106 protein-coding genes and 19 pseudogenes (2 of these 125 cut by a window edge) are annotated in these 114741 nt (G+C 60.9%); 61 read left to right on the top strand and 64 right to left on the bottom strand.

Annotated elements, in window-relative coordinates:
- The 18 genes and pseudogenes from trfA to OMK73_RS06010 form a co-directional block, all read right to left on the bottom strand.
- A protein-coding gene (gene trfA / locus OMK73_RS06085; RefSeq protein ID WP_267601194.1) for a plasmid replication initiator TrfA crosses the window boundary here: on the bottom strand, positions 1-605 show its 5' portion. The gene continues 379 nt to the left of window position 1, outside the view; only the first 605 of its 984 coding nucleotides appear in the window; its start codon is at positions 603-605; its stop codon lies beyond the left edge, outside the window.
- Positions 606-2569: 1964 nt separating this feature from the next.
- Entirely contained in the window at positions 2570-3334 is a 765-nt protein-coding gene (locus OMK73_RS38875; protein ID WP_420715468.1) for a helicase associated domain-containing protein, read from the bottom strand.
- Positions 3331-5373: a DEAD/DEAH box helicase gene (locus OMK73_RS06080; protein WP_267601193.1), complete on the bottom strand. Its 2043-nt coding sequence runs from the start codon at positions 5371-5373 to the stop codon at positions 3331-3333. The genes OMK73_RS38875 and OMK73_RS06080 overlap by 4 nt, the downstream gene beginning before the upstream one ends.
- Before the next feature lie 165 nt (positions 5374-5538).
- The gene (locus OMK73_RS06075) at positions 5539-7266 is read right to left on the bottom strand and encodes an ATP-dependent helicase (RefSeq protein WP_267601192.1); all 1728 of its coding nucleotides are present in this window, start codon (positions 7264-7266) and stop codon (positions 5539-5541) included.
- Positions 7244-7432, bottom strand: coding sequence for a hypothetical protein (locus OMK73_RS06070; RefSeq protein WP_267601191.1), 189 nt, complete (start codon positions 7430-7432; stop codon positions 7244-7246). Before OMK73_RS06070 ends, OMK73_RS06075 begins: the two co-directional genes overlap by 23 nt.
- Before the next feature lie 78 nt (positions 7433-7510).
- Positions 7511-8404, bottom strand: coding sequence for an ATPase (locus OMK73_RS06065; protein ID WP_267601190.1), 894 nt, complete (start codon positions 8402-8404; stop codon positions 7511-7513).
- Between the two features lie 77 nt (positions 8405-8481).
- Positions 8482-9099 carry a DUF4400 domain-containing protein gene (locus tag OMK73_RS06060; RefSeq protein ID WP_267601189.1) on the bottom strand — a complete coding sequence of 206 codons (618 nt, stop codon included), beginning with the start codon at positions 9097-9099 and terminating at the stop codon, positions 8482-8484.
- Between the two features lies 1 nt (position 9100).
- Positions 9101-9346: a hypothetical protein gene (locus OMK73_RS06055; RefSeq protein ID WP_267601188.1), complete on the bottom strand. Its 246-nt coding sequence runs from the start codon at positions 9344-9346 to the stop codon at positions 9101-9103.
- A complete protein-coding gene (locus OMK73_RS06050; RefSeq protein ID WP_267601187.1) occupies positions 9318-9824 on the bottom strand; it encodes a hypothetical protein in 507 nt (168 codons plus the stop codon). The genes OMK73_RS06055 and OMK73_RS06050 overlap by 29 nt, the downstream gene beginning before the upstream one ends.
- An 8-nt stretch (positions 9825-9832) precedes the next feature.
- Positions 9833-11688 (bottom strand): annotated as a pseudogene (gene traD / locus OMK73_RS06045) (conjugative transfer system coupling protein TraD).
- A gap of 4 nt (positions 11689-11692) precedes the next feature.
- Positions 11693-12604: a hypothetical protein gene (locus OMK73_RS06040; protein ID WP_324291668.1), complete on the bottom strand. Its 912-nt coding sequence runs from the start codon at positions 12602-12604 to the stop codon at positions 11693-11695.
- On the bottom strand, positions 12520-12975 hold the full coding sequence (locus OMK73_RS38140; RefSeq protein WP_324291667.1) for a hypothetical protein: 456 nt from the start codon (positions 12973-12975) through the stop codon (positions 12520-12522). The genes OMK73_RS06040 and OMK73_RS38140 overlap by 85 nt, the downstream gene beginning before the upstream one ends.
- Position 12976: 1 nt before the next feature.
- Positions 12977-14035, bottom strand: a complete 1059-nt coding sequence (locus OMK73_RS06035; RefSeq protein ID WP_267601186.1) for a type IV secretion system protein — start codon at positions 14033-14035, stop codon at positions 12977-12979.
- Positions 14036-14042: 7 nt separating this feature from the next.
- The gene (locus tag OMK73_RS06030; protein ID WP_267601185.1) at positions 14043-14807 is read right to left on the bottom strand and encodes a conjugal transfer protein TrbJ; all 765 of its coding nucleotides are present in this window, start codon (positions 14805-14807) and stop codon (positions 14043-14045) included.
- Positions 14808-14838: 31 nt separating this feature from the next.
- Complete coding sequence (locus OMK73_RS06025; protein ID WP_267601184.1) at positions 14839-17286, bottom strand: VirB4 family type IV secretion system protein; 2448 nt, start codon at positions 17284-17286, stop codon at positions 14839-14841.
- Positions 17280-17609, bottom strand: coding sequence for a conjugal transfer protein (locus OMK73_RS06020; protein ID WP_267601183.1), 330 nt, complete (start codon positions 17607-17609; stop codon positions 17280-17282). The genes OMK73_RS06025 and OMK73_RS06020 overlap by 7 nt, the downstream gene beginning before the upstream one ends.
- Positions 17610-17611: 2 nt before the next feature.
- The gene (locus OMK73_RS06015) at positions 17612-17962 is read right to left on the bottom strand and encodes a TrbC/VirB2 family protein (protein ID WP_267601182.1); all 351 of its coding nucleotides are present in this window, start codon (positions 17960-17962) and stop codon (positions 17612-17614) included.
- An 18-nt stretch (positions 17963-17980) separates the two neighbouring features.
- On the bottom strand, positions 17981-19030 hold the full coding sequence (locus OMK73_RS06010) for a CpaF family protein (RefSeq protein ID WP_267601181.1): 1050 nt from the start codon (positions 19028-19030) through the stop codon (positions 17981-17983).
- 382 nt (positions 19031-19412) lie between these two features.
- Between OMK73_RS06010 and OMK73_RS06005 the strand changes: the two genes are divergently transcribed.
- From OMK73_RS06005 to OMK73_RS38870, 24 genes and pseudogenes are all read left to right on the top strand, one after another.
- Positions 19413-20120, top strand: coding sequence for a type IV secretion system protein (locus OMK73_RS06005; RefSeq protein ID WP_267601180.1), 708 nt, complete (start codon positions 19413-19415; stop codon positions 20118-20120).
- Between the two features lie 3 nt (positions 20121-20123).
- Positions 20124-21014 (top strand): TrbG/VirB9 family P-type conjugative transfer protein, encoded by an 891-nt coding sequence (locus OMK73_RS06000; protein WP_267601179.1) that lies wholly within the window; start codon positions 20124-20126, stop codon positions 21012-21014.
- A 14-nt stretch (positions 21015-21028) separates the two neighbouring features.
- Positions 21029-22273, top strand: a complete 1245-nt coding sequence (locus OMK73_RS05995) for a TrbI/VirB10 family protein (protein WP_267601178.1) — start codon at positions 21029-21031, stop codon at positions 22271-22273.
- Entirely contained in the window at positions 22266-23072 is an 807-nt protein-coding gene (locus OMK73_RS05990; RefSeq protein ID WP_420715467.1) for a transglycosylase SLT domain-containing protein, read from the top strand. The genes OMK73_RS05995 and OMK73_RS05990 overlap by 8 nt, the downstream gene beginning before the upstream one ends.
- A complete protein-coding gene (locus OMK73_RS05985; RefSeq protein WP_267601177.1) occupies positions 23069-24331 on the top strand; it encodes a TrbG/VirB9 family P-type conjugative transfer protein in 1263 nt (420 codons plus the stop codon). Before OMK73_RS05990 ends, OMK73_RS05985 begins: the two co-directional genes overlap by 4 nt.
- Positions 24332-24351: 20 nt before the next feature.
- On the top strand, positions 24352-24786 hold the full coding sequence (locus OMK73_RS05980) for a lytic transglycosylase domain-containing protein (protein ID WP_267601176.1): 435 nt from the start codon (positions 24352-24354) through the stop codon (positions 24784-24786).
- Positions 24787-24802: 16 nt separating this feature from the next.
- Complete coding sequence (locus OMK73_RS05975; protein WP_267601175.1) at positions 24803-25408, top strand: toxin co-regulated pilus biosynthesis Q family protein; 606 nt, start codon at positions 24803-24805, stop codon at positions 25406-25408.
- 140 nt (positions 25409-25548) lie between these two features.
- The gene (locus tag OMK73_RS05970; protein WP_267601174.1) at positions 25549-27210 is read left to right on the top strand and encodes a protein PilN; all 1662 of its coding nucleotides are present in this window, start codon (positions 25549-25551) and stop codon (positions 27208-27210) included.
- Positions 27207-27695: a hypothetical protein gene (locus tag OMK73_RS05965; RefSeq protein ID WP_267601173.1), complete on the top strand. Its 489-nt coding sequence runs from the start codon at positions 27207-27209 to the stop codon at positions 27693-27695. The genes OMK73_RS05970 and OMK73_RS05965 overlap by 4 nt, the downstream gene beginning before the upstream one ends.
- A gap of 5 nt (positions 27696-27700) precedes the next feature.
- Positions 27701-28549, top strand: a complete 849-nt coding sequence (locus OMK73_RS05960) for a hypothetical protein (protein WP_267601172.1) — start codon at positions 27701-27703, stop codon at positions 28547-28549.
- 14 nt (positions 28550-28563) lie between these two features.
- A complete protein-coding gene (locus OMK73_RS05955; RefSeq protein ID WP_267601171.1) occupies positions 28564-29199 on the top strand; it encodes a hypothetical protein in 636 nt (211 codons plus the stop codon).
- 11 nt (positions 29200-29210) lie between these two features.
- Positions 29211-30023, top strand: a complete 813-nt coding sequence (locus OMK73_RS05950; RefSeq protein ID WP_267601170.1) for a hypothetical protein — start codon at positions 29211-29213, stop codon at positions 30021-30023.
- On the top strand, positions 29918-30448 hold the full coding sequence (locus OMK73_RS05945) for an ATPase, T2SS/T4P/T4SS family (protein ID WP_267601169.1): 531 nt from the start codon (positions 29918-29920) through the stop codon (positions 30446-30448). The genes OMK73_RS05950 and OMK73_RS05945 overlap by 106 nt, the downstream gene beginning before the upstream one ends.
- 161 nt (positions 30449-30609) lie before the next feature.
- On the top strand, positions 30610-31023 hold the full coding sequence (locus OMK73_RS05940) for a hypothetical protein (protein WP_267601168.1): 414 nt from the start codon (positions 30610-30612) through the stop codon (positions 31021-31023).
- A gap of 10 nt (positions 31024-31033) precedes the next feature.
- Positions 31034-31270, top strand: coding sequence for a hypothetical protein (locus OMK73_RS05935; RefSeq protein ID WP_267601167.1), 237 nt, complete (start codon positions 31034-31036; stop codon positions 31268-31270).
- Positions 31271-31272: 2 nt separating this feature from the next.
- The gene (locus OMK73_RS05930) at positions 31273-32133 is read left to right on the top strand and encodes a hypothetical protein (protein WP_267601166.1); all 861 of its coding nucleotides are present in this window, start codon (positions 31273-31275) and stop codon (positions 32131-32133) included.
- A gap of 26 nt (positions 32134-32159) precedes the next feature.
- Positions 32160-33361 (top strand): annotated as a pseudogene (locus OMK73_RS05925) (metallophosphoesterase family protein); the annotation flags it as partial.
- Positions 33362-33522: 161 nt separating this feature from the next.
- Positions 33523-34041, top strand: a complete 519-nt coding sequence (locus tag OMK73_RS05920; protein WP_267601165.1) for a hypothetical protein — start codon at positions 33523-33525, stop codon at positions 34039-34041.
- Positions 34029-36349: pseudogene (locus OMK73_RS05915) on the top strand (SMC family ATPase). Before OMK73_RS05920 ends, OMK73_RS05915 begins: the two are co-directional and overlap by 13 nt.
- Positions 36350-36413: 64 nt before the next feature.
- On the top strand, positions 36414-36566 hold the full coding sequence (locus OMK73_RS05910; protein ID WP_267601164.1) for a hypothetical protein: 153 nt from the start codon (positions 36414-36416) through the stop codon (positions 36564-36566).
- 414 nt (positions 36567-36980) lie between these two features.
- Positions 36981-37649 (top strand): DUF2971 domain-containing protein, encoded by a 669-nt coding sequence (locus tag OMK73_RS05905; protein ID WP_267601163.1) that lies wholly within the window; start codon positions 36981-36983, stop codon positions 37647-37649.
- 284 nt (positions 37650-37933) lie between these two features.
- The gene (locus OMK73_RS05900; protein WP_267601162.1) at positions 37934-39277 is read left to right on the top strand and encodes an SMEK domain-containing protein; all 1344 of its coding nucleotides are present in this window, start codon (positions 37934-37936) and stop codon (positions 39275-39277) included.
- Between the two features lie 96 nt (positions 39278-39373).
- On the top strand, positions 39374-39673 hold the full coding sequence (locus OMK73_RS05895; RefSeq protein WP_267601161.1) for a hypothetical protein: 300 nt from the start codon (positions 39374-39376) through the stop codon (positions 39671-39673).
- Positions 39674-39695: 22 nt separating this feature from the next.
- Positions 39696-39923, top strand: a complete 228-nt coding sequence (locus OMK73_RS38870) for a group II intron maturase-specific domain-containing protein (protein ID WP_420715481.1) — start codon at positions 39696-39698, stop codon at positions 39921-39923.
- A gap of 146 nt (positions 39924-40069) precedes the next feature.
- Here the strand turns inward: OMK73_RS38870 and OMK73_RS05890 are convergent.
- The 3 genes and pseudogenes from OMK73_RS05890 to OMK73_RS05885 all read right to left on the bottom strand — a co-directional run.
- Positions 40070-40622 (bottom strand): annotated as a pseudogene (locus tag OMK73_RS05890) (Tn3 family transposase); the annotation flags it as partial.
- A gap of 132 nt (positions 40623-40754) precedes the next feature.
- A pseudogene (locus OMK73_RS38865) lies at positions 40755-40908 on the bottom strand (IS3 family transposase); the annotation flags it as partial.
- Positions 40909-40928: 20 nt separating this feature from the next.
- Positions 40929-41852 (bottom strand): LysR family transcriptional regulator, encoded by a 924-nt coding sequence (locus OMK73_RS05885; RefSeq protein WP_267601160.1) that lies wholly within the window; start codon positions 41850-41852, stop codon positions 40929-40931.
- Between the two features lie 151 nt (positions 41853-42003).
- On the opposite strand from OMK73_RS05885, the gene OMK73_RS05880 reads away from it, so the two are divergent.
- The 10 genes and pseudogenes from OMK73_RS05880 (at position 42004) to OMK73_RS05835 (ending at position 51614) form a co-directional block, all read left to right on the top strand.
- Positions 42004-43509: a CoA-acylating methylmalonate-semialdehyde dehydrogenase gene (locus tag OMK73_RS05880; RefSeq protein WP_267601159.1), complete on the top strand. Its 1506-nt coding sequence runs from the start codon at positions 42004-42006 to the stop codon at positions 43507-43509.
- Between the two features lie 74 nt (positions 43510-43583).
- Positions 43584-44567 carry a zinc-binding dehydrogenase gene (locus tag OMK73_RS05875; RefSeq protein ID WP_267601158.1) on the top strand — a complete coding sequence of 328 codons (984 nt, stop codon included), beginning with the start codon at positions 43584-43586 and terminating at the stop codon, positions 44565-44567.
- A 39-nt stretch (positions 44568-44606) separates the two neighbouring features.
- A pseudogene (gene mmsB / locus OMK73_RS05870) lies at positions 44607-45487 on the top strand (3-hydroxyisobutyrate dehydrogenase).
- A gap of 23 nt (positions 45488-45510) precedes the next feature.
- Positions 45511-46752 carry an ABC transporter substrate-binding protein gene (locus tag OMK73_RS05865; protein WP_420715466.1) on the top strand — a complete coding sequence of 414 codons (1242 nt, stop codon included), beginning with the start codon at positions 45511-45513 and terminating at the stop codon, positions 46750-46752.
- 227 nt (positions 46753-46979) lie between these two features.
- Positions 46980-47747, top strand: a complete 768-nt coding sequence (locus OMK73_RS05860) for an ABC transporter ATP-binding protein (protein ID WP_267601156.1) — start codon at positions 46980-46982, stop codon at positions 47745-47747.
- A 37-nt stretch (positions 47748-47784) separates the two neighbouring features.
- The gene (locus OMK73_RS05855) at positions 47785-48492 is read left to right on the top strand and encodes an ABC transporter ATP-binding protein (protein ID WP_267601155.1); all 708 of its coding nucleotides are present in this window, start codon (positions 47785-47787) and stop codon (positions 48490-48492) included.
- A 5-nt stretch (positions 48493-48497) separates the two neighbouring features.
- Positions 48498-49385, top strand: a complete 888-nt coding sequence (locus tag OMK73_RS05850; RefSeq protein ID WP_267601154.1) for a branched-chain amino acid ABC transporter permease — start codon at positions 48498-48500, stop codon at positions 49383-49385.
- 11 nt (positions 49386-49396) lie between these two features.
- Positions 49397-50419, top strand: a complete 1023-nt coding sequence (locus OMK73_RS05845) for a branched-chain amino acid ABC transporter permease (RefSeq protein WP_267601153.1) — start codon at positions 49397-49399, stop codon at positions 50417-50419.
- Between the two features lie 161 nt (positions 50420-50580).
- Positions 50581-51354 carry a zinc-dependent alcohol dehydrogenase family protein gene (locus OMK73_RS05840; protein WP_267601152.1) on the top strand — a complete coding sequence of 258 codons (774 nt, stop codon included), beginning with the start codon at positions 50581-50583 and terminating at the stop codon, positions 51352-51354.
- On the top strand, positions 51351-51614 hold the full coding sequence (locus OMK73_RS05835; RefSeq protein ID WP_267601151.1) for a zinc-binding dehydrogenase: 264 nt from the start codon (positions 51351-51353) through the stop codon (positions 51612-51614). The genes OMK73_RS05840 and OMK73_RS05835 overlap by 4 nt, the downstream gene beginning before the upstream one ends.
- 49 nt (positions 51615-51663) lie before the next feature.
- On the opposite strand, the pseudogene OMK73_RS05830 reads toward OMK73_RS05835, so the two are convergent.
- Positions 51664-53327, bottom strand: a pseudogene (locus OMK73_RS05830) (AMP-binding protein).
- A gap of 235 nt (positions 53328-53562) precedes the next feature.
- Between OMK73_RS05830 and OMK73_RS05825 the strand changes: the two are divergent.
- The 4 genes and pseudogenes from OMK73_RS05825 (at position 53563) to OMK73_RS05810 (ending at position 57706) form a co-directional block, all read left to right on the top strand.
- Positions 53563-54300 carry a nitroreductase gene (locus tag OMK73_RS05825; protein WP_267601150.1) on the top strand — a complete coding sequence of 246 codons (738 nt, stop codon included), beginning with the start codon at positions 53563-53565 and terminating at the stop codon, positions 54298-54300.
- Positions 54301-54348: 48 nt separating this feature from the next.
- Positions 54349-55719, top strand: a complete 1371-nt coding sequence (locus OMK73_RS05820) for an MFS transporter (protein ID WP_267601149.1) — start codon at positions 54349-54351, stop codon at positions 55717-55719.
- A gap of 15 nt (positions 55720-55734) precedes the next feature.
- Positions 55735-56493, top strand: a complete 759-nt coding sequence (locus tag OMK73_RS05815) for an SDR family NAD(P)-dependent oxidoreductase (RefSeq protein ID WP_267601148.1) — start codon at positions 55735-55737, stop codon at positions 56491-56493.
- 14 nt (positions 56494-56507) lie between these two features.
- Positions 56508-57706 (top strand): annotated as a pseudogene (locus tag OMK73_RS05810) (acetyl-CoA C-acyltransferase).
- A 68-nt stretch (positions 57707-57774) separates the two neighbouring features.
- Here OMK73_RS05810 and OMK73_RS05805 read toward each other — a convergent pair.
- Both OMK73_RS05805 and OMK73_RS05800 read right to left on the bottom strand, forming a co-directional pair.
- On the bottom strand, positions 57775-58575 hold the full coding sequence (locus OMK73_RS05805) for a Crp/Fnr family transcriptional regulator (RefSeq protein WP_267601147.1): 801 nt from the start codon (positions 58573-58575) through the stop codon (positions 57775-57777).
- A gap of 18 nt (positions 58576-58593) precedes the next feature.
- Positions 58594-58929 (bottom strand): AMP-binding enzyme, encoded by a 336-nt coding sequence (locus OMK73_RS05800; protein WP_267601146.1) that lies wholly within the window; start codon positions 58927-58929, stop codon positions 58594-58596.
- A gap of 20 nt (positions 58930-58949) precedes the next feature.
- On the opposite strand from OMK73_RS05800, the gene OMK73_RS38135 reads away from it, so the two are divergent.
- Entirely contained in the window at positions 58950-59192 is a 243-nt protein-coding gene (locus OMK73_RS38135) for a hypothetical protein (RefSeq protein ID WP_324291666.1), read from the top strand.
- Here the strand turns inward: OMK73_RS38135 and OMK73_RS05795 are convergent.
- A pseudogene (locus tag OMK73_RS05795) lies at positions 59160-60230 on the bottom strand (AMP-binding protein); the annotation flags it as partial. The gene OMK73_RS38135 and the pseudogene OMK73_RS05795 overlap by 33 nt on opposite strands.
- 310 nt (positions 60231-60540) lie before the next feature.
- Positions 60541-61179, bottom strand: coding sequence for a TetR/AcrR family transcriptional regulator (locus tag OMK73_RS05790; RefSeq protein ID WP_267601145.1), 639 nt, complete (start codon positions 61177-61179; stop codon positions 60541-60543).
- A gap of 366 nt (positions 61180-61545) precedes the next feature.
- Between OMK73_RS05790 and OMK73_RS05785 the strand changes: the two genes are divergently transcribed.
- Both OMK73_RS05785 and OMK73_RS05780 read left to right on the top strand, forming a co-directional pair.
- Positions 61546-62616, top strand: coding sequence for a tannase/feruloyl esterase family alpha/beta hydrolase (locus OMK73_RS05785; protein WP_267601144.1), 1071 nt, complete (start codon positions 61546-61548; stop codon positions 62614-62616).
- Positions 62613-63137, top strand: coding sequence for a tannase/feruloyl esterase family alpha/beta hydrolase (locus OMK73_RS05780; RefSeq protein WP_267601143.1), 525 nt, complete (start codon positions 62613-62615; stop codon positions 63135-63137). The genes OMK73_RS05785 and OMK73_RS05780 overlap by 4 nt, the downstream gene beginning before the upstream one ends.
- A gap of 819 nt (positions 63138-63956) precedes the next feature.
- Here OMK73_RS05780 and OMK73_RS05770 read toward each other — a convergent pair.
- From OMK73_RS05770 to OMK73_RS05760, 3 genes are read right to left on the bottom strand one after another with little or no spacing between them, the layout of a single operon-like run.
- A complete protein-coding gene (locus OMK73_RS05770; protein ID WP_267601142.1) occupies positions 63957-64943 on the bottom strand; it encodes a tripartite tricarboxylate transporter substrate-binding protein in 987 nt (328 codons plus the stop codon).
- Positions 64944-64973: 30 nt separating this feature from the next.
- A complete protein-coding gene (locus OMK73_RS05765; RefSeq protein ID WP_267601141.1) occupies positions 64974-66155 on the bottom strand; it encodes a M24 family metallopeptidase in 1182 nt (393 codons plus the stop codon).
- Positions 66152-67261, bottom strand: a complete 1110-nt coding sequence (locus OMK73_RS05760) for a GntG family PLP-dependent aldolase (RefSeq protein ID WP_267601140.1) — start codon at positions 67259-67261, stop codon at positions 66152-66154. Before OMK73_RS05760 ends, OMK73_RS05765 begins: the two co-directional genes overlap by 4 nt.
- A gap of 131 nt (positions 67262-67392) precedes the next feature.
- On the opposite strand from OMK73_RS05760, the gene OMK73_RS05755 reads away from it, so the two are divergent.
- On the top strand, positions 67393-68259 hold the full coding sequence (locus OMK73_RS05755; protein ID WP_267601139.1) for a LysR family transcriptional regulator: 867 nt from the start codon (positions 67393-67395) through the stop codon (positions 68257-68259).
- 324 nt (positions 68260-68583) lie between these two features.
- Here the strand turns inward: OMK73_RS05755 and OMK73_RS05750 are convergent.
- The 8 genes and pseudogenes from OMK73_RS05750 to OMK73_RS05715 form a co-directional block, all read right to left on the bottom strand.
- Positions 68584-68655, bottom strand: a pseudogene (locus tag OMK73_RS05750) (integrase); the annotation flags it as partial.
- Positions 68656-68880: 225 nt separating this feature from the next.
- Complete coding sequence (locus OMK73_RS05745) at positions 68881-69318, bottom strand: HU family DNA-binding protein (protein WP_267601138.1); 438 nt, start codon at positions 69316-69318, stop codon at positions 68881-68883.
- 98 nt (positions 69319-69416) lie between these two features.
- Positions 69417-70334, bottom strand: a complete 918-nt coding sequence (locus OMK73_RS05740) for a tyrosine-type recombinase/integrase (RefSeq protein WP_267601137.1) — start codon at positions 70332-70334, stop codon at positions 69417-69419.
- A gap of 208 nt (positions 70335-70542) precedes the next feature.
- A complete protein-coding gene (locus OMK73_RS05735; RefSeq protein ID WP_267601136.1) occupies positions 70543-70785 on the bottom strand; it encodes a hypothetical protein in 243 nt (80 codons plus the stop codon).
- A complete protein-coding gene (locus tag OMK73_RS05730) occupies positions 70782-71291 on the bottom strand; it encodes a hypothetical protein (protein ID WP_267601135.1) in 510 nt (169 codons plus the stop codon). Before OMK73_RS05730 ends, OMK73_RS05735 begins: the two co-directional genes overlap by 4 nt.
- A complete protein-coding gene (locus OMK73_RS05725; protein ID WP_267601134.1) occupies positions 71288-71581 on the bottom strand; it encodes a DUF6884 domain-containing protein in 294 nt (97 codons plus the stop codon). Before OMK73_RS05725 ends, OMK73_RS05730 begins: the two co-directional genes overlap by 4 nt.
- Positions 71582-72271: 690 nt before the next feature.
- Positions 72272-72718 (bottom strand): hypothetical protein, encoded by a 447-nt coding sequence (locus OMK73_RS05720; protein ID WP_267601133.1) that lies wholly within the window; start codon positions 72716-72718, stop codon positions 72272-72274.
- Position 72719: 1 nt separating this feature from the next.
- Positions 72720-73010, bottom strand: a complete 291-nt coding sequence (locus OMK73_RS05715) for a hypothetical protein (protein ID WP_006163268.1) — start codon at positions 73008-73010, stop codon at positions 72720-72722.
- A gap of 515 nt (positions 73011-73525) precedes the next feature.
- On the opposite strand from OMK73_RS05715, the gene OMK73_RS05710 reads away from it, so the two are divergent.
- On the top strand, positions 73526-74236 hold the full coding sequence (locus OMK73_RS05710; RefSeq protein WP_267601132.1) for a hypothetical protein: 711 nt from the start codon (positions 73526-73528) through the stop codon (positions 74234-74236).
- Positions 74237-75126: 890 nt separating this feature from the next.
- Here the strand turns inward: OMK73_RS05710 and OMK73_RS05700 are convergent.
- The 3 genes and pseudogenes from OMK73_RS05700 to OMK73_RS05690 form a co-directional block, all read right to left on the bottom strand.
- Complete coding sequence (locus OMK73_RS05700) at positions 75127-75474, bottom strand: hypothetical protein (RefSeq protein WP_267601131.1); 348 nt, start codon at positions 75472-75474, stop codon at positions 75127-75129.
- Positions 75475-75904: 430 nt separating this feature from the next.
- Positions 75905-76112: pseudogene (locus tag OMK73_RS05695) on the bottom strand (transposase); the annotation flags it as partial.
- A gap of 234 nt (positions 76113-76346) precedes the next feature.
- Positions 76347-77540 (bottom strand): annotated as a pseudogene (locus OMK73_RS05690) (IS4 family transposase); the annotation flags it as partial.
- Positions 77541-77616: 76 nt separating this feature from the next.
- Here OMK73_RS05690 and OMK73_RS05685 point away from each other — a divergent pair.
- Positions 77617-77764, top strand: a pseudogene (locus tag OMK73_RS05685) (IS5/IS1182 family transposase); the annotation flags it as partial.
- Positions 77765-77922: 158 nt separating this feature from the next.
- On the opposite strand, the gene OMK73_RS38860 reads toward OMK73_RS05685, so the two are convergent.
- The gene (locus OMK73_RS38860) at positions 77923-78063 is read right to left on the bottom strand and encodes a BON domain-containing protein (protein WP_420715480.1); all 141 of its coding nucleotides are present in this window, start codon (positions 78061-78063) and stop codon (positions 77923-77925) included.
- A gap of 578 nt (positions 78064-78641) precedes the next feature.
- Here OMK73_RS38860 and OMK73_RS05680 point away from each other — a divergent pair.
- Positions 78642-78881 (top strand): annotated as a pseudogene (locus tag OMK73_RS05680) (IS110 family transposase); the annotation flags it as partial.
- 288 nt (positions 78882-79169) lie between these two features.
- Here OMK73_RS05680 and OMK73_RS05675 read toward each other — a convergent pair.
- The gene (locus tag OMK73_RS05675) at positions 79170-80423 is read right to left on the bottom strand and encodes a polyhydroxyalkanoate depolymerase (RefSeq protein WP_267601129.1); all 1254 of its coding nucleotides are present in this window, start codon (positions 80421-80423) and stop codon (positions 79170-79172) included.
- Positions 80424-80744: 321 nt separating this feature from the next.
- Entirely contained in the window at positions 80745-81056 is a 312-nt protein-coding gene (locus OMK73_RS05670) for a hypothetical protein (RefSeq protein WP_267601128.1), read from the bottom strand.
- Positions 81057-81746: 690 nt separating this feature from the next.
- Between OMK73_RS05670 and OMK73_RS05665 the strand changes: the two genes are divergently transcribed.
- Entirely contained in the window at positions 81747-81947 is a 201-nt protein-coding gene (locus OMK73_RS05665) for a hypothetical protein (RefSeq protein ID WP_267601127.1), read from the top strand.
- A gap of 1256 nt (positions 81948-83203) precedes the next feature.
- Here the strand turns inward: OMK73_RS05665 and OMK73_RS05660 are convergent.
- The 5 genes and pseudogenes from OMK73_RS05660 to OMK73_RS05640 all read right to left on the bottom strand — a co-directional run bounded on the left by OMK73_RS05660 (position 83204) and on the right by OMK73_RS05640 (position 86556).
- Complete coding sequence (locus OMK73_RS05660; protein WP_420715465.1) at positions 83204-83524, bottom strand: hypothetical protein; 321 nt, start codon at positions 83522-83524, stop codon at positions 83204-83206.
- Positions 83525-83851: 327 nt separating this feature from the next.
- A pseudogene (locus tag OMK73_RS05655) lies at positions 83852-84535 on the bottom strand (ParB-like protein).
- A 23-nt stretch (positions 84536-84558) separates the two neighbouring features.
- On the bottom strand, positions 84559-84867 hold the full coding sequence (locus tag OMK73_RS05650; RefSeq protein ID WP_267601126.1) for a hypothetical protein: 309 nt from the start codon (positions 84865-84867) through the stop codon (positions 84559-84561).
- A gap of 199 nt (positions 84868-85066) precedes the next feature.
- Entirely contained in the window at positions 85067-85285 is a 219-nt protein-coding gene (locus OMK73_RS05645; protein WP_267601125.1) for a DUF2188 domain-containing protein, read from the bottom strand.
- 233 nt (positions 85286-85518) lie between these two features.
- Complete coding sequence (locus tag OMK73_RS05640) at positions 85519-86556, bottom strand: IS630 family transposase (RefSeq protein WP_267601124.1); 1038 nt, start codon at positions 86554-86556, stop codon at positions 85519-85521.
- 93 nt (positions 86557-86649) lie between these two features.
- On the opposite strand from OMK73_RS05640, the gene OMK73_RS05635 reads away from it, so the two are divergent.
- From OMK73_RS05635 to OMK73_RS05625, 3 genes are all read left to right on the top strand, one after another.
- The gene (locus OMK73_RS05635; RefSeq protein ID WP_267601123.1) at positions 86650-86961 is read left to right on the top strand and encodes a hypothetical protein; all 312 of its coding nucleotides are present in this window, start codon (positions 86650-86652) and stop codon (positions 86959-86961) included.
- 176 nt (positions 86962-87137) lie between these two features.
- A complete protein-coding gene (locus OMK73_RS05630; RefSeq protein ID WP_267601122.1) occupies positions 87138-87524 on the top strand; it encodes a BON domain-containing protein in 387 nt (128 codons plus the stop codon).
- 423 nt (positions 87525-87947) lie between these two features.
- Entirely contained in the window at positions 87948-88082 is a 135-nt protein-coding gene (locus OMK73_RS05625) for a hypothetical protein (RefSeq protein ID WP_267601121.1), read from the top strand.
- 870 nt (positions 88083-88952) lie between these two features.
- Here OMK73_RS05625 and OMK73_RS05620 read toward each other — a convergent pair.
- From OMK73_RS05620 to OMK73_RS05570, 11 genes and pseudogenes are all read right to left on the bottom strand, one after another.
- Positions 88953-89132: a hypothetical protein gene (locus OMK73_RS05620; protein ID WP_267601120.1), complete on the bottom strand. Its 180-nt coding sequence runs from the start codon at positions 89130-89132 to the stop codon at positions 88953-88955.
- Between the two features lie 128 nt (positions 89133-89260).
- Positions 89261-89617 (bottom strand): hypothetical protein, encoded by a 357-nt coding sequence (locus OMK73_RS05615; protein ID WP_267601119.1) that lies wholly within the window; start codon positions 89615-89617, stop codon positions 89261-89263.
- A gap of 184 nt (positions 89618-89801) precedes the next feature.
- Complete coding sequence (locus OMK73_RS05610; protein WP_267601118.1) at positions 89802-90254, bottom strand: BON domain-containing protein; 453 nt, start codon at positions 90252-90254, stop codon at positions 89802-89804.
- Positions 90255-90841: 587 nt separating this feature from the next.
- Positions 90842-93001, bottom strand: coding sequence for an acyl-CoA dehydrogenase (locus OMK73_RS05605; protein WP_267601117.1), 2160 nt, complete (start codon positions 92999-93001; stop codon positions 90842-90844).
- A 203-nt stretch (positions 93002-93204) separates the two neighbouring features.
- Positions 93205-93747, bottom strand: coding sequence for a DUF6496 domain-containing protein (locus tag OMK73_RS05600; RefSeq protein WP_267601116.1), 543 nt, complete (start codon positions 93745-93747; stop codon positions 93205-93207).
- 405 nt (positions 93748-94152) lie between these two features.
- Positions 94153-95935: pseudogene (locus OMK73_RS05595) on the bottom strand (SulP family inorganic anion transporter).
- A gap of 328 nt (positions 95936-96263) precedes the next feature.
- The gene (locus OMK73_RS05590) at positions 96264-96452 is read right to left on the bottom strand and encodes a hypothetical protein (RefSeq protein WP_267601115.1); all 189 of its coding nucleotides are present in this window, start codon (positions 96450-96452) and stop codon (positions 96264-96266) included.
- A gap of 375 nt (positions 96453-96827) precedes the next feature.
- Entirely contained in the window at positions 96828-97265 is a 438-nt protein-coding gene (locus OMK73_RS38855; protein ID WP_420715479.1) for a GNAT family N-acetyltransferase, read from the bottom strand.
- 529 nt (positions 97266-97794) lie between these two features.
- Positions 97795-98046 (bottom strand): hypothetical protein, encoded by a 252-nt coding sequence (locus OMK73_RS05580; protein WP_267601113.1) that lies wholly within the window; start codon positions 98044-98046, stop codon positions 97795-97797.
- A gap of 245 nt (positions 98047-98291) precedes the next feature.
- The gene (locus OMK73_RS05575; RefSeq protein ID WP_267601112.1) at positions 98292-99089 is read right to left on the bottom strand and encodes a response regulator; all 798 of its coding nucleotides are present in this window, start codon (positions 99087-99089) and stop codon (positions 98292-98294) included.
- Between the two features lie 895 nt (positions 99090-99984).
- Positions 99985-100218 (bottom strand): annotated as a pseudogene (locus OMK73_RS05570) (helix-turn-helix transcriptional regulator); the annotation flags it as partial.
- 452 nt (positions 100219-100670) lie between these two features.
- Between OMK73_RS05570 and OMK73_RS05565 the strand changes: the two are divergent.
- The 5 genes from OMK73_RS05565 (at position 100671) to OMK73_RS05545 (ending at position 105352) form a co-directional block, all read left to right on the top strand.
- The gene (locus OMK73_RS05565; protein ID WP_420715464.1) at positions 100671-101435 is read left to right on the top strand and encodes a flagellar brake protein; all 765 of its coding nucleotides are present in this window, start codon (positions 100671-100673) and stop codon (positions 101433-101435) included.
- A 511-nt stretch (positions 101436-101946) separates the two neighbouring features.
- A complete protein-coding gene (locus OMK73_RS05560; protein WP_420715478.1) occupies positions 101947-102756 on the top strand; it encodes a MipA/OmpV family protein in 810 nt (269 codons plus the stop codon).
- A 450-nt stretch (positions 102757-103206) separates the two neighbouring features.
- Positions 103207-103434 (top strand): DUF2188 domain-containing protein, encoded by a 228-nt coding sequence (locus tag OMK73_RS05555; RefSeq protein ID WP_267601111.1) that lies wholly within the window; start codon positions 103207-103209, stop codon positions 103432-103434.
- 4 nt (positions 103435-103438) lie between these two features.
- Positions 103439-103765, top strand: a complete 327-nt coding sequence (locus tag OMK73_RS05550; protein ID WP_267601110.1) for a hypothetical protein — start codon at positions 103439-103441, stop codon at positions 103763-103765.
- A 570-nt stretch (positions 103766-104335) separates the two neighbouring features.
- Positions 104336-105352: a hypothetical protein gene (locus OMK73_RS05545; RefSeq protein WP_267601109.1), complete on the top strand. Its 1017-nt coding sequence runs from the start codon at positions 104336-104338 to the stop codon at positions 105350-105352.
- A 775-nt stretch (positions 105353-106127) separates the two neighbouring features.
- Here the strand turns inward: OMK73_RS05545 and OMK73_RS05540 are convergent.
- Positions 106128-106571, bottom strand: coding sequence for a BON domain-containing protein (locus OMK73_RS05540; RefSeq protein WP_267601108.1), 444 nt, complete (start codon positions 106569-106571; stop codon positions 106128-106130).
- Between the two features lie 1291 nt (positions 106572-107862).
- Between OMK73_RS05540 and OMK73_RS05535 the strand changes: the two genes are divergently transcribed.
- The 5 genes and pseudogenes from OMK73_RS05535 to OMK73_RS38130 all read left to right on the top strand — a co-directional run.
- Positions 107863-108291, top strand: coding sequence for a DUF883 family protein (locus OMK73_RS05535; protein WP_267601107.1), 429 nt, complete (start codon positions 107863-107865; stop codon positions 108289-108291).
- Positions 108292-108797: 506 nt separating this feature from the next.
- Entirely contained in the window at positions 108798-109112 is a 315-nt protein-coding gene (locus tag OMK73_RS05530) for a hypothetical protein (RefSeq protein WP_267601106.1), read from the top strand.
- A gap of 96 nt (positions 109113-109208) precedes the next feature.
- The gene (locus tag OMK73_RS05525; RefSeq protein ID WP_267601105.1) at positions 109209-109790 is read left to right on the top strand and encodes a hypothetical protein; all 582 of its coding nucleotides are present in this window, start codon (positions 109209-109211) and stop codon (positions 109788-109790) included.
- A 71-nt stretch (positions 109791-109861) separates the two neighbouring features.
- Complete coding sequence (locus OMK73_RS05520; protein ID WP_267601104.1) at positions 109862-110065, top strand: CsbD family protein; 204 nt, start codon at positions 109862-109864, stop codon at positions 110063-110065.
- 30 nt (positions 110066-110095) lie between these two features.
- A pseudogene (locus OMK73_RS38130) lies at positions 110096-110749 on the top strand (hypothetical protein); the annotation flags it as partial.
- A 29-nt stretch (positions 110750-110778) separates the two neighbouring features.
- On the opposite strand, the gene OMK73_RS05510 reads toward OMK73_RS38130, so the two are convergent.
- Positions 110779-111045 (bottom strand): hypothetical protein, encoded by a 267-nt coding sequence (locus OMK73_RS05510; protein ID WP_267601382.1) that lies wholly within the window; start codon positions 111043-111045, stop codon positions 110779-110781.
- A 376-nt stretch (positions 111046-111421) separates the two neighbouring features.
- Between OMK73_RS05510 and OMK73_RS05505 the strand changes: the two are divergent.
- Positions 111422-111640 (top strand): annotated as a pseudogene (locus OMK73_RS05505) (hypothetical protein); the annotation flags it as partial.
- Positions 111641-111698: 58 nt separating this feature from the next.
- On the opposite strand, the gene OMK73_RS05500 reads toward OMK73_RS05505, so the two are convergent.
- The 3 genes from OMK73_RS05500 to OMK73_RS05490 form a co-directional block, all read right to left on the bottom strand.
- Entirely contained in the window at positions 111699-112478 is a 780-nt protein-coding gene (locus tag OMK73_RS05500; RefSeq protein ID WP_267601103.1) for a DUF4397 domain-containing protein, read from the bottom strand.
- Between the two features lie 535 nt (positions 112479-113013).
- The gene (locus OMK73_RS05495) at positions 113014-113262 is read right to left on the bottom strand and encodes a DUF2188 domain-containing protein (protein ID WP_267601358.1); all 249 of its coding nucleotides are present in this window, start codon (positions 113260-113262) and stop codon (positions 113014-113016) included.
- 164 nt (positions 113263-113426) lie between these two features.
- Positions 113427-113651 carry a DUF2188 domain-containing protein gene (locus OMK73_RS05490; protein WP_267601102.1) on the bottom strand — a complete coding sequence of 75 codons (225 nt, stop codon included), beginning with the start codon at positions 113649-113651 and terminating at the stop codon, positions 113427-113429.
- 768 nt (positions 113652-114419) lie between these two features.
- Between OMK73_RS05490 and OMK73_RS05485 the strand changes: the two genes are divergently transcribed.
- Positions 114420-114741, top strand: partial view of a hypothetical protein gene (locus tag OMK73_RS05485; RefSeq protein WP_267601101.1) — the 5' portion only. 293 nt of this gene lie beyond the right edge of the window; the window shows 322 of its 615 coding nt (coding positions 1-322); it begins with the start codon at positions 114420-114422; its stop codon lies beyond the right edge, outside the window.

Here is a 114741-nt window from a genome sequence, read left to right as displayed (position 1 = left end):
GAGTCTCGCCATTCAAATGATCGAATGAGAGAGCCCGCATACCCTGCTTTCCCACCATCGGCGAGCACTTTAACCGAATTCGCTGAGAGGCGGTCAAAACACTCTTGTAGATGCTTATATTCTTGGCCGTTGATAGTCCAACCCACTTCTTTCAAAAAAGCATAAGCGGTGAACTCAACGGGCTCATCCTTTGAAAGAGGACGTTGCCGCGCCAGGTGAAAGACGGTCAATAGGACGCTCATGTCGTCCTGGCGAAGTTCTTCACCCTTGTAAACGATATCCACGTTTGCGAGCGTGGCTACTTTCGTGCCCTTGTAATATTCACGATTGTCGTCCTTCGTGGCCGTAAATAGTGCCCCTCGCGCAATTGCATTCGGCATCCCCCGCTTGTCTTCAATCCAGAACGGAAGTTCGAGAGGGACAGGCGCGTTGACAATACCTTTCGAGCGCCTTTCCATGGCACTAGCGAGCAGTTTCTCGGTTGCCCCCATGAGCCTGGCAGAGCTGCTTGCTCGGACACCGGCGCCAGCCACCCGGCCGCTGCGGGCAGCTGAAGTGTCGTCTTGAGCTACAAGCTCGAACTGGTCGGGGTCGGTTGGTTCCATTGGGGTCCACTGTGGACTGCGTGTTGGTCTGCTGCATTATGAAGTGCTAAGGACCGATGTCAACGTGCCACTATTGGTTATTCAGCGATGATCGTTGATAGTTCACCGATGGTTCTGAAAATAGTTCTCACAACAGCCGTTGTGCCGCGGTTCGGTGCCGGCGGGAGTGGAGAGGTCGAGGCTTGGTTGCTCTATGATTAAGAAAAAGATTAAAGACTGATTAGGGAACCCCGTTTCCCCTTATAAATCATATAGTTAGCCCTGATTTTGATCGGCGAACAATCAATAGTGACATAGCTATTCTCCTATTAATGGTACGGCTATGTCACTAATAGCAGATCGCCGATCCACTATTGACATCTCGGCGATCTGCTATTGATGGTTCACCTATGCTCCAGGCCCATGCGGGGCCGCGGGATCGGTGCGGGCTCGACTCCAATGAGCATGCCTCACCTATCGATAGTGAGCAGACACTCTCGTTGCTTTCTTTTGTTTATAAGGCTTTTAGCGATTGAGGTGGCCGGACTGTTGGCGAAGTATCAAAAGGCGACGAAAAACAGGTAGCTTTCGCGGGAGCGTACGTGTGGGGAAGGGCCGATCCTTCTGTAGTGTGCTCTAACAGGCATATTTCAACGGGGCCTTTCTTGATAGTTCGCCAATCACCCGTAACCGAGGCAGGGCAGCATCGAGAGATTTCCACAAGTCAGTCTGAGGAAATGATTGGCGAGCCACCTGGAGGCCCTAGGCAGTCCTTCAATGACCAAGGGCATGTGCCGTCCCCTGCCAGTTTGATCGGTTCGTCATTGCTCCAGGATGAGGGGCACCGCTTGATAGCTCGCCAATGGTCCCGGAGCAGGCCTAAGCGGCGCCGGCTTGATAGTTCGCCAATGGTCCCGGAGCAGGCCCCGGCGACGCCGGCTTGATAGTTCGCCAATGGTCGCGGAGCAGGCCCCAGCGGCGCCGGCTTGATAGTTCGCCAATGGTCGCGGAGCAGGCCCCGGCGGCGCCGGCTTGATAGTTCGCCAATGGTCCCGGAGCAGGCCCCGGCGACGCCGGCTTGATAGTTCGCCAATGGTCGCGGAGCAGGCCCCAGCGACGCCGGCTTGATAGTTCGCCAATGGTCGCGGAGCAGGCCCCAGCGACGCCGGCTTGATAGTTCGCCAATCGTCGCGGAGCAGGCCCCCAGCGACGCCGGCTTGATAGTTCGCCAATGGTCGCGGAGCAGGCCCCAGCGACGCCGGCTTGATAGTTCGCCAATGGTCCCGGAGCAGGCCTCAGCGGCACTGGCTTGATAGTTCGCCAATGGGGTTGACGACGGTTCGCCAAGCCGCTGCGAACGCGCATCTCAGACCCGGGTATCAGGGGACGGGAACGATGCGAGGGACGTGCGGGTCGGATTAAACCAAGCGCGTATCGCCGCATCGGCTACGGCGTATCCCCTGTTGATGAGTCGCTCCTGGGATCGCGCGTACCTAACTGCTAGGTTCGTCGGTACCTGGGCAAGATCGGTGGTGCTCGCCGGCGGGCACACTAGCCGCGGATTACAGGGGTGCATGGTGATGTCATGCTGGATATCCCAGAAAGCGCCGTTGCGCTCGCCATTGGTCGGTGCGTGGAGCAGCAGCCGCTTGCGCAGGACCCGTACTTGGTTATCCAGCACGTCGATGCAACGATTGCCTAGACTAGGGACAGCAAGTTCCTGCTCACCTTGGGCTGCGGCGCGAACTGCTTTCCGGCATTGCTAACAAACAGGGCGTGATACCGCTTGTAGCAGGTTTCCAGCCCGAGATTGTCGTAGACGCCGCCGTCGGCGAGGGCGGGCTCCCTGCCCGTCGACGGGAGCGTTCGCGGTTTCCACGGGCGGCTCGCCTACGGCCGAGCGAGAATCGGCCGGCTGCGCGAATAGCGGTTTTCAATCGCCAACTGAAGTGCACGTCTTAGCGAGAGCGCGCACGACGCTATTCTCAGCATTCCAAGGGTGCGTGCGCACAGTGGAGAGGCAACCCTTCAGACCAAAAGCAAACCGCGCGGTACTCGTGCAGGAGCGAGCGGCCTTTCCTCGTAAGAGTGCGGGTCCGCTGATTGCCGCGCGGGACAGGGGTTACCGGCGGCCGGCGACTCTCCCGGCGCACAGCCGGCCCGGAGGAGGAGGGCGTGGAGTTGGCGGGCAATCCAGCGCGCCGCTCAAGCCGCTCTAACCGCGGCTCCCACACTATCCCAAGCGATTCGAGCCGAACCAGTCGTTCATTTGCCAGTTTGCCCGCCCTCCGGGCGCGGCGCTGCGAGTTGACCCACGCGCCTATGCTGAATCCGCTTGCGTCACCAACGGGCCATGTCGCGTCTTGGCTCGGACTTAAGTGACCAAACGTCTCGCGCCATGAGGCCGCCTTGGCAAATGCTTCGTCCCATGCCGCTTGCAGTGGATCCCACACGATACTCAACGACTCTAGCCGCCCAACGCGCTCGCAATCGAGACTTCCCTTCAACTTCGCTGCGCGCTGGCAACCAAGCCAATGCCCCAGGCGAAAAGCGCCAGATTCTGATTCAGGCCAGGTTGCACGCTGAGGCACATCGCAATGCCCATATCTCTTGTACCAGGCAACCGCACATTCAAAGGCATCGGCCCACGCATCGGCAGCGGGACTCCATACGACGCCCAACCCTTCGAGTTGCGCAATGCGGTCGACCGAAAGCTCACCGTCGCGCTTTGCGATTCTCTGCGCGTTCAACCAAGCGCCCAGACGAAACCCGTTCGGATCGTCTTCAGGCCACGTCGCCGCCTGAGGGGGGTGAATGTGCCATAGCGAGTTCGCCAAGAGATTGCATGGGCAAAGGCCTCGCCCCACGCAGAAGCGCGAGAGTCCCACACGAAGCCAAGAGACTTGAGCCTGGTCTGACGGGAGTCAGATAGGCGGCCGCTCTTTTGCGCCACGCGTTGTACTCGGACCCACACACCGAGTTGAAAACCATCCGGGTCATCCTCTGGCCAACGCGCGCTGCGACGGACATTGGAATGACCATGGACACGATGCCATGCGGACAGGCACGCGTAGGCTTCTTCCCACGCCGCGTCAAGCTGATTCCACACAACCCCCAACGCTGAGAGTCGTTCAGTTCGTTCGTTGGATAGCTTTCCGGTGCTTCTCATGTACCGCTGGGTATGCAGCCATCTCCCAAGCGGATAGGCTGATGGGCCATCATCCGGCCACCTCGTGTCGCCAGACACATTGCAGTGGCCATGAAGTTCCCAATGTGCCTTGGCGGCGCCGAAGCCTTCTTCCCAGCCATCGGTGAGCCTATCGACAAGAATAGGCTGTAGCGCCTCGGCCAACCCTATAACACGGCCAGTGGTAACCCATTCGATCTTCGCGAATGGAAGTGCCTCACTTCTCGAAACCGCACCTAAAGCCTGGCGCCGCCCCTTCAACGCCATTTCAAAGTCACCGTCATGCGCGCGCAGGGCATTGAGTACTTCCCAAACCGGCTTGAAATCGGTTTTCGCAATGACGTCGCTCGCCGACTCGCCAGTACCGAGAAAGACGGGCAGAACGATCGTGCCGTACTCCTTGTGTTTGTGCAGACGGATGGCGCGTCCTAGAGCTTGGATGATGTCGATCTCGCTGCCCCGCGGATCAATGAAGGCAACTCCGTCGATGCCAGGAACGTCCACCCCTTCGGTTAGGCATCGCGCATTGGTCAACACGCGGCGGTCGTCACTCGCGTCGCGAAACGACAACAGCTTCTGCTTCCGAGCGTTCGCATTCATCGCGCCGGATACGTGATCTGTAGCCGGGATCTCGGATATGGGGACATCTGCCCACATTGCTCGTGCTACAGCCGGGAGCTCATCGGCGAACTCCTTCGCGCCGCGCACGTGCTGATGGAAGCTGATTACCCTCCGCAGGTCGAATTCACGCATTGCCTTCAACAGGCCAACCTGCGCGGCGCACCGCCACATTTCGTTCGCGGACCGCCCGAAACCTGATTGGCCAAACTGCTGCAGCATCGATTGCACATCGGCATCGTCGATCAGGATTACCGCCACGCGGTAGTCGGAAAGAAGTCCCTGCTGGATGGCGGCACCGAATGAGAGCGTGTGAAAGCGCGAACCAAATCGCGCTTCGTCATTCATGTCGAATGCCTCGCGGACGCTATCCTTCCTTCGAGATGCGCGCCTATATATCCTTGGAGTCGCAGTAGCGAAGAGACGCCTGCTAGCGCGAATGCGATCGCCGTCAACGATCGTGGCAAAAGCGCTGCCCATATTGCCGGCGCACCGGTGCGCTTCGTCAGCGATGGCCAGGTCAAAATCCGGCACTACAGCATCTACTTGGACAGCGGCGATCAAATGGGAGGACTGGTAGGTGCAGAAGACCACTTTGCGGCCCGCCGTGCTCATGAACTCCGCAATACGTTGTGTATCTGCAGAAACCTCGAACCTATGTTCCATAAGATCTGCGGTGGAGACGTCCACAGGATCGTCATCGACGCTAGGTGAGCCGACAGTGCTGTCAGAGCAGACACATAGGGTCGCGTAGCGGTGCTGTGGGGAGCAGTTGTCCCGCCACTCGGAGGCGAATTGGTCTAGCAACCCGATCGTCGGTACCAGCACAAGTATTAAGTCTGCACCGATATCCTCGGCAATCCAGCGCGTTGTTAGAGTCTTCCCCGTTCCGCAGGCCATCACGAGCTGCCCGCGGCTAGCGCGCTTGAAGCCGGAAAGGACGTCATGAATGGCACGGGATTGATGGAGGCGGCGAGATTTCATTTCTTAATTTGCGACTTTGCGGATCGACAGGAGTGGATCAAGGTACATTGCGAACGAAGATAAGCAAGTAACTGTGCTAACGGATCATTTCTGCCAATCGAATCAGGATCCGATGCTGGACCGGAGCTCGATGTAGAAACCCGCTTGATCGGTAGGCGCTGCGGTTCAGCTTAGCCCCGCCTCTATGACAAATCGAGAAGTCGGGTTCTTCTTTGCGGTACTCACGAAAAGCCAGTCTTTGGCACGTGTGAGCGCTACGTAGAAGAGTCGGCGCTCCTCGGCTTCCGTGCTACCTTCATCTGGGACTACAGTCTCCTCGGCGCGGATAACCCACGTGCCCGACCACTCGCGTCCTTTGGAAGCGTGCATGGTCGTCAACACGAGCGCGTCAGGGGAGGGCTCGTTGTTTGCACGCCGTAGGAACTCCAAGCGATCAGAGAAAGGTCCATTCAGTCGGGATAAAACGTCATAGGTTGTGTTGATCGCGCGCTTAGCCTGGTCTGCCATTGCCCACTGCAGCATCCACTCCCGAACGCCGTCAAGAATGAGGGAGAAAAACTGCCGCTCGCAGAGCGAACGCCATTCGGAGAGCTTCTTAATCAGATCGCGATACTTGTCCGCGGCATGCTCTGATATCCCGATCGCCACAAGATCCTTCTTCTTGAGCTGGTCAAATTGCGGAGACGGCCCAGTCTTCCGGTGAAGTAGCTGAAGGTCCTGAGATCCAAGGCCCGCGTAGCCAAGCAGAGCGTCTAGACCAGTCTTCTTCGTCTTCTGGATTAGCTCCAGGAGGCTCCCCATCAACGCGGCCTCTGGTCGATCGAGTATTGAGCGGCCGGCGGCACGGTAGTACTTCACGCCGTGCGAGCGGCATACCGCCTCCACTGGGTCGAGTATTCGGTTGGTCCGCGCGAGTACAGCGGCAGTCTTTCCCTGTCTTAGTACTGGCACTAGCGCTTCAACCGCAGCAACGGCTTCTGCGTACTCGTCATCGAAGCGCTGAAATCCAACGCTGCCTCCGGGGCCTCGGTGCGCCACCAATTCTTTCGGGATTCGGTTCTGGTTGTTGCGGATGACCTTGTCCGCGGCGGCCAGGATCTCGGAGTGCGATCGGTAGTTCTGGCCAAGGACAACCGGTTGCGCGTCAAACTGCGCAATGAAGGCCTCCATACCTTTAGAGCCACAGGCGTTTCTGAAGCCGTATATGCTCTGATCATCGTCACCAACAATAGTGACTACAGCGCCTGCTTGTGCGTGCTGTGCGGTCCACATGGTTTGCAGTCCGTCACAGTCCTGATATTCGTCGACAAGTAGATAGTGGAGTCGATAGGGCTCGATCGTGCCGCGCTGCATGCCGTCAACAGCGAGACGCAGGAGGTCCTGAAAGTCAACCCTCCCATTGCGCTCCAGAGCGCGTTGATACGCGTCAAAGAGTTGCGCCTCGATGGTTGCAGGCGGCGGATTGGAAAGCTCAGTCTTCAGTCGTTCAATGACGGCGACTGCGTCTTCGACTTTCCACTCTAGACCAATGTCCTCGAGGACCTGGGTGAGGATGGCGATGCGATCCCCGTCGCTTGCGATATCGGGGCGCTTCCTGTCCGCTTGGCCAAGCTGCTTGTAGGCGAGGGAGTGGAATGTCCCCGCTAACAACCGTCTCTTCGCACCCGGTCCTGCCAACGCCACGATGCGGTCGCGCAGTTCCACTGCGGCATCCTTGCTGAACGTCACCGCGCCGACCGTGGCATTCGGATCCGCGAGCAGCATTGCGGCCTTGGTGGCGATGGTCTTGGTCTTTCCGGCACCTGGGCACGCGACGGCGACGCAATGCTTACGCAATTCCACCACTTCGCGCTGGGCCGGATTAAGTTCATCAAGCATGGGAAGTGCGCTCATCGGGACGCTCAATGACTTCGATGTGATCATCAAAGCCTCGCCAGTGGATGCCGTCGTCGTCGCGGATCACGAGACGGCCGTTGTTGCTGTCATGCGCGATGACAATCCCTTCACCGAACGAATTGAAGTCGGTCTGGAATTCCACCCTGGCGTTCGTCAAGTCCATATGGTTTAGCCTGTCAATCGGTCGGTCGGTGTTTCGGGGTGGATGCCGCCCGCGAACAGGAGGGGCGGCACGTAACGTTCAGACGCCGCGCACTGTGGTCATCAGCTTCAGGTGGGTCGTGTAGCCGCGTAGGCCGAGCGGGTGGAAGCTGCGCAAGAAGCGCGCCACCTCGTCGTTGATGTCGGTCTGGTCGCGAATGCCATTCCACACCATGAAGTCGAACTGATCCATCGTGCGGTCGAACTTGGCCAGCACGCCCAGCACGCGCATCGAGAAGCGAGAATAGGCTTCGACCGTGAGGCTCAACGATGGCAGCGTGACCGTCGGCTCAAACACAATGTCGCTCTTCGCTCGCATCTCTGCTTCGCGCTGCGTGCGCAGCGCTTCGGCGACGCGCAACTGTTCGTCGACGTAGTCCTCCATGCGCGACAGCGCACGCTCGAAATATTCTTCCACGGCGGCCAGCTCCGACTTGGCATAGGTGGCGCTGCCAAAGCGCTGCAGGTTGATGCTCATGCGGTTCATGAACGGCCACCATTGTTCAAACAGGGGGCGCAGGCGCGTGTGGTTGAGCTTGATGGCGACCGGTACGACCGCGGCGCCGGCCAGTTGGCGGGTCAGAATCTGGACGCCGATTTCACGACGCCGGCGAATAATCGCGGCGCGGTCCTCTGGCTTCAGTTCGCGAAAGCGCTTGCGGGTGTTGTCGACCTCAGCTTTCTTCTCAGCGGCCTCCTCCAACGAGATCAAGCCCTCTTTGCGCAGCGTCTCGGCCGCCGCATCCATTTCTTGCAGTTCGCGCTCCAGCGAACCGTCGTCCGCGCCGTCGGTGATGCCGGTGCCGGTGCCGGTGCCGGGAGCCATGTCGGCCAGCTCGATCGCCGGGACACTTGCGGCCAGGGTATCGGTTGCTGCGGCGAGTGGCGCGTCGTCCAGTGTGGCGACAACGGCGGTGTCAGTGTTGGTGGTCATGCTGTTCTCTCCTGAATGGACCCCCAAGGTTGGGCGATCCGCGTTGAATGGTTGCGTTGTGGTTGATGTGTGTGCGGCTACCGGTTCGAATGGAAGCTGGCGGCAAGCTGCCAGGCGAGGGCTCCGATGCAGACGGCCGCGCCCGTCCAGACTGCGGCGGGCAGCGACATAGGCATAAGCAGGGCTGAGCCGCTAACGCCAAATGCGACCAGCAACCCGTGTGCCGCGAGGTGGAAACCCACGGGACTGGCCACCCCCGCCGCAGCGGCCCTGATGCGGCGCTGCACCGCGCCGTCGTTGAGCATGGATGCCATGAAGAAGATCGCGCCCCACAACCAGTTGCCGGCGACCGTGGCCCGATAGATCGCGCGGTACAGTTCCATCCAGAGGTGCCGCATCCAGTTCGAGGCGATGCCGGCTGTGCCCCCATCGCTGACAAGAGTCTGGTTCGCGGAACCGGCATAGGAGCGGCGTATCGCGCCCGAGTCGACGAACCACGCGCGGAACCGGTCGTTGGCGCGACTGGCTAGGTCGTTGGCCCGGTCTTCCCCGAACACGGATTCGACCGAAGCCTGCTCAGTGGCATCGATCTCGAAGTGCCTGTCATCGGTCAGCACGGGCGCGAGTGTCGCCAGTAATACGGGCGTGACGACCAGCCACAGGCGCATGTGTGAAGCGAAACGACTGTTGGACATATCAGCGCAGCAGGGAATGAAGTACCAGGCACGGAATCGCGATGAATGCGATAAGGCCACCCCAGAACTGTGCGGGGCGATCCTGTTCGAACTTCACCAGCGCCATGGCGAACGCATGCCGGCCCTGGATGAACCCTTCCGGTACCGGGGCATCGGCCTCGTTGGCGCGCACCCACGCGCGCATGTCCGCGACCTCATTGGGCGCGAGACGGGCGAGCTTAGCAATGAGCGTGTTGGCTACTGGCATCGTATTCCTCGAAATAGCGGCGGAAGGTCGGTCCCTTGAGGACGCGAGCGGCCAACTGAAAAGCGGCGCTGCGCGGCGTGATCGGCTCGGGGCACGGCTCATCGACCATGCGGCAGACATATCCCGGCAACTGCCGCGCCTCGAACAACGGGATCGGCTCCAGGAAGGGGGCCCAGACGTTGTACTTCTCGCCCTTGAAGGCGGCATAACGCTTGGCATACAACTCGTGCGACCGCGCAAAGAGGCCGCGCATGAAGGCGACGTTGCCGTCGTCGGCCTTGCGCTCGACCTTGTAGCCGGCGAGCGCGTCCATCAGCATTTCCTTTACCAGCGGCTCGTCGCGCACGATGAAGTTCAGGCCGATGAAGTCCACGAGCCGGGTGCAGACGTCGTCCAGTTCCGGGAAGCAGAGGAAGACGGGAGACAGTTTGGCCGACAGCTTGTGCTGCTTGACGATCTGGCGAAACAGGCTGGACATGTGCGAACTTATCCTTCGATGATGGGGATGCGGCCCAGGTAGACGGCGCCACCGGAGACCCGCAGGAAATACTGGAGGTTAGGCAATCGGGTAATTAGCTGGATTGGAATCAAGGGCACCTTTTCCAGCTGCCGGGAACGGGACACCGAGCCGCTGAATTCGCCCAAGTGGGCTTCACTGCCAGTGCTGGTGCTGCTGGACTGGACGATGTTGGTGATGCCGGTTTCGCCCACCTTGTCCGAGAACCACTGCGCCGTGTCGGTGTCTTCCAATCGTAAGATGATTTGGTTGTTTAAGTTCGCCAAGACTTGCAGCATTTTTGCTGCGTTACCGAGTTTCGCCTCCAAATCCGAGCGGCTCTGGAAGGCGACGAAGGCCTTGAAGCCCGCACCGCGGCCCTTGTTGAGGATCTGGATCACCTGCTCGTTGATCGCCTCGGCCACCTCGTCGATGATGAGCACAACGCTAGGCGGCTTGTCGTAGAAGTTGTAGATCGTGCCGGCCACCGATGCGATGTCGGACAGAATCATCGAGGCAATGGCCTTGGCGACGATGCTGTTGGACATGGAATCGAGCCCGACGCACAGCACAGCCTTCTGCTTGATGATCTTGTCGATGTCCCAGATCTCCCGGTCGTCATCGAAGTCATCGGCCTTGGGCGCCAGCATCAGGCCGGTCTCGCCGGTGGCGAGCATCTGCAGCAGGGGCAAGGCGGACGCAATGATGCGCATGTAGTGCTCGCGGTCATGCGTAAAGGTCGAGACCAGGCCGTCGAGTGACTCATGGCCGCGCCCGACGTTGGCAAAGCGCTGGAGGTAGAGTTGCACCATGCCGTCGAGCAGGGTGGCGCCGCTCTTCTGGCCAAGCTTCTGCATGAAGCCGTTGACCTCGTCCTCCCAGTCGGCCATGCCGGACTCGGGGAAGAAGCGCTTGAGGCAGCGCTCCAGCAGGCTGTTGATGCCGGACTGCGCGTAATTGAGGATGGAGCGCAGGTTGGGCTTGTCGCCGACGTACAATTCCCCTTGACCGCGCGGTCGATGAAGAGGAACGCGAAGTCGCGGAACGGGCCTTCCTCCATCAGTTGCGCGATGCGGCTGGGGATTTCGGAGGGCTGCGACCAGTTTTCCAGCGGGTTCAGGCGGATCGACTCCGACGGCGCGGCCTGTTTCCAGTACAGGAACTTGCGCCCGGTGCGCTCGCATTCTCTTTTTATGCGATCTTTGAGGTCACGATCATTTTTGGGGTCAATAATAATTAAAACATCTTCGGCATTATGGATCACTTGTGTCGAAATGATCTCATACGTTCGCGTCTTGCCTGCGCCCGTGGTGCCCCCCACCGCCGTATGACCGCCGAGCGCCTTGTAATGCAGAGGCACGCGAACCTTCTTGGGTTCCATGCCGTGAATCCACGACTGGCCTTGCGGGGTCCGGTCCGGGATGCTGTTGGCGGGGGCAAACCTGGCCTCGATGGCGCGGGTAATGTCCGTGGGCAGCCAACGTGGCAGGCCCGGGATTTCCGAAGTCGGCATGCGCAGGATGTCGTGCGCGATCTGACAGTGCTTCTGCGTCCATTCGAAGCCGGTACCCAGATACATGGCATCGTCGCGCTCGCGCAGTTTCACGCTCTCATCGAGCAGCTGGTCGATGCGGATCTTGGCGAGCCACTTGGTCGAGATGGCCATGCGGAAGGCCAGCGCCCGCCATACCTGCGTGCCGCGCAGCAATAGCATGACGGCGCAGAGGACGGCGAAGTGGCCCGCGTGCGGCATCCCCGATGCGGAGATCAGCACCAGGCCCAGCGCCCAGCCGACCGCGGCGCGGGCCTCGAACATGGGGCGGAAGTGATTGATGTAGCGAACCATGGGATCAGGTAGGGTGGTTGGGGCGCGGCAGGATCAGCGTGCCGATTCGCTCCGTGAGAACGAGGTCGGTGCCCTGCAAGGCGTACAGCAAGCTCTCCTTGCGCAGCTTTTCGATCAGCGTTTCGCTGGCGATGCCGTAGTTGCCAAGCACCTTCTTGGGAAGGACCAGACCCTTCTCGGCCCACGCAACCTTGACCTTGCCGGCGGTGACGTCCTGGGCGAGCGCCCGGAAGAACTCGCTCATCATTCGCGATCCTCCCAGCAGCAAGGTGAATGGGTCCGGCGTGTCGCGGCGTGCCCGGCCGATGGCGGCGGCATCGATGGCGCCGGCTACCGGAGCGCTCGGTGGCGTGGCAGGCGCGATGGTCGTTGCTACGGGCTCTGCCGCTGCCGGCTGGCCGGTGGCCGTCGTGGCCGCGACAGGCGCGGTGGCGGATGGCTCGAACAGGGAGGCGGCGCCCGCTGCCGCGCTGGGCGGCGGCGCGACCGGTTCCGCAGCCTTGGCAGCAGGGCCGACTTTGGGGTTAGCAGCAGACGCTCCGGGGGTAGGCGCGGCGGCAAGCTGTTCGGCCGACGGCGGCACGGTGGTGTCCGGGGCGAAGACTGCCCGGCGTGCCTTCTGCTCGTAGTCACGGGTGGCTGCGACTGCCTGGCGCACAATCTTGTGCAACTGTGCCTCGAACCCGGTCGGCATCGGGGCTGGGTTGATCGCGCCGAACAGCTCCGTCAGCACGGGGCCATCTAGCCACGACAGCGCGTCGGCGCCAAGGATCGAGCGTGCCAACAGGGCGCTGCGCATGCGTTCCACCGGCAGCGGCGCCGCCAGACGTATCACGCGGTAGGGGTTGCCCGCAAGCCACGGATGAAACGCGCCGTGCGCGGCGGGCACCCACTGCTCGCCGGTATCCTCGCGCACGAAGTGGAAGTGCCGGCAGGGTTCATCGAGCCAGGAACAGCACGCGGCCAGAAAGAGTGCGTGCAGGTACTGGGGTTCGAGGCGGCGGCGGCGCTCAGAGGGCTGGTCGGCCGCGAACTTCTGTCCCCCGACAGCCGCATGGCGAAGTAGACCACTTCGACCGTGGCACGGAACGCGCCGCCGGGCTCGGCATGTTGTTCCGGTTGCAGCGGCATGGACGAGAACCAAGTAGCGCAAGAGCGGAGTACGGCCAGCCATTTGCCGTCGAACGCGGCAGGGTCGGCCTCGTTGGCGTACTGGCGGATCAGGGCAAGACGCTTACCTTGTGTTGCCAGCTGCGTGTCGGCATCCATGGGCAGATGTTGTGTCATGTCAGAAGAGCTTTCCAAGCTTCATTGCACCTTTGGCTGCGCCCGCAGCAGCACCGCCGGAGATGCCACCGCCCGTGCCGAACAGCGAGCCGGCCAGCTTCGGAATCTCGAAGGAGATGAGGAGTACCAGGACGGACAGGGATGCGGCCTTCCAGCCGGCGGCGGCGGTGCTTGTTCCTACGGTAGCGACCTTCTGAACGGTCTCGCCGGTGGCCGCCGCGACCAGGTTAGCGATGATTGCCGACGTCACGATATACATGGATGCCGTGACCATGAAATCGAACCACGCCCAAAAGTACTTCCGGGTGTATTCGGAAAAGCCCAAGGCCACAGCGATTAAGCCTACCGCCAGGCCGACGGCGGCCTGCAGTTGCCCAATCATGATGTAGTAGGTGTAGACGATTGCCGCGATGGCAGTAAGAAGAAAGGCAATCAGCAGGCCGAGGCCCGAAATAATTGCGTCCAGCTTGTTGTACCAGGAGGCGATCTTGATCGCAGCGATAAACGAATCCAGAAATTTCCCGGCGGTATAGGCGAGGACTGAGCCAGTGCCATAATTGCCGCCGCTCATGGCTCGCGCGATCTCATCGAACCATTGGAAGATGCCTATGCCAAAGGAGTCGAAGCTGAGATAGATCGCGGAGAAGATGCCGAGGACCGTTAGTGTTTCGAGGAACTCCACCCAGGCGCCGACAGGGTGTCGATGTGCCATGAATTGGATGGCGGCGATCGTGAGTGTGATCACCGCAAGTGCCCACGCGAACTTGCCAGCCTCCGGCGCTGTGGTGCGGCTCAGCGCAATGCCGCCGCTGAGCAAGCCATCCCGCAGTGCCATCAACTCTTTGACGGTATCCGACAACGCCTCGCCGGTTGAGCCAACGGCGGGCATGGGGACAGCCGAACCCCCAGACGGCGCTGACGACAGCGACGGTACTGGTTGCGCCAAGGGAGGAATCGAGACCTCCGATTGCGCTCTTGCCGGCAAGGAGACGAGGGAGAGCAACGCCAGTAGCGCCAGTAGCGCGGCAACGGCGGCGCGGAGGATCGTGGTTCGTTTCATGTCAGCCTTACTTTCCGGACGATGTTCCGCGATTGAAGACGGTCTGTCGGAGCTGCTGCAGTTCAGCCGCCTGCTGAAGGGAAAGCGCCTCGGCTGCGGTGGTCTTCTCGGCCGTGTCCGAGTTGGCCTTCTGGTCTTTGATCGCGTCGGATTGGGTCCTTGCCCCCATCAGCTGCAGCAGGTCTGCATTCTGACTGGCCAATACATCGAGCATCTGGTTCGTGAGTTGGGCGGTAGCTTCGGTCGTCTGATTCATCTCAAGGTCTGACTGAAGCTGCTTTCGGCGTTGCGCCAGCTTTTGATTGTTCGCCGTGATGTCATTGCCGAGGCTGAACAGGCGCTTGGCCGTCTTGTCGCCTGTGTCGAGCAGCGTGCGTTGGTCCTGGAACCATTGGTCCGGGGTCTTGCCGGACTGCACGACCATGCTCTGCACGCGGGAGAGATAATCGGCGTTGTTGGCAAGGCCACCGTAGAGGTCCTGCAGCGTCTGGCCGTACTGCTCGTGCCTCTTGATATCGTCCTTGATCGAGCTCGCCTGGGCCAGCATGGAGGTCGAGTCGAGCCCAACCGCCTGCTGCAGCTGGTTGAGCATCATCTTGTACTGGTAGGTGATGTTGGTGTTTTCGTACACTTCGGTCTTCAGCGCCTGCGCCGCCGTCATCGTGTTCTTGATGAAGTTGGCCGCGTCAAACACCGGCCATCCGCTGGCGTGTGCCAGCGACGAAGCGCTCAGGGCCGCGGTGACAAGCAGTTTTGCAGCGATCTTTTTCATAGGGTTCTCCAGTGTTTGAGCAGGATCCGCGTTAGCCGCGGGCAAGGACTTCTCGGACGTAGCGGTCTTGCCATTCGGGGTGCCCGGACGCGTAGTGCCGGTCCAGCACTTCCTGGGCATAGCCGTCGGAGCGCAGCATCGCGATCATTTCCTTGCTGAACGCGGTCTGCAGCATCCGGGTCTGTGCCTTGGTGGTCCAGAGGTAGTCCCGGTTGGGCACGGCCTCGGCAATCATCTTCACCTGATCGTTGGTGAGGCCGAACACGTCGCAATACAGGTCCTTGCTGGTACTGGCCTGGCTGTTGGGCAGGTAGAGGATGTTGGCGATGTTGTCCTTGAGGATCTCGAAGTCCGCGACACGTGCGATCTGCTGCAACGATTGCGTCGCCATCCAGATCGCGCCGTTGAGCTTGCGGATCGTCACGATCCAGGTCTCCAGCCGCGCATAGAAGCGTGGATTGGTGAAGAAGAAGCCGGCTTCCTCTACCTCGATGATGGTGTAGCGCGTGCCGCCCATCGACTGGCTGATGCGGTAGAACGCATAGTCCATGAAGAGGGCCGCGGCGCGTGGGAAGGTCACGAACAGGTCGCCCATCTCGATCGAGAGGTCATCGCTCACCTCGAAGGCGTCCTCCACGTGGTCGAAGAAGTGACCGTACTGCCCACCCTTCACCCAGATCTGCAGGCGCTCGCGCAGCGAAGCGTGCAGTTGCGTGCAGAGATTCGAGAGCGTCCAGTGCTCACGCGAGAAGCGCGAGAGGATCTGCACAGCCTGATACAGGTCAGTGCGTTGCTGCGGCGTGACCCGGAACTCGTCGTCCTCGATGGCGAGCACCAGCCAGTCGGTGACATAGGCATGGTTGCCCGGACTACCCAGCAACGACAGAGGATTGCTCTGTGTGGCCGCCTGAAAGCGGCCGGTCACGTCGACGAATTTGCCACCGGCCAGTAGCGTCGGAATGCGCGTTGAGCGGTCCTTGTCGAAGCGGATGCGTCGGGCACCCTGGCGGCCCGCCTGCGTGACAAGGAAGTTGAGCATCACGGACTTGCCGGCGCCGATAGGGCCGAGTACGAGCAAGTGGCCGTTGCCGCCGGGTTGGTGCATGTCCACCCGTTGCGCGGTGCGGTGGCGGGTTGGCAGGCAGGTGAGAGGTGGCGTCTCCACGCCCGACAGGTTGGTGAGCCAGTTGTTGCGGGTCGGACCGGGCCGCACCGAGCGCAGCGGGGCGATGTCGGACACGGTCGGCGTTTCCACGAATTGCAGCCGACGCTGCTTATCCCAACGGCCGGGCAGGGTGCTGTTCCAGGCCGGTAGCAGGTTGGCCTTCTCGCGGATCGGACCGAAGCCGGCGTTGGTGATGGCACCCACGACGTCGCTGACGGCATCCTCGCACTCGGCCTCTGAGTCACCGTAGACGATGACCGAGATATTGACGAAGCCATGCTGCTGGCCTTCGGCGGTCAGGCGCCGCAGCGCGTCGCCCGCCTCGGCGGCCAGTTGCTCGCGGCCCTCGTCGTTCTCCGCTTCTTCCTTGGCCGCCGCCTGTTTGACGATCGCCCAGAGGTTGAAGCTCGCCATCTTGTAGAAGCGACGAATCTTCTCGATGTAGTTAGTGGCCTTATGGGTGTCCAGGAACCGATAGAGAATGCAAATATCCAGTTCGACGTCGAGTTGCGTGAGGGCGTCGAGCGCGGCTTCCTGAAAGCCCATCCATTCCTTGACCGCCACGACAGCGGCGTAGCGCTTGCCGTGTGCCGATTCAAAAAGCAGCTTGTCGGAACCGCTGGTCACTTCCGACTCGGTCAGATGGGTGTCCAGCAGGGTCACCGGGAAGCGAATGCGGCGCGGTGGCACGGTCGGGTTGGCGGTTTGGTGCAAGGCTGCGAGGCTGTCCTGCAGGGACAGGCGCGTGAGGCCGAGCTTGGTCACGCCGCCCGCAAAGGCGTCGAGCATCGATTCGAAGCGCTTGGCGTCGGCCTCGGTGCGTTGCAGGTCGAAGGCGAAGGCATTGCGAGCCAGCAACACGTCCTTGGCGGTTTCGAAAGCCGCCATGACGAAGTTCTTGCTGCCAACCGTCATGTGGTACGCCATGCGCTCGAACACCTTGTCGATGCCGTTTTCCGGCGTATAGGCGAGGGCCAGAGAGTGTGTGTTGTGGAAGTATCTGCCGTTCGCCATATGCTCGCGGTTGAGCGCGTCGATCCGGGCGTCGGACGCGGCGGGGAAGGTGCCGCCGATGTAGCCGCGGGTGCGCCGGTGGCGTAGCCGCCACCACGCCGTCACGCGGCTGTCGAAGCTGCGGCAGGCCTGGTCGAGTTGGTCGCGGGCGGCTGACACGTCTTGCGTGTTGGGGCTGTCCGCATCGATGCCGTCGAAGTCATAGGTCGCCAGCAGCGAGCCGTCCTTGTTCAACACCAGGTCAGGGGTGACGAGTGTCATCCATGGTGCAATCTCTTGCATGGGGCGGCGTTTCAGCATGGCAGGTCGCTATCGAAGCCATAGGGGCGGCGGAAGCGCGGGCTGAGCTTGCCGTGCCACGGCGTGGGTTCGTACACGTCGCCGTAATGGTTGTAGACGTTCAGCACGAGGTTCCACCACGGGTCGCTTGTGGTGAGCCAGCGCAGGAAGAGGTGGACGCAGAGGCCAACCAGGAAGAAGCCGGCCACTGTCCAGATGCCGCCCGAGTAGGTGGCGTAGCACAACAGGGCCGTGATGGTCCCGTTGGCAATCGCAAGACCGCGGACAGCGCCACCCATCATGCGTGGTAAGGACAATGACCGGCTGACGGTGTGCTGACGCATGATCAGCAGTACTGGGTGAGACCGAGGTTCTTGGCAATCGGAATCGCGGCGGCTGCCAGGCCGATGCCAACGATGGCCGTCATGACGACCTTGACGATGGTCGACTCGGAGTTGGCAATGCCGATCGCACCCAGAATAATGACCACTACGCCGATCACAAAGAGGATGGGACCGCTGACCAGCGCCTGGATCGAGCAGATGATGTTGGTCAGGCCACTGAAGAGACCGAGGTCGGCGGCGAAAGCACTCTGGGCACACAGGAGCAGCGTCGCGCCCAGCACGAGGGCGGTCTGCTGCGAACGGGTCCGGGCGGCGTTGAGCTGCATCCCCGCTGGTCGGTTGGAACGGAACATGGTTTGTTGAACTCCCAGTCAGAAAACGCGATTGACGACGTAGTCGCCATGTTTGAAGCCCTGGATCTCCAGGATTTCCGAGACATGCCGCATCTCGCCGGTGCGGCGCAGATGCAGAACGTAGTGGAAGCATTCGGCGATGAGCTTGCGCATGTCGTCCAACTCCCAGCGGGAGCCGGTTGGGATGCCGAGCATCGCCAGACTCTCCAGCCGCGACAGGGCGGATCGGGCGTTGTTGGCGTGCAGCGACGCCATGCCGCCGTCGTGGCCGGTGTTAAGCGCTTGGAGCAGGTCGAAGGCTTCGCCGCCGCGCACCTCGCCAACGAGGATGCGGTCGGGTCGGAAGCGCAGTGACAGTGCGACCAGTTGCTGCGTGGTCACGCGGGTGTCGGCATTGGATAGCAGGCGCACCTTGTTGGGCACCGTCAACTTGAGTTCCATCGTGTCTTCGATGGAGAGCACCCGTTCGCTGTGCGGAATCTCTGCGACCAGTGCATTGAGCAGCGTGGTCTTGCCCGAGGACGTGCCGCCTGCGACCAGGATGTTCTTGCGCTGCACGACCAGTTGGGTAAGCGCCGCCTTCAGCGCCTCGTCTTCCACCAGGCCGTCGAAGATCGGCTTTTCGGCGGTGGTGTCGCGCGCGACACGCGACGAGAACGCGCCCATCTGGACATAGTCGGCCAGAGACAGGTTGGTTTCCCGGTGACGGCGGATGCTGAGCGCGTTGCCGTCAATAGCGGTCGGCTGCATCACCGCGGCAATCCGCATGCCCTTGTAGCCTGCGTTGATGATGCCCTGATCAGTGCCGCGGACTGCGGATTTCTGCACCGAGGCCGCAAGCGCCCGCACGGCGCCTTCGACCATGGCCGGTTCGAGCCGGATATCGAGTTGACGCAGTTCCCCATGTCGTTCGATCCAGATGCTCTCGGGATGGTTGATCATGACTTCGGCAATGTCCGATGCCTCGACGAAAGCCTTGATGGGGCTAAGCGCCTGGAAGAACATGGCGACCGCGCTCGCTTCGAGCTGATCGAATTGCAGGGTGGGGTGAGCGGCTGGTGCAGACATGCCGCTATTGTTCTCGTTCGGCGTGCTCGTGTGCGACTGAAAGGTATGCGATTTTCGTGAGCTTTTCGCGGATACGGGACGATCCCTACGACACGCCTTCGCGCGGGGGAGGGGGCGAGCACATGAGTCCCCCCTACTTGCAGTAAAGCGTATGAAAGCAGCGTCTTATCGCCAGTAGGGCGGACTCATGTGCTCGGGGGCAGGGGCCGCAGCGCTAGTGTGAGCGCACAGTAGTGCAGTACGTCGGCGTTCTCCACGCGACCGCTAAGAAAGTGGTCTCTGATGTAAGAAAAATTGAAAGCTGTCGAAAATCGTATAGCTTTCGCCGCGCTGTGGGGGGCGTTTCGCTGGTCAAATTAGCGGCATCCAAACAGGTGCCCTAATGCCACTGTTCTCCCGCCGCAACGAATCCAAGAAGGTCCTCTCCCCCGCCCCCGGCATGTACGCGGGGGAGGACGTTACGCAGTTCCTGTTCGACCGCACCGCACGTGTGGTGGTCGAGCGCAATCACTGGAAGCTGGCCGCGCTGGCGGCCGCCCTGGTGGCGGTGGCGGCAGTGATGACGCGCCAACCGCCCGAGCCGGTCGTGCGCGTGGTCGGCGTGTCCGGCGATGCCAACGGCAAAGCGGTGGCGCGGGAGCTGGACGCCTACCAGCCCAAGGCGCTGGAAATCCAGGTCGCATTCCGCGACGTGGTCACGCGCATGTTCACGATTGAGCCGGTGCTGACGGCCGAGATTGAGGACTCGCGCATCTTCCAAAATATCAACGCCGTGAAGAAGCAAATGGTGGGCGCCGCGCGCAAGCAGTTCGAGGACTGGCTGGCGGAAGACGCACCGTTTCGCGCCATCGCGCAAAGCCCCTCGCTGGTGCGCGAGGTACAGGTCACCAACATTGCCTTGCTGCCGGACAACACCGTCGCGGTGGAGTTTGTCACGTCCACCCGCGACGAGGGCACGAAGCCGCGCAAGCAGCGTTATGCGATGACCTTCCGCTACCAGATTGATCCCCCGACGAGCGACGCGGCCCTCTCAGCCAATCCATTTGGCATCTATCCCGTGTTCTTCAGCATCCAAAAATCCGCCGCCTGAGCCATGTCCCACTACCTGCGTTCCCGTTTCTCCGTCGTTGGCCTGACAGCGGCCATCTGCCTGATGCTGTCGGCAGGCCCCGGCTTCTCGGCCGACAAGCCCTCGCGAAGGGCGCCGCCGCCGCTGCCCGCGCTGGGCATTGGCGACATGGCCGACGCCATGAACCCGATGAATCCGTTTAATGGCGGGGTGGAGCCGGTAGCCTTGCCCGGGGACTCGCGCCTGGTGGTGTTCCCCTACAGCGCGGATCAGATCTTCCGCGTGCTCACCGCCCCGTTGAAGACGACGACGATCGAGTTCGGCCCCGACGAGCAGATCGTGGGCGATCCGGCCTGGGGCGAGAACATCCGCTGGAGCTTCGACACGGACGGCGCGAATCACCTGTATGTGAAGCCGAACGGGCCCGGTCTGGTCAACACGCTGTCGGTCAATACCAACAAGCGCAGCTACGAGTTCACGCTGGTGTCCTCGCCGCTGGGCGGGATCTTCTACCAGAAGGTGCGCTTCCGCGTTCAGGCCCCATTCGGCGCGAAGTCAAAGGCGCGCGCCGAGCAGTCGGGGGCGCCGGAAGAGCGTGATGGCGGTGCGGCGCTGCCCGATGCGGTTGCGGTGTCCCCCGACAAGCTGAACTTCGACTATGGCGTGTCGGGTAGCGCGAGTTTCAAGCCCGAAACGGTGTTTGACGACGGCAAGGCAATCTGGATGCGCATGCCCAAGGCCGCCGATTGGCCGGTGGCGCTGGTCAAGGACGGTAGCGACTACGTGGTGGCGAACTTTATCCGGCGCGGCGACTTCCTTGTGCTGCAGCGTCTGGCCGACGAGGTTGCGCTGCGCTCGGGCGATACCGAAGTGACGGTGCAGCGCGGCAAGCGCCGCATCCTTGGCCTGTTCTGAGCGAGGCGCGCACCGTGAAGCAGCCCGTGACTGACGTTTCCGACGCGAAGACGCGCCTGACCAGCGGCAAGGTGCCGCGCAACATCGTCACCACCCTCGGCGTGGTGGCGGCGGTGGCGGTGGGTACGCTCGGCTATTTCTACCAGAGCGGCATGGAGTCGGACCAGGCTAAGGAGGCCGAAGCGAAAAAGGCCAAGAAGCTGCAGGAGCGCACCAGCAGCCCCGACAGCGGCGGACTGGACCAACTCATCCGCCAGCAGCAGGAGGAAGCGCGCAGGCAGGCGGCACTGCAGGCGGCGTCGGCCACCAAGGCCGAGCCGGCAAGCAAGGCCCCAGTCATGACGGCAAAGGATTTCGTGCAGCCGCCCGCGACTCCGGCCACCGGTGAGCTGGCCAAGGCGAATGACACGGATACTGTCATGTCCTCGCCGATCTTCAAGCAGGACGGCGGCCGCATGCGCCGGGACGCAGGCAAGCGCCAGCCTGATCTTGCCGGCGTTGTCGACCCGGCCCAGATGCGAAGCCAGCAGCAGGTCGCCGCGGGAGGCATGGACGGCGTCGGCGGCTTGGGTGGCATGGGCGGGGTTGGACCGGGCGGCGGCGACACCGCGCCCGTGTCGAGCGACAAGCAGTTCCTGCGCGGGGCCGCGGCCACGACCTTCACCCGCACCGGGTTCGCCGGCAAGCTCGCGCCGTGCACGGTGAGCCAGGGGTTCGTGATTCCCGCTACGTTCGTCGGCGGCCTCAACTCGGACAAGCCCGGCGAATTTCGCGCCACCGTCACGAACGACGTCTACGACACGGTCAACGGCACTTGCAAAGCCATTCCGGCAGGCTCGACGCTGGTTGGTACATACAGCAGCGACATCGGCATCGGGCAGGAGCGCATTCTGGCGGCATTCACCCGGATGCAACTGCCTAACGGCAAGTGGGTACCGCTGCTTGGCATGGGCGGGGCCGATCCAAACGGCTATGCGGGCATCAGTGGCGACGTCAACAATCACTTTTTCAAGATCTTCTCGGGGGCCCTGATCATCGGCGTGCTGGAGCAGCGCTTTAACAATACTGCAACCGCAACGACGGCCACTCCGGGAGGTATCACGACCTACGGCAATACCGCGGGCCAGGTCGCCGCGCAGACGGCGCAGACGATCCTGAACCGCAACCAGAACATCCGCCCGACGATTACTACGAAGCCGGGCCAGAAGATGATGGTGCAGGTCAAGCACGACATCGTCCTGGAGCCCTACCGTGATTAAGGGTGCTGCCGCGTTCCTGTTGGTGCTGGCCGCGACGGGCGCCGGCGCGCAGACCGTCGAGGCAATGGTGAGCCCGACCACGCTGATCGTGCGCGACAGTGGCGGGGCGCGCATCGTCTCGCTGCCGGGAAAGCCTGTGCTCTATTGCGGGCTGGATCCGTTCGTGGGCTGGTCGGCGCGGTTGATTGGGGCGACGCTGCGCATGGAACCCGACCAGGCGCCGGCGGTCGAGTCGCACGGGCGGACCATGCCGCTCACGGCGCTGCTTGCACGCGACGGCTGGCTGCGCCCTGAGACGTTGGACGAGGGCGCCCAGGTGGCGCTGGTCGAGCGCCGTGGCGGCTGGGCGTGTGCACCGAAGGCGGAAGCCTTTGCGCAGATGAGCGCGCGCGTCGATCCGCGGATCCTGGCCAGCATCGCCATGAGTGAATCGGCGTATCGGGGCCGACCCTGGCCGTGGACCCTCAACGTGGCCGGTCGCGGCATGTACTTCGCCACTCGGGAAGATGCGCATGCCGCGATCAATCAACTGGTTTCTGAGAAGCGCTGCAATTTCGACGTTGGGATCATGCAGATCAACTGGTGTTACCACGGCCAGCGGTTCGCCTCGTCGTGGGACGCGCTGGCTCCGGCGACCAACATCCGCGTGGCCGAAGCCATCCTATCGGAGAACCTGCAACGCAGCGGCTCAGCGATGAAGGCGGTGGCGTGGTACCACAGCGCCGACCCGAGCCGCGGCGGGCCGTATCTGGCTCGATTCATGAACCACTTTAAGCAAATGGACAGCAGGGCCCAATGAGCAAGCATCTTCTTTACGCCGCCGTCGCCCTCTTGATCAGCGGACCGGTATCCGCCGCGCCGACCGATCCGTTCGACTTCGACTACCAGGTCGTGGCCAAGGCAAGCGACCGGCCGGCGATGATTTTCAACGACGGCAGTAGCACCTACATCCAGCCTCGCGCTGGACAGCAGATTGTTGCGGTAGGTGGGCAGCAATCTGGTCCGTATATCGTGCTGGATGGCGTGCCTGATGTCGTGCGCTACACAACGAACGGAAGCGAGGTGGTTGCGCGCTGGACGCGAGCCAACGGGTTCACGGGCGAGCCCGCGAATCCTGCCGGCGAATTGCCGCGCGGCTTCAGCGGCTTTAGCGGGCGCATTGCGCTGATTGGCAATCACAGTGGACTCGCGCTGGTGCGCCAGAGCGACACGACGATGCCGCTTGCGCCGTTGATCAAGACCCTCGCCCCGGCAGGCTGGACCGGATCGGCGCAGAAGGATATCGCCCTGAGCCAGGAGATCCGCTTCGCCACGCGCGCTGGCGAGAACTGGGTGCAATCGCTTGAGCGCCTGCTGGCGCAGCGTGACCTGTACGCAGAACTGGATTTCGAGCGTCGGAACATTGCGCTACGGGCGACGGCGCCAAAGTCTCTGGCCGTCGCCGGTACGGGTGCGGCGTCTCCTGCCGGGTTGGCGCCGGTCAATGCTGCCCCACAGATGATGGCAGCTTCGACGATCGCGACCTTGGTGGCAGAGGCGGCTGGCGGCACAGCCGAAGGAGATGGCTCTGCCCTGGGCGATGCGTTCGACGCGCAAGCCATCCGTGACACCAAGGCCGGCCGAATCGAGATCCGCTTCGAGAAGAAGCCGACCGGTCTGGTGGTGCGCCGTGATGGCGGCGAGGAACTGGATACGACCTGGAACGAGGACGAAAGGGTGCTGTCTTTCCGCACCGCGGATCGCTTCACGGTCAGCGGCGGCGGCAAGTCGGTTGAGGTCGCCCGGGTGCCGGGGATCGCCTATCTCTTCCCCCAAGACAACGCGGCTGGGCTGGAGCGCGTCTTCGAGAAGGATGGCGCAACCTATCTGAGCTTCCGCCAGTCGTTGGTTCAGGTCTCCGTCTTCGACGAGAGCAACCGCTCCAATGGGGAGCACAAGGACCGGTATTACAAATACAACGGGATTAGCGCTCGCCTGACGGTGATGGCGGACGGTAAGGCGGTCACGGTGAACAGGCAGCCGGAGGTTCGGTTCTATGAACGGGCGGCGGCGCTATGAGTTTCCGGCCACGGCGGTACATGCCGCTTCTAGCTATCGGGCTTGCCCTGGGGGCGACGGGTTCCGTCATGGCGGACTGCCTGGACGATGCCGCCGTCTTCCATCAAGTGAGCCCAGTGTTGCTGCGCGGCATTGCGCAACACGAGTCGGGAATGCGCGCGTATGCGATCAATCGCAACACGAATGGCAGTGAAGACATTGGCCTGATGCAGATCAACACGGTGCACCTGCCCAGGCTTGCCAAGTACGGAATTACGCGGCAGTCGCTGTTCAATCCTTGCGTCAGTGCCTACATCGGTGCGTGGATTCTGCGCGAGAACATGGAGCGTTACGGGCCAACCTGGGATGCGGTGGGCGCGTACAACGCGGCCTCGCCGGATAAGCGCCTCAGGTACATCAACCGCATCTACAGCACGCTGCAGCGCGGCGTTCCGGCCAACCAAGCAATTAGATAACCGAAGGTAACAAGTCATGCTTCACATTCATCAGATGCGCCGGTTGAGCCGGGCTGTCCTTGCCATGAGCGCGCTATGCGCGTGTGTTGCGGCCCACGCTGCGGTACCGACCGCGTCGCCCTTCGGTATCGAGTCAACCGGCAACTTCGAGCCGGCGGCGCCGCTCAAGGGCGATGGCTGGCAGCGTCTCCCCGCAAGCAAGAAGGGCAGGTCTCTCGCAGCGGTGGAGCCGGCAAGGTCGGCGACTAGCGACATAGCGCCCGCCTCCGTGCCTCCGGCGCCGGCCGCATCGCAACTCGCGGCAGCGCCGGCAGGCATCGCACCGCTCGTCGTGAGCGCGCCTGCTGCGCCCGCAGCCTGGACGGTGTCACCGGCTGACGGGACCTTTCGCCAGTTGATCGAGGCATGGGCGCCGCGGGCAGGATGGACGGTCGCGCCTTGGGAGTTGGAGAAGGACGTGCCAATCGTTGGCAATGATTCGATCGCGGGCGATTTCAAAGCGGCAGTACGGCGGGTCCTGTCTTCGACCGAGATGACCGACTACATCATCAAGCCGTGCTTCTACTCGAACAACATGGTGCGCGTGGTGAAGCTGACCACCAAGTGCGACCTGACCCAGTGACTCTTATGCAAATGAACCGATTCCTTCGACCCGCCGCTGGCGCCTTGCTCGTATGCTCAACGCTGGCCGGCTGCGTCTCGCCCCGTCTTCTTGAAGACACGAGACAAGCTGCCGACGATAGTCGCGCCCAAGGTGATGCGATGACCGGAGCGCTCTATGCCCGGATGCGGCGCGACCGAGCGGCTGTCGAGGCAGAGCAAGAAGTCTCCAAGCCCTTCCTCGTCGGCAGAGCCGTTCCAACCGCGCGAAACGTTACCCTGCCGTTGGCACTGCGCAATAACGCCGACACTTACGTGGTTTTTCCCGAGCGCATCATGCCGCTGGCGGTAGCCGGGCAACGCATCACCATGGCGACCGGGATCCCGGTGAAGGTCGAATCGGATGTCTATCTACCAGCCAACATGTTGCTCCCGCGCAGCATGGCGGCGCAGGCCGGGCTGCAGTCACGTAATCAGCAGGGTGCGGGTGCGGTGCCGCAAGGCATGCCGGCGCTGGGCCAGGCCCCGGCACTCGGCGCACCGCTTCCGATCGGTCTCGTTGGCGGTGCGGGCAGCATGGCGCAGGCGACCCCGCTGGTGGAAAGCGCCTTGAGCGTGGAATTCAAGAACAGCGAGAAAATGCCGCTCGCCAACATGCTCGACCTGATTGCGACGCGCCTGGGGATCAACTGGGAGTACAACGCGTCGAAGGGCGTGATTCGCTTCTATCGCCTGACCACGAAGACGTGGCAGTTGCCCATGAAGGCGGGCACCAGTTCATTCACCACAGAATTCAAGGAAAGCGCGCGGGGTTCTGGCGGCAGTTCGGGTGGTAGCGCCGGTCAGACCGCCAAGATCGATGGTGTGGTGAAGTCGGAGAGCAAGGACATCAACGACATTGACGGCATCAAGAAGAGCATCGAGCCCGCTATGTCGATGGTGGGAAGCGCCGAGATTAACGCCGCCACCGGCATTCTGACGCTGCGTGATACCAAGGAAGCCGTCGAGGCAGCCGATGAGATCGTGCGCCGCCAGATTGCGATCTACTCCCGGATGGTCTACTTCAAGTTCCAGACGGTTGACTTCACGGTCACCGACAACGGCGAGGCCGGGATGGACTGGAATGCGGTCCTCACCAAGGCGCTCGAGCGCGTACCGGGGTTCACGTTCACCGCGCTCTCGCCGGGGTCCTTGGTCTCGCCCAGCGCCGGCACCTTCGGTCTGGGGATCACCTCGGGCGGATGGAATGGCACACAGGCGATCGTGTCGGCGCTGAAGCAGTACGGCACGGTCACGACGTCCGTTGCAGTGCCGCTGGCGATGCGTAACCGCCACGCTGCACAGTACAACAACCGCCGCGAGTTTGCCTATGTGTCAGCCACCACACCGGCGGCGTCTACGGTCGGCGGCACCGGCGGCACCCCAGGTATCACCACGTCCACGGGCACAGTCGGGTTCAAGCTCACGGTATTCCCGGATGCCACGTCGCGCGATGACGTCAACCTGACGCTGGCATTCGACCAGTCGGCGCTTGATGGTCCTATCCAGACGTTCACCTCAGGTAGCGGCGCGAATCAGCAGTCGGTCCAGGTGCCGAAGACGATCGCCAAGGGCATCCCGGCGCAGGACCTGATCGTGCGCAACGGCCAGACGGTGATCGTGACGGCGTTCGACCAGACCGATACGCAGATGACGCACCGCACGCTCGGGGATTTGCTCCCGACGATCGCCGGCGGTTCCCTGACGGCCACGAAGTCCCGCACCTTCACGTTGGTCCTGGCCACGGTGATGATCGAAGATCAGGGCGAGGCCGCGGCGCAATGATCCTCGACATCCACGGCAAAAAGCTGGTATTCGGCATGCAGTGGCGCACGCTGACCGGCAGCGGTGCGCCCGCGACGCTGGCGGCCAATATTGCGCGGGAGGTTAAAGCTGCGCGTATCTGGCACGAGGATCAGTCGCTGCACATGGGCTATCTGGACGCGGCGGACGGCCAGGCCAAGATCAAGGACAAGCTGTACTCAGGGGCAGCCACTCTGGCCCGCATCCCTGACGTCGTGCCCAATGCGTTCTTTGTGTTTCGCCTGGACGCGCCTGGCCAGCCACCCATCTATCTGGTCTGCGGCATCGTCAAAGGCCGCCCCCGCGTGGGCTTCGATCAGGTCGTGCACGACGAGAAGACGCTCGCCCAGCTTGCGGCCGATTTCCCGACGAAGTGCGACGGGGACTTCAAGCTGGTGGGCAACGCGCCGGAGCTGATGGCCTTGTTGCCGACCGACCGCCGGATCACGCACCTTCCTTTGCGCTAGAAGCGTTGGCCGCGCAAGCCGGGCCGGGCGCACTGCTGAAGAAGCCCGGTGCATCCTCCCAGCGCAAGCGTTTGCTTGTGCTCGCGACCCTTGCGCTGGTGGGCGCTGTCGGCTGGAAGTACGGCAAGGCGGAGTACGACGCCTATCAGCGCCGTCTACACCCGCCGCCTCCGCAGAAGACGCCCGCGGAGCGCTATGCCGAGGACCTGGCCCAGCGAGCGGCAATGCCGGTCGCGCCGGTGGCCACCGCGATGGCGGCGTGGTATCGCTGGTTTACCGATGCGGTGCCGTTGCAGATCGGGGGCTGGGCGCTCGCGACCATCGCCTGTAATGACGTTGCCACGCCGGAGACGACATGCCTGTTGACCTATGAGATCCAGCAGGGCGCCAAGGGGCTGACCAACCAGACGTTCCTGGCCGCGCTGCCGGACCACTTCGGTGCGCCGACCTTCCTGGCCGGCGACACCAAAGCCGCGGTGCCCGCCCAAGTGCCGATGGGAGCCCGGACGCCTCTCGCCACAGTGCTGGAAAAGCTGCCGACGGCGATGGACTTGCGTGTTCACTTCGGCTCCCAGCTGCAGACCCTTTGGCCGGTCGCGGCGAAGGCCGAGCTCAAGGACGTCGCGATCTTTGGCGCCGTCCCGCCAGAAGGGGCCGCCTCCCTGACGCATCCGGTTGTCTCCGGCGCCTGGGAAATCACCGGACCGCTGCGCAACCTGAGCGAGTTCAAGGGATTCGGTCCGCAGGTCGTGGTGAAGACCATCGAACTCGCCGTGAACCTGAACGCCGTTCCCGACCTCAAGCAATCGAAATTCATGTTGACGGTCAAGGGCGATGCCTTTGCCCGCAACTGAGAAGGAAGACTGAAATGCGTGCTTACCCGATGACAATCCGCCGCGCGAGTGTGGCGGTGGTCGCACTCCTTGTCTGCGGCGCGGTGCTCGCCGATGACGACAAATCGATCACGCAGAGGCTGATCGAGGCCGACGGCAAGGTTGCGCTGCAGAAACTGGAGCAGGATCTTGCCAAGTCCGCCCCGGCTCCGGCCTTGACCGCCGCACCGGCCGGCGCCACGACGGTCAAGGCACGCGAGCGCTCGCCCCAGACGATTGCCCTCTATGGCGTCGACGGCCGCGCTGCCGGCGGCGCTATGAGCCTGCGCAGCTACGTGAGGTGGGGCGATCAGGTCTATCCCGCCCGGGTTGGTGCGAAGTGGCGCGGCTTCACGGTCGCTGACATCTCGGGAGCCGGCACGACATTTACCCGGGGCAAGACCAAAGTGTTCGCCCCGTTGGTGCAGGAGGACGCGGCTGTCCTGCTGGACGCTGGGCGTGTAGGTGGACCCGAAGCAGCAGCTAGGCCAGCCGCGCCGCTGCCAGCACAGGTGCCAGCGATGGCGCCCGGCTTCCCGACGGCGCCTCAGATGCCCATGCCCCAGCCAGCGTTCCAGCCTCCGGTCCCGACGCGGCCGATGGCAGCGCCTGCGTCCGTGGCACAACGGTGAGGGCGGCCGCGATGGCATTGTTCAGCAGGCGCGACCGCGCGGACGCCAATGTTGCCGGAGTAGGGGGCGTGACGGTTCTCACCGGCGCGGCGCCGGTCTTTGCCGCGTCTGCGCCCTCGAGGCCGCCGAATACTGGCGCTGCCACAATCGCTGCGCCGGCGGAAGAGATTGGCACGGTGGACGAGCTTCCCATCTTCATCAAGACGCTTTACGACGAGTTGGACATGGCGCCGTCGCTGCGGCATGGGATCTGCCCGGTGCTGGTAGAAGCTGCGGGTGGGCCGGGTGCGCGCGGAAAGTTCGCTCTGGTGGTCTCGCGGGAGATGGCCACGTCGGACGAGGCGGAGGAGATCATGCGCCAGGCTCGCTTGCTCTTTGACCAGGCGGCGCCTGCCACGCACGTTGCGGCCACGCAAGTCATGGTCGCCCTTTCCCGTGGCGGCGTGGATCCGCGCGGTGGGGTTGAGACCGACTACATCATCGGCCGCCGGCGCCCGGCCAGCGCGCTTTGGAACAACTTCGAGGCTGCGGCGCGCTTTGCGTTGCGAGAGAAGGCCTCGGATATCCACTGGGAGGTGGAAGATCAGGGGACGCATTCCCAGATCCGATTCGCCATCGACGGCTATCTCGTTGCCCCTGCGGAATTCCGGATGGAAACGGGTGTGATGCTAGATACCCTGTCCCATATCTGGCAGAAGGGTAAGGGGGATCGCAGGGCGTGTTCAGCCGGGTTCTGCCGCAGCAGACCAGCATTCGCACGCGTATTGACGGGGAGGCACTGGTGTTCCGTTGGGCCTCGATGCAGAGCGCCACAGGCCATGTGACGGTCATGCGGATGCACCGCGAAGAAGCACAATCCCTGGAAGTGGACTTTGTCAACGACCTCGGTTACTTCGAGCAGCAGGCGCAGCTGCTCGACCGAAACACGATGCACCTCGGTGGCGGCACTGTTCTCGTTGGCGTGGTCGGCTCGGGCAAGACCACAACGGCCCACGCGATCATGCAGCGCTTGCCGGCCTGGATGAACAAGATGGCCATCGAGGATCCGGTGGAGCTGCTTGCCAAGGGCACGCACCACTTCTCGGTGTCGCGCACGCTCGACGGTGCGAACCGGGATGAAGATCCCTTCATTGCCGGGAAACGCCAGATCAAACGGATGAACCCGCATTTTGTGATGGTGGGCGAGCTCCGCGATCACGAGTCGGCCGGCCTGTTTCGGGACGTGGCGGGCGCGGGCTGCGCGCGCTGACGACTGTCCACGCGCCGAGTGCGCTGACGGCGGCGGACCGGCTGTCGGACGGTGAACTGCGCATACCACGCAGCGTCCTCGCCACGCCTGGCTTCATCAATCTCTACGTCTATCAGGCATTGATGCCGAAGACCTGCAGTTGCGGCCTCCGGCATACGGCGATGAAGGAAGGCCTTGGCGCGAGAAAGCTGCAGCAGATTGAGCGCCTCTTCCGGTTTGATATCGAAGGCATCCGGCTGCGGAACCCGCATGGGTGCGAGCTTTGCCAGCGTCCCAATCTGCCGGAGCTGAACGGCGCCCGCGGCCGGACCGTGGTGGCCGAGATGTTCGAGCCAGACGAGCAGGACCTGGCCTATATTCGCGACGCCAAGAACATCGAGTTGGCGGCATACCAGCGCAGCAAGCGCCAGGTCGGCTTCGACGTGCCGGACAGCACCGGGAAAACCGTGTTCGAGGTCGCCATGTACAAGGTCTTTGCCGGCGTGGTGGACCCGCGCGAGGCGGAGCGCCTGTGCTCGCTCGACGCCTACGAAGCCAGACTCGCCCGCCAGCGTGCGCGCGGCGAAAAGCATTGAGAGGAACGGCATGTTCAACAAACTAGCACAGTGGCTGGTTGGGCTGGCCCAACGCAAGGTCGGCGGCTCGATGCTGAAGGCAGGCGATCAGGTGTTCATGGACCGGCTGTTCTGGGCCAAGTATCGCTTCCGCAGCATGCGAGCAACGTACTACGGTGATCTGGCGAAACGGATTCTCCATATGCCGGGGAGCCCGTTTCCAACCATTTCGCCAAGGACGCAGCGCGGCGCGTTGGCGAGCCGGTAGGCGTGCTCGCGGCGCACTGGCTTGCACGGTCCGAGGGGATCGACGGGCAGATGCAGCGCTCGCGGCTGACGGAGATCTTCCGGGGCACGATTCCGGACGAGGACATTCCGATCCTCGCCGTGGCGGAAGAGGGCGGCGACATTCGGGACGGCCTCGAGACTCTGTCACGCAACCTCACCGCCCTTGGGGAGGCACGCGCTGGCATTGCCATGACGCTGGCCGGCGTGGTCATGACGGTGGTGATCCTGCATGCCTACCTTGGCGCCCTGGCGTTTCTGATCGGCCCGGCCATCGACAAGTCATTCAGCACAATGCTGGATGTGAGTCAGTACGGTCCCATTGCATCGACCTTCCACCACGCTTCGACGTTCCTGCGGCACTGGGGGTGGTTGCTCGTGATCGCTGAGGTCGCCGCAGGCGTATGGGTGGTTCGGGCCCTGACCCGCTACGTGGGGCGCTACCGCGGGTGGCTAGATCGCAAGATGCTGGCCTTTGATTTCTTCCGTCGATTCCAAAGCGCCCAGTTTCTGGCGGGTCTCTCGGCCGTGACAAAGAAGTTCGGTGGGGATGCGCGCAACCTGTTGGACGGCCTGGTGCTGATGCGGGCCAATGCCTACCCGTACCTGGCGTATCACATCGAGCGCATCGAGTTGAACTTGGAATATGCGCCGAACGAGGGTGGGAAGGTGTTCGATACGGGTCTGTTTGACCGCGATACCAGCTACCGGATCCAGGACATCGCCGAGTACGAAAGCGACCTGTCGAAGATGCTTCACACCGTCTCGGAGGACCTGCTCAAGACGACCCCCAGCTCATGCAACAACGCGCGTCGCGCTTCAATCGTCGCGCAACGATCATCTTGATCGTGATCATCACTGCGCTTGCCTTCATGCCTGCCTTCATGGCGCAAGGCACCTTTTCCCACGAGCCGCCCGGCACCCTGGATCTGTTCCGCCTCGTTGGCAGTCGTCACCCCGTCTACATTGCTGACCGTATCCACCAGGTCGCACTGCGTGACGGCGAGTTCACCGCTTCGGACGGTGCGCTCTTCGCTCCCATTGAGATTGAGGCGTTGCTTGCCGACGGTACCCCGGAGGTGGTCTTCACTTGTGTGCCCACGGTCAACAAGGCCATGCTCGCTGCCGCAGTCGGCGCAAAGGAGGCTGCAACCGCAGTCGGCGACCATCTGGCCGCCTACCTGCACGCCGCTGGCTCCGTGAACCGCGCGCTGCGTGCTCGCGGCATTCGGACGATGGGCATCTCGCACGGCACCGTCAACGGCTGCCAGACCGAGCACGGTGTGCCGATGGCCGGATTCGATCACGAATTCACCATCGGGGCGCTGTTTGATGCGGAATGCGACGGCTTCATGCTCGGACACATCCACCGCGCCCAGCAATGGGATCGCGAGGGCCGGCTGGTGGCGTATCCGGGTTCGATCGGGCGCTTCCACTATGGGGAAATCGGTGACAAGACCTACCTGCAATGGCGTGTCGCGCCGGGGCAGGCCGAAACCACCCCCATTGTGACGCCGGCTCGCGAGACACTGTGCATTGACTTCGACGGCCCGCCAGACATGGCGGAGCTGGCTCGCATCGCCGCCGAGGCGTCGGACAAGTTCGTGCGCATCCGCTGGGTCGTCGACGAAGAGCACCGCCAGGTGGTCGATCGGGACGCCATCGGCGCCTTGTTCCTTAAGGCGACCGAGGTGAAGCTGGAAGGTCGGGTATTGCCTGCCGTGCGTAGCCGCGCCGAAGGAATCAGCCACGCCGCCAGTCTGTCGGAGAAGGTCACGCGATGGGGGAATTGACTCATGTCGATACCAACCCGTTGCTGGATCGTCTGTCGATGCTCGAGTACGCGGAACCGCAGGCCATCGCGGACCTGGTGCTGCAGCAACTGGAAAGCGTAGACAAGCAATTGGTGGTCGCGGCTCCCGCCGCGCTGTCGATGCCGATGCTATCGGAGCCTGTTACGGCAGTCATGCCGGTACCGATTGAGGTTCCCGTGCCCATTGCGAGGCAAGCCAGCCCGCCGCCCGCGGCGATGGACTGGCTCAGCGACGACCTGTTTGCGGAAGCCGCCGCCTAACCCTTGAACGTGGCCAAAGCCATGTTCCGAGAGCCCTCCGGGGCTGTCGAAACATCGTTTTACCCCGCGTCCTTCGGACGCATCGACCGTTGTTCCATCTCATTGAACCCTGACGGGTGCTTCCCGTCCGGGGATGCACTCCGTCACCTTTGGAGTGCATCATGATGCTTTACCCTGCTGGCCCGGACTGGGCCCACACGTTTGAAACCGCACTAGGCGCGTCCGTACTGGCCTCTCGCCTTGCGGACGCGCACGGCTTCACCCGCAGCACCCTGTTCCAGCCGTTCGGCGCAGGACGCGGCACGGTGATCGCCAAGCGCGACCATCTGTTGGTCCTCGCGGTGCACGCCGCGAACGGCCAGCACTGGTACGAAGTGACACCGTCGCTAGAGATGCAGAACCTGCTTTGGTCGTTCTCGCATGGCTATGCCAACCAGTGGAGTACGCTGGAACTCAGGGCGCTCTGTGGCTGCACCGCTTGGCCGGAGGTGATCGCGCTGGCCCGCCAGCAGTTCGCCGCCGCCGTGCGCTCCCTGGAGCGTGCGTTGTCGGGCCTGCCCGAGCGGGATGCCGCCGCGGTGGCCCCAGACATGCCGTTCTACGACGGCGATGTGATGGAGCTGCCTGCCGATTACCTGACTTCCATGACCGGTGCGGAGGTGTCCGAATGCGCCCGCTGAAACTCACCTTGACCGGGTTCCACGGAGTCAGGGACGGCATGAAGCGCGACAGCGTGACGCTCGATTTCGCGAACCTGCCCACTGGGCTGATCGCGCTGGTCGGCCCTAACGGTGCCGGCAAGACCACGCTGATGGACAACCTGCACCCGTATCCGATCATGCCGAGCCACGCCTCGAAAATGTCCGCGGATGCGTTCTCCTACTGGGATCACCTCTGTGGCACCCGTGGCGAGAAGGATCTGGAATGGGAACATGCCGGCAAGCAATACCGGTCGGCGTTCGCGTTCCGCAATCCGGGCAAGAGCCGCAAGGCCGAGTACTACCTGTTCCAGAAGGGCGCCAACGGCGACTGGGTACCGCTGCAACTGGCCGACGGCACGCTGTCGGACGGCAAGGCGGATACCTACAACCGCTGCATCGAGGCGGTGCTAGGCTCGCCCGAAGCGTTCTTCACCAGCGTGTTTTCGGCGCAGAACCGGCGCCCGATCGCTAGCTACCAGGCCGGCGAGATCAAGAAGCTGCTTGCCGAGTTGCTGGGCATCGACCACCTGCGTGATCTGTCGGCCAAGGCCGGCGAGGTTACAAGGGGCTTGGCCGGCATCTGGACACCCTGCAGCGCGACCTGGTGGGCTTTTCCACCCAGCGTGAGCGGGCGGGGCAGTTGGCACGGGACATCGGTCTAACCGACGAGGCCTTGATCGGGGCCCGGCGTGACCGCGATGCGAAGACTGCCGATGGCGCGAAGCTCCTGCAGGAGCGGGCGACACTGGCAGCCAAGCAAAGTGCGAGCGCGGCCACCGAAGCGCGTCTGCGCGAACTCAGGCAACGGGAAACTGAGCTGGGAGCGCGCCGGCGGCAGTTGGATGCTGACCAGCGTGCTGCGACCACTCGCGCCGCCACGCGGCGCCGGGAGTTGGAGCAGCTGATCGCCAGCCGCAAGCTGGTGCTTGCCGAAGGTCCAGCCATCCTCGCGGCCGCCGAGCAGCGCGACGCCTTGCAAATGATCATCGGCCAGAAGCAGGGCGAGTTTGCGACGCTACAGCAGGCGGTCAGCCGCTTGGACGCACAGCAGGCGCAGCATGCCGCGCTGGCGACCGAGCAGCAGGGACTGGAAGCGCGCGGAAGGTCCGCCGCCCAGTTCGCCACCTCGTTGAAAGGCCAGGCCGATGTCATTGAGACGGTGCCATGCCGGGCCGATCCCATGCACAGCACCTGCCCGTTGCTCGCGCAGGCGCGTGACGCCAAGGGCAAGCTAGCCGAGCAGGTCATCCTCGTGAAGGATCTGCGGGCCAGCTACCAGGCGAAGCAGCAGGCGATGAAGCCGATGGCGGAGGCCTTCGGTGAGTTGCCTGCCCAACGCGCCGCCCTGGCGGCTTTGCAGACGGCACTGGCACGCGATCAGCAGGAGTTGCAACGGCTGACCGCCCTCGCGGCCAAGAGACCGATGTTGGATGTGGCGCAGGAAGGGTTGGCGCAGGCACAACGCGACGTGACCGGTCTGACTGACGAGGAAGCCACCAGCACGGCCCGGTATGACCGGGACGTTGCCGAAGCTGAGTCGCAGTTGTCGGTGGTGCAGCGCGAGTTGTCCGGGCTGGCAACTGAGGACGTCTCCGGCCTCATCGCCGCCCTGGATACCCGCCTGCGACAGAGCCGCGAGGCAGTGGTTGCGCTGGATGCCCGGATCGAGGCTTTGATTCGCCAGCAAACCGGCCTTGCGACCGAGCGCGAGCGCGTGGAGTTGGTACTGTCCGGCTTGCCTGTGGTTCAGGGCAAGGCGGATCGGCTCTCCGACGAGATCGCACAGTGGAAATTGGTCGCGAAGGCGCTCGGCAATGACGGCGTGATCGCGCTGTCCATCGACGACGCCGGTCCGGCGCTCACGCGGATCGTCAACGACCTGTTGCTCGCCTGCTACGGAGCGCGATTCACCATCGCGATTCAGACGCAGACGACGCTGGCCAATGGCGAGAAGCGTGAGGGCTTCGAGATCGAGGTAAATGACGCCGACCGGGATAGCGTGAAGAACTTCGCTTTGCTGTCTGGTGGGCAGAAGATCTGGATCAATGAGTGTTTGACCCGTGGTATTGCGCTCTACCGGGCGCAGGACTCGGGTCAGCCCTTCCAGACGCTGTTCACGGATGAGGCCGATGGCCCGCTTGACCCGGAGCGCAAACGCGCCTTCATGCAATTGAAGCGCGAAGTGCTCCGTCAGGGCGGCTATGAGCGGGAGTTCTTCATTTCCCACACGCCTGAGTCGGTTGATGAGGCCGATGCAGTGATTGACCTGGTGGCGCTCGCTGCCTAACGATTGTTTATATCCCGATGGGGCACGCCCACCGGGGCTGCCCTGTCCCCGTAAAGGGCATCCCATGAAACTCGTGAAATATCTCTTCCTGCTTTACCTCGTCCTGCGCGTGCTGGCCGCTTGTGACCATCACACGCGGCCGGTAAGCAAGGAGCCAATGCGGCGCCCCGTCGTCTATGCCATTGGCAGTCCCATCGTCTCGGCCGCACTCGGCTGACCCCGGCCCACGGGCCATTCTTAACCTGCAACGCAAAGACCCCGCCACCTTGGTGATGGGGTCTTTTTCTTTGTTGGAAGCCAAACTTCGGGATGGGTAGAGTAGGGTCAAGCTGCCAAGCCTGGCCGAGTTCGACCCGTCGCCGCCGTCGACGTCACGCGGCTGCGGTGGCAGTTTTCCAGGCTGCAGCTGTCATTCGGCCGGCCTTGCTGGCTGGCGCGCGGTCGGCCGGAGCGGCGCTCAGAAGATGAATGAGCTTTCATCAAGGCGTTCCAGCACTATGGTGAGCTTACGCAGTCGATGACCAATACCCTAAAGCAAACGGTTGAGTTCTTTTACGCGTATTATGCAGCGATGCGGATGGAACTGACGGGCGGATGGTGAGGGTAGAATATCGAGGTATCGGGGAAGGCTATGCGACTTTACTATTTGACTGCAGAGCAGTGGGCGAAGAAAGTCATTCAAGAACGCCGCGTGAAGATCTCGCGGTTTGATGATCTGAATGATCCATTCGAGCTGCTTTCGCATCATCTTCCAACTAGGGACCACCGCAGGGTCGCAAAGATTCTGCGCGAGCATTTGGCTAGTCAGCGCGGCGTGATTTGCTTTTCAACGAATTGGGCGAATCCTGTCATGTGGGCGCACTACGGTCACAAACACTACGGGATGTGTCTCGGATTCGATGTGCCCGATGAACTCGCGATGCAGATTAACTATGAACCGGAGCGCCTTAACTTCGACATCGATTTGTCAAAGTCAAACGGGGGCTTGAGCGCTGACTCCGTCAAGACCATGCTTCTGACGAAGTTCGAAGCGTGGCGTTACGAAAGTGAATACCGGGTGATGGCGGAGCTCAAGGAGCAGGACGCAGACGGCCACTATTACGTGGATTTCGGTGAAACATTGACGCTGCGCGAGGTTATCATCGGCGTTCGATGTGAAACGCCGCAAAAAGAGATTGCTTCATGGATCGGGGATATCGGCCACGATGTCGAAATCCGCAAGGCACGCCTCGCGTTCAAGCAGTTTAAGGTCGTCGAGCAGAGAATGCTGCCTGCGATTCTGGCGGGAAGCGTGCGTTGAATATAGTCTGCAACCCAGTCGTCTCGTCCCGGCTCTGAGCAGAATCTCAGGCCTCTTCTACGGCTGAGCTGCAGCGGAACCGGACGTTCGGAGCGTAGCAATCGGTGTCGGGTTGAGCGCGACGCAACATCACACGGAGCCTTGGATCGGGTAACCCGTCGCCTGCAGATTGGCCGGAACTTTCACACGTTCTAAGCTGGCCTGCCCGACCCGGGAATATGCGGTGCCTTTCGGGCTCTCTACCCATACTCTTTGCCTACTCTGCGGACCGCCCTTCTACGCTGATGAATTCGAATCAAGCTCTTGCCGATCGCCTTGCGATCTACCTTGCCGCCTATAAGCACTACGTGGAGATCAAGTCGAAGGCACGGCTGCTGGACGTCGCCATCTTCGGTGAGTCCTTTGCCAGGGATCTCGCGGAGATCGTCTTCGACTACAAGGACCTAGTCAACCTGAACCTCGAAACTAACTTTCCCGCCGTCGATCTTGGTTCGGCAGCCGCGGGCTGCGCGATTCAGGTCACGATCACGTCGAGCACGACCAAAATCGTCGAGACCCAGCGGAAGTTCTTTGAGCACCGCCTGGATTGTACTTACTCCCGGCTGAAGTTCATAATCCTCACAGACAAGCAGAAGACTTACGAAAGCCAGCAGATCATCCGGGCGCATGGTGCCTTCAGCTTCGATCCTGACCAGGACATCTACGACCTGGGGGACCTGTTCAAGATCCTAGTAGCTGCAGCCGATCCGGCCAAGTTCAATGCCTTCTACAGGAGGTTGGAGATCGAACTCGGATCGGCCATCCGGCCCTACCTACTGGGCGCCGATCAGCCTGGACAGCACCTGCGCGACCTCTTCGACGCGCACGATGTCAGGACCACCGAGGCGGTGCAGGCACTCAAGCCGTTTGGCATGACCCGCGCGATCTATGCGAACAACATGAGCATCGCCGAGGTGTGCAGCAGGGACCTAATCCAGTACGTCGCCGAACAGTTTTGGGTCAGCGGCGAGTGGATCGACGGCACCTACGCGCATATCTACAACGGCGGTCCGGGCGCGGAGAAGGGAACCGACTGGCGGCGCAGCCTGCGAGGCGCATATGAACTCGTCAAGCACGCCAGCTCGAACGGAGAGAGGCTGGGCCTGATCATCCCGGCCGGGCTCAGCCTGCGCGATATGGAAGCCTTCGAAGACGTCGTGGATCACAATGCGCGTGACTACGAGCACTTCTTCCTGATTGCCCGGAAGACGAATGACTTCTTCGTCGATAGCTTTCGCCTTGTCATCAGCGATCCGCTGAGATACCGGGGCTGCCGTGACGGCATCTTCCTGCTCTTCGTGGCGGCGGAGATCTACGAAATCGAAACGCGAGAGAAGACGTACATCAATGTGTATGAGGCGCCACGAGCGCAGTTACTGAGCTGCGACATGGGCGACAAGTTTCTCGTGGACCTCTATCGCTCCAGTCAGTTGATCCGCAACCATAAGGATTTTGTCTATAGCGAGGAGGGGGTACTGAAAGCAACCCAGGAGTTACCGAGCCGCCTCGCTCCCTTGCTGCAGGCGAATCTGACCGAGTTCGTCGACCGGCATTCATCCTCCCTCCCGGCTGCCATAGTGTTCCCTTGAGCCGGCGTGTCGGGGCGCATTGCCGGTCAGTCGTAGACGCGCTCGAGCTCGGCGCGCGTTGTTTACGGCTGCCGCCGCCCACCTGCAGTAAAGCTGTTGTGGTCGCGCGAAGACCAGTCCCTCAGCAGCGCACTCAAGCGAGCAACACCCTCGTTCATCATCACTGTGGCCCAGCCGTTCGAACCAAGTGACGATCTTAGCCGTCTGCTCCTGGCCGGTCACGGTCGGATGCTCGTCGCGGGGCTGCGCCTGTCTCTGACCGACCCGTTGCCGTCGTTCGCCCCAGCACGGCTCCGGCGTCAGCTTCCGACCCATCTGAGACATCCGACCCGCCAGGTTCGGGCGGCCGGTATGACGCGAGTTTCGGTCATTCCAAAAGCAAAAGAGATGGAATGAACACCGCCCATCTACGGACCGAATCCGTCCGACGTTGCTTGGTTGGATTCGCTACTACGGTCGATTCTATCGGTCTGCGCTGGGGCAGGTGCCGCTTGCGCTTGATGCCACATTGGTCCACTGGGCGCAGCGGAAATACAAGCATCTCCGCGGCCGTAAGGTTCGTGCAGCGGCTTGGCTGAGGGACGTCAAGTCTCGGCAGCCAGGCTTATTTGCGCATTGGGCCATGGAGACCACGGTTGGACGATAGGAGCCGGATGAATCGAGAGGTTCACGTCCGCTTCTGTGAGGGCGTGAGGGTGCGATTCCCTTGCGCTACTCGACTTACCGGGTAACTGCCCCAAGCATTTATGCAGGTTTCCGGCCGACGCCCGCAAGAAATCCCCACAAAATCAGCCGGCGTGGGTCAGCCCGCGCTTTCCAGACAGAGCGTGTCGTTTCCAACGACATCATGTCTGACGAGGCCAGATCGGAGCGCCCCAATGCTAGGCAATCGGGTGCTGATGCATGAAGGTCAGCACTGCGTCAGCCGCGTGGCGCAGCTTCCGTTCGTCCGCAACTCGATGCATCATCTGCCGGATCGCGGGAGGCGACAATTCGGGCACCATTCGGGCGAGATACGCAGCTGACATCGATGTGCCGTGCGCGAGTATCGCTGCGTAGACCAGTAGAAGTTCGCTACGGGAATGAGGCTCTCTTCCCAGGATGAGCCAACTAAAGTGCGTGACGCTGTCGATCTCGAGCAGGATCTCAGGCAACTGACTGCCTGGGTGCCGCTAAAACAGTGCGCCTCGCAATGTCTCCACAATCGCGGGCGTAGCGCTTGCCACCAAGGGGTCGATGTGGATCGCATGGTCAATCTTGAGCTTCCAACACAGACGGCGTCCCGGAGCCTGGCGAGGCTTTCGTCCAGATGCGCGATCACAGGCTTCAGAAATGCCTGAGCATCCTATGGTACGCGCTGATACTGGAGAGAAGTTAGGTGGCGTGGGCCACCCCGCGTACCTTTTCCATTTCAGCGTCGAGTTCAGCGAATGTCTCGAATATGACAGTCTGCCAAGAAGAGTGACGGCTAAATCAAGGTGACAACAAACTTACACTTGGCGCGCGCGCAGGCCATCCCGCCCCATTTTAGGCGACGCACCCGCTCCTAGTCCCCACCCTGACGCCGCGGGCAAGCAGTTCCAGATGCATGCGCGGCTGACCATATTCTTCTTGACATCGACATGGATGGCGAGCTTAGAGAAAAGACAAATCAAGTCACCCATGTTGCGGTCGACGTGCGACCTAGTAAAAAGTCCTCATTCGCTTCGGCTACTTCACGAATGTAGTCCCACAGCGCCTTAACCCGGGCAACCTCTCTTCTCTCTGGCGGCGCAACTAGCCAGAACGTTCTGGTGATGTCGACCTGCTCGGAGAGAATCGGCACCACTCCCTCAATCACGCTGCCCAGAAAGCACGGCAGCACGGCAATGCCTAAGCCGGCTTTCACTGCCTGGGCTTGTGCAATGACGCTTGTGCTTCGGAGGAATGGCTTGCTGGACGGCAACCACTTTTGCAATGAGAACTGCTGCGACGAGAAGATCAGATCGTCAACGTAATCAATCCAGCGATGGCTGACAAGGTCTTCTAACTCCCGGATAGGTGGATGCTTCGCCAAATATCCTGGCGTGGCATATGGCAGCAAGCGATAGTCGGAAAGCTTGCAGGTGACAAAGCTGTTTGCACTGGGGCGGTCAATCGCTACGGAGGCGTCAGCTTCGCGCTTGGAGAGGTTCAACGAACGTGGCATCGGCAGGATGTCGACCGTAATGGCGGGATGTCTGCCGCAGAACTGACCAACGTGCGGGGCAAGAAAGAATGTCCCGAAGGCCTCCGTTGCTCCCAACCGAATTTCGCCTGTCAAGGCAACGCTGTCACTGAACACGCTTGTCTCGACTGCGGACAAGGTGCTTTCCAGCTTTTCGACATGCTCCAGGAGCCGATGGCCGGCGCTCGTCAGGCTCAGCCCCTGAGAGCTGCGCTCGAACAGTTTTGATCCCGTTTCACGCTCGAGACGCTGAATACGCCGCGATATCGTCGACTGGCTGATCTTTAGCGTGTGAGACGCTTCCAGCGCCGACTGAGAGCGAGCGGCCGCTAAGAAGATTCTGAGGTTATCCCAGTCAAAGTGATTCATGGTGCCCGTCGCTATGCAATTTTGGATATCGGTGTTCCGGTTTAGCTTATACCAAATGCAGATCCGGTGAAATAAGATCTCCTCACTGAAGGCCCGAGTGTTTTTCGAGCCTGACTGTCAGCGCATAGAAACTTTGGAGACGACGCAAGCTATGTCCAACCTGATCGAGCACTTCATCGCCGGCACGGCCTATTCCGAACCTGGCACCCGCACCGGCGCGGTACACAACCCATCAAGCGGCGAAGAGATCGCGCGCTGCGCTTACGGCTCCTTCGCGACCGTGGACCATGCCGTGACGATCGCCACTGAGGCCGGGCGTCGCTGGGGACGCGCTTCCCATGCTGCGCGCCAGGCGGTGATCTTCAAACTACGGGAACTGATGATTGCCAACCTGGATGCCCTTGCAGAGGTGATCGGCCGTGAGCACGGCAAGACCATTGCAGACGCCAAGGGCGAGCTCGGTCGCGCCATTGAAGGCATTGAGTTCGCTTGCAACGCCCCGCATGTGGCCAAGGGCGAATATGCGAACAACGTTGGCGGCGATATCGAGGTCTTCTCCATGCGCCGGCCAATTGGCGTGGTTGGTTGTATTACGCCTTTCAATTTCCCGATCATGGTGCCCGCGGTAATGATGACGATGGCGGTCGCAGTCGGAAACGCCATCGTATGGAAGCCTTCCGAGAAAGTACCCAGCGCGGCTCTGGAATTTGCCCGGCTGTGGAAAGAGGCTGGCCTGCCGGACGGCGTGTTCAACGTTGTGCAGGGTGACAAGGAAGTCGTTGACGCGGTCCTCGAGCATCGGGGAATCGCCGGGGTGAGCTTTGTGGGCTCGACTGCCGTGGGCGAATACGTGTACCAGAAGGGCACCTCGCACAACAAGCGTGTCGCGGCCTTCACGGGCGGAAAAAACCACATGGTTGTGTTGCCGGACGCCGATCTGGAGGCGGCGGCCAGCGCCTTCGTGTCTGCCGGCTTCGGGTCATCGAGCCAGCGGTGCATGGCCGTCTCGCTTCTCCTTCCCGTAGGGCACGAAACGGCTGAACGCCTGCGCGAACTGATCGTACCGAAGATCCAAGCACTGAAGGTTGGCCCCTACGACGACGCCAGCGCGGACTTTGGTGCGGTTGTTTCCAAAGAATCCAAGGCATCCGTCGAACGGGCAATTTCGCGCTGTATCGAAGAAGGCGGCGACTTGGTGCTCGACGGGCGAAATATCGAAATTCCGCGCCACGCTAATGGCTTTTACCTGGGGCCGACATTGTTCGACCGGGTCACAACGGACATGCAACTCTATAAAGACGAGGTGTTTGGGCCGGTGCGAGGAATCATGCGGCCGGCGACCTTCGAAGAGGCGATTGACATCACGAACCTGCACGAGTACGGCAATGGCTCGGTAATCTTCACCCGCGACGGAAAGTCGGCACATCGCTTCATGATGGAAGTTGAGTCCGGGATGATCGGCGTGAACGTCCCCGTGCCGCTGCCGTCCGCCTACTTCAATTTCGGCGGATTGCGCCGGTCCAAGTTTGGCGAAGGCCACCTCTATGGCCCCGACGCAGCTCGCTTCTACACCAAGATCAAGACGGTCTCGCAACGCTGGCCCGAGCCCGACGAACGCGCCCTTCCTGTCTCCCTCGCCTTCAATCCCAGCGCCTGAAGCCCAGCACAGCGGCTGCCTGGCCGTTCCAGGCAGTAGCCATAGGCATGTACAACAAGGAATAGCGACGAATCATGAAAGCCATTGTGATTGTGAACCGGACAGGGCAAGGACGTCCGACCCTCGAGTATCAAACCGTTGACGATCCAGTACCCCAGGCCGACGAACTCCTGGTTTCGGTCCGCGCGGCCGGTATCAATCGTATCGACCTGCATCGCTCCACTGCGCATGGCGGACCCGCTGCCGGCAAGCCTATGATTGCCGGGTTGGAAATGTCCGGTGAGGTCATTGCCGTGGGGGCCGGCGTCAGCGAGTTCAAGATCGGCGACAAGGTGATGGGTATGACGACGGGAGCGTATGCCGAACTCGCCACGATCGATCACCGCTTCGCCTTGCGCGTCCCGCCTACGTTCTCTTACGACCAGGCTACGGCGGTTGCCACGGTGTATCCGACTGCGCATAACGCCCTTGTCACGAATGGTCAATTTTCCTCGGGTAAGAGTGTCCTGATTCAGGGCGTGGCTTCGGCGGTAGGGATTGCCACGCTACAGATTGCGAAGGCCATGGGCGCATCGCGCATCATGGGGACGGGACTCCCTAACGCCAATGCACATCGGCTTGCGGAGCTTGGCCTGACTCGTTTCCTGATCAGCGGGCAAGACGATATCGCGACGGAAGTACTCAAGGAGACCGATGGGCGAGGCGTCGATGTGGTCGTCGATATGGTCGGCGGTCCTGCCATCCCGGACAACCTCGAGTGCGTTGGGCTCGGGGGGCGAATTGTGAACGTTGGTTGGGTGGGCGGTACTAAGGGCGAGATTGATCTGGACATACTTGCCAGGAAGCGCATTACCCTCGTCGGCGTTTCCTTCAGAACGCGAACTATCGAACAAAAGAAAGAGCTGTTCGAACACTTCAAGCGCGATGTCTATCCATTGTTCGTCTCCGGCGCATTAGTACCAATCATTGCCGCCCGATATCCCTTGTCTGCAGCACTGGCCGCGCAAGACGCCATGGCGGAGGACAAGCACTTCGGGAAGATCTTGCTTCATCCCTGACGGCCGAGTGCCGACAGAATACAACGATCAGGAGACGCTATGAAAATCGGATTCATCGGCCTTGGCCACATGGGACTTCCCATGGCTTCGAACCTGCTGCGAAGCGGGAACGCGGTACACGTGTATGACACGTCAGCGAAGGCCATTGGCCTCGCAGTAGAGCAGGGGCGATCCCGACCGCGTCAGTTGCCGAACTGGCGGCGGCCGTGGATGTCGTCATCACCATGTTGCCGACCCCCGCCATCGTACGCAGTGTGGTTGCAGGGCCCGATGGTGTGCTCGCGCATGCCAGGGATGACGCGCTGATTATCGAGTGCAGTACCAGCGACCCGCAAACGGCGCGTGATCTGGAATCGATGGCCCAGGCTTCTGGCAAAGCGATGATCGATGCGCCCGTTTCCGGCGGTGTGCCAGGCGCCGAAGCCGGAACGCTGACGTTCATGGTTGGCGGCACGGAAGCCGCTTCTCTTGCCGCCCGCCCCATCCTTTCAGCCATGGGCAAGAACATTGTCAACTGTGGCGCCGCGGGCAGCGGGCAAGCCGCCAAGATCTGCAACAACCTCCTGCTCGGGGTATCCATGGTTGCCGTGTCCGAGTCAATGTGCCTCGGTGTGAGCCTCGGATTGTCCCCAGACGTGCTGGCCGCAATTATCAATACTTCGTCAGGCCATTGCTGGGTATCGGAAGCTTACAACCCATACCCAGGTGTGGTGCCAAGTGCGCCCGCGTCAAACGGCTACTCCGGAGGCTTTGCCTGCGATCTCATGATAAAGGACCTATCGCTTGCCCTGGATGCCGCGGGCGGTGCGAGGCAACCGCTGCCCATGACAGCGTTGTCCAGGCAGCTCTTTCAGTTGCTGAGCCTCAGGGGTGAAGGATCCAGGGACATCTCCGCAATCGTGCAGATGTTCAGGGAATAAAAAGACAACAACGACAAGGAGACATGATGAACCGCTACACAAAGCTTGGAGCCGCGGCGATCAGCGTCGCGCTCAGTGTCAATACGGCGCACTCACAGCAGTCAAAGGTGTCGGACGACGTCGTCAAGATCGGTGTTCTGACAGATCTGTCGGGGACCTATTCTGAATTCTCCGGACCAGGGGCAGTGACCGCCATCAAGATGGCGGTAGAAGACTTCGGTGGCAAGGTTCTGGGCAAGCCGATCGAGGTCGTCGTTGCTGACCACCTGAACAAGCCCGATGCTGCGTCAACGAAAGCGCGCGAGTGGTTCGATACGCAGAAGGTAGACGTGGTAGCCGATCTGACCAACTCCGCTGTAGCCATCGCGGTAAGCAAGCTGGCATACGAGAAGAATCGCATTGCCATTGTGACTGCCGCGATGACCGAGAAGGTAACCAACGAGGAATGTACACCGAACACGGTGCACTACGTCGCGGATACCTACGCGTTTGCCAACGGCACCGCCAAGGCGATGCTTGAGCAAGGCGGCGACACCTGGTTCATCCTCGCAGCCGACTATGCCTTTGGCACCCTGATGCTTGACCGACTTTCCGGGACCGTGAAGGGCGGAGGTGGCAAAGTCGTCGGCGCGGCAAAGCATCCGCTCGGCGCGTCAGACTTCTCTTCTTTCGTACTGCAAGCCCAGGCGTCGAAAGCCAAGGTCATAGGTCTAGCCAACGCAGGCGTTGACACTGTCAACGCCATGAAATCCGCTCAGGAGTTTGGCGTTACCCGGAGTGGAAAACAAAGCCTCGTCGGGCTGGCAACCACCATCACTGACGTCCATGGGATGGGATTGAATATTGCGCAGGGACTGCTGCTGACAACGCCATTCTATTGGGACATGAATGACGAGACCAGGAAGTGGTCGAAGCGCTATTTTGGCAAGATGAACAAGATGCCGAATATGGTGCACGCTGGCGATTATTCCTCGATCATGCATTACCTTGAGGCAGTACAGGCCGCCGGCACGGATAACGCAAAGGAAGTGATGGCGAAGATGCGCGAGCTTCCCATCAACGATTTCTTCGCGAAGAACGGGAAGATTCGTGAAGACGGGCGAATGGTGCATGACATGTACCTGATGCAGGTGAAGAGTCCGACGGAGTCGAAGTACCCGTGGGACTACTACAAGCTGAAGAAGACGCTACCAGCCAGTACCGTGACCATTCCCGCTGAACAGAGCAAGTGCCCGTTGCTCAAGAAGGGAGTCCCTTCAGCCTGAGCGCCCGTTCTCAAGAGTGATACAAGCGTCGTCCCGATTGTGTCCGGTGTTAAAACCGATCGCGACCGGTTCGGGCTTCAGGCCTGCAGCGTTTTAGATTCCGGCGCTGAAATCACTCACCCCTGGCTCCCCATGCGTGGGTCAGGCAAGGGAACCGGGGCCGCGCCCGGCATGCCGCTGCACAGTGAATGGAGCGGCCTACACCCATGATTTAGGAGGTGACGAAGATGGACGTCATCCTGGAGACACGCGGCCTGACGAAGCAGTTCAAAGGCTTCACTGCCGTATCCGGTGTCAATTTAAAGGTTCAACGTGGCCATATCCATGCGTTGATTGGACCAAATGGCGCAGGCAAGACCACCTGCTTTAACTTGCTGACGCAGTTCCTGGTTCCGAGTAGTGGGGCGATTATTTACAACGGTCGCGACATCACCGCAGCAAAACCCTCCCAGTTGGCGAAGAATGGAATTATTCGCTCGTTTCAGATGTCCGCTGTATTCCCGCATCTAACGGTGCTGGAGAATGTGCGGATTGGCCTCCAGCGTTCGCTTGGCACCTCATTCCACTTCTGGAAGAGCGATCGCACACTACATCGCCTGAATGGGCGAGCGATGGCATTGCTGGAGGAAGTTAACCTCGCCGCGTATGCAGACACCACCACGGTCGACCTGCCATATGGCCGGAAGCGGGCGCTCGAGATTGCCACTACCTTGGGCATGGAACCGGAACTCATGCTGCTTGACGAGCCGACCCAGGGAATGGGGCATGAAGATGTCTCCAAGGTTACCGAGTTGATCAAACGCGTCTCCGTCGGCCGAACCATCTTGATGGTTGAGCACAACATGAATGTGGTCTCCGGCATCTGCGATCGCATCTCCGTATTGCAGCGTGGAGCGCTACTGGCCGAAGGAACGTACGCGGAGGTATCCGCGATCCCGCAGGTCATGGAAGCTTATATGGGTACTAGCAGCGGATCCCTGGCGGGATCGCATTGAACATTTGGGCGACCTTGCTCGCCCGGGAGACGTTCGAATGGAGAAGGCGCTTGAGGTCGTAGACCTACATGCCTGGTATGGCGAGTCCCACATTCTGCATGGGCTCAATTTCTCAGTGAACGAGGGAGAGGTTGTTACGCTGCTTGGCCGAAATGGTGCCGGTCGAACCACGACCCTGCGGGCAATCATGGGGATCACAAGTAGCCGGAAGGGATCCATCAAAGTTAATGGAACTGAGTCGGTGCACATGGCAACCCACAGGATTGCCCACCTCGGTATCGGCTATTGCCCCGAGGAGAGAGGAATTTTTTCCGCGCTGACGACGCAAGAGAATCTGATGCTGCCGCCGACATTGTCGAGATCGGTCCGCGGCATGTCGATTGACGAGATCTACGACATGTTTCCGAACCTGGCGGAGCGAAGGAATAGCCCAGGCACGAGGTTGTCGGGCGGAGAGCAGCAAATGCTTGCTGTAGCGAGAATTCTCCGCACCGGCGCAAGGATTCTGCTGCTTGACGAGATATCGGAGGGCCTTGCGCCTGTGATCGTCCAGGCTCTGGCTAGGATGATTGTCATGCTGAAGGAGAAGGGATACACCATCGTCATGGTCGAGCAGAACTTCATTTTTTCGGCGCCGCTGGCGGATCGCTTTTACGTTGTCCAGCATGGGGAAACGATCGAGCAGTTCACATCGAGCGAACTTCATGAAAAAACCCCGTTGCTGGGTGAGCTGCTGGGGGTATGACTGAGATGAGCGAGATATTTGGAGTTTCAGTGTCGGCACTGATGAGCCAGCTCTTGATTGGCCTTGTCAATGGCTCCTTCTACGCGATGCTTTCGCTCGGGTTGGCTGTGATTTTCGGGCTGCTCAACGTCATCAACTTCGCGCATGGCGCGCTCTACATGGTCGGAGCATTCCTTGCCTGGATGGGGATGAGCTACCTTGGCATTAACTATTGGGTGATGTTATTGGTTTCGCCCCTCATTGTGGGAGTTTTGGGCTTTGTCATCGAGCGCACGATGCTGCGTTGGCTATATAAGGTCGATCATGTTTACGGGCTCCTGCTGACCCTGGGCATCACCCTGGTGGTAGAGGGAGTGTTCAGGGCTGCCTACGGCGTCTCAGGGCAGCCCTATGCAGTGCCGGATGCGCTCGCGGGGGCCCTCGATCTAGGCTTCATGCGTTTGCCCACGTATCGGGTATGGGTAGTTGCAGCCTCGCTTCTCATTTGCATGGGCACTTGGTACGTGATCGAACGCACGAAGCTCGGTGCCTATCTTAGGGCGGGAACGGAGAACCCGAAGCTGGTCGAGGCATTCGGTGTCAATGTGCCGTTCATGGTCACGCTGACTTATGTGTTTGGCGTGGCGCTTGCAGCGTTTGCTGGAGTTCTCGCCGCCCCGGTGATTCAAGTGTCTCCCCTGATGGGATCGAACCTGGTCATCACGGTCTTCGCGGTGGTGGTGATTGGTGGTATGGGATCGATCATCGGTTCGATACTGACAGGTCTTGGACTTGGCGTCATTGAGGGAATGACACGCGTGTTTTACCCGGAGCTGTCCGCGACCGTGGTCTTCATCCTCATGGCGATCGTGCTGCTGGTACGGCCCTCCGGCCTGTTTGGTAAAGAACATTGAGGGAGTAGTCGATGAAAAGGACAGTTCTCTGTTTCATTGCGCTGTGCGGCGCCGTTGTCTTGCCTTCAGTGATCTACCCGGTGTTGCTGATGAAGGTCATGTGCTTCGCACTATTCGCCTGCGCCTTCAATCTGTTGATGGGTTTTACCGGGCTTCTTTCGTTCGGGCATGCTGCACTGTTCGGCGCGGCGGGCTACTTGGCAGGATATGCTTCAACGAAACTTGGCATGCCGTTTGAAGGAGCGATTTTTCTCGGCGTGCTGGCATCTGCGGTGCTCGGGTTTCTTATGGCCCTCCTGGCGATTCGCAGCAAGGGCATCTACTTCACCATGATTACGCTTGCGCTGGCGCAAATGGTCTACTTCATCTTTCTTCAGGTTCCCTTCACGGGTGGCGAGGACGGTATGCAAGGAATTCCACGAGGCAAACTTCTGGGACTGATCGACCTTACTAACGATTCGGTCATGTATTGCGTCGTTCTGGTCATCTTCGCAGCCGGCTTTGCCCTCATTGCGCGCATCGTTCATTCGCCGTTCGGTCAGATCTTGCGGGCGGTGAAGGAGAACGAGCCTCGTGCCATCTCGCTTGGATACGATGCGGATCGCTACAAGGTGCTCGCCATCGTTCTGTCCGCTGCATTGACGGGACTTGCCGGCGCGACAAAGGCATTCGTGCTGGGTTTCGAGACCCTGGTCGATGCTCACTGGCAAATGTCGGGGCTGGTGGTTTTGATGACGCTGGTAGGTGGAGTTGGCACGCTCACCGGTCCGATTGTCGGTGCTATCGTTATCCTCATCCTCGAGAACAAGCTCGGCGAAATTGGAGCGTTGCTCGCGAACCTGACACATATTGAGTGGCTTCGAGGGCTAGGCGAGTCGGTAACGATCGTGACTGGGTTGACATTCATCGTCTGCGTGCTCGCTTTCCGCAAGGGAATCGTAGGCGAGATCAATGCGCTCGCATCCAGAAGGCGTCCGGCCGGCAACGCATCGGCGGCTCCTAACGGGGTCAGTGCCGTACAGGAAACGCCCTGAGCGGCCTGGGAATATCCGGGACATTCGGCTACATGTTGATGAACCGAATGCCGTGGCCAGATTTAGTTCAGACAACGCCTTCTGGCGATCGCCGATGTGTGCAATATTGTTTAGGTGACTCCGGCGAGTTGCTCAATGGCTAGCACAAGGAGGAGAAATCGATGCGCGTATTTCAAGTAGAGAACGGCTGGTCTATGGAGCATGTTCAAATGACCACGCGCCCACTGCCGACTCCCGCACCGGGACAGGTGCGGCTGAAGATGTGCGCCGCAGCGTTGAACTATCGCGACCTCATTATCCCGAAGCGCGGATATGGCAAGCGAATGCAGGGACTGCCCTTGATTCTGCTCAGCGACGGCGTTGGGGTCGTGGACGCCATTGGCGATGGCGTTTCGCGAGTGGGGCTGGGTGATCGCGCCTGTCCGGTCTTCTACCAGACCTGGATAGCCGGCGAACCAAGCAACGAAAGCATGCTTTCAAGCCTGGGTTGCGAACAGGATGGAACCATGAGTGACTACATGGTCGTGCCCGCCGAAGGCGTTTGTCATGTCCCTTCACACCTGAGTAACTTTGAGGCGGCCACATTGCCCACGGCGGCTAGTCACTGCGTGGCGTGCTTTGGTAAAAGAAGGGCGACTGAAGGGGGAGACAAGGTCCTGTTGCAGGGCACGGGAGGCGTTTCTCTCTTCGCCTTGCAGTTCGCCAAGTCGCTGGGTGCGCATGTGATCATCACTTCGTCGAGTGACAAGAAGCTGGCGCGGGCACGAGAGCTCGGTGCGGATGAGACCATCAACTACACCACGGATCCGCAATGGGGACGGTCCGTCAAAGCGATGACGGACGGAGCTGGGGTTGACCACGTCATCGAAGTCGGAGGAGCGGGGACGCTCGAGCAGTCGCTGCGTGCAGTTCGCACGGGGGCACCATCAGCATGATCGGCGTGCTCTCCGGTTCAGAACCCAAGATTCCCCTCGGCCAGGTTGTAACGCGCCATGTTCGGCTACAAGGCATTACCGTCGGAAGCCGGGCGGACTTCGAATCCATGGCGGCACATATTGCCAGAAAACGACTGCGTCCGGTCGTCGACAGAGTATTTCCGTTCGAAGCATTGCGAGACGCCATGGATTACCTGGCTACTGGCCAACATTTCGGGAAGATCTGCATCAGTCATGCCGGCCAGATGGCGAATAACTGATGCTCCGAATAGCGACGCAGCTAACTATCGTAGATCGCGGACAGTGCTCTCAATCTGTGTGATTGGCAGCCAGTTCCGTGATCGCTTCCCGGCTGCCCGCTAACGCACGCAAGCGATACTTCTGAATCTTCCCGGTTCCCGTCTTGGGTAACGCCCCATACACGACCCTTGTCGGGCATTTGTAGTGGGCCAGACGGCTGCGGCAGAACGCAATGATCTCAGCTTCCGTCGGCGTTGCCACACCGTTCTTGAGTTCGATGAACGCGCACGGCGACTCGCCCCATTTGGGATGCGGTTGTGCCACGACAGCGGCAATCAGCACGGCGGGATGCTGGTGGAGGACGTCTTCGACCTCGACCGAAGAAATATTCTCTCCGCCTGAAATAATCACGTCCTTCGACCGATCGGTAATCTGGACGTACCCGTCCGGATGCACGACCGCGAGATCACCCGTGTGGAACCACCCACCTGCGAACGCCGCCTCGGTGGCCTCGGGGTTCTTCAGGTAGCCTTTCATCACGATGTTGCCGCGCAGGAGCAATTCGCCCTGTGTCGTGCCATCCCAGGGAACCGATTCCATCGTCTCCGGGTCGGCCACACGGAGCCCTTCGAGGCCAGCGGCGCGGTTGCCCTGGCGGGCCATCAGGCGGGCCTTCTCATCCCCGGATTTTTCATTCCATGCGGGATTCGCGTACGAACTCACCGGTGTTCCTGACGCTTCGGTGATGCCATATACATGCTCGACGTCAAAGCCTTGCTCGATCACTGCCTTGAGTACGCTTGCAGGCGGCGGAGACCCAGCGGTGCGGATGCGCACAACGTGCGAGAAGGGACGGCGCTCCTCCTGCGTCGCGGTGGCAAGTGACGCAAGCACGATCGGTGCGGCGCAGAAATGGTCGACACCATATGCCTCGATGGCACGGAAGATGTTGGCCGCGGTTACCTTGCGCAGGCAAACGTGGGTCCCGGCGGCCGCCGTGATGGCCCATGAAAAACACCAGCCGTTCGCATGGAACAGGGGAGCGTCCACAGGTACTTCGGCGCGCGCGGCATTCCCCAGTCTGTCAGCTGCAACATGCTCATAAGATATGCGCCGCGATGACTGGGCACCACGCCCTTGGGGTCGGAGGTCGTGCCGGACGTATAGTTCAGCGCGATCGCGTCCCACTCGTCCTCGGGCCAGACTCCGGGGAAGTCGGTGTCGCCTTCGCGCAGGAATTGCTCATACTCCATTGCGCCGATCGGTTCACCTGCCGGCGCCAGCGCGTCGGCAATGTCGATCACCAGCGGTGCATTCGGCAGGCCTTGCAAGGCCTCGGCAGCCAGTGCGGAGAATTCGCGGTCCACGAACAACACCTTGCATTCCCCGTGCTTGATGATGAACCGAAGACCGTCGGCATCCAGGCGGCAGTTGATCGCATTCAGCACGGCACCGCTGAGCGGAATGCCGTGATGGGCTTCAACCATTGCGGGCGTATTGGGCGCCAGGATCGACACCGTGTCGCCGCGGCCGATGCCGCGCTTGACGAGCGCGCTGGCGAGTTGCCTGCAACGCTCCCTTGTCACCTTCCAGGATTGACGAACGGGGCCATGGATGATGGCGGCGCGGTCCGGATACTGCTCGGCACACCGGTCAATAAAGTGGAGGGGCGTGAGCGGCACGTGATTCGCGGACTTGCGCGCCAGTCCGACCTGGTAGATGTTCGTGTCCATGCGTTGTCTCCTGCAGGTTCTCGAGGCTGGCGCGAGTGCTCCACCAGCGATTGATCTTAAGGGGCTGACGATACCGCTCATGGCGAGCAAACAATGTCTTGCACAGGACAATGCCGTGCTCAAAGTATCCGCAGCCATCTGACGCGATTGTCGGCTACGTGACAGTGAGGAATCTGGGCCGGCACTACGCTCCTTCCCACACGCTCGTGTGAGCTAGTGAGAAGGGGATGCGAAAGTGGAAGCAAACAGATTAGCGTCGCCGCCTGGCGAGTTGGCAACGATTCGTCAGGCCGTGGAATGGGCCATCGTCACCCGCCGCAGCGTGCGGGCCTTCCTGCAGAAGACGGTCCCGATCGAAACGATTGAAGCGATCCTCGACGTGGCTCGCTACGCCGCAACAGGCGTCAATATTCAACCGTGGAGGGTCCACGTGGTTGCCGGAGAGGCAAAGGAACGCCTTTGCGAAGCGATCCAGCGCGTCGATGACGATCCTGCGCTTTCCACCAGCCATTCCGATGAATGGGACTACTACCCGGAGAAGTGGGTCTCGCCGTATGTGGACCGTCGCCGTGCATTGGGATGGCAGCTCTACGGGCTGCTTGGCATCGAAAAAGGCAACAAGTCGCGGATGCAGCAGCAGCACGGCCGCAATTACCTGTTCTTCGATGCGCCGGTCGGATTGCTCTTCACCGTGGAGCGAGTGATGAGCGAGGGCAGCCTGCTTGACTACGGGATGTTCCTTCAAAACATCATGGTGGTCGCCCGTGCACACGGGTTAAGCACCTGCCCGCAGGCAGCGTTCATGAAGTACCACACGATCATCGAACAACAGCTTTCGCTGCCGCCAACCGAGAAGTTCCTGGTGGGAATGAGCCTTGGCTACGCAGACGAGAGCCGCGTGGAAAACACGCTCGTGTCCGAGCGTGGCCCGGCGTCTAGCTTCACCACCTTCCGCGGCCTGGAACACGCATGAGCGAAATTTTCACAACAATGACTTGATCCATCACGAATGGAGGAGACGATGAAAAAAGATATCGATGTGCAAAAGGTTGCAGAGACCGCCCGGTTCTCCGGGTTTCACGGCATCATCTTGTTTTGGTGTGTGCTGATTCTCGTGCTCGATGGCTATGACTTGGCGGTCGTCGGCGCCGCACTTCCTTCGATCATGAAGGAAATGGGCGTGGACGGCACCAAGGCTGGATTCATGGCGAGTTCGGCTCTGTTCGGCATGATGCTGGGCGCTATCTACCTGGGGACGCTTGCCGACAAGATTGGTCGCAAGCTGTCGATTTGCATCTGCGTGGGGCTGTTCAGCGTGTTCACTGCCGCTGCTGGCCTGACCAGCGATCCGGTCAGTTTCAGCGCGATGCGCTTTCTCGCCGGGTTGGGGATCGGCGGTGTCCTGCCGGTAGTCACTGCCCAGATGGGAGAGTTCGCCCCCGGCAAGATGCGGGCGAGATTGGTGACGATCGTATTTGCCGGTTATTCCATCGGCGGCATTCTGGTCGCCCTGACCGGCAAGCAGCTCATCGGCGCCTACGGATGGCAGGCCGTGTTCTTGGTAGCGGGCCTACCGGTGCTCTTCATTCCGTTCATCCTGTGGACGATGCCGGAATCGATGGCTTTCCTCGCCAAGAAGAATCGGCAGGAGGCACTCCGGCGTGTTGTACAGAAGATCGCGCCGGAGCTACGCATCGCCGATGACGATCGTCTTGTTGTACCGCAGGAAGCGATGGCGTCCAATGCTCCTGTCAAGGCATTGTTCGCCAATGGCCGTGCGCTGAGCACTGTCATGCTGTGGACGGCGTTCTTCACCGGGCTTTTCATGGTCTATTCGCTCAGCTCGTGGCTGACTAAGCTGATGGCGATGTCTGGCTACAGCCTCGGATCGGCGCTGAACTTTGTGCTGGTGTTCAACATCGGCGCAGCATGCGGGGCGATTGGCGGTGGGTGGCTGGGCGACAAGTTCAACATCAAGCATGTGCTGGTGGCCTTCTACGCGACCGGTGCGGTGTCGCTCACCCTCATGGGATACACGAAGGCTACTGAGCTGCTCTTCGTTCTTGTCTTCGTCGTCGGCGCATCGACGCTCGGTACGCAGTTGCTCGCGTACGCCTACGCTGGCGAGTTTTACCCCGGCTCCATTCGATCGACAGGCGTCGGCTTCGCCTCGGGAATTGGCCGTCTTGGCGCCATCGTGGCACCGGTGCTGATTGGGATGCTGGTCGCTATGAAGCTGCCGCTTGAGCAGAACTTTCTTGCGATCGGTATTGCCGGTGTGATTGGAACGCTTGCCGTCATGCTGGTCGACCACCGCCGCAGTGCCTCCGTACAGAAGACGCAAGACAATTCGCTCTCCTCGCTGGATGCGCAGGTGTCCACTCATCACTAAACCACTCTTACCAATATGCGAATTCAGGACAATGTTTTTGTAGTGACGGGCGGCGGCTCCGGGCTGGGCGCCGCCACGGTACACGCCCTTGCCGAAAATGGCGCGAAAGTCGTGATCGCGGACCGCGATGCGGATGCCGGTGAAGCTGTCGCCAAAGCATCAGGCGGTGCGTTCGTGCGGACCGATGTCACGGATGAAGATAGTGTGCAAGGCATGTACGCCTTCGCAGCGCGATTGGGCGCACTGCGTGGAGTCATCAACTGCGCTGGCGTGGCACCCGCCGAGAAGATCATTGGCAAGAGCAGAGTGCATGCCATGGCTTCCTTCAGCCGGACGATGCAGGTCAACGTCGGTGGCACCTTCAACGTGCTGCGCCTTGGGGCGGAGATCATGGCCGCGCAGGAGGCAATGGCGGATGGCGAGCGGGGCGTCATCGTCAACACGGCTTCCATCGCCGCCTTCGATGGCCAGGTTGGGCAGACCGCCTACGCCGCTTCGAAAGGCGCCATCGTCGCCATGACGTTGCCGCTGGCGCGCGAGTTGGCGCGCTTCGGCATCCGCGTCATGACTATCGCGCCGGGAATCATGGCGACGCCAATGCTGCTGGGTATGCCGGCAGAAGTGCAAAAGGCGCTTGGGGAGGCCGTGCCCTTTCCCCAGCGTATGGGTCGGCCAACGGAATTCGCAGACCTTGTGAAACACATCATCGGCAGTCCATATCTGAACGGTGAAGTGATTCGTCTCGATGGCGCAATCCGCATGGCGGCAAAATAAGGAGAATGAATGTGATGACGAAAACAAACGATTCAGTGGTGATCGTTTCCGCGGCCCGCACACCGATCGGTGGATTCCAGGGAGATCTGGCATCGTTGACAGCGCCGGAGTTGGGTGGCGCGGCCATCGAGGCCGCCGTGCAACGGGCGGAGATCGATCCCGCGTCAGTCCAGGAACTGCTGATGGGGTGTGTCCTTCCTGCCGGACTCGGGCAAGCCCCGGCGCGGCAGGCGTCCATCAACGCAGGCCTGCCGCTTGGTGTGCCATGTACGACCATCAGCAAGGTCTGCGGTTCGGGCATGAAGTCGGTGATGCTTGCCCATGACCTGCTTCTTGCGGGATCGAATGAGCTGATGGTGGCAGGCGGCATGGAGTCGATGTCGAATGCGCCGTATTTGTTGCCGAAAGCGCGCGCGGGATACCGGCTTGGCCACGGCAAGCTCATCGACCACATGTTCCTCGATGGCATCGAGGACCACTATGGCGAAGATACGCGTGGCCGGTTGATGGGAACGTTTGCGGAAGATTGCGCCGACGCGTATCGATTCGGCCGGGATGCACAGGACGGGTGGGCGGTTCTCTCGACGCTGCGTGCGCAGGCGGCCATTCAGGCGGGGCACTTTGCCTGGGAGACCGTGCCGCTAACTGTCGCTGGCCGCAAGAGCAGTGTGACGGTCCGGGAAGACGAGCAGCCGCGCAAGGCTGACCTGAGCCGCATTCCTGCGCTGAAGCCCGCTTTCAGAAGGGACGGCACGGTGACGGCGGCAACCTCTAGTTCTATTTCGGACGGCGCCGCGGCGCTGGTGCTTACCCGCGAGTCCGTCGCCGAGCGCATGGGCTTACGCCCCTCGCGAGAATTGTTGGTCATTCAAGCCATGCCCAGGAGCCCGCCAAGTTCGCGACGGCGCCGATTGGTGCCATTCGTAAGCTCCTGGATCGCACCGGATGGGCGGCCTCCGATGTCGATCTGTGGGAAATCAATGAGGCGTTCGCGGTGGTTGCGATGGCGGCTGTTCAGGATCTCAGGCTGGATCGGGACCAGGTGAACGTCCACGGCGGTGCCTGCGCACTGGGGCATCCAATCGGCGCCTCAGGTGCGCGAATTCTCGTCACGCTGCTGGGTGCGCTTCGAAGAATTGGTGGTAAGCGAGGTATCGCAAGCCTCTGTATCGGGGGCGGTGAGGCTACCGCTGTGGCTGTCGAGCTGGTCTGATGCCATCCATGGCAACGTGGCGCGCCGCCAATTTCCAGTGCGCGTCGCGGCAGCCCCTGCGGCGTCCTTCAGTCACCGATGTGGGCGAACTGCCGCAGCCCTTCGAGATCGAGGATCTGTATGGCGCCATACTCCATCGCAAGCATGCCGGCTTCGGCCAGTTCGCGCAGCGCCCGATTGGTGTTCTGCCTCGACAGTCCCGAGAGACGACCGACCTCCTCCTGAGACAAGCTCAGTGTCCGGCCGGTGGACGGGTAGAGTTGCTGGTGAAACAGCTCGGCCAGGCAGAATGCGACGCGAGCTGCTGCTTCATGCAGGCGCAGGTTGTGGACCAGGCCAACGTAGTAGCCGCACCGGGCATTGAGCTGGTCGATGACATAGCGGCTGAAGGCGGGATTGCGTTCAAGGAGCCAAAGGAAAGTCGCGCGGGGCACAAAGGCCACGCGGCTCTCCTTGATCGCAACGACCGAATATGGGCGCGGCTCGCTCTTCAGGACCGCGCCCTCACCAAACCACGATCCTGCCGGAACGCCGGCGAACGTGATGGCCCGCCCGCAAGCCGAGGCGGTGTCGACCTTGACCATGCCTTCGATGACGGCCAGCCAGTGATCGGCCGGATTCCCACGATGACAAGCGACGCCACCCGCGGGATATTGGCGCTCGTAGATGTCGGCCTGCACTCTGGCTTGTTCCTCGGCCGCCAAGCCAGCAAACCATATCGAGCTTTCGACGAAGGATTCGAGTGAGGCGGAGCGGGGCGATTGCGTGCGCAAGAAAAATTCGGGCGCAATGGATCGTTCCCCGTGCGGGTTACACAGCATTTGCATGACAGCTCCTTTCTTGCGTGGGCGACGCGTGCCGACAGCCAAGTGCTGCTACGGTTACAATCACGGCAGCGACGCGGGCGAATCGGCCGGCACCGCGTTCTTCCGCCACTCACGCAGGACGAACCGCTGGATCTTGCCGCTGGGTGTCTTCGGCAACCCGAAGACGAAATGGACCTGTCGCGGATACGCATGGGCGGCGTAGCGGTTCTTGACCCACTGTTGGATTTCCGCTGCCATCTCGGGCCCTGGCGTGGCGGAGGATCGCAGCACGACGTAGGCTTCGATGACCTCACCTCGTATCTTGTCGGGCATCGCAATGACCGCACATTCGGCAACAGCGGGATGGGCGGAGATGACCGATTCCACCTCAAAGGGGCCGATGCGATAGCCCGCCATAATGATGACGTCGTCCTCGCGTGAGGAAAAAAGAAGGCGCCGGCGTCGTCCATCCGACCCAGGTCACCAGAGAGATAGTACTTGCGGCCGGCGGCAAACTTCTCGGCGCTCTTCTCTGGTTCGCCTTCGTAACCGGAAAACCAAGAAAACGGGCTTTCGCCGATCTCGAATGCCACGCGGCCGACTTCACCGGCCGGCACTTCCACATCTTCTGCACGGTCCAGGACAACAGCCTTCCATCCGGGCATGGCAATGCCCATTGAGCCTGGTTGTATCCGCCTGGCGAGGCGGGGATCGTGATGATTGTTAATCAGCATTCCGGCTTCGGTCTGCCCATAGTGGTCATGGACCTTGACGCTCAGTGCGGCCTGGGCCCATTCGTTCACGTCAGGTGTCAGGGGTTCCCCAGCGCTGGAAGCGCACCGCAACTTCAGGCCGCGCGGCGCGGGCACATCGGAGCACATGAGCGAACGGTAGACAGTCGGTGCGGCGGCGAAGCTGGTGACACGGTATTCGTCGAGTACGCGATACGTCGCCGCCGCATCGAAACCGCCTTTGAGCATCAGGCTGTGGACGCCTGTACTGAGGGAGCCGATCACGCCAAAGTAGAGGCCATAAGCCCAGCCCGGATCCGCAGCGCACCAGTAGACGTCGTCGTCGCGCAGCCCGATTCCGAATTCAACATAGGCGCGGAAGGCCGCTATTGCACGTATTGGTACCACCACCCCTTTGGGCTTGCCGGTGGTGCCGGAGGTGTAGATGTGAATGAATGGAGCGTCGCCGCCAAGTGCGGTCGGTACGATTGCTGGACCGTCATATGCCATCACGTCATTGAAGTTTTGTGTGCAAAGACTATCCGGCAATGCTTGGCTTTCGCCAATGATCACGACGTGACTCACGTCCGTTGTCGGCAGGTCGGTGTCCGTCGTCGTGAGTTTGGACGCCTGCGCGCCGTCGCAGATCACCACCTTTGCGGCGCTTCCCGCGAGCCGAAGCGCAATGGCGGGTGGCGCGAATGCGGTGAATAGCGGTACGTGCACCGCGCCAAGGCGCCAGATGGCCATCAACGAGATCAGGTATTCCGTACTCTTGCCCGCCAGCGTGGCCACCCGGACCCCGGGGCCGACCCCCAAGGAAGCCAGCCCTGCAGCGAATGATGCCGAGCGCCGCTTCAGGTCGCCGTAGGTCAGGCGCTCTGATCGTCCCTGGGCGTCGACGATATCGTATGCAACACGCGTCGCTTCATACCGATCGCACAACAACCACGCAAGGCAGGCGCTGCGCTCGGAGTATTGGCCCATCAACTCTGCCACACGGCGCTCCAGGTCCGGGCGGAAGGACTGCGTGTCCATGCGTGTCTCCTTGCACTCAGCGCGGTCATGCTGCCGCTCTTAAGTGAAATCGTGATTTCACTTAAGGCTACGGCGCGTCCCGTCATCTGTCAAGGACGAGCTAGGCAGGGCAATTACTAGATAAGGGCATTCTTCCCGCAGAATTGCGGCGCAAGAGACACAAACCGTATGCGGCGATATTTTGCTGTAAGTGGAACAGCAGTTCATTTTGTGCGAAAGGAGTGTCGCGCTGCTTGCATGAGCCGCGAACGATGCACGCTTAAGGCGGGAAACTCAGCGGGCGACCAGATACACCGCGAAGGCAGAAAGTGATAATGGTTGCCGCCTGAGGGATCAACGGCGCGGTATCAGGTCGGGTTTCGGAGCTCAGCGGCGCGACGAGCCCTTCGAACAGGCAGCCGACGATGCAGTCCGCCGAGGCCGCAGCATCCTGGGCTGGAAACTCGCCGTCGGCAACGCCCTGCTCGATGATCGTCTTGAATACCCTGGACAACGCACGGTGATAGGTCAGCCTTGCGGCCTCCACGTCGGGCTCGACCGGCTCAGCAACCAGTGCGTGCGCGAGCCGGCGACCTCGCAAGGCACGACTGGCGAAGGTCCAGGCGGCTGCACCGAGCCGCTCGCATGCAGTCCCGTCGCCCATGGCGATGCCTGCGACCACATCCACTTCCCGTTGCGCCGTGGTCTTGACGACTTCGACCATGAGCTCGGTCTTGGAGGGAAAGTAGCGGTAAAGCGTGCCAATGGCGATGCCCGCGGCATCAGCGATAGCCGTCATTTGTGCCTCGCGAAATCCCGACCGTGAAACCAGGTCCCGCGCAGCTTTGAGAATAAGCGGATGCTTGTCAGCGCCGCGGCGCCGGATGCGAACACGCTGGGGATTCAGAAGATCTTCCATGCCAGGCTACTCGTCGCTCTGCTCGCGCCAGGAAAGTGCGAAGCCATCGATAACGCTGAGCCAATTATGCCACCGGATCCGGGCAAGCCGCCTTCGCCGGCTCGCGCCAGGGCCGTGATCAGAATCCTTGGGCCGAACCGGTGTCAGCAGTAGCTGAAATTCCACGGCGCGAGCAGGGGACGTTAGCGTTCGGCAATGTCACGTGCGAGACATTCTCGGGTGTAGCGAGCCGCTAGATTCGGAAGTCTATGGCGACAGTCAGCCGGACCAAGGCTGGTATGCAGAAGGAGCGACGATGGTGCGCAAAGGGCCGTTCCGCTTCTGACCACCCGGCTGCACCATAAAAGCCATATTCAAGGAGACACCATGACCTTCCCTCGTAACACATTCGCTGGCTTTCTAAGATCGCACAAGAGCCTGCAGGCCATTAACCCCAGGACGCTCACTCGTTCAAGCCTGGTCCTGACTGCAACTGCTGTGCTGCTCGCTTCCTGTGGTGGTGGTGACTCACCGCCGAAGACTGCTGAGGCAGCCTGCAACGAGCTATTGAATCAGGAGTCTGAAGGGGCCAAGATTACACGCGCAACGTTCGCGCCCGCCAGCGGTAATGTGCCAGAGTCTTGCCTTGTTCGCGGCGAGATGCCCAAGGAGCTCGCATTCGAAGTGAGAATGCCGACGACCTGGAACAATCGTGTTCTCTTCATGGGCGGGGGCGGTTTCGACGGTGCGATATATCAGAGCGCGTATAGCCCGGGCGTTGCCGAAAGCGGCTACGCCACTATCGCAACAAATCACGGACACGATGGAGAGAAACACCCAGAGGGTTCATTCGCGCTTGACGCCCAGTTGTTGCAAGACTACGCAGATGGCGCGGTACCGAAAGTGCTTGCATCCGCCAAGGCAGTTCTACGTAAGCGCTATGGTGATGCCATCAGCAAATCCAAGTTCGTTTATGAGGGATGCTCCGGTGGTGGTCGGCAAGCCCTGATTCAGGCGCAACGCCATCCCGACCTTTTCGATGGCATCATCGCGAGGGCGCCTGCGAACGCATACACAGGCCAATTCCTGTGGTATCAAAAGATCCTCAAGCAACTAGCCAAGCCTGGGGCTGGTCTCAGCGTCGGAAAGGTGCAGACAATCGCCAGGTTCACGCAGGAAAAATGCGACGAGCTGGATGGCCTGAAGGACAACATCATCAGCAGGCCCGCGTCATGCAACGTCGACCTGACGGCGCTGCGGTGCACCGGTATGGAATCGGATTCCTGTCTGACTGACGCGCAGTTGGAATCTGCGAAAGCCTTGTACGAACCCACAAGCGTTGCAGGTGGGCGCTACACTTGGGCTGCATTCCCGCATGTTGGCGGCGAAACGGCAGATGACTCTTCATGGCAGGCCGTGGGGGCACGACCTACCAGATCCTGGGTGGCGACTACATGAGGTACTTTGTTGCCCAGGATCCTTCGGTCGACCCGCTTAATGTGGACCCGCAACAGTACACGACTCGACTTGACTATCTGGCCAGCCTGATCGATGCGGTCAATCCGGATCTCAGCAAGTTCAGCGCCCGCGGTGGCAAACTGGTTTTGTTTCACGGCACTACGGATTGGCTGATCACCCTGAATAACACGACGGAGTACTACAATAAGGTCGTTGCTTCGGCGGGAGGGCAGGCTGCTGCGGATCAGTTTGTCGAATACTATGTGCTTCCCGGAAACGATCATTGTGCCGCCACGCCAAATGGTGGGAATGGGCCCGACATGGTTGATCTCGTAACCCCGATGTTTGAGTGGATTGAAAAAGGCGCAAAGCCGTCGAGCCGAAAGATCGTCGCTACCCGCAGCGTAGAGCCTGGAACGGGCATGCAACGCCCTCTTTGCAAGTATCCCCAGTATCCCAAGTACAACGGAACTGGTGATCCTAATGCAGAGACCAGCTTCACTTGCGTATCTGGAGAATAGCGTTTGGTTCAGGGCCGTCGGCCGGTGCTGGCGGCCAACTCACCACACACAAGCATAATAGATAAGGCTAGGAGACGGCGGAATTGCTATCCGACGTCGGTGGGAACAGGCTTCGTTCTGCCTCCATCAGCGACCGCCGTTGAAGATCGCTGGCTATTACAGGATCAGGAATGCCAGCGGCACCAAGGTCCGTTATCTGGGGCGCACAAGACTCTGGAATGTCCGCTTGATGCCGTTGGCCAACGTCGGAAGATGGCCGGGAAGAGCCGTCCGCCGCCGTGTCGGCCAACGGCGCTTCATCGGCCGTTTCGGTCATCGACGATCTGGAGCCGACTGACCTAAACTGGCCGGGAACGGGACACCATTCTTAGGTCAGCGCAATTCGAAGCAATCGACCGTTGCGCCAGATTCCTGATTGACCGTCAGGTTACTCGTTTCCCCATCACCAGCGTATAGCCGTCTGCAGCGGACTTGCCTCCGATGGCTAGGCCAATATTGCCGCCCGCGCCAGGCCGAGTGTCGACGACGAACTGCCACTTAGTCAGTTCGGTAATCTTGGTTGCCAGGAGACGTGTGGCGGTGTCCGTGCCGCCACCAGGGGGACTCGGCGAAATTAGGTGGATCGGCTTGTCCGGAAAGCTCTGCGCACTCACGAGGGACGTGGCCCCGAGAAGTGCGACAAGCGATGTGAGTCGGATGACGTTGAGGACGTTCTGGCGTAATGGTGTACGCCTGGAGCAGGGCAGGGGCGCCATTATCCAATCATTCGGCTGCATGATGGCTCCAAATAGTCTTGTGGAAGTTTTTGGGCCTTTGGGTTCATCGAGTAAGGCGCTCGATTTCGCGCAGCTCTGCGGCGAACACGGGTTCGTATTTTTCTCCCGCAGCGCCAACCGAGAGGTCAGTCAGCTTGTTCTTCTCAAGATACTCCGTGTACATCTGGCTAGCGCGCGCTTGCAGCAGAGCTTTCTGCAGTTCTTGGTATGCCTTCGGATTCCTTTCAGCGAACTCGGCTGACACAACATATACCCCATACCGTTGAAGGAAAGTCGGGGAAGGCATGGCTATGCCGTAGGCCGTCAGAAGATTCTTGAGCGTGTCGGCCTCTGGCCAACGCGGGCTCTTGCGGTCACCGCCGATGAACAGAGCAGTGGTCTTGGAGCGCAGGTTGAAGCGATTGAAATCGTCGCCAAGGTTTGCGGTGACATCACCGGCCAGCAGTGCATTGATAGCTTCGGAACCACCCTTGTAGTTGACAATCGTGACGTCAACCTTGAGTTGCTTCACGAGCCAGTGCGCATAGGTCTCTTGGGCAGTGTTGCCTGCTACTGAAATCGACACTTGGCCGGGCTTGACCTTCGCTTCGGCGACGAACTTGGCAAAGGTGTTCAGTTTGGAATCGTTCCGAACAAGAAAGACGCGAGGTTCATGTAGGTCCACTAGAATCGTGCGGAACTCATTGCCCTTGAAGTTTCCTGTCCCCTTCGCGATCACGAGACTCAGGTCCGGTTGATTGATGGCCAGAATCGCGGAGCCATCCTTACCTTCCCGCAGGAGTGCGCTGGCGGCAATTTGGCCACCCGCGCCAGGCCGATTCTGAACGACAACGTTTCGGCCGAGGACTGACTGGAGGGGCGCGGAGATTAGGCGTGCGAATGCATCGGTGCTTCCACCCGGCGGATACCCGACGATAATTTGGAGCGGCTTCTCGCCTTGCGCTGACGCGACGCGAGGCAACACTGTCGCAAGTGCTGCTGCGCCAATCGCCGCAGTGAACCGCCGGCGGCCTTTCGATGCTAGACTCATTGCTTGCTCTCCGGTTACTTATGACAAGGATTAGCCCAAAAGGCGGTCGTCGTAGGGGGTCGTGTTGAGTTGCTCATAGCCGTTGGCAGTGACGACCACGACGTCCTCAAGGTGAGCCCCGCCGACTTCCGGCTGGTCCGGGAGGACGATGCGCGGCTCAAGGCACATGACCATGTTTTCTTCCACAACGAAGTCGACACGCCGGTCAACGAGCGGCTCGCCATGAAGGCCATAGCCCAGTTGGTGCCCCGTGTTCCCCGTGTAGACGTAGTCTCCCCAACCCGAATCAGCGATGACTTCGCGTGCGCGCGCATCAATCTCCTTACCGGTTACCCCCGGACGGATCATCTTCTTCGCTTCCTGAAGGGCGAGGTGGGTGGCGCGGTAGACTTCCCGCTGCTTCGCTGTGGGTTCACCACCGCAGATGACGGTGCGGCCGAGGTCGGCGGTGTAACCCTTTACGACAGCGCCCAGGTCGAAAATCACCATTTCACCGGCCTGGATTATTTTTTCGGTCGCGATGCGCTCGAACATCGACGCGTTCGAACCTGAGGCTACCAGCGGAATGAAGGGCTCAAATTCGGAGCCGGCCCGACGCATCGCATAAACAGCTTCTGCCGCTACGGAATGCTCGCTTACTCCCGGCTTGATTGCCTTGATGGCAGCCAAAGCACCGAGGTCAGCGACCTTCAGCGAGTTGCGAATCAGGTCAACTTCAATCGGGTCCTTCACTGCGGTGAGTTGTAGCCACATGGAAGAGACGTCACCAATCTCCAGATTCGGACAGGTTTCGCCGAGCCCCTTGTAGACCATGTGCGGCATGATGTCGGTGGCGACGCGGCCGTTCGCGACACCGTAGTCGGACAGCATCTTGGCAATGGTCTCGTGCCACTTCGATACGTGCGGGAGTCGACGAGCATCTTCAATGTCCGACTTGAAACGGATACGCAAGTCATCGCTTCCCGAGATGTAGCCGACAACCGGCGGTTTTCCCTTGACAACCAGTGCGACGTACTCGGGCTCTAGGAATGGGCGGAAGCCCTTCACGTAGAAGTCAGATACCCAACGGACTGCTTCGGCCTTGAAGAACAGGAAGGCGTCGAAACCCGAGGCTTCCAGAGCTTTCTGCAGCTTCTTTTGTTTGATGGCATGGAGAACGTCGCCGGCATAGAAGCTGGGTGACTGCTTCTCGAAGTGGATTTCCTTGTTCATTTTCGGGAACTCGCTTGGTGAAAGGTTGAAAAACTGTTTGTCAGGGCTTGCTGTAGCGGAGCGCGGCGACCATCGGCGATGGCCTGGAAAGCTTGCACGGCTGCAGTGATGGAGGACCCGTCGATATGTCGGTGAGTAACGCAGCGCAGCAGGGTGGGGCCCCACGGCCGAACCAGCACGTTTCGGGTTCGCAGTTGGGTCTCCCAGTCCTTCGCACCCATGCCGGTGTTGGAAACATCTACCTGCACAATGTTGGTTTGAGGTTGTCGGATTCGAAGACCTTGAATGCCTTCCAGTCCGCCAGCCAGATCCTTCGCATGTTCGTGATCCGAGCTCAGGCGCTGGACCATGGTGTCGAGGGCCTCAAGGCCCATGGCAGCGGCGATACCGACCTGACGCTGTGCACCGCCGATCAGTTTGCGAAGCCAGCGCGCCTCGCTGATGGTTTTTTCAGGGCCAACCAGTACAGCGCCCATTGGGGCGCTGAGGCCTTTTGAAAGACAAACTGATATCGTATCGGCTTGAGCGCCGATGACCCGGGCAGGCACTTGCAACGCGATGGCGGCATTGAAGAGGCGAGCGCCGTCCAGATGAACATTGACTCCAGCCGCATTGCTCATTTCGTAGACCGTGCGCATATGCTCAAGTGAGGCCACTGACCCACCTTCGTTGTTGTGCGAAGTCTCGGCGCATACGAGGCGAGTTTTGAGATTGCCCTTTGTCGACGCAAAGGCTGCTGCCAACGCATCAGGGTCCAACGCTCCACTCTGGTCCGGAATGGCCTGGTAGAAGGCGCCGGTCACGGTGGCGGCTCCACGCTCCGCCGTGTAAATGTGCGAGGCGGCCCCAGCCAACACCATCTCCTGCCGTTGCACTTGCGCAAGAATGGCCAGAAGGTTTGCCATGGTCGCGCTAGGGACGTACAGACCTGCTTCTTTACCCAGAATAATTGCGGTGGACTGTTCGAGCGCTTGGGCGGTCGGGTCACCATCGAGACCATCGTCGCCGAGCGGCGCAGACAGAACGCGCTCATACATCGAGGTCGTCGGCAATGTCACAGTGTCGCTACGCAAGTCGACGTGGATCGAAGGTTGATGTTGGGTCATGCTTACTTAGCTCAAGGAGTCGGTTCTAGGCCTGTCTTCCAACGCTTTCCGGCCTGGGATTGAGCTAAGTTTAGGATCCTGTGACTTTGAAGAGAAGTGATAAACTCAGATTTCAACTTTGAGTTTTGCTTATGAATCTCAGTGCGTTTCATACACTCCGCGCGATACTGGTGCATGGCAACTTCACCGCTGCGGGTGCGGCCGTTGGCTGTACACCCAGCGCGGTGAGCCTACAGATCAAGCAGCTTGAGCAGTATCTGGGGCAGCCGCTTTTCGACCGGAGCACCCGTATAGTTCGCCCCACGCCCTTTGCGATCGAGGTTGCGGCGGCGGCTGCAGAATTCAGTGACCGCATCGAGTCGATGCGTTCTCGTCCCTCTCTAAAGGTGGAAGGCAAGATGCGGCTAGGGGTTATTACTAGCATGCAGAGCGATATGCTTCCTGGTGCACTTCGGGCCTTGCGTGAAAAACACCCTGCGCTCGACGTTCGCATCCCACCGCTTAATGACACAGACGAGCTTCTGGTCGAGCTGCGCGCTGGTCGGATAGACGCGGCGTTGTTGGTGAGACCTGAGAATGGGGGCTCCACGCGAATGACGTGGCATGACATATGGCGCCAGCCATATGTCATGCTCGCACCGCCTCGGGTTTCAGGCATCGAACCGAAAGCGCTTTTGAACAAATTCGGCTGGATCGGCTATGACACAAGCCTTTCGGGCGGGCGAGTGGCCGCTAGACACGTACGCGAACTCGCACCCGGCATTTCTCCGACACTAGAGCTAAGGTCAATGGATGCAATTGTGTCGATGGTCTCGCTCGGCATGGGGGTTACTGTGGTGCCACAGCCGCGACGACCGCTGATCGATGCATACCTGGTTACGGAAATCAGTTTGGGACGCAGTGCGCCATTTCGACGCATATCGCTCGTTTGGAGGCGGTCGGAAGACGATGACAGAAGAATACAAGCAGTCGCCGAGGTGTTTGCCGTGGGCACATAAGCATGTCTTTCCTGTGCTCCTTTGAGCCGCGCGGCGTTACTAATAGGATCGCCGTTGTCTGACACGATGGATCGGCCTTATTGAGCTTCAGACGCCGAGGTATGGCGTGTCTCGGTGAGTGCCGATCAAATATTGTTGTGACGCCCCGATGACAGTGCAATGCTGGGCAGCCTGACTACATCAAGGGGCATTCGCACGGGAAGCTCTGGGGCTAAACTCTCAGAGGCCGGATGGCTGTAATCGCCTTGACTGCGGGTATTCAACTTCCCGGAGGTGGCTAACCGCTACTGGCCGGCAAGCGACCGCTCGCCGGCTATGGCGGTATCACACTTCAGTTTGCTCTGCCATTTCGAGCGCGTCGTCTACCTCAATGCCAAGGTATCGGACTGTACTTTCAGAGAGCAGCAGCGCAGTTCTTGAAGGCCGAAGTAGAATCGACTTCAGCCATTCGCCCGCCTAGACGCGGATGACCGTAACTGGCCGATCTCGGCCGTCCGCCTGCCTTGACATCCACCCTGCTGATCCGTCGTTCGGGGCCCGCGGAAAGGGCCTATTCTCTTGTCAGCCAGGCTCGAAAAATGGAGCCTCGCGGGCTCCATTCGTTCAGCAGGTCGGTACGCCTTACAGGGCGGCTGCGTCCTTCAGCTTCTTCATTGGGCGAACCTTGACCTTGACTGTGGCCGGCTTGGCGGCGAACCATTGATCCTCGCCGGTGAACGGGTTCTTGCCGAAACGCTTCTTCGTGGCAGGAACCTGGGTGGCCACGACCTTGAGCAGGCCAGGGAGCGTGAACTCGCCCGCGCCCTTCTTGTGCACCGCGCTCAGGACCGTGTTTTCCAGATGGGCCAGCACGGTCTTGACGGTCTTGGCGTCCAGTTCGGTCTGGGCGACCAGGTGGGCCAGCAAGCTCGCCTTGGTGAAGGTTTCCTTCAGCGGCTTCGCCATCGGTGCAGCCGCAGCGGCCTTCTTAGCCGGTGCTACTGCCTTCTTGGCCGGCGCTGCCTTTTTGGCGGCAGGCTTGGCCGGGGTCTTTACGACAGCTTTCGCTTTGGTTGCCATGGATTTCTTTGTCTGGTTACTCGTTGATATTTCGCCGTAGAGGCGTTCGCGAGAATAGCAAACTCTATGCGGTTTGTGGGACTTGGGGACACCAACACTTACAACTGAGCGTCAATGGTGGCCCTGATCCGGTCGCAGGTGCGCGTGCTGGCCAGCCCAAGCAGCTTGCCGACTTCATCGCGGTTGCGCCCGGCAAGTAGCAGCCACCGGCAGTAGGTGTTGCGCAGCACCCGCGGGCTCATGTCTTGCGCTTCGAAGTCGATCGCGAGGAGCGCCGCTCGCACGATCTTGCCAAGGCTCATATCCGTGATCGGCTTGCCGCTGGCCTGGGGTGAGAACACGAGGTCGCCAACGACCGGAAGGGTCTGCCGGCGAACGCACCACTCGGTCAGGATCGGCACCGCGAACGCGGCGAGGTGGATCGTGCGGGTATCACGCGCGCCGTGGGCTGGCACGCGCAGGTAGGGCGGGGCAGCATCGGGCTGCAGGTCCTCCCTGCGGGCCGTGCGGCCTTCCAATGCCGTGACGCCGGTGCCGACGAAGAGCGCCACGATGGCGCGGTTGCGCAAGGCCGCCGGATCATCCCCAGCGTGCGGCTGCACCCAAGCCTGCAGGCGGGCGTCCGCGTCCTCTGGCAGGTAGATGGGATCCGGCTCGGCCTTCGGCCACTGACCGTCGCGGACCAATTGACCGGCTGGATTGCTCTTGCGCACGCCGATGGCAACCAAGTGGCGACATAACCGGTCCAGCAGTTTCAGATAGCGCATGCGCGTGGCGGTACTGTAGCCGCTCGCGTCGGGCAACTGCCAGAAGGTATCGATATGGTCTGGACCGAAGGTGGCCACAGTGGTGTCGGCGTCGAGCAGATGACGCCGAAAGTGCTCGAACATGGCCTGATGCTGGATGATCGAGCGGGCCGCGAAAGGGCGCCGGTCCGCGCCGGCCGCCTCGCGGCGCTGCCAATCGGCGTAGGCGAGGGTGGGATTGGTGAGCCAGAGGGTGTCGACGGGTGTCATGACGGCATTTATATACTGAATTCCGCTTTCCGCGCACCCCTACCGCCTCTTCGAGGCGGACATAGCTTTCAGGTTAGCGGGGTGGAACCAGGCGGACGGATGCTCGCCGCCGTGTGGCTCTGGAGAAAAGGTCGCCGCCATGCTCATGCGCGATGCGGATGGCGCTTGAGGCGGGCATAGCGCGGATAGCTGGCGTCGAGCATCTCTTCTATCGCCTGCTGGCGATCTCCGTCCTCAGGGTCGGGGGGCACTCCAGCAGGTTTGTGTCTGCACAGAAACGCATGATTTCCAACAGCAACTCTTCGCGCCGCGGCGGCGGGAAATGCAGGCGCCTGGCTTTGGTCCAGGAGCGGTAGCCGGCATGGGTGAGGGCAAGCAGGGCGTCGGGAGTGCCATCGAGGTTGGCAGCGAGGGCCTTGGCTTCCAACTGCAGGGTGATGGTGATAGTCATTGGTTCGGCTGGTGGAGGTTCTTCAGGGCAATCCAACGGGAAACGATGTGCGCGCGGTTTCCCGTCCGCTCCTCGACGTCGGCTTCGACTGTCAGGCCACTGGGTCCTTGGAAAATGCTCCGGACGGTTGCCCAACGGGGCGCAATTCCGGGCAGGTTTCGGTAGGCGTGGATGACGCGCTCGCCCACCGTGAACGGCCCAGCGTGGCGGAAGTAGGGCACCCCGTTGGGAAAGCGCCCGATCTCTTCGGTTAGTTGGCAGGACAAGCCGTCCAGGTACTGGCCGAGCTGGGAGCGCTGCATCCCGATGCCGCCGCCGGTTTCCACGATCGCCGGCGCGGTGCCAGCACCAACCTTACGCGCCAATCGCTCCACGGCTGCGCGCATCACGCGACGGTAGTGCATGCCACCGGCGAGAAAGACCGTGCCGACCTGGTCGGGCCACGCCGCGCCGGCCATCGCCGTCGCCAGGTCCGAGAGCATGGTCTCCGCGCGGTCCGTGGTCATACGGGCATCGTAGGGGTAATCTCCGCGTCCGGCTGGATAAAGCCATGCTGCGCGGAGAGGATGATGACCTGGGGCTGCGCGTCGGCTCGCACGTGGGCGCGAAACGTTTCATACATGACGCCGCGATACAGGTCCATGGCGGGGGCAGGGCGGTCGAGCTTCGTGGCGGAGCAGGCCATCAGCACCAACGGGCGAGCCGGTGATCGTGCGGCGGATGCGCGAGCGATTTCGTCAAAGAGGTTAAGCTGGGTGGGGTGGGCCTGCATCGGAAGCGCCTTGGTGATGAACATACATCCAATCTACCGGGGCAGGCATGAAGTCAAGGCCGGCTCGTCGCGGCCAGTCAAATGCCCCGTCCGGCGCGCTTGGCGTTGCGTGCACCTACAAGCGAGGCCTCGCTGCGCATGGCCAACTCGGGGATTGGCACGTGCATCTTGTGTCGTGCGGTCTCGCGTATCGCGCTTATGCCGACGGTTACGTGGCACAAGCAGTCCATCCCCAGTTGAACCGTATCGTAGTGAATCACCAGGCCGCCCCAGCGGCACTGAAGAAGCGCTCAAACTCCGTCGAGATCAAATCCTGCAGGACGGCGCCTGGGTCACCCACAGGCTCGTCCCCGTAGGCGAGGACGCTGAGAGCCAACGCGGGCGAGGCAGGCTGGCTAAAGGTTGGGGACCCGGCTGGCCAGGGAGACTCGACCACTCGGCGATGGCGACGTGGCGAGCAGTGGCAGGGAAGGGCAGCCGTGGCGTGGTAGGGCGGCGGCTGGCCTGAAGAGGTGGGGGCACTGGGGGCGTTGCGCTGCCTCCGTAATTGTCAGAACGTTGGACGTTCCCTCGTACCCGCCACCGCAGCGGCGATGCGCTCCTCTTCACGCGCTATCTCGAGTGTGTCGCGAAGGTTGAGGCGTAGCATCTCGATTCCGCCTACGTAACCGCCAAGGGCGCTTGTTGCACGTTCCTCTATCTCATCTGCCGACGTCAGTCCAGCTGCAACGAGTGCGCGAATGTCTTCGCGATCGTTATCAGCGAGTCGCGCGATTTTGCTGACAGCGAGATCCACGGGGAGAGCACGCGCACCTGTATCTGATCCAGGCCCAGGTCCACCGGTATAGAGTCTTCCTGGTAGTCCTCGTGCATTAGCGCAAACGTCGGATTGTAGTTGGTGTCCAGGTAGATGACCTGAGGCGTCCCATCTTCCAAGACCACGTCCACAAGCACGTCCTGAGGCAACAGCACCCGCCCAGCGAATTCGGCGTCAACGTCCGTCGTGACGCGGCTTGCCGTGTAGAGGTGCACCGCCATCCCACCAGCCAGGTAGACCGTCAGGGGTTGCCGAAGGGAAAGGCGCTGCTCAAGCTGTTTGAACAGCTCACGAAGGCCCTCGGCAAGTGCCGTGCGCGTGTAAAAGGAAACGTTGCCGGCCATTTCAGTGAGGCCGCAACTGCATAGTCAGCATGTCGCGCAGCCGAGGCAAGCCCGATACCCAGCCTTTCCGAACCACGTCAGCGCTGGACACCTTATCGGTCGGATACCGACGGAAGTATTGGTCGCTCGCATGCATCAAGCGAACGGATTCCACTGGCAAACGCGACTGCAGCACCATCGCGGCAAGACGAAAGACGTTGGCTTCTCGCTGATCGATGGCTACCGTGACGTCACCGCGCGACGCGGCCGCGCACCGGGCTAAGACGTTGCGCTCGTCGTCCCTGGCTGTCATGCTTTCGCTCCCAACTTACTGTTGCTGGCCAATTGCTAGCCGGTAGTCCAACTGTACCGTCCCCGGTGCCCCCAAGGCAATCTTGATTGGCTGCACGGAGCAATGCCTCGATACAAAGTGACCGTCACATCACATAATAAGGCTTATGTTAAATCGTTAACGTGTGAATTAACTGAGCCGTGGGCTATGATTTCAAGTAAGGCCGTCGAGTGCTGCTGGGGTCGGCTCGACTTAACCTGATATGGGGAGTCGACCCGATTGCGGTCGTCCGCAGCTCTCGGGCCGAGGAGCGCGTAGCAGCAAGTAGTCGACTGCCGTTCGCCGCTGCGCGATTGCAAGGCGGTAGTGCAACCGCATTTTGGCCGGACTAACATCCTCAATTGGCTTGGCCGCTTGGATCGGCCCCAATTTGTCGCGTTCCCCCAACGCTCGTTGTCAGCGAGCAGCTATGGTGCTTTCTAAACGAGAGTTTCAAGGCAAAATCGCAGTCCAATCCCCGATCCATGCCTGCCTTTATGTCTATTCGTCGTCTGGCGCAGATGCTCGCTACCATTTCGGTGCTATGTTCCGCCTTCGTCGGCACAGCGCGGGCGCAAGGGAACAATTGCGACTGCCAGGAAATCATTGGCGCCTGCTCAGCCTCTATCTCCGTTATTCCGACCGAGTCGACAATGGGTTCCTACGGCGCCGACCTGAACATCCAATCGACAACGCCAAATTGTGCAAAAGTGGACTATTACGTCGACGGCATGCCCTACTTCACAATTCTATCCCAAGGTAACCGTGGGTCTGATCGGGTATTTGGACCCAAGCCAATCACGCGCGCGAATGTATCTGACATTTCGTGCAAGGTCTGCCGCCCCGTCGGACGGCCTGCGCCTTCACGTGATAAAGATGCCGGCGCAGAAGTTCGAGACACAAATGAAGCTCCGGTGGATCTGACTGGGAGCTGGCGCTCGACCCAGACGTGCAGCTACGGATCTGGGGCCAGCACGATGACATTGAGCCAAAGTGACATGGATCGCGCCGCAATCTCCGGTAGGCTGTCCAACGCTACCATCGACTCGGGCACTATCCAAGGCAAGAGGATCACCATCGAGGCGAGCCATTGGCTAGGTAACAAAGTCCACATGGAGGGCACTGTGCTCAGTGCCACCCGAATGGCAGGGACTTACACGCAGTCGTCTCGCGCGGGCGTGTGCCAGTGGGATGCCATCAAGCAGTGATGCCCCTGGGATCCGTGAGCGGCAAACTTTCGATCGGCCGACTGGGAAACCGGCCGAGCCTATTGAGCAGCGGGGACTCTCAGCCCTGTCTCACAGCCCGCTCCTCGCGCGCTCGACCCGCGCATCAAGCTAAGTCTGCAGCCGGCGGTAGGCATTGAAATGCCGGATTTCCGTTGCCAAGCGTTTCGTAAATTCTGGCTGCGTTGAAGTGAGCATCGGCAAAGTTCGGTGCAAGAGTGATGCATCGCTCGTAACTTGAGAGCGCCCCCTTGTTCTGCCCATGTCCTCCAGGGCGACACCAAGATTGAAGTGGAGCAGCCATTACGGGCGATCACCGACTGGCTCCATTACGCCGTGGTGGCGCCTATGCGCCGATCATCAAATGGCTTCTATACGGCGATTCGTGACAACTTTCTTGAGCCGTATGCTTGCGCTATCGCATTTGTACTGCACCATGGTTCGGAACGTGCTCCACCCGCATCCAGCACCGATTTTGCGCGAGGGAGTCTGCGCGAGGGCGGAAGCGTTCACATTGCCCACGAAGATGGCGCGGCACCTTCGTACCAGCGCGGTTGAATACTTGTGCAGCAAATCCTTCCTGAGCTATGGGGCGGCGACCTGCTTCCCATCCGAGGTGGCGAAGAGTTCCTTGAGACCGAGGTCGATACCGACCTCGGTCCGGCCCGTCGGCGGACCTCGCCTCACGGCACTTGAACGGTGACGTTGAGATACCAGCGTCCACGGGCATCTTCACTGAAGTTTTACCGCCCGCGGCTCGTACCGAGACAGGCCGTAACTGTGCCACAGGGGCTCCAGCGGTCTCAGCCGACGGCGCTTGAGCGGTGATGAAACGTCTTCAAGCTCGCGACACTTGTGACCGACAGGTCAGGCTATTCTTCATCGCACCTCAACCCCATTGCGTTTGGCGAGCGCAACGCCTCTGCGACCGCGTCCCGGACCTGACGACGCGTACCCGCCTCGAGCAATGCTTCGCCGTAGCTCAAGCCATCAGCGACCTGGATGAATTGCTCGTCCGTGGGGGAGATTCCCAGCACCTGCTGCATGAGGGAGCCGACTTCGAAAAGTACGCGTCGGGCCTGTTCGATAGTGTCTGCGACTGCTGCCGTCTTGTCAGTAGATAATAGAAGCCCGACGGCCAATACAGTGTTGATGGCGGCCACGTCGTCCAGAGTCGTGTTGCCTCGGCGGAAGGCATCCAGCGCGAGGCGCGCCTTCAACTGGAACGTGATGAGCGCACCATCTCTAAAGCCATACGTTATGGGAAGGGCAGCTACCGCGTTGCCCTGCTTCTTGTAATATCTAGGCTGTCGCCTGGCCATTTTTTATGTTCGCAGAATAGACCTGACAAAAATTATGCACTTCTCGGGGGCATTCTGGAATGGGGAAAACGCTGTATCGGTATTCCAAGAGCGAGAAGAGGACCCGTGTGCAGCGCGCCATCGACCACCTTCGAGAGCACGGTCCGGCGACCAACGAGGAAATCGCCAAGGCGATGAGCCTCAAGCCAGGTGCACACCCCCGATCGTATCTGGCCGTCGCCATGAAGGATGGCCGCCTCGACACTCGAAACGGCCGCTACCACCTGGTCACAGACAAGCCAGCCGCAATGCAACCGCTGCAGGAGCCAGATCCTCCGTCGGTACCGGAAGCGATGTGCCAGCGAACGCCCTGCGTCTGCACCCGCTTGTCTACCCGCCCGGTAACCGGCATCGGAAAACATGTCGATCTCGTCCCCTTGCCGCAGTTCCTCGGCAGGGGCAGTGTCATGAACGTTTGCTGCGATACCGATGACCGCGTGAACGAGGCCCGAGTCCGCGTCCACGCCAATATGCGCCTTCCTTCCAAAGTACCACTTGGCACTCTTCTGGCTCGATTCGAACCACAGCTACCGCCGGCCTAGCCCCAATACTGTTCACTTCACAACCACTTTGGGGACGATTCGCTGATTCAGCGGCTCGGATCGCCGCCGGATTCGGAAATTCGACATCTTTCGTTTCACGCCGCGGGGATTGCGCTTGCCGCGGCTTTGCACCGCGCGGCCGCTGGCGAGTTCGCGCAGCAGACTTTGTTTCCAGCTTTGCCACTGCTCAGGGGAAATAGCCGCCGCCTCGGGCAGGCGTCGGTTGAGCACACGCACGGCATGAATAAAGGATAAGTCTTCGGGTCGCTGCCCGCTGTCCTGTGCAGCTTCATACATCAGTCGACGAATCGCCGCGTGCGTGAGCATTAGCGCATAGAACTCCTGACGTACCAGATCAGGCGTCTTGCTGCGCAGCACCTTCTTTCCATCGCACAGATGTGTCTTGATCTCGTCGAACATCTCCTCGATCTTCCAGCGCCGGTGGTACAGCGCCGCCATCTCGATGGCAGGTGCCACCGCCGGGTCCAGCAGATTGGTGATCAGGCGATACTGCGGCTCAGCGTCAGGCACGCCTTCCAGGCGATACTCGATGACCCGCACCCGCATGCCGTTGCGCTGGTGTCGTCGGTCGGTGTCGCTGGCATAGACGGTGCTCAGGTACGAACCATCTGCCAGCGGCACTTCGCACGGCAGTCGCACATTCGACTTCACGCGCCACAGCAGCTTCGCTCCGGTCGCTACCGCCTCGCGCCACATGTCATAGCCGTAGAACAGGCGATCGGCCAGCACCAGCATCTCGCTCGAGAACGCCGGAAACAGCTGCCGCGTGAGCGCCTGTTCGCTGTCCTCGCGTACCCCGCCCATCTGCACCTCACACAGCGCGTGCGTCGCACATTCGGCCAGCGCCACAAAGCGGATCTGCGGATACGCGCCTTCACCGCGCCCGCCCTGGGCATACCCGAACGCCTGCGCATTGACCTGTTCATCGGGCACATCCAGCGTCGAGCCATCCACGCTCATGACCCGATAGCCCGCATAGTCGCCGCCTGCAGTTCGTGGGCGTTGCGCTGCCTGTCTGGCGAACAGCTCGCGCATCACCTGCCAGCCCAGCCGTGTCCGCCCTTGCGAGATCGCCGCCTTGCTGACCTGCGCATCGCGCACCTGATCGCCGTAGATGCGCCGCAGCCCCTCGATCACCAGCCGAAACACTTCCTCATAGGCCACGCGCGGATACAGGCACATCGCCATCACGAAATACACCAGCACTTCCCGCGGCATATCCCGGCGCAGACGCGTCTGCACACCGCACTTCACGAGCGCCTCCTTGACCTGCCCCAGGGAGCAGTTCAGCGCCAAATACCCCACCGCCAGATGGTCCGCGAGCCTCGCACCGCCGGGCAGCGTTGCCTCCGTTCTTGCCATCCTTCAAGCTCTTCTTATTGTTGCAGAGGCTTGAAAGTTAACACAAATTCGAATTTGTTAACAGTATTGGGCCTAGCCCAGGAGATACAGGTATCCGGGCCGCATGCCGGTATCGGAAGGCAGCCTTGGCCGGCGCCCTCTTCGTGCTCAGAAGCGGAATTCGCAGGAACGAACTGCCTAGCAAGATGGGCTGTGGCTCCGGAGTCTGTTGCTGGCGCCGGCTTTGACCGTCTCTTACGGATCGCCCTTGCGAGACTGCGCCCGATTGCGGACCCAGCAAGACCGACACCTCTGAGCGGGCCCTTCCCGGCTTGCGCTTGCGCCCCGCTCGCCCACCCGGTGGTGGTGCGACGACCGAACCGATCACATCTACCCGCTCAGGCTATTTCCCGACATGCAGACCATCCACGACTGATTGCACGCCCTCCACTGCACGGGTAGTGTTCAGGATCGTCAACTTCTCCGAGTCGCTTTTCACTTTGCCATCGAGATGCACAACACCGTTCTCAGTCCTCACGCGAATTCCGGTGGACTTGCCCCTCTCGCGGTGAGGAGTTCAGCTTTTACCCTCGTCGTGATCGCGCCGTCGCTCAGTTTCGTCGTCGATTCCGCCGACGACGCGGGCGTCGCCATACCACCAGGGTCATCCATTGGCAATGTCCTATCGCTAGTTGCCTCAGGACGCCCCGGCGTTCCAGGGGGCTGTACAAAGGAGGAACGTCAGTTGCGGCCACTACCGTGCCCACGTCCTCCAGCGCAGCGGCATCATCCGAAGCGGCAAGCAATCCGATAATGCAGGCAAGACATAACTTCTGGACTGGTTTCATCGCTGTCTCCTATTTGTACTACTGCAGGCCGCATGGCATGCCGCCAGCTCACTTCGCGGCACTGTGCTGCCGCTGTGACTCCGTCTAAGAGACGACCATTCGGCAAGCACTCGAGTTCCTCGAAAGCTGGTCGCTATCGGAAAGAACATCTCCTACATCAGTAGGAAGCCGCCATGGACTCAACGCCGCACGCAAGGTACACGTGATCCCACACGTGGCGGGGTGGGACGTTGTCCATGAAGGTGCGAAGGATGAAAGAGCGCACTTCCTCACCCAAGTGCGCCAGCTCGGCATTAGCAAGCGAGGCGATACCTATCTCCGCACCGCACCCTGCTCCATACACGGCGCCAGATTAGTGGTCATCAAAGGTGCACGAACCGCCCGGCTCGACGAATTGCTCAAACGACGTCCCTTCAATGTCGTGGTGGCTGCGGTAGCCAACAAACTCGCCAGGACCATCTGGGCGGTATTGGCGAAGGACATGAGATACACGGCACCCGCCACCGCTTTATAGCCAGACGGGTGCCCCACAATGGCCTGAACTCACCTTTCTCAAGGAGCGCAAGCAATGATCGCATGATGGCTAACAGGTTGGACCGGGACGAGGAAAACCCGATAGGGAAAGTGAGCAGCCATGCTCGATAATCAGATGGTGGACCTCGTCAGCGAATTCCATATGGGCCAGCAGGCTGTACGGCCTGCACAAACAGGCCGGACATAAGCGTGCTGCCTTCACCTGTCGACCACCATGTCAATCAGCTTGCAGTCCGGGAGGCGTCCACATAAGTCTTTCCCTAAGTCGTCAGCCGTCCTCGCGATACCGGACAGCCTTGCGGCCGGCGGGCGCACGCGCGTACCCATAGATGAGAGCGCGAATGCGCGGATAGACCTCAGTGCGCCACCTAGTGCCGGAGAAGATGCCGTAGTGGCCGCAGCCACGAGCCGTCAGGTGATGCTTGTGGGAGGCTTCGATACCGGTACAGAGATCGTGCGCGGCTCGGGTCTGACCCGGGCCGCAGATGTCGTCGTGCTCACCTTCCACCGTGATCAGCGCACCGGCCCGGATATCGCCCGGGCGCACATGCTCGCCACGCACGCGCCAGGTGCCGCATGCCAGCCGGCATTCCTGAAAGACCACCCGCACCGTGTCCAGGTAGTATTCGGCAGCCATGTCGAGCACGGCATTGTATTCGTCATAGAAGCATCGATGCATCTGAGCCGCCTCGGTGTTGCCTGCGGCCACGTCTAAGTAATAGTTCAGGTGCGATCTCAGGTGGTGATCCGCTTTCATCGCCATGAAGGCCATGTGCTGACGGAAGCCCGGACAGACTCTGCGGCCCGCGCCAGGAAAGTGGGCCGGCACCGTGTCGATCATTTCTCGCTCAAACCAGTCGAGCGATTTGTTGACGGCTAGCTCGTCGACGGTCGTGGGCTCGCGCTGCACGTCGACCGGGCCACCGATCAGGGTGAGGCTCTTCGGTGTGGGCTCGCCACGGCTCGCCATTAGGGAAACCGCGCCGAGCACCGGCACGGTCGATTGGCATACCGAGACGATATGGAGGTCCGGTCCCAGGTAGTCGATGAACTCGCGCACGTAGGCGACATAGTCGTCGAGATGAAAGGCGCCCTCGGCGAGCGGGACTTGACGGCCATCGCGCCAGTCGGTGAGATAGACGTCGAAGTCTGGCAGCATGGCCCGCACCGTGTCGCGCAGCAGCGTGGCGTGGTGGCCGGAGAGCGGCGCGACGAGTAGGACGACCGGCTGGCTATGACACGTCGCGCGCTCAAAGTGGAGCAGGCGGCAAAACGCCTTGTCCAACACCACCGTTTCGGAGACCGCAACGCGATGGCCATTGATCAACGTTTGGGTCAGGCCGAATTGCGGTTTGGGATAGCGCTTCCATAGCCGCACCAGCAGTTGACACCCGGCAGCGAGATAGCGGGTAGGGATGGCTGACGGCGCGTTTTCGAAGGCTCCCAAGAAGCTGGCACTGGCCTGCAGCCAGGGAAGGAACGGCGCCCACGCAGCACTCTGCAGTTCATACAATTGATACAAGGCTGTACTCCACTTCAACCGCCATGATTCCAGCGTAGTGTGGGAAGGACCATGTTTTGAGTGGGCGGAGCCGCAATGTGTTTTCGGAACTTGCTGTTTCCGCTGTAGGAATAGCCCTACATTGGAAACCCGCGGATGAGGTCGGCTCAGGCCCCAGGGGGCGGGGCTGCGCGGACGGTCCCCGGAGTCCCGCATTCCCTCGTCAGGCCTGTGGTAAGGAGCAGGTCGAAGTTACGGTTGCGCAGCCTCTCCAGCACCTCCGAACCCTCGGCTATCTACGGGGTCACAGTGCCAACAAAGAGGTTCGTCTGGCGCACTTATTCACATGTAGCCTTCCGTCGGGGCGACATACAGCAACGGTACTTGCTCGCCCAGCCGTTTGCCGGCCGCGCGCGAGTTGCGCCGCTGGAGGCATCGAGCGAGCTCTAGCCAGCCCCCACGCGCGCTGGCCGGGTGGGGATTCCGGCAGGCGGATCCCCCGCATTTCATCTGAACGCCTGGCGTCCAACGCCAGGTACACTGCATTGTCAGCGCCCCAGCCGATTTGACCGTCCGCGACGCCAACATGTCTTCGAGCATTTGACGTAGTCCAAGCTGGAGCAGCAGATGCTCCTCGATCAGCAATGCGTTCATTGTTCCTATTCCCTTCGTCGCTCAACGTCGCACATCATCACCGCCAACTGTCTGCGGCGTCGCGTCGGTGCCAATTCCGTTCGAGCAGGGCAAGAATGCGCAAATGGCGACCACGGTAAGCGGGTCGCCAGCACCGGACTGTTCAGTAGAGTGACGCCAAAGTAATTCCCATTACCCTATTTGATGGGAATTACTTTGTCACAGTCACAGGAAGAGCCAGTCGCTGGCAGTCGCAAAGCGCGAAGGCCGGTCGAATCAGCGAGGATTTCAAGCGGCGGTTGGCAGCCGCTGTGTATGAGCCGGGCGTGTCGGTATCGACGGAAGCAAGTCGAACTGTTTATCCATCGCAGCGATGACAGCATCCAAGATGCGCAATATCTTCGGCAATGATCCGCGCAACATCAGGGGGTAACCCGTGGCCCACGCCGTCGTCGGGCCACCTCCCTGTTTCGCAGTTGTCATCTATGCTGCTATGAGCTTCCGACGGAGCAGGTCTTTAGGCAGCTTCTCACCAGCCATCAAGCGAGGAGCCGTGAGGCCCATGGCGAAGTTGTAAGGGCACGCCCCTATGGTCGTTCCGCCGCTGATGCATTAACTTTGCGATCCCTCGTTCTTAGTACCCTGGCCGCACAGTACAACCGAGTGGACTTTATCCGCCACACCTATTAGAACGGGTCAATGGAGACATCGATGCTGACACCTCATGAAGTGGCCGCGCTCATGCTGATCGAAGAAGCAGCACCCAACATCGCCGACCTCGACCGCGCGGCCATCGAAGCGCTCGTCGAGCGGCAACTGGTGCACCTAGAAAGCGTGGATTCGGGACACAAGCGCCCCAGCATCACGAGCCGCGGCAGTGATATGCTCAACACCCTGGCCAAAGCGCACTGACACAATCGCTGTTCGCGTAAGTAACAACTTATCGTTGCTTAGGACTATCGGACGCAATCCGATAGGCGTTTCCTGCTCGTTGGCCTATACGAGGGTCAAAGAACCAACGCAGGAGAACAAGAATATGTCCCCGTGCAATATCCACGTGGTCCGCATGGAGGCGGGCCGACGGGCTGTCGCGGTAGAAGGTGCGGACGAGGCACCGTCACAGCATGCGTGACGAAGCAATTGCCGCTGGCGTGGAGGGGCGAAGCAGAGCGGGGGCGAACTTGTCGTTCACGGTCATGACGGCCGGATCAGAAGACGAAGCCGCTTCAGCCACGAGGCCGAGGATCGCAGTGGATGATAAAGGTACACGGGCATCCAGCGCCGATACTGAACGGGATTCTTGATCTTGAGTCGCGCGCATCGCGCACGACGCTTGCCTCACGACGATGGGGACGACGTAGGAGATTGGCGGCTGCCTAGGCTCGCCTATTGGATAGCGCCCAGCGAGCATGCACCGGGTTGCCGCTTGATCGCATGGCGCCCTCTCTTAGCTCCTTCAGCAGGCAGCCGCACGACTTGGTTCTCCTGAGGTTGGAGGCCCGGATAGTCTTCAGCGCGCCACAATCGCATCGGCAGTCGCAGAAATAGGCATCACCCACCTTGTATTGGGGCCCCAGCGTTACTAGTCGCCCTACCCGTGTCCCTGCCTCGATCATCTTATTGTTGTGCATGGTATTTCCTGATGCCCAAGAGCTTCCACAGTACTGCATTGATTGGCATGTAGGAAAGCCCGACCCCAACGTTGTACGGCTGCCACAGCTCGCTGTCGGAGAGGTCATACCAAGCGGCCCGAGCGTCCCGAGCCCCGTGCCGAGAAACAATAGGAACCATTGACGAGACGCCACCGGGCCCAGTTACACCTTAGTCAACGGCGGACCAGGGGTAGCGACATGGCCACTCGCACAAATGCCGCGCTTGAGACAGTCGACAGCTAACTACACATACCGAATACGTAGCAGCCGGGTTGCGATTCGTGCTGGTCTGGCGCGCAGGGTAATGCGTTTGGTTCGATGAGGGGGATGGGTGCATCAAGGCGACCGGGCGGCGATGCGAAAAAATAGACGGCAGCGAGCTTGCCACCAGCCGTCTCTCGCAAAGCCGTATGGGAGGCATTCCATTCGGTTTCCCAAATATGCCGCATGAGCTATTGTCGGCCATCCGCCGTCGGCCGGGTCTAGTTTCCGGTCGATCGCGCTAGTCGCGACCGTTCAGGCGGCGCACGGAGCCACCGAGACGGTGGAGAGGTCAGACGTGGTGCGCGAAGTTTGCGAGAGTTGGGCGGGGGCAGGAGCGCAGCGACGCTTGTCGATCACGCATTCTATGCTGGTTGCCTGCACGTCTTCCAAGAAGGCGACCATGTCACGATAGTAATCCACGTGCATCTGCGCATCGAGCAGGCGCCGTTCGGCCTGGAACAGGGTAAGGCGCATATTCTGTAGCTCCCTTGCCGCGATTTTTTCCGGGCTTGGCGGATTGACCAAGCTTGAAAAGAGACGCATGGCATTTTCTCCCCAGATTATTTTCTTCATTGCTTTGAAGCGGCATTTTGGCACGTGAACAATATTTGCTCGGCGATTAGCAAACAAGAAACACTAGCTCTGGCTAGGAGCCTCCTCGCGATTCTGAGGAATTCCGCGCGGTTGTCAAGGGACCCGCGAGGTCTAGCGTGGGGAGGCCATTTTAGAGGAGCGTAAACAAACGGCGAATTTCAAGCGCCTAATGCGTATCTTTTAGACGTGCGGAGCAGTCTTACGAATTCCGGTGCAAGTTCAGGGTAGTCCAACTAGTTCCCTATTTCTTTTGCGGGACCCCGTCCCAAAAAAGGCCATGTCCTTGATTTTCTTGAAAATGCAGTCTTACGATTTCCGGTTCCGCGCAGGGGTGGCACGCCCGCCGCATGGCGCGTGCATAGGCCAGCAGCAGCGTCGGGGCGCCATGCCGGGCTGCGCCGAGGGTGACCGCGACCAGCAGCCTGCGGTCACACAGCCGCCTGCGTGCAGACGAAGCGCGGCTCTTGAAACTGCTCTCGCAACGGGCGGCGGCGCAATAGCCCAACGGGCCGCGTTATCGCATGGCCCGCCGGACGCCGCAGGGAAGGCTGCCGACGTAGCCGGGCAGCTTGCGTGCCTTGGCACTGTGAGCAAGCCGGAATCCGTGGGCAACCGCGACCGCGAAGTTGTGACGGGTGTCGAGCGCGGGCCGTCGATGTGGCGGCGGAAGAAGTCTGCCCAGCGGAAGTCCGGATACGCCTGCTTGACCTTGCGGTATCCGCCTGCCAACGGGCGGAAGAAGTCTGCCCAGCGGAAGTCCGGATACGCCTGCTTGACCTTGCGGTATCCGCCTGCCAACTGCACAAAGGCCAGGCTGCGGTAGGGGTCGTCGCGCATGTGATGGACGGTATCCGGCAAGCTCGCTCAGGGGCCGGCGCTTGCCGTGCTCGTCATCGGGATAACCATTTGGTTGGCGACCATATAATGCCAGAAGGCGGCGTCATTTATCGTGCCAAGGTCTGCACGCACCCAGTGGTGGTGGTCTACCATGTAGAGCGCCTGCTCCGGCCCGATCACGAGGTGTACGCGGTGCCGGTCAAGGAAGGCCGCGGTAAGAGCGCCAGGATCCACGCAACACTGTTTCGAGGTATGGCGAGATGCCGACGCTTCGGTGGCTTGCCCTCTGGAGGAGGGGTTGAGACCGGCGTGATCGTCGCGACGGGCACGGCGCCCAACGTGTCGAGCTGGGCGCGGGCATCGGCATAGTGTTCGTAGAAGGCGGCCCACTTGCCGAAGCCGCCGAGTTTGCCGACGATGTGTAGCATGGCCAGATGCGAGGCAGTCAACAAGGCAACTTGTCGCTCGAGTGTGGCAATCCGCACGTCTCTATCCGAAGTGCCGGTGTCTGCCGTGCAGGGGGCCGGAGGCCGAGCGGCCGGCCTGGGCGCTCAATCAGGTGGACCCGGGGGTGGACATCTACACGAAGGGCCGGGCGGGGTTGGTGGAGGCTGCTATTGGCCGTAGCGCTCACACCACACCTTTCTCACATAGAGGGCGGATTGAGAGTGTAGCTACCTACCCTCAGATGTTTCGTGGATTGCGGCCGTACGTATTGCGCTCGCGAACGCGGCCATCCAGGCCATGGATCAGTAATTCGACCTGGTCACGGCTGGCTTTCACCTTGCCAGCGGCGATGGCTTCCTGCTGTGTGTCGTAAAAGACCACGCTTTGCTCAGTGCTCTCCACGTCAACGGCCCAACGCTTTCCCGTTGCGGGCATCACATGAATGTCTCCTTTCATGGCTGTCTCCTACAGTGGTTTGTCCCCAACTTCTAGCCTGATGGCCAGATGCCAGCTATCAGGTAGCGTCCGACAACACGAAGCAGGAAGGGGACGCAAGGTGGCCGGTATCACGGTAGCGGGCGATGATAGGCGGTAGCGCTTCAATGATGCGCGTGAGGAAGGTAGCCGGAGCCTTAGCCGTAGAAAAGCGGGTCCGCTTCCTGCGGTTCTATCTTGTTAAACACAACGTCTTAAATAATGCAGCATAGTCGTCGTAGTACCTCGTTTGGTCTCTTCCATTGCTGGAAGCAGGCGTCGACTGCCGAGAGAACTTCTACGAGGGTGGCGAAGTACCGGTTATGTAACCCCAGGCGCCGTGTCAGTTTCCATACGCGTTCGATAGGCGCCAGTTGCGGGCTGTATGGTGGCAGGAACAACAACGTCATGTGCCGCCTGTATTTGTGCAGTAACGGTTTGAGCAGAACGGCATGGTGGTACTTGGCGTTGTCCAGGACCACGACGATGCGCTTGCCGCGACGTCGATGGCGCAGTAGTTGGCGAAGAAAGGATGCAAACGTTTCTGCGTTGAAGACAGGGCATACCTGCCAGATGAAGCGACCCGTGCTCAGACTGACGGCGCCAAAACATGCCACCGACTTTCGCGTCGGCGCATGCATCAACACCGGATCGCGGATTTCCGGGGCCACCCACATGCGACAGCGCGATCCGTGTTGCTGGAAATGGCATTCGTCCAGGCTCCATAACTCAATGTCGTCGCGCTTTGCCAGTCGCCGCAGTTTTTTTACCGCCGCAACGCGAACAGGATCAGACTGGGCGACCTGCGGGCGCGGCTTGCGCAGCCGGAAACCCATCTGGCGAAACAGCCTCTGGCACTGCCGCACGCCCAGCTTGATGCCATAGCGCTGACGCAAGTGCTCCGATAGAACGGGCCCATCCCACAGGCCCGCTTCAAATCCGAAGTCGCGTGGTGTCTTGCGCAGATCCGCCTCGATGCGACGCCATTGCGAGTCATTCAACGCACGCGGGCGACCGGGCCGTTCACCTTCCCGCAATCCGTCGAAACCGCCCCGCTCGAAACGTCGGACCCATCGCTGAACTGTCGTGGCCGCTTGACCGAACATCTGGCCCACTTCAGTGCACGAGTAACCGATGCTGACCAGCAGCACCCCGTGCAGGCGGTGGTCATACCGCGACTCCTCGCTTCGCTCGATCTCCTGTCGAATCGCCAACTGCATGATCTGTGCGTCTGCAATCTCGAGTCTGCGCATGGCTGCCTCTCCATTAGAGTAACCACGCAATCATACATGCTGCAATACTTATGTCGTCATGTTTAGCAACGAAATCACGAACAGGAGAGGGCGATGGACTCGCACTTCGCAAAGGGACCGTTTGCCCACGGGGGGACATTCCTCGGCGCGACCGTGAAGACGGAGGACGCCGCATGTGAGCCCTGCGTTTCTGACCTGGTGGCGCTGCGTAGTAGTAGAGACTTGGCAGTAGAGCTCAACGTGACGATCAGGGCTATCGCGAGGGACGGCATCATGCGAGGGACCGTCTTCGCGATGCGGCGGCGCGCGGAATCGCTGAGGCTATTTGACGGAATTGCGATCGGTGATGAAGTGGAGATTGAACTATGCGAGATCGTGGCACTGGTGAAGTGCAGGTCTGCGTAGGCTTGTGCGTCCTGAGCGTGGAAGCGTTAGGTCCCGCACCTGCCGGGCGCGGGCATGATTCGAATGTAGGTCGACCAGTTCCAAGTCACAAGGCGACACTGGACTTGTCATCTTCACTCGGGGCGCAGTCGCAGGGGCGCGTGTCCACGGAGATATGCAATCAGCAGGAGACAGGGATGAAATCAATTCAAAAGATGTGCCTTGCTAGTGTTGTCGGACTGCTTGCCGCTCTGGGTAATGCTGCTGCCTGGGAGGATGTGAACGGAGTGCTGGCCGCAACGGATGGCGCGCCGCCGATCAGCCGCCCACAGGAAACCCCGGTGCCGCCTGAAGTACCAAGCGATAGGGCAAGATTAACCGACAGTGCGATCACGATGAAGGTGAGAGCTCAGCTTCTTGCCGCCGGGCTTCGATCGGCCCGGATTCGGGTGAGTACCCAAAACGGCATTGTGCACCTCGACGGCAATGTGCCAAGCGACTCAGACAAGCTGACGGCCTTGAACGCCGTCCGTGCAGTGGAGGGCGTGCAATCTGTGGTGGACGGCTTGGAGGTCGAGAAATAGTCTTCGCTGGTATCAGGGAACACCCTTCATAAGACAAGCGTTCCACCGACGCAGGGATGAGACGATGGGGCGAATTCGTCGGCAGGATCATGCGGACCTGCCTACGAGGGTAAGGCTGCTGGATACTCGCTACGGGTGTCTGCTTCGCACGCTGACGCGCTAACCCATGGCGTAGTGACCGAGCCGGTACCGACGCGGTTCGGCGACGCGGAGGGAGTTGGCCGGGGGCGGGCCAACTACTTGTGACGCCAAGATGCTTCGCACATTGCCCACACGGCAACGGCCACGACTGAGAGGAACAAGGTGTCCTTGTTCAGAGGGGCGTCTGTGAGACCGGCAGTTGTATCTGTGACGTACAGTCCAATGACAAGTAGAGACAAGGTGCCGGCAAGCCGCGCGAAAATCTGTGCTAGGAGTTGGCCTATGTCGGCCACCGCATTGGGGTTGGTTTCCATTTTCAAGCGGCGCGAACCAGAACGCATTGGCTTTCCGGCCGCGCCACCGAGGGAGCGGCGGTTGAATGTACCGGCGCAGGCCGCTCGCTTCCTCGATGACTAAGTTGACGCCATGGCGGGTCGCTATGGTGTTTCCGAGGCTCAGTGCTTCGTCGTGCCTTTCGAATTCGAGAATTGCGATGGCTTCGCCCCAAACTTTCAGGACCCAGCCGGCACGAACAGCACAAATGATCAAGTCTCTTCGCATCTCAGTTCCTCGCTTGGGAGATACTTGAAGCGTAGGAGAGGCAGGTGATAATTGGCATAGGGCACCGTCCTACCTAGGGAACTGCACCTTTGACTTGTCTTTGGCTTTCCCGTCCCAAATCTACCCCCACGCGAGTACTGGCAGTCTCTGATCCCTGTTGAAAGAAAAATGTCCCGCCGATTCTTTGTGGACCGACGGGGCGAAGGGGGAGATCAGAGTGCCCTGCACATCAAAGACCAATGACTGGGGGATCACTCCCGGCACGTGATGGTCTTGACGATTAGTGCGCGGTGCATGATGAGTTGCTTGAGGCTGTCTCGCATGTCGGCTATGAGCTTCTCGGCGCTTTCGCTATCTATGCCGTCTTTCTTCAAGTGCGCAATGCGCGGTTCCTGTGCCTCAATGCGTTTCCCTGAGCGCTCGATGGCCCTATCCGTTTCATCCAGGTCTTCTAGCTCTTCCTAAGTTGCGGGTGTCTTCGACCCCTGATTGCATGATGGGCTCCATTCTGATGCCGGTGCTGATGCCTCGGTTTTAGGTCAGGAATGAAGGCGTCGCTATGGGAGTGCGTCCTACAACCGGCAGAGATTGCCTGGCCGGACCGGTGCGGCGCATTGGTGCGTTTCAACAGACGAAGCTCGGGTGGGCACCGAACCCAACCAGTTTAGACCGATCAATGAGCGTGCCGGCGCGCCAAGTCCCCGGAAACGCTTGTGATTGCGTGCACTATGGCTTCGCGGGATTTTGCCCCATCGCGACGAGGATCTGGCCATCAGGCTCTGCCATTGCGATCATGAGTCGCACGAGGCCATCACCAGAGCGGAAGTCGTCGATGGCATCCTCAACGCTTCGTTCCAGGTCACCAGCCAGGCCAAATTCGTCGACATCCCCGGCGGACCAGTCCATGTCCCCGCACCGCTTGGGCGGCCAATCAGGAGCCGCGCCTTCGTGGGGATGGTATCGGGGATGTCGAATGTGTGTAGGTAGGCTGGGCAGGGTGACGCAAGACGGAGCGCACTGTCCGCCTACTTAACTCACTTGGCGCGAGGCGTTGCGTAGGGCGTAACGAGTTCAAAGCAATCAAAAAGCGCTGCAGACTTTTTTGCCTTCAAATCAATGGCATGAACTTCGATGCACTTGTACGCGCTTTCGCCCCTTTGAAGGTAGAACGTTTCGGTTGATACCCCATTTGGAGGCGAGTCGCTCGTAACCGCGGCAATGCTGTAACCACGCCCGACAAGCTCAGATAGCGACAACCCCACGCGCTGCCATTGGCTGTCAGGCGCTTGAACTGCTTGGGCGGATAGCGCGGCTGTAGCGAGGAAAAAGGAAGCGATACGGAGGGCTTTCATTGAGAAGTCGCAGTTGTTTCGCACCGGGGATGCGGTCATGGCGCCTTTCATCGCGGCGCGAGCGGCGCCGCCTCAGTCCCCATCATATCCGCTGGAAACGGCCGCATAAAGCTGTGCGTCGGCTATGAGGTAAGGCTGCAGGCGGCCGTAGCCGCCTGCCAGTAGCAATTACTGGAACAGCGTCAGGTCGACGCCGTCCGGCGCGAGCTTGAGTTATCGCAGGTTAGCGCGACAGTACCTTCAGTTGGTCGTTCACCGAACTGACGCCTTCCACGCTACGTGTGGCATCCACCGCGAGCTGATGCTGCTCCTTCGTGGGCACCGAGCCGCTCAGGTTGACCGTGCCGTTCTTCGTCTTCACATGAATGCCCGTGGACTTGAGGTCCTTAGTTGCCAGCAGCTTGGTCTTGACCTTGGTCGTGATGGTGCTGTCGTCGACCACCTGCTCTGCCTTGTCCGCGCTCATGGCGTTGGCGGCGGCAGGCCGCTGCTCGCGGTCGCCCTCTGCGCGGCCCGGCGTGCCAGGCGCGGAGTTCATCGGCGCCGCTTGGGTGGTGGTGGTGTCGGCGGCAATGCGCATGAAGCCGCCGCTATCGAGCGCGAACGCGCCGCCGGCTACAGCTGCCAGGGCGGCAGCGAGGCAAGTCCTACGCAAGGTATGTGAAGTGCTTTTCATTGCTCGCTCCTAAAAATTGAAAAGGTGATCATGCAGTTCATCCTGGCCAGCCATACAACAATGTGGCTCGCGAGCGATGCACGGCATCGCGGCAGAACCGCTGGTTCTCATGAATCGCAAAGACCATACCTGCCGCAGTCATGCAAAGCTGGAGTGAACCGCGGTCCATACCGCAGGAGCTTTCCTCCGCAACGCGTGTAATTTGGCGCGGGGATTTGTAATTCCGACCACCACGCGACCCGGAGCAACCAGAGCAAGCGACACTTCCGCCCGTACCCATGCGCGATAGCGGGCGGGACCCGTAATGTGGCAGTTCGCCGCGTCATCGCTTTTGGAGCCAACAATGGGACAGCAGCAACAGCCTGGCACACAATCGGGCAAGACGAACGCGGCGGTAGCCGGGTGGGCGGCGGATCCTGTCGCCCGGCATCTCCTGCCTCCATCCGCTTGCGTGATGCGCAATCGCGGGTAGGTATGTTGCCGTGACCTGAAGCGATTGTGGGTGCACTCTGGAAAGCCTTGCAAACAGAGGAACTTGGGCCGATTAACCCCAATGATCGCTGTCACGGCTGCTCTCGACGCTGCAGCTATGAGACGTGAGGCGGTCGAGCCGCCCCGTCCGCGGGGAAGCTGTCCACCTGGATCACTTTGTCAAGCGCGCGCAGGAAGGCGAGTGCCTTTGGAGCAGAAGAGGTGGCGGCGATTTCCGCAAGCGTTTTGAGCTGGCGAATTTCGCCGGCCAGGCGCTGGCTCTCCTTTTCGCCGAGTTCCTGCGCCAGCGCCAGCAAATCATGCAAATCGCGCAGGCCCCCTGCCCTTGGCATTCCGATATCCGGACACAGCCGCCGGATGACCCGCGGATCGCCGAGTGAATCAGCAATCGCAAGCTTTTCCGAATCGCGCAGGCGGTGGATTGGGCTGAGTCCCTGTAGCGCGATCTTGCCGGCTATCCTCAACACTGGATTGGATACGTTGTCATAAACTCCATGCAAGGCTTCGCTGGCGAGCCAGATCTGGTGCCGGATGGCGCCACGCACGATGGGATCGAGTTCGACCTCCGGTTGCCCGGCGTAGCGCCACAAGCAGGCGCATGCCATGTAAAGATGAGATAGTGCATCGCCCAGCCGCGACGACAGCAGTTCCAGCCGCTTCAGCTTGCCTCCGAGTACCCCCATGCAAATGTCGGTGGTGAAGGCGAACTTGGCGGCAAGCCGGGCAATCTTGCGCGCCTCGTGCTCGAATCGCGGTGGGACATTGCCCACCCGCGACGCATGGGCCAGACTGCCCCAGAAACAGTGCAACAAGTGACCGCCATGCCCGAGCACAGCGTCGCCGAGCGCAATGACGTTGCGTTGTTCGACTGCCTGGATTTCCTTCAGCGCATAGGGATGGCAGCGCACGGCGCCCTGACCGAAGATGATCAGCGCGTGCGTTAGGATATTGGCCCCTTCAACGGTGATGGAGATAGGCACATGACGGTAGGCGGTCGACAGCAGATTGGACGGGCCGGCGCAGATCGCTTTGCCGCCCAGAATGTCCATGCCATGGTTGATCGCGCGGCGGCCCGCTTCCGTCAGATGGTATTTCAGGATGGCGCTGGCGACGCTGGGCTGTTCGCCTTGATCGAGCGTGCTGGTCGTTAGCCGCCGCGCAGAATCGGTGGCATACAGATCAATGGCCATTTCCGCCAATGGTGCGGCGATGCTGGGAAAGCGCTGAATTGGCAGACCGAACTGATTGCGCAGCCGAGCATAGCCGTTGGCGACATACAGCGAGGTTTGCTGCAACGCGGCGCCGACCGCAGGCAGCGATATCCCCCGGCCGGCAGCCAGGCACTCCATCAACATGCGCCAGCCCCTGCCAATGTTGTTACTGCCGCCGATGACCCAGTCAAGTGGAATGAACATATCTTCCCCCTGCACCGGGCCATTCATGAACGCACTGTTCATCGGCCTATGGCGTGCCCCAATATGCAGACCCGGATGCGGCACCGGGATCAGCGCGCAAGTAATGCCCAATTGCTGCGTGCCAGCGGGCCGGGTCGGGTCGACGGCGTTGAAAGCAAGGCCGACCACCGTAGCTACCGGCGCCAGCGTGATGTAGCGCTTGGAAAAGGTCAGCGCAAAGCCCTCGGTCATAGCGCCGTTCCATTCGCGCTGCGTCAACACCCCGATATCTGGAATTGCGGCGGCGTCCGAGCCGGCATACGGAGAGGTCAGTGCAAAGCATGGCAGATCCTCGCAACGTGCCAGGCGCGGCAGGTAGTGGTCCTTCTGTGCCTCGGTACCGTAATGCACCAGCAGCTCGGACGGGCCGAGCGAGTTCGGCACCATGACAGTCACCGCTGCAGCGATGTTGACACTGGCGATGCGCGTCACGACCGCGGCATGAGCGGTATGGCCGAACTCGAGTCCGCCATAGGCGCGTGGAATGATCATGCCGAAGAATCGATGTTTTCGCAGATAGTGCCAGACTTCCGCCGGCAGATCGTGCGCCTCGTCAATCGCGAAGTCGTCGAGCATCCCGCACAACTCCGGTACGCGCTGTGCGAGAAAGGCCTGCTCCTCCTCAGTCAATTGCTCGGCCGGAATCGCTGCAAGCCTTGCGAAATCGACCTTGCCTTCAAAGAAGCAGCCTTCAAAGCCGACCGTTCCGGACTCCAGTGCGGCGCGTTCCGTCTCGCCGATCTTCGGCAGGGCATCGGTGAACGCAGGCATCAGGAGCCTTCCGAGCAGGGATGACAGCATCTAGCTCCACCAGGTTCGAGTATTAGTGCGAACAGCTTGCGCCGGCCAGCATCCTAACGTGCGCCTGCCCGAAGGTGTTGAGGCGACGCGAGCAACGGCACTGATAGCGAAAAGAGCCCGACCGCCGCACAGTGAATTGTGCCAGGGTTCCGCAGCCGGAGAGGCGCCGCCGCCCTCCCCTGCCAGCCGGCTGCTTACCAGTGCTAGCGCCCTGCCTGCTTTCTCGTTGCCCGCGTGCGCGCGGCCTTGCGGGCCGCTTCGGAACGGCCAGCCGCCCCCTTGGTGATGGCGGCCTTCTTGGCGGACGCTGAACGATCCGCCGCAGTGCGTGTGCTTGCCGCTCGCTTGGACTGAGCGGACAGCGCCTGACGCGAAGCACCGGCTGTGCCCTCCCGCTTGAGTGCCTCAAGCGCAGCGCGGGCGCGCGTAGCCTTGCTTTCTGAACTAGCCCGTCGCGGCGTCGCTTTGTCGTCGCCACCCATGGCGGCGGACTTGGCAGGCATTGACTTAGTGCCCGCGGACTTGGTCCCCGCCCTTGTAGCGTCCTTCTTCGGCGGCACATCAACGCCGGCGCGGCGTGCCTCCGACAAACCGATCGCGATGGCCTGCTTGGCCGAGCGCACGCCGTGCTTACCCCGGCGCACGGCTTCGATCTCGTCGTGAACGAAATGGCCGGCCTGGGTGGTCGGCGCCTTGCCCGCCCGCTTATCTGCCCTGGCTTGCGCTATGCTCGATGCCCTTGGCATGGTCGTCTCCATGACTGCCCGCGGTCATCCGGCATGGGCCATGGCAGATGCGATGTCCGCGGCGCTGATCGGGCCCGCCATCTGCCGGCGGGCTAAAGAAGTCCGACGCAAATGCCGTTCCAGGCTTGCCGCCTGTGCGGCAACCGCCACTCACGGAGGAGACCGTAGTGCCTCCGCGTGCGAAATCTGCACACCCTACGACGAATCTACAAAGTGCTTGCCCGCTCACCCTTGCCTTGCTTGGTGATCTGGTCGAACTGCCTTGACCGCGACATCTGCCCACGGCCGGTGGCCCCTGGGCAGGACGCCGCGCTTGGTGGAAACCGCCATTGCCGCAGGTGCTGGCAAAGAGATTTCCGCAGCCCAGGCTAGCAGGGATCTGCTCCAAGCGTGGCGGAATTTATTTTAATAGCTGCGCCGGATGACTGCTGCCTCGTCTTCCCAGTCGCGCCACTCGACTTTGTGCTGCGCCAGGTAGGCGTCCACTGCCACGCCGATGGTAGGGAAGAGGTGATTGGCGTCGAGCGCGGGAACCAGGCCGTAGCGCTTCAGCCGGTCCTTGACAGGGTCTTTCATTTCGGCGAAGCACAGCTCAATGCCGCATTCGCTCAATGCCTTGTGCAACTCCGCCAACGTCTCCGCGGCGGTGACGGACATCGGTGATGGGCTCCGCGGCGATCACGACCCACCGCGTGGGAGTCGAGGCCTGGCTCACCGCGCGCAGCACGTGGTCGCGGAATATCTCCGCGTTGGCGAAGAACAGCGGTGCGTCCCAGCGGAACAGGATCAGCCCCGGAATGCAGCGTGCTTCCGGGTGCCGGACGATATCGTGGTAACCCTTGAGGCCGTCGACGCGGCCCAGCACGGCATCGTAGGGCCGCCAGGCTCGCCAAATGAACGCCAGCAGGGCGAGGGCCACCGCGATGAAGATGCCCTGGATCACGCCGAGCAGTGCGACGCCCGCAAAGCAGGTCATCGACTGGGCGAACTCGCTGGGGCGCAGGCGCAGCAAACGCGCCACGCTCCGTATCTCGAACAGGCCGAGACAAGCCGCGACAACCACGGCGCCCAGCGCCGCATTGGGCAAGGTGCGAAAGAGCGCGGGGGCGAACAGCAGCAGCATGGCAACGCTCAGCGCGGCAATCACGCTGGTGAGCTGCGTCCGCGCGCCGGCGGCTTCGGCAACCGGGGTGCGCGACGAACTGCTCGTCACGGGGAAACCCTGCAGCAGGCCCGCAGCCAAATTGGCAGCGCCCAGGGCGATCAGTTCCTGGTTGCGGTTCACCGCGTATTGCCCGCGTGCGGCGAAAATCCGCGACAGCACGCTGATATCGGCCAGCGAGATCAGCGCCACCGCTACCGCGCCGGGCAGCAGAGCGCGCAGGTCAGCGAGCGACACAGCGGGCATGCGCGGCACCGGCAGCCCTTGCGGCAGGGAGCCGATGACCGGGACACCCGCCCGCCGGTCCAGGTCGAGCAGCGCCACGGCCACGGTGGCGCCCGCCACCGCGACCAGGATGCCGGGCACGCGCGGCAGCCAGCGCTTGCAACCGAGGATGAGCAGCAAGCAGGCCGCGCCGATGCCGAGCGCGACCGGGTTCACGTCGCCGTGCATCAGGCCCTGGAAGAGGCCCGAGGCTTCCGGCAACAGGTTGTCTCCGCTCACCTGGAAGCCGAGCAGCTTCGGCGCTTGGCCGATCAGCACCGTGAGCGCGACGCCATTCACATAGCCCTGGCGGATCGGCTTGGATAGCAGGTCGGTGACAAAGCCAAGGCGGAACAGTCCTACCCCGATGCACAGCGCGCCCGACAGGATCGCAAGCATGCCGGCGAGCATCGCCGCCCGCTCGGGGTGGGCGCCAGCCAACGGCAGCACGATGGAGGCGATCAACGCCGCCAGCGCGGAGTCGGGGCCAAGGACGAGAATGCGGCTAGGCCCGAACGCGGCGTAGGCGACGAGAGCCGCGATGCTGGCGTAGAGCCCGGTGATGGCGGGCAAATGCGCCGCCTCGGCGTAACCCATGCCGGCCGGAATCATTACCGCCGTAAGCGCGAGCCCGGCGAACAGATCCTTCGCCAGCCAGGCTCTTTCATAGTGGCGCAGCGTCGCAAGGGCTGGGACCAGGCGCAGCAGGTAACCTTCCAACCCTGAGGCAGCCGGTGTGGAACGATTGGGGAGCCAGTTCATATCCCTGCTTTGTTCGAAGGCGCCGGTCCACATTCTAGCGCCTGGCAAAACGAAGAGGCTTACAAGCAAGCCGCGTAACGGCTAGATCCGACTTGGGGCGGATCCGAGTGTCCGCAGCGACCCACTGAACTTCGCCGGTGAAGGGGTGTTTCTTTCGATTACGCTCTTGTGCTGCTCCGGGAAGGCGGTTGGTCTTCTGGTTGATATTGGAGAAAGGGGAGGCTTATCCCGTCGCGCGGTGGACAAATTTTGTCCCACCCTTGGCACGCCATCAGGCGGACCAGGGCTCGAACTTGGCTTTCGTCTCTGGCACCGGGGCGCCTCGTGGTCACCAGGCGCCGCGTCGCGGTGGCTTCCACCTGCGCGCGCTCGCCCCCCGCAGCGCCACCTCGAGTTCGGCCGGTAGGCGCATCCGCACCATCTGCCCCTCTGCCAGTTCCTGCTGCGTCGCCGCCAGTTGCAGGCTGAGCATGCCGCGCTCAGCCCGCAGCCGTGCCCGCTCCTCCGCACCGGCCACGGCGGCGTCCTCGCCTGCACCGCCGCCAGCTGAGTGAACCTCAGGCTACGCGCTTGCGGCGCAACATGTCGCTCCCTTCGCCGGCCGGTGGGAGATCTTCAGTTGAATCGCTGCTCCGGCGAATTCAACTTGAGGCCATATTGCGCATCCCACCAAGCGAATTCGGTCTGTTGGAGGGGTAACGCTAACGAATTTCGCCGCATAACTCTTAAGTTAGACTCCAGATCCGGATCGACGGACCTGGGGTCTTGATATTAGGAGGCAATGTCGCCACTGGCTTCGAAGCCAGTGGCTTTGCGTACGGTGCTCCGGCGCGGTCGATGGCGACCTCGCGCCTAGTTATTCAACTCGACAATGGCAATGCTCCGCGCAATGCTAGTCGGTCGGAATTTTAAGTGTCCTCCACCCGCCGAATCTTCGCATGAGCGCTTTGGATAGCCTTACTTCCTCAGGCATACATTCAAGCTCTGTAAACGAAAAATCGCAGTGATGACGGACGCCGAGATGGCCAGCGATGATGAGTACCGCTTTGGTACAACCATCTGCGCGAGCGCGCGTCAGTACGCTGCCGATAAGGTGAGTCGCGATTTGATGGTCGCGATACTCTTGGAGCACACCGATCGATCGGACGACGACCGTCTCTCCATATTGCTCAGAACAAGCGCAACCTACTACGCGCTCGCCCAATACAGCGATATGAAAGACGCACAGTGCCTGGTCGACGACGTCGCTAGGCAATCCACAACATTCGAGGACATCTGCAATGGCGGGCCAATCAGTTTGTCCTGCTGCCCTGATCTGCACGTTTCTCATCATTCCCGGCATCTCCTCGTGTCATATTGCGAGCTGAAGACGGAAAACACTAAAAAATGCGATTCTCCCAGATTGCGGGCTCCAGGCTAACACTCCGCCAAGCTATTGGATAGCGGGAAAGCCCGGATACCCCGGGGACAACGTACTGCCTTCGATGCCGAGAGTCGGTTTTGGCGCCAACCCTTCAATTCGTTATGGGACCCGGGGCCGCGGTTGACGTTGTCGGTACAACTTGTCCGGCACAGCTATCCCTGGTCGTGGTGTGATGAGACGAGCGACCCAGCAGAACCTCAAACGTGGCCGGCGAAGCTCCCTCCCCTCGGAGCGAGCCGAAGCGGTGCGCATAGCGAACCAACGGAAGGTTCAATAAACCCACAGCAGCAATACCACCGAGCCGGCGCTCCCATAGGCATTGGCCACGCCGGTCTTTTCGATATAGAGGCCGCTAGCCGCGAGAACGAGAACGCAGCGTGAAAAAATCTCGTCTAGGGTGCGCTATGGCGTTGACTGAAGTCGACCGCCCAAGTCATCATTGCGCAAAACCTGCTTTACCTGATCGAATAGGCCTTTTGCGCGTTGCCTCCTCCCTTGCTAGCATGCACAATACTTCATCTCGCGATATGCGTGCCGCTTTCGCCAGAATCAGGGCGTTCATAAAGCCTGGGAGGTTCAGTCCGAGTTTGTACTTGTTCAGAAGTGTCTGAGAGATCCCCATGTCGAGGGCGGCTTTGTTCACAGATCGCCCACCAAGTGCTCTCTCTATGAATTCTTTATAAGTCATAGTTACTCCAATTGACGGAATTGCCCCTTGTAGCCAATGCGCGTAAGGCCGATCTATGGCCTTCCCCGCGTCGCATGCTTTTTGAAACTACCGCTCTCATTCAGTGGTCACGATGGAGGAGACATTGGATTGCCGCACCTCGGCGAGTGTGCCGTCGCCTGACCCGCCAGTATCACCCTGTCTTCAAATGCCGGCGGGCGGGCCTGCTGGGAGCGGCTCACTCTCCAGTCTCGCTTTGTGAGGCACTAGGCCCCGCCTTGGCTTCTAGTAGCACTATCAATCAAACTGTCCGAACTCGCATCGCCGTCCCTCCATTTTTCATTAGGCTCTCCATTGCCAAGCGTTAGTGGCAACGTGTCGCTGCGGTGGGCGTAGTACTTCTTGGCCAGAGAGGTGATCAGGCCCATATTGATGGCTATCAGTACCAATCCAGTCAAATTTGATATCCCCAATTTACGCATCAGACTGCCGCGATATTTTTCGATCGTTTTGGGACTGAGATTCAAATATTGCCCAACCTGCCGATTGGAGCGACCTTCGGCGACCAACTTCAGTACACTTCGCTCCCGTGCGGAAAGAATATCCAAGGCATTTTTTTCGGCTGAAGCTTCATGGCCACTTACAAACGATTCGACCAAATGTCCATATATTTCTGAACTTAGATGCTTCTTCCCTTGCATCACAGCGCCCATCGCCGCAACAAGCTCTTCAAATACGGCGTCTTTCAGTACATAGCCATCGATGCCCGCACGCAGCGCCTCCCGGACGTATTCATCGCCTTGATGAACAGTGAGTGCAATGATGCGAATGCCTGGCGTGCGGCGCTTTATCGCGGCGATTGCCTCGATGGCAGCCATACCAGGCATCGACAACTCCGTCAATACTAGATCCGGGCGCAGCGAGATAGCAAGTTGACACGCTTCCCGCCCGTCCTTGGCTTCGCCTACGACGTTGTACTCCGCCAAGCCGGCTATCATCGAGCGCAAGCCTGATCGCAAGAGATGATGGTCGTCAACAATCAATACGTTGCATTTTATATTCATTTTAATTTTCCTCCCTTCCAACGTGCCATCTCAACTACGGTTGCATTTCTAGCCTATCCGTTAAAATACATGCTTGATTTGCGGATCAATGTACTGACTCCGCTCGGAAGTCGCCCGTAATGCCGGCTTTTTTAAAGATGTAAGGATTCTTGGTCCGCAATCTGCGAATACGCGACCGAAAGTCGCAGCTACGTTATGCGAATGCTATGGCGGCGGATGATGCGCAGTCCACGCATGTCGTTCTTTTCAAGATGCCCCCTTTCGGTCTTATAATCCTACGAAGAATGTGCACTGAAATGTACCAACCAGAAGGATGAAATGCATTGTCCATGAGTCATTCGTGCGAAGTTAACCATCTCTACACGCAAGCGCGATATATATGCATTATAGTAAATACATTAATTATCCACGGGGGAACTGCGCCTCCACTCGCCCTTCTGACGCTGCGTGCGCTCCTAGTCGATCTCACGCAGCGCTCGGTGACGGCGGCCCGTTCGTGCGCTGCCGCGACCTGCGCGCGCGTGCGTTCCAGCTCGGTCGAGAATTGGGTACGCAGCTCCTGCAACTGCCGCTCCAACGCCTCGGTCTGGTGTGTTGCCTCCTCCTGACGCGCTTGCTTGGTCCCGTAGGCTTGGCGCTCGACCCTGGTAGCGCCGCCCGCTTGCTACGCTGCATCGTCTTGACTACGTGCGCCTTTGCTGGACCGGAAATCCGGAATCAGCTGGATTGCTTCACAACTGATCGCCGGCCAATCCTGCCATCGGATCTCCGGAGAGCAATCGGGACCCGCGCTTGTTGACGGGGCTGCGGCCGCGCTGCGCTCGTTGGAAGACCAAGGCAGGCAAGTCACGCTTCCTATCTTCGCTTTATCTGTAAATCGAGGTAAGCGATGCGATCAGTCCGCCTGCCCGATGTTTGCGGTATGCCATCCCTCATACTCACGCAGGTCCTGCGGCGTTACGCCGAATGCGCGACGAAACGCCCGCGTGAAATCCGACGCGCTCTTGAATCCCACTGAATAAGCGACATCCTTCACCGCAATCCCGGGGAATCGGACGATGTCGTTCGCTGCGGCGCGTAGACGCTTATGGCGAATATAGGCCGCGAGCCCACCTTCATGCTGAAAGAGTCGGTACGTCTGCGCCGTGCCTCATCAGATCGGATTCCCGCCGGAAGCCCGTTGTTCGAAAGTGGGGCTGCAGATCGCATGGCGATCTGTCCGCGAAGGCGGACGGCTGCGGATGGCCGGTCAGCGACCTCCGTCGGTCGCTCCTTGATTGGCGCTTCCCGACTGATAGGAGCCATCTGGCCTTGACCGCGACGCTACCTGGCTGGCAGCTGGCCCACAGCCGGTGGCCCCTGGGCAGGACGCCACGCTTGGGGAAGCCGGCATTGCCGGAGGTGCTGGCAAAGAGATTCCGCAGCCCCCGCGCTAGCGCGGATCAGCCTTCTGCCGTTATTTGTCGTGTCGCGGCGATGTAACCAAAGCCCTTTGTTGGGGCTGCCCGCACATCCGACCAATACGGCCGTTAGAATCGAAAAGTAGCCCTTGTCGATTCCCTCTTCTATTGAAGGATTTTAGTGAGCCTCAAAAATCCCAATGCCAAGCGCCAACCGAATAGCACGCAAGCGCCAAGCGATGGCCCATTGGATGATCGCCACCGATTGACCCGTCCCATGCAAATCAGTGCAGTGCTGCTCGATCTCGCTTGGCTGAAGTGCGTTGTTCGACTAAGCGCGCGCGACAGCTACAAGATTGCCACCACCTTGCTGAAGGTTGACCCCGTATCCTGTACCTTCATCTTCGACGGATGCCGCACGGATGCCGAGCGGGATTTGCTGCTGACATCGGACCAGATTGCCGTCTCCGCTGTGCTGCGCGATGTCAGGATTGACTTCGTCATCGGCAGACCATCCCTGATCAAGTATCAGGGCGGCCCGGCCTGCGCCGCAACCTTTCCATCTCAGCTCTATCATTTCGAGCGCCGCCGCCAGCCCCGCGCACGACCGCACGCCGCTATGGGCTACCGCTCTGAGCTTCATACGCCCGACGACCACCTTCTGACGCTGGATATCGCCGACCTCTCCCTGTCCGGTGTGGGCCTTCGCTCCAAGGGTATGTGTACGGACCGGTTACCGATGGGAACGATCTTGCAGAAGTGCAGGCTCGACTTTCGCAACCAGGGCGAACTGGAATTTGACCTCCAGGTAGTCGGGCACGGGCTAGCCTGGGAAGGCCAGCGTGCCATGCATCACATCGGCTGCACCTTTGTCGCGCTCGCGCCCGGTCAGCAGACCTTCCTCCAGCGCTTGGTCTACCACATCGAACTGGCGGGCCGCGAATGACCAGAATGCGCGCCAATCCGGCTCTATTGCATGTTCCCGATCCGACGCTTACCAAGTGCGGACTTTCTTTCGTTCGCCGGCGACCTTGACATTGGTCATTCGTTTAGTCCCGTCGGCCTACAGCGAGTGGCTACCTGTGACCCACACCGGCCTCTACCCCTGCCACTAGCGCTTCGTGCCGGCGGCGGGCGGGCTTTTCCTCGCAATTAAGCCCGGTAGGTCGGCGGATGCAAAGTATGGCGGCGCCGATACCGCCGCCCCGGGCGCACCACCGCAGCGTAGCTGCGCTTTGAAAAATTCGCAGGGATTTTGTAGTCTTAATGCCAAGCAGGCTTGGTATCCTGAAGCAGGTTTGTTCCGAGGGGCCGAGGCTCGATGGAGCTCGGCGACAGGCCCGGTTTTGTGCGCGGCCAATCGGGCCGGTGACGGGGGACGAATGGCGGATAGCAGCAAACCATCTGCAACAGCAGAGCCGACGGGTACTGCGGCCCGGTGGCCGGCTGCCTTGCTGGTGGGCCTAGCGGCTGCCGCTTTGAGCGCTCGCGCGCAGACACCGTCGCCGCTGGCCGAGTGGCAATATTCGGCCGGGGTGCCGCTGGAGAAACTGTTCGGGGCCAAGGTGCCCGACTGGCAGGTCGAGGTCGGAGCCGCCGCCAGCCTGCGACCGTACTACGAAGGTACCGAGCGCTATCACGTGCTCGCGGGCCCTAGCTTCGATATCCGCTACCGCGACCTGTTCTTTGTTTCTACCGGCGAGGGCATCGGCGTAAACCTGCTGCGGGCGGACCACTGGCGTGCGGGGGTGGCGATAGGCTACAACCTGGGCCGGCGCATGGCCGACGATCCCGGCCGTCTCAACGGACTCGGCAACATCAATTTTGCGGTGGAGACCAAGCTCTTTGGCGAGTATGTGGTGTCGGCGTCATTCCCCTTGGTGGTGCGCATCGATGTGCGGCGCAGCCTGGGCGGCACCGACGGCTGGATCGGCGATATCGGCGCCTACCTGCCGCTGCCCGGCAGCTCGGAGCGCTTTTTCTGGTTTGCCGGCCCTACCGTCACCTTCGGTGATGCGCGCTACATGAGCCGGTGGTTCGGCGTCACCTCGGCTCAGGCGACGCGCTCGGGCTATCCGCAATACAAGGCCGATGCGGGCCTCAAGTCATACGGCGCGGGCATCTCCGCGATCTGGTTCTTTCGCGAGCATTGGTTCGTCACCGGCGACGTCGCAGTCGGACAACTCGCCGGTTCGGCGGCGCACAGTCCGATCACGCAGAAGGCGACCAATACGGTCGTCGATCTTTCGCTGCACTACCAATACTGATGTTCTCTTGGCACCCTCGCTGCACCACTACACTACCGCGACGAGCCGCCAGCCAGCATCGTGAGCCACGCCGGCGCCAACGCGAAGGGAGCGGCCCGAGGGCATCAACCTGACTTCCGGGGCCGCTACGGTGCGTATATATGCATTTTACCTCTGCATAGCGGCTATGGGATGCCGCGCCTGCGCCGCGGGTAAAGGGCCGCCGAGTAGCTAACATTGCTTTTCGCGATGTGGGATAGCTTCATCCTTTCGGATGCTATTCCGTGCCTCGCAATTTCTCTAGATTCTCATGACGGGCAGACAACGCGACTGCCCGGCCTTCACGGTGCCCGCCACTCCCTCAACCCCGGTGCTGGCTTTTTTGCCCGGGCGTCGCTTGTCGGACGGCGCCCTATGGCGGAGCCAGTAAGGCCGTCTAACACTGAAGGGAAGCACCTTCATGAGACAGCCATGACCACTCATGCCAATGTCCACGTCGTTCCACAGGGCAACGGCAGGAACGTTAAGCGCGAGGGCGCCACGCGCGCCAGCTCGCATCACAAGCTCCAGACAGAGGCTGTCGCCGTCGCCAAGGCGCTTGCCCAGTACGACAAGGTGGCGCTAATGGTGCATGGCCTGGACGGCAAGATCCGACTGCGCAACAACTACGGCAACGATCCGCGCGACGTCAAAGGCTGATGTCGTGACCACCCCGAAAGCGCGGCTGTCCCATTTTGTCGTCCTGTATTGGGTGCCGACCGGCTGCGTGATCGTCGAGGTCACTGGTCCGGTTGTGTTTCAGCTCGGCCCGTTTCCGGAGGAGGGGCAGCCGCAGGCGCTGGCCATGCGCCTGTTTCCGGAAGCGCCGGTGATCTTGCTGCCGCCGCAAGTTCCGCGCTGTGTTGCCAGATCAGGACTCGTTCGGTTCGCGACCCGGCTGCAAACCGAAATTTCTATTCCGAGGCATTGGGACTGTTGTTCAAGGAAGATACCAACGGCTATCTGCATACGGGCGGGCTGGATGGCGTGAGGCATTTTGCCCTGTGACCGTTGGCGCAGGAGTCCTGTTTTGGCACGGATCATTGCAAGAGACCGCGCTATATCTCAGCGCACGTCATATTGGCACGGTGGGTCCGGCGCGGATTCGAGCGGCGGGTGGATTGCGCGGCTTGGCGTACGAATGCACAGGACCTTCGTGCGCGAGGACACACGCAAGCTGCAGCCCTATGCACTGTCAACTGGTGGCACACCAGCACCGAGAGTAGAATCTCGTTCAACCAGTTTCCGCTTAGCAGCCGGCCTGTATCCGGTGAATTGGTATGAGCTCAAGCTTGGGTCAATGCGGATCTGGGCAAGCGCTGGTCGGGATGGGCCAACGTCTCCGGCGCATGGGGTGAACAGAGCTTCGATCAGTACGCGTTGCGCGTCGGTGTGAAAGATTGCTGGTGAGCGAAAGTGAACCACTTGGATACTGTTGGCCTGCTGGCGAGAAATTGCCGCTCGTGCTGTCACAGGAGACGGACTTGTGAAGCGAACGACTAACGCCCGCTGCGCCGCAGCAAGATTGCCACTTGGCATGCTCAACCACGGAGTACCGCTCATGCGACATCACCTTGGGGTCAGCGTGGGTCAATGGGATGGCCGGCGTCACCGGTTGCATCTCGCGCTTTGCGTGGCGTTGCTGATGGGCATCGCCCATGCGGCCCACGCCCAGGAGTTTTACGTACTTGGCGGGCTGCAGCAGACGCCGTCGCTGGGAGAGAAAACCTATGGCTACACCTACGAGTACGCCCATAACCTGACCGACAACGTCTACGCCTCCTTCTCTTACCTGAACGAAGGGCACGTCACCAACCATCATCGCGACGGACATAGCGCGCAGTTGTGGGGACGGTTGCTGTCGACGGACCGGCGCTTTGCCTTCTCGCTTGGGGTCGGTCCATATCGCTATTTCGATACCACGGTGAGAACGGCCGAAGGCGGCGTGAATGACCAGCATGGCTGGGGAATCCTCATCAGCGCGGCGGCCAACTGGTACATCAACGGCGGTCCGTGGATCGTGCAGGCGCGATACAACCGGGCGCAGGCATTTGGCAGCATCGACACCAACACCTTCCTGATCGGCGTGGGCTATCAGCTTGATCGAGGGAGCAGGGGTGGCCCGGTGGTGCCACCGCCTTCGTACACTCGCAACACCACCAACAACGAGCTCACGGTCTTCGCCGGCACCACCATCATCAACAACTTCGATTCACCCAGCGGTACCGCTTTCGCGGTGGAGTACCGGCGCGGCATTCTGCCCTACGTAGACCTCACAGCGACCTATCTGAACGAGGGTGATGCCCGGGTTGTGCGCCGGCAGGGTGTTGCAGCGCAGGCGTGGCTGGTGCGGCCGTTCTTCAATGACCATCTGACGCTCGGGATCGGACTGGGGCCCTATATGGCGCGCGACCGGGATGAGGGCGGTGGCATCACGCACACGCTCGGCCTGTTCACCATGTCGGCGAGCTATCGCATCAGCCCGTCCTGGACCACGCGCTTTTCCTGGCATCGCACCGTCACGACCAATAGCCGCGATTCCGATGTGATGGTGCTCGGTCTAGGTTACCGGTTCTAAAGTGCCGACGGAGCGGTTCCGCAGAGGTTAGGAGGTAGCGCCCGGCCCGATCATATCGGAGCAATATGTATGCACCAGTTGCCAATGGTCCCCGCCGTATCCGTCTTGTATATGGGGCCTCAGCGCTTACCCTGCCCCACCACCCTAAAAGATCCGTAGGGAGCCACGCGCGCCTCTCACTAAAGGGAACGACACGAAGCCTCTCCCGAACAGTTCTCTTGAAGTCTTCCGTTTTCATTGCGACTCCAGTGATCTCGGACGGACGTCCGAGATCACTGGATTTTACGCGCATCCCGCTCCACTGACCTTCTTCCTAGATAGTGCCGATGGCCGAGAGATTGACACCTTTTTGCGGGCACACGCGCCATCTCATGCCCGCTAGCGCTACGAGCAGCGGCTGCGAGACTACAGGTGATTTCGCGCACAGTACAGCAGCCCGCTCAATCTTTGCATCGTGGAAACGGACGCCGCCGAGCTATAGGCTCAACGGGGTCGAACCAGTGCGTCAGCCTCAGCCGCTGTGGCTTCCGCATGAGACTTATGGCCAAGAGGCACACCGCCCCGCCGGGCAATGGCAAGCTCGGGAATCCGCACTACATCTCACGCAAGGAGAACCTATCGTCGACGTCCTGCGGGAAGCGCCCTCAGCCAAGCTACCGGCCGCGGAAATGAAGGAGCGGCACGAGAACCTCGAGGCTGGGATCGTGGCCTGAGGCTCCGCGCCGCTCAGGTGAGTCTGTCGTGCCGGGTATCCCCCGGGCGGGGCGGTTGTGGACTAGCGCGGTAGCACCTTCAGTTTGTCGGTCACTGAACTCACGCCCTCAACGCTACGCGTGGCATCGACTGCGAGCTGGTGCTGTTCCTTCGTCGGCACCGAGCCGCTCAGGTCGACTGTGCCGTCCTTGGTCTTCACGTGAATGCCCGTGGACCTCAGGTCCTTGGTGGCAAGCAGCTTGGTCTTCACCTTGGTTGTAATGGCGCTGTCGCTGACGGATTGTGTGGCCTTGTCGGTCATTTCCGTGGTGGCCGCAGGCTGCTGGTCGCGGTCACCCTCGGCGCGTGCCGGCACGCCAGGGACCAAGACGGGTGGCACAGCCAGGGTGGTGTCGGCGGCCACGCGCATGAAGCCGCCTGTATCGAGCGCAAACGCGCCGCCGGTAGCTGCCGCCAGCGCAGCGGCGACACAAGTCATGCGCAGGGTACGTGCAGGAATTTTCATCGCTCTCTCCTGATAGTGTGGTCGAGTACGCCATGAGCCGCCATACGAGTTGAAACCATGAGTTTTTGTGAACCGCATGAACGTGAACCGCAAGAAGCGTACCTGCCGACAGGGCGCGAAGCAGCAGTGAACTGCCGATGTCGCGCCCTCGCTACGCTGCGATGTGTGTAATTCGGAGCAGGAGTTTGTAATTCCGACCAGCGCACGAACGAAGCCAACGCCGCTTCTGCACGCCGGCATGTGCTATCCGAGGCATCCAGGCTGGCACTCCGATTGCAGTTACGGTGAGCAAGTCCGCCGCGTCATGGAGACAGCAGCAATGGGATAGCAGCAAGGTGGCGGCCAGATGGGCAACCAGGACAAGGGTCAGGGCCAGCATCAACAGCAGGACCGCAGTGGCTCGCAACAGGTGGCCAACATGGGCCATCAAGGGGGCCAATGGCGAGCCGGGGTGCTGCAGGTTCTTATCTGCGTCCAGAGCCCAAATGAACCAGCATCCACAACCTACACGTATGCCAGCACTGGGCCGCACGCAGGTATTCCGTCGTGGGCATGTGGGTGCTGCGCGCCGGATAGGCGAGTTGCCGGGCGCTATACAGGTCGGCAAAGCTCACCGGTAGACGCACGCGCGAGCGGATGGTCGCGATGAACCACCTGCGTGAGAATCACGCTTACCCAGTGTTGTGCGAAGCCCAGTTCGGGCCAAGCCGGGCTGCGAGAACGCGAACCCAGCGCCGCTTCGCGGCCTTCCCGGCAGGCCAGTCAATGCGCTGACAACTTGGCGAGGGCGCGATGACACGCTTAAAGCGGCCCACCCTCCCCGATCCAGTATGGCGTCCGGTTGCAGCGTGGAGTCCCACTGCGGATCGGCCGCCGCGATTGAGTTCATTCATGTTCGTCTCCTAGGTCGTGCCGGAATGCGTGCTGCGAACATGCCAAGGCCGCGTTATTGATGGCCGCGCTTCAGCGGCCTCCCGGCCGAGGGAGGAATTACAAGGCCGGTAATTTCTATGCCGTGCGCGAGAGGCAAAGCTGCTGGATTCGCCACGCGGGCTTGGCTCTGATCGCATCACGGTTGCTGCGCTGCTCCCCGCGGACTACCCGATCGGCGATGCCTTACGGACAGAGCGCGTTCCACCTGGGTAATGGCATTCATGGCATGAAACATGCGCTGTGCTTGTGCCTGGCTTGCGCCGACGAGGGGCAGGCGCACGACCCACCGGTACCTCGCGCCGTGCCCGGCGCGCGCGATGACCTCATGCCGAACGACCGATTTTCAGGAGCACAACGAATGGAAACCCAAGGCAATACCCAATCCTCCGTCCAGAACGATTCGCCGGGTATAGCCGGCAAGCTCGGCACGGCAACCACAAACATCCTGGACGCTGCCAAGGACGCCGGCAAACAGGTCGGCGCAGTCGCACGCAGCGAAGCCTACGGCCTGAAGCGGGAGCTCGACGACCTGATCAGCCGCATTCCCACCCTGTCCGGGGCTGCGCTGGACGAGGCCAAGGAAGAGTTTCTGAGCAAGATGAACGCGACCAGGGATGCCGCAAGGGGCATCTCGGAAAATGTGCGCCAGCAAATCTCCCGGCGAGCCGAGGACACCGCCACCTATGTCAAGGAGCAGCCGCTCCGGTCCATGGGCATGGCGGTCGGGGTCGGCATTATCCTGGGCCTGTTGATGGCCAACCGGGGTGGCGGCCGGGGCTCGGACTGAAGAGAGACTGAATCGCAGACCAGGCCCGACCGCCTTGCGCGCCGGCACCCTGGTTTCGCGATCGCGCTCTGTCGCGACCGCCACCGCCCTGGTGCGAAGGATTGCCTCCGCGCATCCATCCTGATTGGCCCGAGCAGCAGGACGCAAATTCCAGGCGGCAATTCGGAACCTTCGATGCGGGAATCGGCAGGCCGCCCTACACTAAGCCCGCGCCCCCTGCACCGCCCGCATTCCCTCACGCCGACGCCCGTATTCCATCTGATGCCGTTCCGTCGCGCAGGCTGGTTGCTATTCCCGTCGGTCTATGAGCGGGTGCATTGTGGCTCTCAGACCTGACGCACCTTGGCGTTGCGGTCGAGGCATATCGCGCCTCTATTGAACAAGCGAAACACAATCTCGTTGTCTGCCGGAATTGGCCCACGGTGAAGCAATTGGGGGGATAAGCCGTTATCCAGGTGCGATCGACCTCGCCAGCAACATGCTTTTCACCATAGCTGGCCGATCATTTGGTATCGACCGCGGTTGATGGTGAAGAAGCGATCGAAAGCGCGGCGAAGCTCCAGCTGGACGTCGTCCTGCTCGCTTTACGGCCTGCTGCGGAAGGGCAGCATGGGCACGCCGACCCAGTTGCCCACACAGTTCTGGCAGGACCTGTGCAGCAAGATGCGCGTAACTCCTGGAAAGCACAACAGTCTAGCGCCGATGTCGCGCGGCGGCGCAAGGTCAAGGTTGGCGCTCTTGGGCGGGATGCCGCGCTCGATGTGTCGGAATTGTCTTACGCGGCTTTCGGAGCCCAACTTGCGGGCGCGGTGCGTGCGTAATCTGTACACACGATGTGGGCAAATGCGGGCGCCCGAAGCAGTCGCCGACAGCGAGACCGCCCTCCACAGTATTTCGCGATTGAAAAGGAGCTCGATATGGTGAAGTCATGGCTGACCGCAGCAGTGTGTTCGATGATGTTTGCCGGCCCTGCCGCCTTCACGCTGGCGCATGCCGCGCCGGCAGGATCCAAAGCGGACTATGACGCGGCCGTCAAAACCGCCAACGCCAACTATAAGGCTGCGCGCGCCCAGTGCGACAGCCTCAAGGGCAATGCGAAAGACGTCTGCGTGAAGGAAGCCAAGCGCGATGAGGAAGTGGCCAAGGCCAACGCCGAAGCCACGCTCGACGGCACCGCCAAGGCACGCGCCAAGGCGGACAAGGTCAAGGCCGATGCCGACTACAGCGTGGCCAAGGAGAAGTGCGAGGACCTCAAGGGCAATGACAAGGATGTGTGCGTGAAGGAAGCCAAGGCTGCCCACGAGCAAGCCCTGGGTTCGGCCAAGGTCGAGAAGGCTGCCGCCACCGGTACCAGCACCGACGTGGCTGAAGCGCGCGCCGATGCCAGGAAGGAAAGCGTGGACGCGGCCTACAAGGCCGACAAGGAAAAGTGCGATGCCATGTCCGGCGATGCCAAGGACAAGTGCGTGGCCAACGTCAAGGCCAAGTACGCCAAGTAAGTCACCCCTTTTGCGACACGTGAGCAGCCCGCCCCAGGCGGGCTGACGGCAAACACAATCAAGGAGCCGACATGAATTGGGATCAGATCGAAGGAAAGTGGGACCAGGTCAAAGGCAAGGTCAAGGAAAAGTGGGGCCAGCTCACCGACGACGACCTCACCCAGATCCGGGGCAAGCGCGATCAGCTTGCCGGCCGCATCCAGGAGCGCTATGGCTATACCAAGGAGCGCGCGGAAGAGGAATTGAAGACGTGGGAGCGCGACATACGCTGGTAAAACAGAAGGCTATGATGAAAGTCGGGGGCGATGGGCATTTCGCCTCTGGCAGTTCCCGGCCAAGGGTCTCAATCTAGTACAGCGCCTTTAGCACTCGAGCGCTGGGCGGTCCCGACGAATGGGGCCAGGAATGGGGCGAGGACTGGCGCGGCAGCATATGGCGCCTGCGATGACGGCCGTTCGGCCCATCCCTATAGCAGTGGCTATGGCCGCTACGATCCGTCCGGCGGTGAGGAACGCGACGGCATCTACGGCGCGCTGGAACCCCAGCGTTACCAGCAAGGCGGGCCCGCCCTCCGATGGCGGGAACAGGAAGCGCGCGACCGTTCGCGCCGCGGCGGCGAGCCCAGCTATGGCGGCGGCTACTTTGGCAGCAGCGAACGCGGCGGCCAGTCTTATAGCGGCGCCCAGCGCCTCTACCCGGGCGATCCGGGCTACCGCAGCCGTTTTAGCGAGGGCTACAACCAAGGCGAGCGGCAACCATCCGGCATGCGCGATCGCGGCTACGACCCTGGCGCGGGGACGAGCGGCGCGGCGCGTCCCGAGGTAGCACCTAGCCGGCGCAAGGGCCCCAAGGGCTATACGCGGTCTGACGAGCGCATCCGCGACGACGTGTGCGAGCGCCTCGCCAACACCGACGGAATCGATGTCAGCGAGGTCATGGTGGAGGTCAGCGGAGGAATTGTGACGCTCGTCGGCACCGTGCACGATCGCTACGAGAAATACAATATCGAGGAGGTCGCAGACATTCGGTGTGAAGGGAAGTGCACAACAATATCCGCGTCCCACGCCGGCTTTTCCATATCGCGCTTGGCGGCGCGCCGCTCGCCGTCAGTGCGGCTTGCATCTTGCGCAGCCCGCTCCGTTGCGGGCTTGCCATCGGCGCTACGCGGGGCGGCGCCGTATCCCCCACCGACTTGGGCCCACGCCGCGGCGCTCGTCATGAGCGCAATGACGGCGAGGCAGGTTAGCTTTTTCATGGCTGTCTCCTTCCTTCTATCGCGATCCGGCATGGGCAACATTGATTGTCATTCTAGGCGGCCCGGCCCCAGAAGTGGTCATGGGAAGATGGGCGCGAGGGAGCCCAATGTTGTCTTCGTCGCATTCAGCCCAGATTGAGATCCCTGCATGAAGAAAGTTCACCTCACCTGAAGCGGCCCCCCTGTACCGCACGTGGGTGCAGGCCGTGATTGTTACCCGGGAAATTGATGGATCTAGAAACGTTGGTTGGGCCTCCAGCGCGCAACGGTATGCTGCCTCGGCTTCGATGGGCTTCTCCGTTTCCAACTCGGCGCCGACGAGAAACCGCCTTCACTTCGTTCAGTTCCTGCCTCAACGGGAACACGCAAAGCTCGTATGCCTTGGCACATTGGCACCGGCCTCGACCACACGTTCATTTTTCGGATCTCTCGTGCAGGCGTCCCGTCCACCGTCCTGAACCTGGTCGACTGCCTGCGCGACTCTGGCGGGATCGAGAAGAACAGCCGTTCGCTGCGCCCCATGCTGCGCAGCCTGATGATCGCGCGTGCGATCACGGCCGAACTGGTGGCTCCAGGACAAGGGAGGGTTCTTTGCTGAGAAGACCAAAAAAGGCCGGCCCGCAGGACCAGCCTTTCGCCAGGAATGAAGCCTATTACTGGGTCACCAACTCAAGCCCAGCTTGCGACTCGTCATCGCCGCGGGCGACCAGCACCTTGATCTTGTTCGGTACTGTTGCACCGATGCCGTCGACCGGGATGGTGGTGATCAACCAGTCCGCGTTGTTGGCCAGCGTCAGCGCGCCCGAGTCAAAGATCACGGTCTTGGTGCCGGCCGTGGTGATGCGCAGGCGATAGGTGCCGCCATTCAGGTCGATCGAATCGCTGCCCGATGCAGGTACCGCCGACTTGTACGCGACTGCTGCAAACGTAGGCGTTGCCGCTGCCAGGTCAGCCGCCGGGACGGTCAGATAGATATCGACATTCTGTGCATTGAACGATGCGTTCAGACTGCGAACGCGAGCCTTGTCGGAGAATAGGCCCTTCTCAAACGGGTCGTCGATCTGCAGTACATCCGCCACGGTAGCACCGGGCAGGGCCACCACCGTGTATTTGTGGCCGGTGTGCGTGTTCACCGTGGTCCTCCCGAGTTCGGTTGCCGTGTTGGCAACATTGAACGAGAACGTCTGGTTGCCCTCGTCCACGTTGAAGTACTTCGAAACAAACTTGTAGGGCTCGTTCAGCAGGTTGGTCTTGGTGCCGTTCTGCAGCACATCCACATTAGGGCCGCCGGTAATAGCATGGATCACGCGCACGGTCGGTTCACTGACCCCGATGCGGGCACCGATGCTGTCATCCCCGCCGCCGCATGCTGAGAGGACTGCCGTTGCGGCTAGCGCTAGGCCAAGGATAAGACTAGTCTTGGATCGAAACATGTGTCACCTCTATTCGTGGGAACTTGGGCGCGCTATCGCGCAAGGCGCCGCATGCCGCGGGGCCAGAGTGCAAATGTGGCGGCGCATGCTGTGCAAGTGCTGTAATTGCGTATTGCCATGATGCAACGATAGGCAGTAACCCCGGGCGCAGGGAGGTGCCCGGCTCCGAATTCAATGTCCGACGATTCCTACAGTAGTCACGAAGCTGGAGCGGGCCTTCTGACGCGCAGGGCACGGCGGCGCCGGCCCTTCACCATGCGAAGCAACTCAACTGCGCTCCTTCAGCATTTGTTTCAAGGCGGCACGCTGCAGGCGGTATCGGACGCAGTCCGACAGCGGTGCGGTTCAATGAGGATTCCACTGACAAGCAGCGCGTCCGGCATTTCAGTCCGTGGTGCAGGGTGCAAAGGGTCGCTTCCATAGTCTCCCGCACGGGAGGCTGAAACTTCGCGCCAGCACAACACCGCGCACGTCAGCACTGCGTCCCACACAGACCTTGGAGTGAAATCCGGACTACGCGCACATTGCCGAGCCCTCATATGGAACGAACCGCTACCTCCCTTTCCTCCCGCAGATCGTCCCCAAAGCACTTGCGCGCGCGAACCCGGCCGTCTCGGCCGAGGATCAGTAACTCGATCTTGTCGCGTTTCGCGAGATCAGTGCCGGCGGCGATCGCTGCCTCTCTAGAGGGATAGAGAGACGTGACCACGTCATCAGTCCTTTCTACCGTGATAGTCCACTGCCCTCGACTTGCAGAGGCCACGCGGATCCGCTGGACAGGCATGCTATACATAATTCCCCCTTGCTATGTCGTCTTTGCGTTAGGAACCAGCATCCGGCGGCGATCAGGCGCCGTCCGACGCGCGATGTTGCCATTCAGCGCGACCTCCTGCCTGGCTGCCGGCGTGCGCTCGATGGTCCCCCTATCCTGATGCGGATTGGAGCAGACTACACGGCCCGCTTGGCATCTCTTCCCATTGAGTCGAGTTCAGTCAGTTCGTCGTCAACGCCATGAATCATTAGGACGCCATCTTGCTCCAACGCCTTCTGCACACCGGCAGCAATCGCAGCCGCCCGCGAAAAACAGTAGACGCGCTCACCTCCAGCGTCATCGGATTCCACGGCCCACCGACCGTCGTCAGTCAAAATTACCTGGATAGTCGCGATTGTCATGATGCCTCTGTTTGGATGCCCGCTTATGTAGTGGTTTTATGCGCGCAAGACGCGAAGCGGTATCAGGCAACCTCCTACATCCATACACCAGCGGAAGGCCGGCGGGCCATGGTTGGCGTCAAATGCTCAGATGGGTCACGAGGGCGCATGTAGGGCAATGCGAGCAATTGCTGTGGCGCTGCCCTCGGCCGGGTTGGGCGATGGCTCAAATCGATGCTGCTTACCCGTTTCTTACCCTCTGTCGGCGAAATTCTAGTCAAAGACCCAAGCGAGCGAATGCCCATTTCTTTCCGGCAAGGGTGTCGGAAGCCGACCATTCTATGCGGACAGGAAGTGCAAGGCTCAGCAACTCGGCAAGCAAAATTGATGGGGTATCGCTGTCGCACTAAAGCAACGATTGGGGGTTTTTTCTGACGGCCTTCAATCCGCCGAGAGCTGCGTCCAAGGAAGCCTTACGCTATTCCCGCCAGCTTCTCGCCGCCTAACAAGTCGATGCCTGCAACGATGTACGGATGGAACGCATTGTGAACACGCATTGTCACGACAGAACTCCATCTGGGTTCCACATATAACGGATCCAGTTCCAACTCGATGCAAGCATGGGATCGACAGTAGCGTGGAGCTGGACAGCGGCTAGATGGACCCATAGAAAGGGATGTGAGCATTTTGCAGTCGCGAAACCTGATTCGGAACCCGAGAACAAACTCTCTGTGCTGCAAGCTGGGGCGTGCTCATCCATGTAGCCTCCTCTTGACAGGAGATCCAGCAATGACCACTCGAAGGAAATTCTTGAAAAGCGTATCTGGTGTTGTGATGCCGGCCACGGCCGCCATCACAACACCAGATAAACCCTTCAGAAATATTCGTCGAGTAGTCATCGCTGCACCTCCAGTCCAGTCGAAAGAGTTGGATAGATTGTTAGCACGCCGACGCAAGCTCGCATCCTTTCACGGTATGCGCTCGCGCCTGGAACGCAAGCGTTCGGAGGAACCATGTGCTCATTGCGATCGGTATGGGGCTTTCGCTAGCCCATGCGCTCGAGTTGCCGGGGAAGCTGAGACTGAACAAGGATGCTATCTCGGCGTCCAGA

The organism is Cupriavidus sp. D39, from assembly GCF_026627925.1.
Lineage (GTDB): Bacteria > Pseudomonadota > Gammaproteobacteria > Burkholderiales > Burkholderiaceae > Cupriavidus > Cupriavidus ulmosensis.
This window is presented reverse-complemented; position numbering and strand designations above follow the sequence as displayed.

Coding starts and splice junctions, on each gene's coding strand:
- OMK73_RS06070 (WP_267601191.1), bottom strand. CDS start 7,432: ATGGACTTGACGAACGCCAGGGTGGAATTCCAGACCGACTTCAATTCG.
- OMK73_RS06055 (WP_267601188.1), bottom strand. CDS start 9,346: ATGCCAGTAGCCAACACGCTCATTGCTAAGCTCGCCCGTCTCGCGCCC.
- OMK73_RS05630 (WP_267601122.1), top strand. CDS start 87,138: ATGAAATCAATTCAAAAGATGTGCCTTGCTAGTGTTGTCGGACTGCTT.
- OMK73_RS05860 (WP_267601156.1), top strand. CDS start 46,980: ATGGACGTCATCCTGGAGACACGCGGCCTGACGAAGCAGTTCAAAGGC.
- OMK73_RS05865 (WP_420715466.1), top strand. CDS start 45,511: ATGATGAACCGCTACACAAAGCTTGGAGCCGCGGCGATCAGCGTCGCG.
- OMK73_RS05715 (WP_006163268.1), bottom strand. CDS start 73,010: ATGACAGCCAGGGACGACGAGCGCAACGTCTTAGCCCGGTGCGCGGCC.
- OMK73_RS05755 (WP_267601139.1), top strand. CDS start 67,393: ATGAATCTCAGTGCGTTTCATACACTCCGCGCGATACTGGTGCATGGC.
- OMK73_RS05765 (WP_267601141.1), bottom strand. CDS start 66,155: ATGAACAAGGAAATCCACTTCGAGAAGCAGTCACCCAGCTTCTATGCC.
- OMK73_RS06065 (WP_267601190.1), bottom strand. CDS start 8,404: ATGACCACCAACACTGACACCGCCGTTGTCGCCACACTGGACGACGCG.
- OMK73_RS05855 (WP_267601155.1), top strand. CDS start 47,785: ATGGAGAAGGCGCTTGAGGTCGTAGACCTACATGCCTGGTATGGCGAG.
- OMK73_RS05900 (WP_267601162.1), top strand. CDS start 37,934: ATGAATTCGAATCAAGCTCTTGCCGATCGCCTTGCGATCTACCTTGCC.
- OMK73_RS05965 (WP_267601173.1), top strand. CDS start 27,207: ATGATCCTCGACATCCACGGCAAAAAGCTGGTATTCGGCATGCAGTGG.
- OMK73_RS06075 (WP_267601192.1), bottom strand. CDS start 7,266: ATGAGCGCACTTCCCATGCTTGATGAACTTAATCCGGCCCAGCGCGAA.
- OMK73_RS05490 (WP_267601102.1), bottom strand. CDS start 113,651: ATGACAATCGCGACTATCCAGGTAATTTTGACTGACGACGGTCGGTGG.
- OMK73_RS06010 (WP_267601181.1), bottom strand. CDS start 19,030: ATGTCTGCACCAGCCGCTCACCCCACCCTGCAATTCGATCAGCTCGAA.
- OMK73_RS05635 (WP_267601123.1), top strand. CDS start 86,650: ATGGACTCGCACTTCGCAAAGGGACCGTTTGCCCACGGGGGGACATTC.
- OMK73_RS05950 (WP_267601170.1), top strand. CDS start 29,211: ATGGCATTGTTCAGCAGGCGCGACCGCGCGGACGCCAATGTTGCCGGA.
- OMK73_RS05540 (WP_267601108.1), bottom strand. CDS start 106,571: ATGAAAATTCCTGCACGTACCCTGCGCATGACTTGTGTCGCCGCTGCG.
- OMK73_RS05850 (WP_267601154.1), top strand. CDS start 48,498: ATGAGCGAGATATTTGGAGTTTCAGTGTCGGCACTGATGAGCCAGCTC.
- OMK73_RS38855 (WP_420715479.1), bottom strand. CDS start 97,265: ATGAGAAACGTGCAGATCAGGGCAGCAGGACAAACTGATTGGCCCGCC.
- OMK73_RS06030 (WP_267601185.1), bottom strand. CDS start 14,807: ATGAAAAAGATCGCTGCAAAACTGCTTGTCACCGCGGCCCTGAGCGCT.
- OMK73_RS06035 (WP_267601186.1), bottom strand. CDS start 14,035: ATGAAACGAACCACGATCCTCCGCGCCGCCGTTGCCGCGCTACTGGCG.
- OMK73_RS05535 (WP_267601107.1), top strand. CDS start 107,863: ATGGAAACCCAAGGCAATACCCAATCCTCCGTCCAGAACGATTCGCCG.
- OMK73_RS05545 (WP_267601109.1), top strand. CDS start 104,336: ATGCGACATCACCTTGGGGTCAGCGTGGGTCAATGGGATGGCCGGCGT.
- OMK73_RS05820 (WP_267601149.1), top strand. CDS start 54,349: ATGAAAAAAGATATCGATGTGCAAAAGGTTGCAGAGACCGCCCGGTTC.
- OMK73_RS05500 (WP_267601103.1), bottom strand. CDS start 112,478: ATGTTTCGATCCAAGACTAGTCTTATCCTTGGCCTAGCGCTAGCCGCA.
- OMK73_RS05800 (WP_267601146.1), bottom strand. CDS start 58,929: ATGGCGGGCTATCGCATCGGCCCCTTTGAGGTGGAATCGGTCATCTCC.
- OMK73_RS05880 (WP_267601159.1), top strand. CDS start 42,004: ATGTCCAACCTGATCGAGCACTTCATCGCCGGCACGGCCTATTCCGAA.
- OMK73_RS06080 (WP_267601193.1), bottom strand. CDS start 5,373: ATGAAATCTCGCCGCCTCCATCAATCCCGTGCCATTCATGACGTCCTT.
- OMK73_RS05580 (WP_267601113.1), bottom strand. CDS start 98,046: ATGACTTATAAAGAATTCATAGAGAGAGCACTTGGTGGGCGATCTGTG.
- OMK73_RS05645 (WP_267601125.1), bottom strand. CDS start 85,285: ATGAAAGGAGACATTCATGTGATGCCCGCAACGGGAAAGCGTTGGGCC.
- OMK73_RS05760 (WP_267601140.1), bottom strand. CDS start 67,261: ATGACCCAACATCAACCTTCGATCCACGTCGACTTGCGTAGCGACACT.
- OMK73_RS05610 (WP_267601118.1), bottom strand. CDS start 90,254: ATGAAAAGCACTTCACATACCTTGCGTAGGACTTGCCTCGCTGCCGCC.
- OMK73_RS05780 (WP_267601143.1), top strand. CDS start 62,613: ATGAGGTACTTTGTTGCCCAGGATCCTTCGGTCGACCCGCTTAATGTG.
- OMK73_RS05740 (WP_267601137.1), bottom strand. CDS start 70,334: ATGACACCCGTCGACACCCTCTGGCTCACCAATCCCACCCTCGCCTAC.
- OMK73_RS05940 (WP_267601168.1), top strand. CDS start 30,610: ATGAAGGAAGGCCTTGGCGCGAGAAAGCTGCAGCAGATTGAGCGCCTC.
- OMK73_RS05660 (WP_420715465.1), bottom strand. CDS start 83,524: ATGAAGAAAATAATCTGGGGAGAAAATGCCATGCGTCTCTTTTCAAGC.
- OMK73_RS05845 (WP_267601153.1), top strand. CDS start 49,397: ATGAAAAGGACAGTTCTCTGTTTCATTGCGCTGTGCGGCGCCGTTGTC.
- OMK73_RS05905 (WP_267601163.1), top strand. CDS start 36,981: ATGCGACTTTACTATTTGACTGCAGAGCAGTGGGCGAAGAAAGTCATT.
- OMK73_RS06025 (WP_267601184.1), bottom strand. CDS start 17,286: ATGCTGAAACGCCGCCCCATGCAAGAGATTGCACCATGGATGACACTC.
- OMK73_RS05735 (WP_267601136.1), bottom strand. CDS start 70,785: ATGACTATCACCATCACCCTGCAGTTGGAAGCCAAGGCCCTCGCTGCC.
- OMK73_RS06050 (WP_267601187.1), bottom strand. CDS start 9,824: ATGTCCAGCCTGTTTCGCCAGATCGTCAAGCAGCACAAGCTGTCGGCC.
- OMK73_RS05955 (WP_267601171.1), top strand. CDS start 28,564: ATGCGTGCTTACCCGATGACAATCCGCCGCGCGAGTGTGGCGGTGGTC.
- OMK73_RS06015 (WP_267601182.1), bottom strand. CDS start 17,962: ATGTTCCGTTCCAACCGACCAGCGGGGATGCAGCTCAACGCCGCCCGG.
- OMK73_RS05935 (WP_267601167.1), top strand. CDS start 31,034: ATGTTCAACAAACTAGCACAGTGGCTGGTTGGGCTGGCCCAACGCAAG.
- OMK73_RS38140 (WP_324291667.1), bottom strand. CDS start 12,975: ATGACACAACATCTGCCCATGGATGCCGACACGCAGCTGGCAACACAA.
- OMK73_RS06020 (WP_267601183.1), bottom strand. CDS start 17,609: ATGCGTCAGCACACCGTCAGCCGGTCATTGTCCTTACCACGCATGATG.
- OMK73_RS05730 (WP_267601135.1), bottom strand. CDS start 71,291: ATGACCACGGACCGCGCGGAGACCATGCTCTCGGACCTGGCGACGGCG.
- OMK73_RS05620 (WP_267601120.1), bottom strand. CDS start 89,132: ATGGACTGGTCCGCCGGGGATGTCGACGAATTTGGCCTGGCTGGTGAC.
- OMK73_RS06005 (WP_267601180.1), top strand. CDS start 19,413: ATGCCACTGTTCTCCCGCCGCAACGAATCCAAGAAGGTCCTCTCCCCC.
- OMK73_RS05985 (WP_267601177.1), top strand. CDS start 23,069: ATGAGCAAGCATCTTCTTTACGCCGCCGTCGCCCTCTTGATCAGCGGA.
- OMK73_RS05525 (WP_267601105.1), top strand. CDS start 109,209: ATGGTGAAGTCATGGCTGACCGCAGCAGTGTGTTCGATGATGTTTGCC.
- OMK73_RS05720 (WP_267601133.1), bottom strand. CDS start 72,718: ATGGCCGGCAACGTTTCCTTTTACACGCGCACGGCACTTGCCGAGGGC.
- OMK73_RS05555 (WP_267601111.1), top strand. CDS start 103,207: ATGACCACTCATGCCAATGTCCACGTCGTTCCACAGGGCAACGGCAGG.
- OMK73_RS05510 (WP_267601382.1), bottom strand. CDS start 111,045: ATGAAAAAGCTAACCTGCCTCGCCGTCATTGCGCTCATGACGAGCGCC.
- OMK73_RS05975 (WP_267601175.1), top strand. CDS start 24,803: ATGCTTCACATTCATCAGATGCGCCGGTTGAGCCGGGCTGTCCTTGCC.
- OMK73_RS05790 (WP_267601145.1), bottom strand. CDS start 61,179: ATGGAAGATCTTCTGAATCCCCAGCGTGTTCGCATCCGGCGCCGCGGC.
- OMK73_RS05970 (WP_267601174.1), top strand. CDS start 25,549: ATGACCGGAGCGCTCTATGCCCGGATGCGGCGCGACCGAGCGGCTGTC.
- OMK73_RS05520 (WP_267601104.1), top strand. CDS start 109,862: ATGAATTGGGATCAGATCGAAGGAAAGTGGGACCAGGTCAAAGGCAAG.
- OMK73_RS05770 (WP_267601142.1), bottom strand. CDS start 64,943: ATGAGTCTAGCATCGAAAGGCCGCCGGCGGTTCACTGCGGCGATTGGC.
- OMK73_RS06060 (WP_267601189.1), bottom strand. CDS start 9,099: ATGTCCAACAGTCGTTTCGCTTCACACATGCGCCTGTGGCTGGTCGTC.
- OMK73_RS05625 (WP_267601121.1), top strand. CDS start 87,948: ATGTCGGCCACCGCATTGGGGTTGGTTTCCATTTTCAAGCGGCGCGAA.
- OMK73_RS05670 (WP_267601128.1), bottom strand. CDS start 81,056: ATGAACGCATTGCTGATCGAGGAGCATCTGCTGCTCCAGCTTGGACTA.
- OMK73_RS05575 (WP_267601112.1), bottom strand. CDS start 99,089: ATGAATATAAAATGCAACGTATTGATTGTTGACGACCATCATCTCTTG.
- OMK73_RS05745 (WP_267601138.1), bottom strand. CDS start 69,318: ATGGCAACCAAAGCGAAAGCTGTCGTAAAGACCCCGGCCAAGCCTGCC.
- OMK73_RS06000 (WP_267601179.1), top strand. CDS start 20,124: ATGTCCCACTACCTGCGTTCCCGTTTCTCCGTCGTTGGCCTGACAGCG.
- OMK73_RS05840 (WP_267601152.1), top strand. CDS start 50,581: ATGCGCGTATTTCAAGTAGAGAACGGCTGGTCTATGGAGCATGTTCAA.
- OMK73_RS05710 (WP_267601132.1), top strand. CDS start 73,526: ATGTCTATTCGTCGTCTGGCGCAGATGCTCGCTACCATTTCGGTGCTA.
- OMK73_RS05980 (WP_267601176.1), top strand. CDS start 24,352: ATGCCGCTTCTAGCTATCGGGCTTGCCCTGGGGGCGACGGGTTCCGTC.
- OMK73_RS05605 (WP_267601117.1), bottom strand. CDS start 93,001: ATGCTGTCATCCCTGCTCGGAAGGCTCCTGATGCCTGCGTTCACCGAT.
- OMK73_RS05910 (WP_267601164.1), top strand. CDS start 36,414: ATGAAACTCGTGAAATATCTCTTCCTGCTTTACCTCGTCCTGCGCGTG.
- OMK73_RS05815 (WP_267601148.1), top strand. CDS start 55,735: ATGCGAATTCAGGACAATGTTTTTGTAGTGACGGGCGGCGGCTCCGGG.
- OMK73_RS05785 (WP_267601144.1), top strand. CDS start 61,546: ATGACCTTCCCTCGTAACACATTCGCTGGCTTTCTAAGATCGCACAAG.
- OMK73_RS05495 (WP_267601358.1), bottom strand. CDS start 113,262: ATGCCTGTCCAGCGGATCCGCGTGGCCTCTGCAAGTCGAGGGCAGTGG.
- OMK73_RS05665 (WP_267601127.1), top strand. CDS start 81,747: ATGCTGACACCTCATGAAGTGGCCGCGCTCATGCTGATCGAAGAAGCA.
- OMK73_RS05920 (WP_267601165.1), top strand. CDS start 33,523: ATGATGCTTTACCCTGCTGGCCCGGACTGGGCCCACACGTTTGAAACC.
- OMK73_RS05885 (WP_267601160.1), bottom strand. CDS start 41,852: ATGAATCACTTTGACTGGGATAACCTCAGAATCTTCTTAGCGGCCGCT.
- OMK73_RS05600 (WP_267601116.1), bottom strand. CDS start 93,747: ATGCCAAGGGCATCGAGCATAGCGCAAGCCAGGGCAGATAAGCGGGCG.
- OMK73_RS05835 (WP_267601151.1), top strand. CDS start 51,351: ATGATCGGCGTGCTCTCCGGTTCAGAACCCAAGATTCCCCTCGGCCAG.
- OMK73_RS05640 (WP_267601124.1), bottom strand. CDS start 86,556: ATGCGCAGACTCGAGATTGCAGACGCACAGATCATGCAGTTGGCGATT.
- OMK73_RS05875 (WP_267601158.1), top strand. CDS start 43,584: ATGAAAGCCATTGTGATTGTGAACCGGACAGGGCAAGGACGTCCGACC.
- OMK73_RS05725 (WP_267601134.1), bottom strand. CDS start 71,581: ATGTTCATCACCAAGGCGCTTCCGATGCAGGCCCACCCCACCCAGCTT.
- OMK73_RS05615 (WP_267601119.1), bottom strand. CDS start 89,617: ATGACCGCATCCCCGGTGCGAAACAACTGCGACTTCTCAATGAAAGCC.